Below are 115,343 nucleotides of genomic sequence, written 5' to 3' on the forward strand. Positions count from 1 at the left end.
GCTGCCCGACCTGCCGCTGCGCACCGTACGCAAGCCGCTCGACAACGGCGGCACCCGCTACACCGCCGCGATCACCCCCTCCGCCCTCGACCACCTCGGCGACGGCCGCTGGCAGGTGACGATGCGCGCCCCGAAGACCGGCGCCGTCCCTATGAAGGCCGGCCTGCGCGACACCCGCGCCCTCATCGACGCCCGCGACCGCCTGGTGGCGAGGCCGCCGACCGGCCCGGTCGGCTGGAACCTCCCCTACGCGCAGCCGAACGGCCGTCTGATGCTGCGCAGTGTCCTCCGCCAGGACCACGCCGAATGCGTCGGCGTGGAGGTCACCGACACCGGCATCGCCGTGGAGGGCGTCCTGTGCGGCAAGCGCCTGCTGAAGCCCGGCGCGCTCTTCGTCGTCAGCCGCCGGGGCCGTCACTCCACCGACTTCACGGTGCCCGTGCAGCTGCTGGGCAGCCGCCGGTTCCGCGCCGAGGCACCCATCAGACAGGTCGTCGACCACCGCCTGGAGCGCTGGGAGGACTGGGACTGGTGGCTCCGGCCCGACCCGGCCGACCGGGGCAAGCTCCGCGTCTGCCACCTCCTGGAGGACTTCCCGGACGTCAAGGGCGCCTACGCCTACCCGCCGGTGCCCCTCGTCGGCGACGAGCCCTCCGCGTACGCCGTGATCCACCCCGCGCGTCCGGTCTGGGTGCGGCCGTACTGCTCGGCCTCGGGCGCCATGGCCATGAACGTCGTAGACCGCTAGAGACCGTCAGGACGGACGGGAGAGGAACCGCGAGAGATGAACCGGACGATATTCGTGCTCGGGGACTCCGTGCCCGCCCCTCGCACCGACGAGGAAGCGCCCATGGCGGGCTGGGGCCAGAAGATCGAGGAGCTGCTGCCCGGCCCGGTCGAGGTCGCCAACTACGCCCGCTCCGCCATGACCAGCCGCAAGTACTTCACCGAACGCTTCCCGGCGATGCTCAACCGCATGAAGCGCGGCGACATCGTCCTCATCGGCTTCGGTTACGTGGACCGGATGATCCACGACGGGACGCGGTACGTCCCCGTCCCCGAGTACAAGGAACTGCTCCGTCTCTTCGTCACCCATGTGCACCGGGAGGGCGGCGTCCCCGTCCTCGTCACCCCCATGGCCGGGTACGCCTTCTCCGCCACCGGCGAGGTCCTCCACACCCTCGGCGCCCACCCCCGCGCCATGACCGAGGTCGCCGGTGAACTGGGCGCCCCGCTGGTCGACCTGACGAGCCGCACGATGGAACGGTGGGCCGAGATCGGCCCGTTGCGGCTGCGCCAGTTCTTCTGCTGGGTCGACGCCGGCGACCACCCCGGCCACCCGGACGGCAGCATCGACTCCACCCACCTGAACCACACCGGCGCCGTCGAGGTCGCCCGGATCGTCGTCGCGGGCCTGTGCGATCTCGGCGTCCTCGACCGGTCCGAGGTGGACGTCCAGGCGCTGACGGAGCCGCCGGTCATGCCCCCGCTCTCCGGCGAGTTCACCGTCCAGTCCCCGGAGTCGGCTCTGCACTACGCGCAACGCGTCGGCGAGGCACCGGTGATCAGCAAGCCCGCCCCGGGCGGACCCTGCGGCCCGATGGTCAAGTTCACCGGTGTCGCCGCACCCGGCACGGACTACCTCCTCTTCTTCGAGAACGGCCGGTACCTCGGCGGTACGGGCGTCGGCGACACCGGCCAGTGGATATGGCGCCGCTCGGTCAACTGGCCCGGCGGCGAGCACGCGATCCAGTGCGTCGGTCTGCGCGGCGACGGCTGCACCCCGGTTCTGGACCACCGCTTCACCGTGCGCACCGAGGTCCCGGCCCCGCTGGTGACCGCACCCGTCGAGGGCGCCTTCGCCGGGCCCCGGCCGCGCTTCGCGGGCACGGTGGAGCAGGGTGTCACCAAGGTGGTCCTGCTGGAACACGGCGTCCTCATCGGCGCGACCGGCGTCAACGACAACGGGGAGTGGTCCTTCACCCACGCCCACCCCTGGCGCTCCGGCACCCACACCGTCGAGGCCGTCGCCGTGTTCGGCGCCACCGAATCCCCGGCCGCCGCACGGACGTTCAAGGTCGTCGGCATCCCCGAGAACAGCCCCGTCCGGATGTCCGGGGCCTCCCGGCACGCCTGCGCCGACGCGGTCTGCGAGCACCGGCCGTTCACCGGTGACTGGTAGGCGCGGCGTCCGGGTGCTCCTGGGAGCGGTGGCCGCCGGGCTCACCGTGCTCCTGGGAGTACTCGTCGTACCGCGTGACGACGACGGGGGCGGTACGGCACCCCCGAGGCCCCGGCAGCTACGGGTGGTCCACCACAACCTGTGCGGAGCCGCCGCCGTCTGCCCCTGGAACTCGGGCGGCACGGGCCCCGGCACCTCGATCCCGCGCCTGGTGGAGCGGGCGGCACGCCTCCGGGCGGACATCGTCACCGTCAACGAGATCTGTCTGACCCAGTACGCGGAACTCAAGCGCCAACTGATCGCCGTGGGCTGGCAGATGGACGGCACCTACGCCTCCTCCCAGGGCAACGTGCCCGCCTGCGGCGGCACCGGTGCCTTCGGCTCGGCCGTCCTCAGCCGGGAGGACGTCCCCGACGACCGGCAGGACCACCACCGCTTCACCGACACGGGCGGCGAGACCTACACGGGTGGCGGCCGTACGGTCGAGGTCCGGCGCGGACTCCTGTGCGCCCACACGTCGTTCGCGGGGCGGTCCCTCGTCGCCTGCACGGCCCATACGAACGCCAAGGCCCCCGGGCAGCTACGGGAGATACGGGACCGGCTGGCCCGACTCCCGCAGGAGATGCCCGTGATCCTCGCCGGCGACCTCAACCTCCCACCGGACGCGCCCGCCCTCGCCCACCTCACCGGCCGTTTCGCGGAGGCGGACGAGGCCGACGACGAACCCACCGCCGACGGCAGGAAGATCGACTACGTCTTCGCCGACCGCCGCCACTTCACGGTGGTGGACGGCGACGCGGAGAAGTACGCCGAGTCGGACCACGCCCTGCTGACGGGCAGATTCACGCTCACGTCCGCGAGCACATGACAGGAGGGCCCCCGCCCGGAAGCGGAGGCCCTCCTCAGGTCCGTACGACCGTCAAGCCCGTACGACCTTCATGTCCGTACGACCTCATGTCCGTACGACGTCACGCGGGGACCGAAGCCACCCCGGCCGCCAGGAACTTCTTGCCGTTGACGCGCTCGCTGACGCCCTCGCGGTCCAGGTACGGCGTGATGCCGCCCAGGTGGAAGGGCCAGCCGGCGCCCGTGATCAGGCAGAGGTCGATGTCCTGCGCCTCGGCGACGACACCCTCGTCGAGCATGAGCCCGATCTCCTGGGCGACGGCGTCGAGCACACGGGCCCGGACCTGCTCCTCGTCCAGGACGGAGTCGCCCTGCTTGAGCAGCGCGGCGACCTCGGGGTCCAGCTCCGGCTTACCGGAGTCGTAGACGTAGAACCCGCGCTTGCCCGCCTTGACGACGGCCGCGAGGTTCGGGGAGACCGTGAAGCGGTCCGGGAAGGCCCGGTTGAGGGTCTCGGAGACGTGCAGACCGATGGCGGGGCCGACCAGTTCGAGCAGCACCAGCGGCGACATCGGCAGACCCAGCGGCTCGACCGCCTTCTCCGCGACGGCCACCGGGGTGCCCTCGTCGATGACGTTCTGGATCTCACCCATGAAGCGGGTGAGGATGCGGTTCACGACGAACGCCGGGGCGTCCTTCACGAGAACGGCGGTCTTCTTCAGCTTCTTGGCGACGGAGAAGGCCGTGGCGAGCGAGGCGTCGTCGGTGGCCTCGCCCCGGACGATCTCCAGGAGCGGGAGGATCGCGACCGGGTTGAAGAAGTGGAAGCCGACGACCCGCTCGGGGTTCTTCAGCTTCGACGCCATCTCGGTCACCGAGAGGGAGGAGGTGTTGGTGGCGAGGATCGCGTGCGCCGGGGCGACCGCCTCGACCTCCGCGAACACCTGCTGCTTGACGCCGATCTCCTCGAAGACGGCCTCGATGATGAAGTCGGCGTCGGAGAAGCCCTCGGCCTTGTCCAGCACACCGGTGACCAGCGCCTTGAGGCGGTTGGCCTTGTCCTGGTTGATGCGGCCCTTGCCGAGCAGCTTCTCGATCTCGGCGTGGACGTAGCCCACACCCTTGTCGACGCGCTCCTGGTCGATGTCGGTCAGCACGACCGGCACCTCCAGGCGGCGCAGGAAGAGCAGCGCGAGCTGGGAGGCCATCAGACCGGCGCCGACGACACCGACCTTGGTGACCGGGCGGGCCAGGTTCTTGTCCGGGGCACCGGCGGGGCGCTTGCCGCGCTTCTGCACCAGGTTGAAGGCGTAGATGCCGGCGCGCAGCTCGCCGCCCATGATCAGGTCGGCGAGGGCGACGTCCTCGGCGTCGAAGCCCGCCTGGAGGTCGCCGTCCTTGGCGGCGGCGATGATGTCCAGCGCGCGGTACGCGGCCGGGGCCGCCCCGTGCACCTTGGAGTCCGCGATGAAGCGGCCCTTGGCGACGGCCTGGTCCCAGCCCTCGCCGCGGTCGATCACGGGACGCTCGACCGTGACCTCGCCCTTGAGGACGTTCGCCGTCCAGATCAGCGACTGCTCCAGGAAGTCGGCGCCCTCGAAGATCGCGTCCGCGATCCCGAGGTCGAAGACCTGCTGGCCCTTGAGCTGCTTGTTCTGGTTGAGGCTGTTCTCGATGATCACCGAGACGGCCTTGTCGGCACCGATCAGGTTCGGCAGCAGCGCGCAGCCGCCCCAGCCCGGGACCAGCCCGAGGAAGACCTCGGGGAGGGAGAACGCCGGGATGGCCTTGGAGACGGTCCGGTAGGCGCAGTGCAGACCGACCTCGACGCCACCGCCCATCGCGGCGCCGTTGTAGTACGCGAAGGTCGGCACGGCCAGGCCCGACAGCCGCTTGAAGACCTCGTGGCCGCCCTTGCCGATGGCGAGCGCGTGCTCGTGCTCCTTCAGCAGCTCGACGCCCTTGAGGTCGGCGCCGACGGCGAAGATGAACGGCTTGCCGGTGACACCGACACCGACGATCTCACCGGCCGCGGCCTCCTTCTCGACCTGGTCGATGGCGGTGTTCAGGTTCGCCAGCGACGCGGGGCCGAAGGTGGTCGGCTTGGTGTGGTCGAGGCCGTTGTCCAGCGTGATGAGCGCGAAGCGCCCGGCGCCGAACGGCAGGTCGAGGTGGCGTACGTGCGCCGACGTCACGACCTCGTCGGGGAACAGCTCGGCCGCGCCCTTGAGGAGTTCGGTGGTGCTCACTTGTCGCCTCCGGCGTCCTTGTGGTGCGGGTTCTCCCAGATGACCGTGGCGCCCATGCCGAAGCCGACGCACATGGTGGTGAGGCCGTAGCGGACCTCCGGCTGCTCCTCGAACTGCCGGGCCAGCTGCGTCATCAGACGCACACCCGAGGAGGCCAGCGGGTGACCGAAGGCGATGGCGCCGCCGTACTGGTTGACGCGCGCGTCGTCGTCGGCGATGCCGTAGTGCTCCAGGAAGGCCAGCACCTGCACGGCGAAGGCCTCGTTGACCTCGAACAGGCCGATGTCGTCGATGGACAGACCGGCCTGCGCGAGCGCCTTCTCCGTCGCCGGGATCGGGCCGTAGCCCATGACCTCCGGCTCGACACCCGCGAAGGAGTACGAGACGAGACGCATCTTGACCGGCAGGTTGTTCTCGCGGGCGAAGTCCTCGGACGCGATGAGCGAGGCGGTCGCGCCGTCGTTCAGACCGGCCGCGTTACCGGCGGTGACCCGGCCGTGCACCCGGAACGGCGTCTTGAGGCCCGTCAGGTTCTCGATGGTCGTGCCCGGCCGCATCGGCTCGTCGGCGGTGACCAGGCCCCAGCCGGTCTCACCGGCCTCCGCGTTCGTCCGCCGCACCGAGATCGGTACCAGGTCGGCCTGGATCTTGCCGTTGGCGTACGCCTTGGCGGCCTTCTCCTGGGAGCGCACGGCGTACTCGTCGGCGCGCTGCTTGGTGATCGTCGGGTACCGGTCGTGCAGGTTCTCGGCGGTCATGCCCATGAACAGGGCGGACTCGTCGACCAGCTTCTCGGAGACGAACCGCGGGTTCGGGTCCACGCCCTCACCCATCGGGTGGCGGCCCATGTGCTCGACACCGCCGGCGATGGCGACGTCGTAGGCGCCGAAGGCGACGGAACCGGCGACCGAGGTGACGGCGGTCAGCGCGCCGGCGCACATGCGGTCGATGGAGTAGCCGGGCACCGACTGCGGCAGTCCGGCGAGGATGCCCGCCGTACGGCCGATGGTGAGGCCCTGGTCACCGATCTGCGTGGTCGCGGCGATGGCGACCTCGTCGATCTTCGCGGGCTCCAGACCGGGGTTGCGGCGCAGCAGCTCCCGGATCGCCTTCACGACGAGGTCGTCGGCGCGGGTCTCGTGGTAGATGCCCTTCGGGCCCGCCTTGCCGAACGGGGTGCGGACGCCGTCGACGAAGACGACTTCCTTGACGGTACGAGGCACGATGGCTCTCCTCCAGAGGTGCGGGACGGCACTGCTGCGATACGCATCCGCTGAGCGGGCGCTCAGCCCCATGCTACTTACGAGTAACCGAGCTGCCCACCCCTGGGGGAGGGAGCGGCGAAGGTCACACGACTTCCCCATGTTACCGCCGGTTACATCAGCGCCCCGCAGGGGCGCGGGGCTGTGCCTGATATGCGGCTCCGCCGCGTGGGCGCGACCAGCCGAAACGAACCCGCAGTCCGCCACGGCGCTCAAGGGGCAGTCGCAGTGGACCCTCTGGGTACCAGCACAGGCGTGGCCACCGGATGCGACACCCCCACCTCCCCGTCCCCCGCGATCACCCCGAACAACGTCCGCCCCACATCCGCCCCGAACCCGTACACGTCATGACTCATCGCGGACAGAGTCGGCCGAGTGAGCCGACAAAGCTGCGAGTCGTCCCACGCCAGCAACGACACCTCCTCCGGCACCCGCACCCCCATCTCCGCCGCCACCGACAACCCCGCCACCGCCATGATGTCGTTGTCGTAGACGATCGCCGTGGGCCGATCATCCCCCGCCCCGGTCAACAGCGACCGAGTGGCCCGGGCCCCCGCGTCCCCCGAGAAGTCCGTCGCCACCTGCCGGGCCCCGGCCAGCCCCAACTCCCGCGCGGCCCGATCGAACGCCGCCGTACGAATCGCCGTGTGCCCCAGCGCGGCAGCGCCCCCCACCCGCGCGATCCGCCGATGCCCCAGCGCCGCCAGATACCGCACCGCCTCCGTCACGGCGGTCGCGTCGTCCGTCCACACGGAGGTGAGCCCTCCGGTCAGCGACGGATGCCCGACGGCGACGACCGGCACCCCCAGCCGCTCCACCGCCGCCACTCTCGGATCGTCCGCGCGGAAGTCGACGAGGATCGACCCGCTGACCTGCCGCCCCCGCCACCACGCGTCCTGGAGCCCCACCTCCTCCTCCAGATTCCGCACCAGCCGCAGCAGCAGGGAGCAGGACCGCTCGGTCAGCACGCTCTCCACCCCGGAGATGAACTCCATGTAGAACGGCTCCAGTCCGAGCAGCTTCGCCGGCCGGCACACCGCCAGCCCGACCACGTCGACCCGCTGACTCGACAGCGACCGCGCCGCCAGATTCGGCGCCCACCCCAGCTCCCGCGCCGCCGCGAAGATCCGGTCCCGGGTGGCGTCGGCCAGCCCCGGCTTCCGGTTGAACGCGAGCGACACCGCCCCCTTGGACACCCCGGCGCGCGCGGCGACGTCCTTGATGGTCACGCGGGGGGTCGTCATCGGTGGGGCTCCAGGCAGTACAGGGCCGCTCGCGCGGCGTCCGGATCGGGAGTCTCCCAGCCGTCGACCCCGATGGTCACCTGTTCCCCGGGAAGCAGGGTGACGAGCCCCCGGTCCGCCCGCGCCCCCGGGTCCAGCCGGTCGGCCTGGAGGAGCAGGTCCCGTACGAGGGTGCGGGCCGTCACCGTGACCGAACCCGGCGCGACGGTCACCTCGAACTCCGGCCGCGGACAAGGGATGTCGCGGTCGGGGCCGGGGAAGCGCAGGGCCCGCAGTCCGTCCGCGTCCGCGACGAGGAACTCCTTCGGCCCGGCGGGCACCAGCTCCCGCTCCACGCCGACCCGGGCCACCGCCCGCCCGGCGGCGGCGAAGGGGACGTACGCCTCCCCGAGCACCGCCCCGTCGACCGACATCCGCCGCAGCCGCGCGGAGCCCGTCCATTCTCCGGCCGCCTGATTCACCACGGCCAACACCAGCTCCCCGTCCCGCATCTGAAAGGTCGTCAACCGGTCCGCGTACAGCCGCCGCAGCTCGTGACAGAGCGGCTTCTCCCTCCCGTCCCCGTCGATCGCCGCCCACGAGGTCACCGGCCAGCAGTCGTTGAGCTGCCACACGACCGTGCCCGCGCACACCGGCCAGTGGGACCGCCAGTGCTCGATCCCGGCGGCGACCGCACGCGCCTGGTTGACCTGCGTCAGGTAGTGCCACCGGTCGAAGTCCCCCTCCGGACCCGCTGAACCCTCCGGCACCACGAAATGCCGCGCGAGCCCCCGCGCCAGCTTCCCGTTCCCGTCCTCCGCCTTCTGGTGGTGCAGCATGCCGGGAGAGTCGGCGGCGAGTTCCTCGCCGGGCAGCGCCCGCCGCAGCGTTGCGTACGCGGGCGGCGCCTGCCAGCCGAACTCGGCCACGAAACGCGGCACGTTCGCCCGGTACTCCGCGTAGTCCTCCCGGTTCCACACCTCCCAGGAGTGGTGCGTCCCGTGCGCGGGATCGTTCGGATGCCGCTCCCAGGAACCCGACCACGGGCTGCCCGCCGTGTACGGCCGCGTCGGGTCCAACTCCGCGACCACCCGCGGCAGCAGCCCCAGGTAGTACCCCTCGCCCCACGACTCCCCGGCGAGCCGCTCCTCCCAGCCCCAGTCCCGGAACCCCCACAGGTTCTCGTTGTTGCCGTTCCACAGCACCAGCGAGGGATGCGGCATCAGCCGTACGACGTTCTCCCGCGCCTCGGCCTCCACCTCGCCCCGCAGCGGCTGTTCCTCCGGGTAGGCCGCGCACGCGAAGGGGAAGTCCTGCCAGACCAGCAGCCCCAGCTCGTCGCAGACGTCGTAGAAGTCCTCGCTCTCGTAGATCCCGCCGCCCCAGATCCGTACGAGGTCGACACCGGCCCCGGCCGCCTGCCGCAGCCGCTCCCGGTACCGCTCACGGGTGACACGGGAGGGGAACACGTCGTCCGGGATCCAGTTCACGCCGCGCGCGAACAGCCGCTCGCCGTTGACGACGAGGGTGAAACCGGTCCCGTGCTCGTCGGCGCCCCGGTCCAGCTCCACGGTCCGGAACCCGACCCGCCGACGCCACACGTCGAGTGCGTCACCCTCTCCGTACAGCGTCAACTCGACCTCGTACAGCGGCTGTTCGCCGTACCCGCGCGGCCACCACAGCCCCACGCCGGGCACCTCCAGCCGTACGACCCCGCTCGTCCCCTCGACCTCCGCGACCGCGCTGACGCCCCCCACCCGGGCCTCCAGCCGCAGCCCCGCCTCGACGGCCGCCCGCTCCACGTCGACGAGCAGCTCGACATGCCCGGTGGTGCCCTCGACGGTCACCAGCGGCCGTACGCGCGCGATCCGGGCCGTGGACCATCTCTCCAGCCGGACGGGCCGCCAGATCCCGGCGGTCACCAGCGTCGGCCCCCAGTCCCACCCGAACGAGCAGGCCATCTTCCTGATGAACTGGAAGGGCTCGGGATAGGCGTTCGGCCGGTCGCCGAGCCGCCGGCGCACCGCCTCCGCCTCGGCGTACGCGGAGGCGAAACGCACGGAGAGCGGGCCGCTCAGCCCGGTGACGTCGAAGCGGTACGAGCGGTGCATGTTCCGCACGGAGCCGAGGACCCGCCCGTCGAGCCGGATCTCGGCGGCGGTGTCGAGCCCGTCGAAGACCAGGTCCACCTGGTCGTGCCCCACCGCGCCGACGTCCGGCAGCTCCACCTCGTACGTCCACTCCCGGCGCCCCACCCACGCCACCTCGGACTCGTTCCGCCCGAGGAAGGGGTCCGGGATCAGCCCCGCCGCCAGCAGATCGGTATGCACGCACCCCGGCACCGCGGCGGGCAGGGAACCCCCCTCGTGCCGCAGGATCCAGCCCTCGGTGAGCGGTGTGGCGTCCAGCATGCGCACTCCTAAACCGGTCCAGTCCACCATGTCGACACCAGCGCGAAATCTTTCGACAGCCTTGGCGAAATAGGGACTTTACCGGTTCAGTGACTGCCTGCCAGAGTGCCGAACCAGCCATCCCATCCGCGCACCCATGCGTTCATCCATCCCACCCGTGCTCGTCCGTCCCGAACGGAGCTGGTGCACATGAACCACCGGAAGACGCTCACCGGAACACTGCTGGCGGCCGCGCTCCTCGCGTCGGGCTGCACCGGCGGCGGAGGAAGCTCCAAGGGCGCCGACGCCGAGGCGGCCGACGACCCGGCCCAGGTGTCCGGATCCATCACGGTCCTCACCCACCGGACGGACATCGTGCAGGACGGCACGATGCAGAAGTACGCCGACGCCTTCAACAAGACGTACCCGAAGGTGAAGGTGAAGTTCGACGCGATCACCGACTACGAGGCCGAAGTCAAGATCAGGATGAACACGGACAACTACGGTGACGTGCTGATGATCCCGGCCGTCATCAAGAAGAACGACTATCCCAAGTTCTTCGCCTCGCTCGGCACCCAGAAGAAGCTGAGCGAGAAGTACCGCTTCACCGACTTCACCGCCGTCGACGGCAAGGTCTACGGCCAGAGCCCGATGGGCGCGGCCCCCGGCTTCCTCTACAACAAGCGGATCTGGGCCGAGGCCGGCGTCACCGACTGGCCCACCACCTCGGCGGAGTTCCTCACCGCGCTGAAGGCCATCAAGGCGAAGACCGACGCCGTCCCGTACTACACCAACTTCGCCGCCCAGTGGCCGCTCAGCCAGTGGACCGCCGTGAACGGCTCGGTGAGCTGCGACACCGGGGCCACCACCAGGCTCGCCGAGGGCGACCCATGGGGCGAGGACGGCGAACTGCGCGTCGCCGACCAGCTGTTGTACGACATCGTGCACCAGAAGCTGATCGAGAAGGACCCGGCGACCACCAACTGGGAGAACTCCAAGCCGCAGTTGGCGAAGGGCGAGATCGCGACGGCCTGGCTCGGCAGCTGGGCGGTCATCCAGTTCCGGCAGGCCGCGGAGAAGGCGGGCGCCGACCCCGACGACATCGGCTTCATGCCGTTCCCCGCCCGGGTCGACGGCAAGGCCTGCGCGACCGTCAACCCCGACTACAACCAAGCCGTCAGCATCCACTCGAAGCACAAGGCGGCGGCCCGCGCCTGGGTCGACTGGTTCACCGACAAGTCGGGCTACGCACAGGACAACCTCTCGATCTCCACGCTCAAGGACGCCCCGCTGCCCGAGGTCCTGAAGCCGTACGAGGAGCAGGGCGTCGAACTCATCGAACTCGACGACGCCGAGGGCGGCACGGTCAAGGAGATCGACAACGCCTCGGAGGTCGGCATCAACGCGCCGGCCTACCGCCAGGAGCTGGTCGACATCGCCCGCGGCGCCAAGGACGGCGACATCGACACCTTCCTCGACGACCTGGGCGAGCGCTGGACCGAGGCGGCGAAGACCGTGGGGTCCTGATGCCCCACGCGCGGACGACGGACCCCTCGCGCGTGACGGAGAAGGAGGCGCGGCCCCCGAAGGCCGCGCCCCGGCCCCCGGCGCCCCGGCGCGCGCCCCGCGGGGCGCGCCTGTGGCGGGGGCTCACCCCGTGGCTCTTCCTGGCCGCCCCGCTGACCCTGCTGGTCGTCTTCACCTACGCGCCGGTCGCCAACATGCTGGCCTACAGCTTCACCGACTGGGACGGAGTCAGCCCCGAGCTGACCTACACCGGCGCCGGGAACTACATCGAGATCTTCACCCGCCCCGAGCTGTTCCAGGTCTTCTTCGTCAGCGGCTACTACCTGGCCGCGTCGGTCCTGCAGATAGGGCTCGCCCTCTACTTCGCGACGGTCCTCAGCTTCGATGTCCGCTTCCGGAACCTCTTCAAGGGCATCCTGTTCTTCCCGTACCTGATCAACGGCGTCGCGATCGGTTTCGTCTTCCTCTACTTCTTCCAGGACGGCGGCACCCTCGACTCGGTCCTGGCCCTCTTCGGCCACGAGTCCGACCGCGCCTGGCTCGGCACGTCCACGTCCGCCAACGTCTCCCTCGCGGGTGTCTCCGTGTGGCGTTACATGGGCCTGAACTTCGTGCTCTTCCTCGGTGCGATCCAGTCGATCCCGGGGGAGCTGTACGAGGCGGCCGAACTCGACGGCGCGAACCGCTGGCACCAGTTCCGGTACATCATCGCGCCCGGTATCCGCCCGGTCCTCAGTCTGAGCGTGATCCTCTCGATCTCCGGCTCGCTCTCGGTCTTCGAGATCCCGTACATCATGACCGGCGGCGCCACCGGCACCGAGACCTTCGTGATCCAGACGGTCAAGCTCGCCTTCCAGTTCAACAAGACGGGCCTCGCGTCCGCCGCCGCGGTCGTCCTGCTGCTGATCATCCTGGCGGTGACGTGGCTGCAACGCCGACTGGTCCCCGACGACAGGGTGGACCTCGTATGACGACCGCGAATCCCGTACTGCGAAGGCGAGTCGCCCGCTCCCTCACCTATCTGTCCCTGGTCGGCGCGTCGGCCGTGGTCCTGCTGCCCCTGCTCGTGGTCGTGCTGACCTCGCTGAAGACCGAGGAGCAACTGGCGGACGACAGCGGTGCCCTCACCCTGCCGGACAGTTTCCTGAACCTCGCGAACTACGCGACGGCGTTCCGCGACGGCGAGATGCTGACCGCCTTCGGCAACACGGCGTTCATCCTCTTCTTCGCCATCTCCGGCACGGTCCTCATCGGTTCGATGGCGGCCTACGCGATCGACCGCTTCAGCTTCCGCCTCCGGAAACCGGTGGTCGCCCTCTTCCTGGTCGCCACCCTCGTCCCCGGCGTCACCACCCAGGTCGCGACCTTCCAGATCGTCGACAGCCTCGGCATGTTCGACAGCCTCTGGGCCCCGATCGCCCTCTACATGGGCACCGACATCGTCTCGATCTACATCTTCCTGCAGTTCGTGCGCTCGATCCCGGTCTCCCTGGACGAGTCCGCCCGCCTGGACGGCGCCAACGCCTTCACCATCTACCGGAAGATCATCTTCCCGCTCCTCAAGCCGGCGATCGCCACGGTCGTCATCGTGAAGGGGATCACCGTCTACAACGACTTCTACATCCCCTTCCTCTACCTCCCCTCCGACGACCGAGGTGTCATCTCCACCTCCCTCTTCCGCTTCAAGGGCCCCTTCGGCGCCCACTGGGAGACGATCTCGGCAGGAGCGGTCCTGGTGATCCTGCCGACCCTGATCGCCTTCCTGCTGCTCCAGAGGTTCATCTACAACGGCTTCACGAGGGGAGCGACGAAATAGCGGCGCCTGCTCGGCTGCGGGGAACGGGGCCTTTCAGGCGCCCTTGACCTTCGCGACCGCCGACATCGCCCCCACCAGCACCGGAGTCACCAACTCCACCTGCCACGCCCGAGCCCCGTACCCGGCCAGCGCCGCGGAGACCGACTCGGCGTCGACCGTACGCGGCGGCTCCCAGCACAGCCGCCGCACGGTGTCCGGCGTGATCAGGTTCTCCTGGGGCATGGCGAGCTGCTCGGCGAGCGCGCTCACCCCCGCCCGAGCCGCCGACAGCCGCGCCGCCGCGGCCGGATCCTTGTCGGCCCACGCCTTGGGCGGCGGCGGCCCCGCGACCGGCTGACCGTGCGCCGGCAGTGCCGAGTCGGGCAGGGCCCTGGCCCGGTCCACCGCGGCCTGCCACTGCTCCAGCTGCCGCCGTCCCATCCGGTGCCCGAAGCCGTTGAGCGCGGCCAGCGCGTGCGCGTTGACCGGCAGGGCGAGGGACGCCTCGACGATCGCCGCGTCGCTCAGCACCTTGCCCGGCGACACGTCCCGCCGCCGCGCGATCCGGTCCCGGGCCTCCCACATCTCCCGGACGACCGCCATCTGCCGGCGCCGCCGCACCTTGTGCATCCCGGACGTACGCCGCCACGGGTCCTTGCGTGGCTCGGCGGGCGGCGCGGAGGCGATCGCGTCGAACTCCTGCCGCGCCCACTCCAGCTTCCCCTGCCGGTCCAGCTCCTTCTCCAGGGCGTCCCGCAGGTCCACCAGCAGTTCCACGTCGAGCGCGGCGTACCGCAGCCACGGATCGGGCAGCGGGCGGGTGGACCAGTCGACCGCGGAGTGGCCCTTCTCCAGGACGTAGCCGAGGACGCTCTCGACCATCGCGCCGAGGCCGACCCGGGGGAACCCGGCGATACGGCCCGCCAGCTCGGTGTCGAAGATCCGTGTGGGCACCATGTCTATCTCGCGCAGACAGGGCAGATCCTGGGTGGCCGCGTGGAGCACCCACTCGACGCCGGAGAGCGCCTCGCCGAGGCCGGAGAGGTCGGGGCAGGCGACGGGGTCGATGAGCGCGGTGCCCGCGCCCTCGCGGCGCAGCTGCACCAGATAGGCCCGCTGGCCGTAGCGGTAACCGGACGCGCGTTCGGCGTCCACGGCGACGGGCCCGGAGCCCGCGGCGAACGCGGCGATCACCGCGGCGAGCGCGGATTCGTCGGCGATCACGGCCGGAACGCCGTCCCGTGGCTCCAGCAAAGGGATCGGCGCCCCCGCTTCAGAAGATCCGCCGTCGTCCGGAGGGGCGCCTCCGGTGGTTCGCAGGGTCCTGTCTGCTGCGGTCTCTTGGGCGTCGGTCACCTGTCAAGGGTATCTGTGTATGGACGAGGCCCGCCGACGGAACGTTCCGTCGACGGGCCTTCCAGGGGCGTAAACCAGTCACGTGTCACACGTGTCAGTGAATGTTCCCGGCGAACCGGGAGGGGCCGGACATCGGCGAACGTTCCCGGCCCCTCGCCGTCCCGGAGGGCCTGTGCGGAGGCCCCGGGGTCCTCGGAGGCCTTGGTGTCAGTGGATGATCCCGGTGCGCAGGGCCACCGCCACCATGCCGGCGCGGTCGCCGGTGCCGAGCTTGCGTGCGATTCGGGCCAAGTGGCTCTTGACCGTGAGCGCGGACAGGCCCATGGAGACGCCGATCGCCTTGTTGGACTGCCCCTCCGCGACCAGGCGCAGTACCTCGACCTCGCGGCCCGACAGCTCCCGGTAGCCGCCCGGGTGGCTCGGGGCGCCCGGGGGACGGCGGTGCATACGGGCGGCGGAGCCGATGGGGGCGGCACCCGGGCGGGTGGGCAGTCCGATGTTGGTGCGGGTGCCGGTGACGACGTATCCCTTCACACCGCCCGCGAGGGCGTTGCGTACGGCGCCGATGTCGTCGGCGGCGGAGAGGGCGAGGCCGTTGGGCCACCCCGCCGCGCGGGTCTCGGAGAGGAGGGTGAGGCCGGAACCGTCCGGCAGGTGAACGTCTGCGACGCAGATGTCACGCGGGTTGCCGACGCGGGGACGGGCCTCGGCGATGGACGAGGCCTCGATGACATCGCGGACCCCGAGGGCCCACAAGTGCCTGGTGACGGTGGACCGGACCCGGGGATCGGCCACCACCACCATCGCGGTCGGCTTGTTCGGACGGTAGGCGACCAGGCTTGCGGGCTGCTCGAGGAGAACGGACACCAGGCCTCCTGGGGGGCGGGACGAGGGCGGGTTCGCCGGGCTCGTGGGGTCGAAGCCGGGACGAACCGTGCTTTCAAGGTCACAGAGGTCTTCGGCACCAAACCTCTGCTCCTTTAGAGAATGATCACGATTTAGTGAGTAACAATCCGTGCAATTCGGACACGTCTTCGATCATTCGAAGACCGAACGGTGTCGCTTCACGTCGATACGAGGCCGAAAGTGGCCGTATCGACAAAGTGATGGTTTCGGCCGGTGTGATGGTCGGTGCGGCGATCGGTGTGGCGATCGATGTGGCGGTCGGTGTGGTCGCGCGCACACGGAAAAGGACCGTGCTCCACGGAGCACGGTCCTGAGGGTCGAGAGGTCAGCGGGACTGCGGTCCCCGGCGCTGCGGCAGGGTCACCACCGCCGCGTCCCCCGGGTCGACGGCCGGGGGCAGGCCCGCGATCTGGGCGAGGAGATCGCACCACGAGGCGAGATGGGCCGCGGTGTCGGGGACGCCGCCCAGGACCTCGCGCGGTGTCCACGAGGCCCGGATCTCGATCTGTGAGGCCGCCGGACGCGTCGCCAGCCCCCCGAAGTAGTGCGAGCCGGCCCGGGTCACCGTCCCGCTCGGCTCGCCGTAGGAAAGCCCCCGGGACTGCAGCGCGCCCGTCAGCCACGACCAGCACACCTCCGGCAGCAGCGGATCGGCCGCCATCTCGGGCTCCAGCTCCGCCCGCACCAGCGTCACCAGCCGGAAGGTGCCCTGCCAGGCGTCGTGCCCGGCCGGGTCGTGCAGCAGGACCAGACGGCCGTCGGCCAGATCCTCGTCGCCCTCGACGACGGCGGCCTCCAGGGCGTACGCGTAGGGGGCGAGGCGCTGGGGCGGCTTGGTGGACTCGATCTCGATCTCCGGCCGCAGCCGTGTGGACCGCAGCGCCTCGACGGCCGAGCGGAACGGCAACGGTGCCGCGTCCCTCCCATCGCGCTCCCCCTCTTTCGCGTCGTCCATCCCGCCAGCGCCGTCCGACAGTCGTCCCTGAGCCGCAGCCATGCCGGAACATTAAAGGGAACCGGGCCCCCGCGCAGGGCAAGACACCCGTGCGCTGGGTCACGGTCGCATCGCGCTCAGCGAACGGAGGCCGCGCCGAAGGCCGGGCGCACCGGCCGGAGAAGCGGGCGCCCCGGTCGTCCACGGCCCCGGCCCTCGGCGTCGGGCGGGCGTGCGAGACTTTGCCTCGTGAGTGCCAACGCCGGCCCCTCGGGCCACCAGCCGACCGCCCCCCGCGACACCGTCGAGAACTCGGCCTTCCTGAAGGCGTGCAGGCGTGAGCCCGTGCCCCACACGCCGGTGTGGTTCATGCGGCAGGCCGGGCGCTCGCTCCCCGAGTACCTGAAGGTGCGCCAGGGCATCGGGATGCTGGAGTCGTGCATGCGGCCCGAGCTGGTCACGGAGATCACCCTCCAGCCGGTCCGCCGGCACCACGTGGACGCGGCGATCTACTTCAGCGACATCGTCGTCCCGCTCAAGGCCATCGGTATCGACCTCGACATCAAGCCCGGTGTCGGCCCCGTCGTCGAGAAGCCGATCCGCAGCCGCGCCGACCTCGCCCAGCTCCGCGATCTGACCCCCGAGGACGTCTCGTACGTCACCGAGGCGATCAGGCTGCTCACCGCCGAGCTGGGGGAGACCCCCCTCATCGGCTTCGCCGGCGCCCCCTTCACCCTCGCCAGCTACCTCGTCGAGGGCGGCCCGTCCCGGACGTACGAGAACGCCAAGGCGATGATGTACGGCGACCCCGAGCTCTGGGCCGACCTGCTGGACCGGCTCGCCGTGATCACCTCCGCGTTCCTCAAGGTGCAGATCGAGGCCGGGGCCTCCGCCGTCCAGCTCTTCGACTCCTGGGCCGGCGCCCTCGCCCCGGCGGACTACCGCCGTTCGGTGCTGCCCGCCTCCGCGAAGGTCTTCGACGCCGTCGCCGGGTACGGCGTCCCGCGCATCCACTTCGGTGTCGGCACCGGTGAGCTGCTCGGCCTCATGGGCGAGGCCGGCGCGGACGTCGTCGGCGTCGACTGGCGCGTCCCGCTCGACGAGGCCGCCCGCCGCGTCGGCCCCGGCAAGGCGCTCCAGGGGAACCTCGATCCGACGGTCCTGTTCGCCGGCACCGAGGCCGTCGAGACCAAGACCCGCGAGGTCCTCGACTCGGCCGCCGGACTGGAGGGCCACATCTTCAACCTCGGCCACGGCGTCATGCCCAGCACCGACCCGGACTCCCTGACCCGCCTCGTGGAGTACGTCCACACGCGGACGGCGAAGTAGTACCCCGGCTCACCAGCCCGGCCGCGCCCGTCTGCCGAACAGCAGGCCGCGCGGCTCGGGCGGGGGCGGGGTGCCGGGGCGCAGGGGCCACGCGAGGATCATCCCGGCCACGAAACCGACGAGATGCGCCGCGTACGCCACCGTGCCGACCTCGGAGACGCCCTCGCCGGACGAGTAGACGGCCTGGAGCACGAACCAGGAGCCCAGCACCAGCCAGGCGGGCAGTCTCAGCGGCAGGAAGACCAGGAACGGCACGAGGACCCAGACCCTGGCCCTCGGATAGAGCACGAGATACGCGCCGAGGACCCCGGCGATCGCCCCGGACGCGCCGATCAGCGGGTCGGCGGAGTCGGCGTTGAGGAAGGCGTACCCGTACGACGCCGCGTAGCCGCAGGCCACGTAGAAGAGCGCGAAGCGGATGTGGCCCAGCCGGTCCTCGATGTTGTTGCCGAAGATCAGCAGGAACAGCATGTTGCCCAGCAGGTGCAGCCAGCCGCCGTGCAGGAACAGCGCGGTGAGGACGGACAGCGCGGGCGACTTGTCGTAGCCCGGCGGGCCCAGCGCGCAGCCGCCGGAGGGGGCGAGCCCGCCGGTGGGCACCAGCTGCGGCAGCTGATGCCGGATCAACTCCTGCGGCACCACCGCGTACCGCTCCAGGAACGCCTGGGTGTGGCACAGCCGGGCCAGTTCGCTGTCGCCCGGTACGGAACCGGCGAGGCCCGGCATGAAGACGAAGACGAAGACGCTCGCGGCGATGAGCGCGTAGGTCACATAGGGCGTGCGGCTCACGGGGTTCACGTCATGGACGGGGATGACCACACCGGACTTGTGCCCTGGATACGGGGCCGGAACCGGATGCGCCGGGGGTCCGTGCGGCCCGGGCGCGGGGCCGGTGAACGGGCGGGGCGGATGGTGCGTATGACTCCTCAACCGCGGATCTACGTATCTACGTGAGGAACAGGCGATGAACGACCGAGTTGCCCCGGCGATGCACGCCACCCCCGATGGTGAGGCCGAACTCTCGCTGGTGGTACGGCTGTCCTGGGAGGACGTGGCCGCGCTCGGCCAGGAGGCCGGGCGGCTGGCCGCGCGGATGCAGCGGCCGGTGACGCTGGACGAGGCGGTCAGTCATCGGTTGCGGTCGGCCCGGCCGGCGGCGGCGCACGCGAAGCCGGCTGGGGCGGCGCCGACGGCGCCGCCCGCGGTGACGTCTGCCGTGACGTCGGCGGCGTCCGTGTCCTCGTTGCCGTCGCGGCCCCCGGCGGATCAGGCTCGGCAAGCCATCGACCGGATCACCGGTACGTCGGCCATGTAGCGGGGAGATCCAGAGACCGGGGGGGCGCCGTGGGGGTGCTGTGCGTTGCCGGGTGCGGGTGCGTCGTGGCTGGTCGCGCAGTTCCCCGCGCCCCTTAGAAGCCTGGGGTGCGGCCCTTGTCGCCAGGCGTCCCCATCAGGACGTTCCCTTCCTCACCGCCGTCGTCGCCTTTCTCGCCGCCACCAGGATCGGGTCCCAGACCGGGGAGAAGGGCGGGGCGTAGCCGAGGTCCAGGGCGGTCATCTGTTCCACCGTCATACGGGCGGTCAGGGCCACGGCCGCGATGTCGACGCGCTTGCCCGCGCCCTCCCGGCCGACGATCTGGACGCCGAGGAGGCGGCCGGTGCGGCGTTCGGCGAGCATCTTGACCGTCATCAGGGCGGCCCCGGGGTAGTAACCGGCGCGGCTGGTGGACTCGATGGTGACGGTGACGTAGTGCAGGCCCGCGCGGGCGGCGTCCTTCTCGCGCAGACCGGTGCGGGCGATCTCCAGGTCGCAGACCTTGCTGACGGCGGTGCCGACGACACCGGGGAAGGTCGCGTACCCGCCGCCGACGTTGGCGCCGATGATCTGGCCGTGCTTGTTGGCGTGGGTGCCCAGTGGGATGTGGCGGTGGACGCCCGAGACCAGGTCGAGAACCTCGACGCAGTCGCCGCCGGCCCAGATGTTCTCGTGGCCCCGTACCCGCATCGAGAGGTCGGTCAGCAGCCCGCCGTGGTCGCCCAGCGGCAGGCCCGCCGCCTTCGCGAGCGACGTCTCCGGGCGTACGCCGATGCCCAGGACCACCACGTCCGCCGGGTACTCGGCGTCCTCGGTGACCACCGCGCGGACCCGGCCGTCGGCGCCGGTGCGCAGGGCGGTCACCTCGGCGTCGTCGACCATGGTGATGCCGAGGCCCTCCATGGCCCGGTGCACCAGGCGGCCCATGTCCGGGTCCAGCGTGGACATGGGCTCCTGACCGCGGTTGACGACCGTGACCTCGTACCCCCGGTTGATGAGCGCCTCGGCCATCTCCACGCCGATGTAGCCCGCGCCGACGACCACCGCGCGCCGCCCCTCGGTGGCCTTCAGGGTGTCCAACAGGGCCTGGCCGTCGTCCAGGGTCTGCACGCCGTGCGCCCCGGGGGCGTCCATGCCGGGCAGGTCGGGGCGGATCGGGCGGGCGCCGGTCGCGAGGACGAGCTTGTCGTACGCCGTCCAGGACTCGGCGCCGGAGTCGAGGTCCCGCGCGCGGACGCGGGAGCCCTCGACGTCGATCTCCACGACCTCCGTCCGCATCCGCAGATCGATGTCGCGGGCCCGGTGCTCCTCGGGCGAGCGGGCGATGAGCCGGTCGCGCTCGGGGACGTCGCCGCCCACCCAGTACGGGATGCCGCACGCGGAGTAGGAGGTGAAGTGCCCCCGTTCGAACGCCACGATCTCCAGTTCGTCGGACCCTCGCATCCGGCGGGCCTGCGACGCGGCGGACATGCCCGCCGCGTCGCCCCCGACGACCACCAGGCGTTCCCTCGAACGTTCTTCAGCGCGGCTCATGTTCATGGGAACACGCTACGGCGGTCCCGCATTTCAGGATCGCGTCACTCCCGCTCCTCCTGCTCCTCCCGCTCCTCCTCCTGGCCCGGAGCGGCCCCGACCGCGGCGGGGCGGGGGGCGCGGGTCCGGGTGACGCGGAACCACACGAGCAGGGCGAGGGCCGTGAGGAGGGCGAAGGGGAGGATCGCGGCGAGGGCCATGGCCAGCCAGCGGAACACGGCGACGAACGCGTTCCAGCCGCCCGCCAGCGCGTCCATGAAGCCGGGCTCCTCGTCCTTCTTGTCGGCCTTCTTCACCGCCGTCTCGGAGAGGGAGAGGGTGATGGTGGCGAGGCTCGTACGGTCCTTCAGCGACTTCTGCTGGGCGAGCAGCGCCTCCAGGTCGGCCTGACGGGTGCTCAGCTCGCCCTCCAGGGTGACCACGTCACCGAGCTTGGTCGCCCGGTTCATCAGCTCGCGGATACGGGCCACGCTCGCCTGCTGCGTCTTGATCCGGCTCTCCACGTCCACGACCTGGTCGGTGACGTCCTGGGCCTTCGTCTTGCGCTCGATCAGCTCCCCGGTGCCCTCCAGCGCGCTCAGGACCTCCTCGTACTCCTCGGCGGGCACGCGCAGGACGACCCGGGTGCGTTCGCGGTCCTTGCCGTCGCGGGTGGTGGACTCGTCCCCGACGTACCCGCCCGCGTTCTCCACGGCGGTGCGGGCCTCGCCCAGGGCCTTCGGCACGTCCTTGACGCGCACGGTCAGGGTGGCGGTGCGGATGATGTGACTGGACGCGATGCTCGGCGGCACGTCGGCCGCCTTGCCGTCGCTCGTGTCCTCGGCGGCCGCCCCCTCCTGCTGCCGGACCGCCCCGGCGTCGGCCTTGCTCTGCGCCTCCGCGCCGCTGCTCAGACTCGCCGCGTCGTCACCGCCGCCGCTGCACCCGGTGAGCGCCAGCGCGGCGGCGAGGAGGAGAGCGGCCAGGGTTCCTGCGGGACGCCGGGAGCGTCGTATGTGTGTTGCGGCCATGTGCGGCGTACCCCCCGAGGGTCGTGGCAGGCCTGTGTGCCTGCCGTGCTGACGTTTCTTCGACGCCGGAGGGGACCGGAACGTTGGCGGGACCCGGTCCCGAAGCGGTCACGGTCGGGACTCGGAGGGGCCACGTATCCGCGGGGGCCGGTGAACGGGCCGGTGAACGGGCCGACGGCGTGACTGTCAGTGACATCTGAGAGGGTGGAGCCATGAGCGGATCACGTACGGGTGTCGGGCGCTACGCAGGGCGCGACAGCGGGCCCGACGCCGGGCATGTCGTCGTCATCGGGGCCGGGATCGCGGGGCTGGCCGCCGCGCACGGGCTGCTGGACCGGGGTGCGAGAGTGACCGTCCTGGAGGCCTCGGACCGGGTCGGCGGCAAACTGCTGCCCGGCGAGATCGCGGGCGCGCGCGTCGACCTCGGCGCCGAGTCGATGCTGGCGCGCCGCCCCGAGGCGGTCGCCCTCGCCCGTGAGGTGGGCCTCGCCGACCGGCTCCGGCCGCCCGCCACCGCCACCGCCTCCCTGTGGACCCGGGGCGCCCTGCGGCCCATGCCCAAGGGGCACGTCATGGGTGTCCCCGGCACCGCCTCCGCCCTCGCGGGGGTCCTGTCAGCCGAGGGCCTGGCCCGGATCGAGCGGGACGCCGACCTGCCGCGCACCGAGGTCGGCGACGACGTGGCGGTGGGGGAGTACGTGGCGGCCCGCCTCGGCCGCGAGGTCGTCGACCGCCTGGTGGAGCCGCTGCTCGGCGGTGTCTACGCCGGTGACGCGTACCGCATCTCGATGCGTTCGGCCGTCCCCCAGCTCTTCGAGGCCGCCCGGACCCACACCTCCCTCACCGAGGCCGTCCGGGGCATCCAGGAGCGCGCCGCCGCCTCCCGGCAGACCGGGCCGGTGTTCATGGGCATCGAGGGCGGCATCGCGCAACTGCCGCTCGCGGTCGCCGAGTCGGTGCGGGGGCGCGGCGCCGAGATCCGCACCCGGACACCCGTCACGGAGCTGCGCCGCGAGGCCGGCGGCGGCTGGCGCGTCGTCACCGGAGGCACGGGGAGCGGGGCCGGCCCCGACGCCCGTGTCCTGCGCGCCGACGCCGTGATCGTCGCCGTCCCCGCCCCGGCCGCCGCCGGTCTGCTGCGCGCCGAGGCGCCCGAGGCCGCCGCCGAGCTGTCCGGCGTCGCGTACGCGTCGATGGCCCTGGTCACCCTCGCCTACCGCCGTGCCGGCCTCACGCTCCCCGAGGGCAGCGGCTTCCTGGTGCCGCCGGTCGACGGCCGCACCATCAAGGCGTCCACGTTCTCCTCCCGGAAGTGGGGCTGGATCGCCGACGAGAACCCCGATCTGCTCGTCCTGCGCACCTCCGTCGGCCGGTACGGCGAGACGGCGATCCTGGAGCGCGACGACCCCCACCTCGTGGAGGTGTCGAGAACCGACCTGCGCGAGGCCACCGGCCTGACGGCCACCCCGCTGGAGACCCGCGTCACCCGCTGGGACGGGGGCCTGCCGCAGTACCCGGTCGGCCACCACGCGCGCGTGGCCCGCGTCCGCGAGCACGTCGGCAGGCTGCCCGGCCTCGCGGTCTGCGGGGCGGCGTACGACGGCGTCGGCATCCCGGCCTGCGTCGCGAGCGCCACGGCCGCCGTCGACCAGATCCACGGCGACCTGCGCGCGGTGCGCGAGCTCACCGCCCACCCGGTGCAGAGCCTGCACGGGGGAGCGGGAGAATAGGCACCATGAGCGACGACGCCCCCACCACCGAGTCAGGCCGTATCCCGAACAAGGGCAAGCTGGCCAAGGACCTCAACGAGGTCATCCGCTACACGCTGTGGTCCGTCTTCCGGCTGAAGGACGTGCTGCCGGAGGACCGCGCGGGCTACGCCGACGAGGTCCAGGAGCTGTTCGACCAGCTCGCCGCGAAGGACGTGACGATCCGCGGTACGTACGACGTGTCGGGCCTGCGTGCCGACGCCGACGTCATGATCTGGTGGCACGCCGAGACCGCCGACCAGCTCCAGGAGGCGTACAACCTCTTCCGCCGTACGAGGCTGGGCCGCGCCCTGACGCCGGTGTGGTCGAACATGGCGCTGCACCGGCCCGCCGAGTTCAACCGCTCGCACATCCCGGCGTTCCTGGCGGACGAGACCCCGCGCGACTACGTGAGCGTCTACCCCTTCGTGCGGTCGTACGACTGGTACCTCCTCCCGGACGAGGACCGCCGCCGGATGCTCGCCGACCACGGCAAGATGGCCCGCGGCTACCCGGACGTCCGCGCCAACACGGTCGCCTCGTTCTCGCTGGGCGACTACGAGTGGATGCTCGCCTTCGAGGCCGACGAGCTGTACCGCATCGTCGACCTCATGCGGCACCTCCGCGCCTCGGAGGCCCGGATGCACGTCCGCGAGGAGGTCCCGTTCTACACGGGCCGCCGCAAGTCGGTGGCCGAGCTGGTGGCGGGCCTGGCGTAGCGCGGCTACCCGCGCTCCTCGGGGGGCAGGGGCGCGGGCCGTGCCGCGCACGCGGCACGCCGCTCGGGCACCCGCCCCTCCAGCAGGTAAGCCTCCAGGTACCCGTTGACGCACTTGTTCGTGCCGCTCGCGACCCCGTGGTTCCCCGCGTCCCGCTCGGTCACCAGCACCGACCCCCACAGCCGCCGGTGCAGTTCGATCGCCCCCTCGTACGGCGTGGCCGCGTCCCGCTCGGCCGCGAGGATCAGCGTCGGCGGCAGCTCACCGGGCCCGGTGCGTACGTCGAGCGGGCGCTGACGCGGCCCGGTCCAGTACGCGCACGGCAGGTTCGTCCACACGTTGTCCCAGGTCTCGAAGGGCGCGGTGCGCGCGAGCCGGGTGTTGTCGCGGTCCCAGGTCCGCCACCGCGTCGGCCAGGCCGCGTCGTTGCACTCGACGGCCGTGTAGACGGCCTTGGTGTTCTCCTGCTCGACGGCCGCCTCCGGGTACGGCCCGGCGATCTGCACGAGCGGCTTGGCGTCGCCCTTCAGATACGCGGAGAGCGCGAGGGCCCGCTGCGGCCAGTGGTCGTCGTAGTACGCGGCCTGGAGGAACGCGCCCTGCAGCTGTCCCGGCCCGACCTTCCCGCCGGCGGGCCGCACGGCGAGCCGGGCCGCCGCCCGTTCGTAGCTCCGCAGCACCTGCTCCGGGGTGTCGCCGAGCCCGTACACCTTGTGGTGCCGGGCGATCCAGGCCCGGAGGTCCGCCCAGCGCCCCTCGAACGCCGCCGACTGGTCGAGGTTGTTGCGGTACCAGATCTGCTCCGGGTCCGGGTTCACGGCCGAGTCGAAGACCATCCGGCGGACGTGCGAGGGGAACAGCGCCGCGTACAGGGCCCCGAAGTACGTGCCGTACGACGAGCCCATGAACGTCAGCCGGGGCTCGCCGAGCGCGGCCCGCAGGACGTCCAGGTCACGGGCGTTGTTGAGGGAGTGGTAGTGCCGCAGCGCGCTCCCGCCGCGCCGCGCGCACCCCCGCGCGTACGCCTTGGCGCGGGCGATCCGCTCCTTCTTGTATGCCTCCGAGGGGTGCGTCGGCGCGGGCGAGGGCCCCCGGTGGAGGCGCTTCGGGTCCTCGCAGGACAGCGGCGCCGAGCGCCCGACCCCGCGCGGGGCGTACCCGACGAGGTCGTACGCGGCGCCGATCCGCTTCCACCCCGGGAGGTGGCCGACGAGCGGATAGAACATGCCGGAGGCGCCGGGGCCGCCCGGGTTGAGCACGAGCGCGCCCTGCCGGGCGACCTTCCGCCCCCGGGCGTCCTTCCCCTTGGCCCTGATCCGGCTGACGGTCAGGGAGATCTTCTCGCCACCGGGCCGCGCGTAGTCGAGCGGCACCTCGACCGTCCCGCACCGCACCCCGTCCGGCAGGCCCTCCACCGCCGGGCACTTCCCGAACCGGATGCGCTGGTCGGGGGTCGGAGCGGCGGGAGCGGCCGGGGCGGCTGGAGTGGCCGGGGCGGCGGCGAGGCCGCTCAGCAAGAGCGCCCCTACAGCCCCGTAGAGAACGGCAGTTCGCATGGCAGTCCCTCAGTCCCTCCGAAGCCCGACAGCGACAAAAGGATGGTTCGTGCGATAAGGGGCAAATGTAAAGCACCGGCCGCCCGTGTGTTCCGCCGCCCGTGCCGTGTACTACCGCTGCTCGAACGCCGCCCGCAGCTCGGGGGACTCCACCGCCCCCACCCCCCACACGGCCACGGAGACCAGGTCCGCCACCTCGCCGCCGCCCCGGCCCACCACCGCGCCCAGCACCCGCAGGCCCTCCGGCGAGGCCCACCGGGTGCCCGGCGGTCCCTCGATCCGTGCGATGACCAGGCAGCTGAGGGTCAGCACCAGCGGCAGCGCGAACCACAGCGCGACCAGCACCCGCTGCTCCTCGAAGCCCTGCGAGGGCAGCATCAGCGCCAGCGCCCCCAGACCGCACACACCGAGCGCGGCGCCCCGCACCTGCGTGACCGCGTCGGCCACGCCCGTCCGCGAGGCCTCCGGCACGGCCAGCCCCGCCGCGACGAGCCGGTCGGAGAGCCGCCGTACGGAGTCCGCGGTGGCGGCGGTCCGCCGTACGGGTGCGATCCGGGACTGGCCGCCGGGGCCTATCGCGCCTATGACGGACCGTTCCATCTCGTCCCGCCCGTCCGGGTCCACGACGGTCGCCCAGCCGGTGTGGGCGAGCAGGAGCCGGCGCTGCCGGGCCATGGAGACGAGGGTGAGGTCGGCGACACGCGCCGGGCCGCCGGACAGGAACGCCGCCTCGTACAGCGTGAGCCGGTGGCAGTGGTGGACGTGGTCCGGGCGGACGGCGGCGGTGTCGGCCGCCGCCGCCCGCAGCGAGGTCAGACAGAGTCGGGCACAGGACACGCCGGCGGCGGCCCAGGCCAGGAGGAGGAAGAGGACCCAGAGCATGGCGTGTTTCTATGCGCCGGCCCGGGGCGGCGGCGGGCGATGACCGTAATCCGGAGGGAACGTTCCCGGTCTCGTCCGTTTGTTCACCGTTGCGGGCCGCAATTGCCAGGCGCGGCGGCTAACCGCCGTCCTCCACCGGTCCGTTGGCGGCCGGGGGCAGGGCGTAGCGCGACGGCGACGCGGAGGGCGCCGGCGTCGGGGTGGCCGGGACGGGTGACGGGGTCACCGGGACCGGGGAGCCGGGGTCGTTCGGCGGGACGGGCGGGGCCGGGGAGTTGGTGAGGGGCGGGGCGCTCGCGGAGACGGTGTCGCGGGCGATCGCGTCGTAGTCGACGAGCCCGGTGGCCTCCAGGACCTTGATGTGGTCCAGGACCGTGGTGTTGGCGTCGTCGGCGAGGTCGCGGACCAGCGAGTTGCGCGTGGTGGCGCGGACCTGGGCGACGACGGAGAAGACCTTGCCGTGCGCCAGGCGCAGGATGTTGGCGAACTCCCGGTCGTACTCCTGGCCCCGGGCCGCGGTGAGCGTGTCCAGCCAGCCCTTCTGCTGGTCGGTCGGCTGGTTGGGTAGCGGCACGCCGAGGCGCGCGGCGACATTGCGGACCCGGGCGTCGAGGAAGGTGTGCCCCTTGATGAGGTGCTCACCGGCGACCCGTACGGCCTCGGTGGTGCCCTTGGTCTCGGCCTGCTGTCCGGCGGGCAGTTCCCACAGCCCCGCCAGGCGGACCTTGGTGATGAAGTCCCGGTCCAGGGCGGACAGCGCGCCGTACCGCGTCGTCACGGTGGTCGCGTTGAGCACGCTCGCGCCGGTGCCGGAGCGGTCCGCGTACGACCAGACCGGGAAGACCAGCGCGACGAGTGTCGCCGTCAGTCCGGCGACGATGAGTCCTGTGCCACTGAAAAGTCCCCTTCTGCCCCTGGTGGTTCGCATGGCGCCTCCTGCTCGCGGCACCGCACGCTAATGCGCTCTGGGTGCTGATCGGCCTGCCGAACGGCATGTTACTGCCCGGTCTACGCCAACTGCCGTATGCGGAGGAACGGTTGAGGAGGGGACAAAGTGCGCCGGACGGTGTACGCGAAGGGGTGGGCGAATCATGTCGGAACGGGGCACAAACGACAGCAAACCCGTGTGGGGGGCACGGGTTTGTTAATCGCAGCACATCGGGGGCGAACACCCCGGCTCAACGGCGTAGCAGCACCCTGCGCGTCGCGCGGGCCAGCCGCGCCGTCGGGCGCTGCGAGAGCGGCGCGGGGCCCGAGCGCTCGAGCCACCACCGGCGGACCGCGCGGAGCACGTCCGCGTCGTCGGGGCGCCCGGTGAGCAGCACATGCTCGGCGAAGGAGAGCGCGTCCCGCCGGTAGCCGTCGGTCATCGGGTGGCCCTGCGCGTAGGCCACGAACGTCGGCCGGTACGACGATCCGAGGATCTCCGGCAGCTCCGGTGCCACCTTCGCCACGACGTCCGCCCGCTTGGCGGCCAGCGCCCGCGCCTGCACGCCCAGCCGCACCCGGTCGAACCCCTCGGGCACCGGTGTCCCCGCGACCAGCGCGGACAGCAGCGCGGCCTGCGCGAGCCCGAGCCGCTGCCGGGCGACCGGCTCGGCCTCCTCGACGGGCGCAGGCTCGGCCTCCTCGACGAGACTCCCGGGGCCCCGCACCTCGGCCTTCTCCAGCACCCCCCGGATCGCGTCCAGCTCCCGCTCCAGCTCACCGGGCTCGGGGAAGTTGTCGTCGCGCTCCAGGAGGACACCCGGCGGGGTCACCCGGGAGGTGAGGTCGGCGAGGATGTCGAGGACCGGCTGGGGGACGGGGTGGGCATGGCTGTCGTGCCAGACCCCGTCACGCTCGAAGCCGCCCGCGACATGGACGTACGCGATGGCCTCGACCGGCAGCTCGGCGAGCGCCTTCGCCGGGTCCTCGCCCCGGTTGACGTGGTTGGTGTGCAGGTTCGCCACGTCGATGAGGAGGCGGACGCCGGTGCGGTCGACGAGGTCGTAGAGGAACTGCCCCTCGGTCATCTCCTCGCCCGGCCAGCTGATGAGGGCGGCGATGTTCTCCAGCGCGAGCGGCACGGGCAGCGCGTCCTGGGCGATCCGGACGTTCTCGCACAGCACGTCCAGGGCGTCCCGGGTGCGTGGCACCGGCAGCAGGTGCCCGGCCTCCAGCAGCGGCGAGGCGGTGAGCGCGCCCCCGGCCCGGACGAACGCGATGTGCTCCGTCACCAGGGGGGCGCCCAGAGCCTCCACACGCTCCGCCAGGGAGCGCAGGCGCTGCTCGTCGGGGCGGTCGGCGCCGCCGAGACCGAGGGAGACGCCGTGCGGTACCACCGTGACGCCGCGCTCCCGCAGCCGCAGCAAGGATGCGTCGACATGACCGGGACAGACGTTCTCGGCGACGACCTCGACCCAGTCGACACCGCCCGCCGTCCCGGCCATGCGCTCGACGGCGTCGGCGATCTCCGGCCGCCACCCGATGCCCGTCCCCAGCGTCCCCGACGCCGCCCACGTGCTCGACGCCCCTGCCTGCCCCACCCGTGCGGTCTGCGCGATCTGCCCCATCGTCTCTGCCCCCTCCTCGGTCACGTCGGTCACGGCTGCACCAGGACCCTGTGTGTCTCCCTACGGCGGACCTGTGTTCCGGCGTGCCGGAGTGATGGCCCCGGCAGCGGGGCCCGAACCCCGTGGAGGGGACCTTCAGAGCAACATTTGAGCTTTCCGCCCGAGCCGTCGAGCCCGGCGCTACTGGACCTGAACCGTGCCCTGGTCCTTGTTGATCTCCTCCGGGTCCGGACGGCCGGTGGGAACCGGACTGTTGTTGAAGGGCGACGGGGTCGACTTCACGTCCGGGTTGGTGGACGGCACGGCCGGAGGCGCGGCGGGCGGCACCTGACCGGGGACGGGTGCCGGCGGGCCGGTCGGGCTCGCGGTGCCGCTGACCGAGTTGTCGGCGATCGTCGCGAAGTCGACCTCTCCGGTCTTCTCCAGGATCGTGATGTGGTCCAGCACGGTCTGGTTGGCGTCGGAGGCCAGCTGGCGGATCAGCGTGTTGCGGGTGGAGTTCCGCACCGAGGCGATCGCCGGGAAGATCTTGCCGTGCGCGGCCCGCAGCAGGTTCGCCCAGGTCTTGTTGTACTCGGCCTCGGTCTTGCTGGCCGTCATCTGGTCCAGCCAGCCCTGCTGCTCCGCCGTCGGCTGGTTCGGCAGCTCGACGCCCAGCTTCGCCGCGATGACCCGCGAGCGCTTGTCGAGGTCGGTGTGGCCCACGATCAGGTGGTCGGCGGCCTCTCGGACGGACGCGCTGCCGCTGCGCTCCAGTGCCTGCTGCCCGGCGGGCAGCTCCCACAGTCCCGCCAGCCGCACGCGGATGAGCAGGTCGCGGTCGCCGGGGGTGAGCGGACCCCACTGCGTGGTCACCGTGTCACCGGTGAGCGCCGCCGCGGCCGTGGCGTTGCGGTTGGGGTACGAGTAGAAGATGGGGTAGGCGACCGCGGTGAGTGTGCCGGCGATCGCCAGGGCGACGAGGACAGAGCCCTTGGAGCGTCGCAAAAGAGCCTCCCGGAGGAAACCAACTGATCGTTGGGGACTGAACGTTGCGGGGGTGCGGGTGATGACCGCGGGGTGTGCCCGGTCCTGGACCGCGGCCCGGGGCGGGTGCCCGGGGCGCCGTCGGGGCCGCGTCAGATGGTGCCGTTGGCGATCGCGTCGAAGTCGACCTGGCCGGTCTTCTCCAGCACCGTGATGTGGTCGAGCACGGTCTGGTTGGTGTCCGAGGCCAGCTGGCGCACCAGGGTGTTCTCGGTCATGTTCCGTACCGCCCCGATGGCCGGGAAGATCTTGCCGTGCGCGGAGCGCAGCAGGTTGGCCCAGACCCGGTCGAACTGGTCGTCGGTCGCGTTGTCCATCTGCGCGAGGAAGCCCTGCTGCTGTTCGTTCGGCACGTTCGGCAGCTCGACGCCCATCTGGGACGCCACGGCCCGCACTCGCTCGTCGAGGTCCTTGTGGCCCACGATCAGGTGGTCCGCCGCCTCGCGGACCTCCGGGCTCTTGGACCGCGCCATCGCCTTCTCGGCGGCGGGCAGTTCCCACAGCCCGGCCAGCCGGACACGGATGATGAGGTCACGGTCGGACGCCGTGAGCGGACCCCACTGGGTGTTCACCGAGCTGGCGGCCATGTTGGCCTGGGCGGTGCCGGAACGGTCTGTGTAGGACCACATCGGGAACGCCAGCGCGCCGACGGTGACGACGAGAGCCAGGCCGGCGTAGACCGAACCGTTGAGACGAGGCAAAGTGATCCTCCCGGATGATGCCAACTGGTCGTTGGGGCAGTTGCTTGGCCAGTACCGGGAAGTACGCGTGGGGCGGCGGAGTTGTTCAACGTTCTTTGAGCGGGCTGAGAACGACGTGCTCAGGACGTGTTCTGGGCGTGTTCAGGACGTGCTCAGGCGGACACGAGGCGCCCTCTCAGCCCCGCAGCGGCCGATGGTCCGCGATCACCGTGACGGAACCGGCGGCGATCTCCGTGAAGCCCGCGTCGCGGACGACCGGGAGGCCGGCCGTGGTGAGGGTCCGCCAGTGGGCGGCAGCGGCGGTGCGGACGGCGAGCGGGAAGCCCGCGTCCCGCCAGGCGGCGCGGGCCGTGGCGTCGAGGTCCCACCAGGCGAGCTGGGCGCCGTGACCGGCCTGGGCCATCGCCTTGCCCGCCGACATGGCGACCTCCGGGTTCAGCCAGAGCACCGGGGCGGCCGGGTCGGCGTCGGACGGCGGCTCCGGGTCGTCGAGGTCCGTGCCGGAGACCTGGAGGCGGGCCAGGTCCTTGGGCCAGCCGTCGAGGGGGACCGGCGGGAAGACGCGCACCTCGGCCGACTTGCCCGCCACCGTGATCCCCGGCAGCGCCTCGGCCCGCCGCCACTCCGCGCCGCGCGCCCGCCGGACCACTTTCCGGATCCGGGCGTCCTGCCAGCTCCGCATCGCCTCGGCCCACTCCCCGTCACCGAGGGCCCGCGCGTCGCTCAGCATCACCAGCACGGCCCGTGCGGCGGTCTCCAGCGCGTCCGTACGCGCCGGGGGCGAGGTCTTCTCGATCCGCGCGACCAGGGGCAGCACGAACTGCGGCGCCTCGTCGCGGGCGGTCCGCTCGTCCCGGAAGGGGCTGTCCTGGCCCGTTCGGCCGTCCTGTGTGGGATCACTGGTGGTCACAGGCCCAGTCTGCCAGGCGGAAGACCCGTTCCCGGGACAGGTGCTCGTCCGCCTGTACGAGGATGGGGGCATGGAACGTGAGTTACTGCTGAGGCTGGAGGGTGTCGGCCGCCGCTACGGCCTCCGGGGCGACTGGGTGCTGCGCGATGTCGACCTGGAGATCGCCCCCGGCACGCTGACCCGGGTCGAGGGCGCGAACGGCACCGGCAAGTCGACGCTGCTGCGCGTCCTCGCCGGGCTCGACGCGCCCACCGAGGGCCGGGCCACGGGCCGCCCGCGCACGGCGTACGTCCCCGAACGCTTCCCCGCCGCGCTGCCGTTCACCGCCGCCGAGTACCTCACCCATCTCGGCGCCGTGCACGGCCTGGACCGCCCGGCCGCCGCCCGCGCCGCCGCCGAGTGGCTGGAGCGCTTCGGGGCCGCCGAGTACGCCCGTACGCCGATGGGGGAGCTGTCCAAGGGCAGCAGCCAGAAGGTCGCCGTCGCCCAGGCCCTGCTCGCCGCACCGGAGTTGCTCGTCCTCGACGAGGCGTGGACCGGCCTGGACGCCGACGCGCGCGAGGAACTGGAGCGGGTGGTGGGGGAGCGGACCGCCTCCGGTGCCGCCGTGGTGTTCGTCGACCACGACCCCCGGCGGCTGGCCGGGGCGCCGGACGCGACGTACGCGGTGGTGGACGGCGCGCTCGAACTCCGGGTGCCGCAGAGCGACTCGGCGGTCTCCGTGGTCGTGGAAGGGAGGGGGGCGGCTGATGCCCAAGTTCCGGAGGAGGTGCGGAAGGTGGTGACGGGCGTCGAGGAAACGGCGTACGGCACCCACCGGTTCACGGTCCCGCAGGACGGTTCCGACGAGCTGCTGCGGGCGTTGCTGGACGCCACGCCGCCGTGGCACGTGGTGAGTGTGACGCCCGTGCCCGCGCCTGTGCCGCTGCCCGAACCGCGACCGGAAGCGACACCGGAACCCGAACTGGAGCGCCCCTGATGACCGCCCTCCTCCGCTACCAGGCGGCGCTTCTCGTCCGCTCCCAGCGCTGGCTGCCGCCCGTCATCCTCTACGCGGCGTTCCTCGCCATCGGTGTGCAGAAGGGGCAGCCGGTGCTCGACTCGCTCGGCTACACGGCCGCCGCGCTGCTGCCCGTCTCCGCCTGGCTGATGCGGATCTGTGTCACCAACGAGCCGCCCGCGGCCCGCAGTTGCACGGGCGCGGCGGCCGGTCCCGGCCGGGCGCACCTGGCCTGCGTCCTGGTCGCGTTCTCGGCGTCGGCGCTCCTCGGCACGGCGGCCACGGTCCTCGTCACGATCATCAGCGCTCCCACCAGCACGGACCACCAGACCCGGGTGGAGTCGCTCCCTGCGGGCGGCGCCGGCCTGCTGGCCGCGCTCGTCTGCGCCCTCCTCGGCACGGCGGTCGGCGCGCTCACCAACTGGCCGCTGCTGCGCTCCCGGGGCCGGGCCGTCCCCGCGCTCCTGCTGGGCGCGCTGCTGGCGCTGGTGGTGGCGGGTTCCCCGGCGCGGGCGGCGGTCACGGCCCTGGTCGACGGCTCCCGGCACGCGACGGTCCCGGTGCCCGTGCTGCCCCTGCTCGCGGCCGGGCTCCTCGCGGCGGCGGCCACGGCCGTGGCCTGCGCCCTGACGACCCGCCGCTCAGCCTGAACAGGCGTTCCGCTCCGCCTCCCGCCACTCGCACACCGGGCACAGCGTGATCCCCTTGTGGGACTCCGGATACTCGGTGGGCTCCTGGCACAGGACGCACGCGGCGAAGGGCGGGCCGTCGGCGGCGACCTCCGCCGGGGTCGAGGCCGATTCCGTGGTGGTTTCGGTGCCGCAGTAGTCGCTCATAGGTCCAGCGTAGAGCGACGGGGCCGGGGCCGGCCGAGGGCTCAGGGCGCCGTCGCCGTGGTGGCCCCGACCAGGTCCGACACCTTCACGAAGCGGTACCCGCGCGCCCGGAGCACCGGCACGATCTTCCGTACGGCCTTCTCCGTGACCGGGGCGCCACTCCGTGTGCAGTGCATGACCACGACCGACCCCGGCCGCACCCCGTCCAGCACCTCCCGCACCACGTCCTCGGCGTCCGTCGCGAACGCGTCCCCGCTCACCACGTCCCACTGCACGGCCGTCACCCCGGACGCGCTGAGGTTCCGCAGCGCGCGACTGTCGTAGCAGCCGCCGGGGAACCGGAAGTACGGCATCGGGTCCCGCACGCCCGCCTCGTGGAACACGCGGTACGCCCGCTCCAGATCGGCCCGCATCCGCCCCGGCGCCATCGTCGGCAGGCCGTGGCAGTCCGCGGTGAAGGCGTGGTGGCTGTACGAGTGGTTCGCGACCTCGAACAGGGGGTCCCGGCCGATCGACCGCGCCTGGATCGGGTACTCCTCGACCCACCGCCCCGTCAGGAACACCGTGGCCGGAACCTTCAGCTGCCGCAGCGCGGCGATCAGCTCCGGGTTGTCGAAGCGTTCCCCCTCGGCGGCCCGCTCCCCCTGCTCCACGGTCATGTCCGCGTCGAACGTGAGCGCCACGGTCTTGTCACCACGGCTCCGCAGCCCGTGCTCGAACACGGGGGTCAGCCCGGCCGGGCCCGGTGCGAGCGTGGGCGGCCGTGACGAGGTGACCGCCGTGGGGCTCGCGCTGGCGTTCACGATGCGCGTCGAGGGCCGCGTGCCGCCGCAGGCGCTGAGGGCGGCGCCGAGCGCGCAGAGCGCGGCCAGCGCGGTGATTCTTCGTACAGGTCTGATCACCGCATGAACGTACGGCGAGGGGGTCGACGGATTACGGAACGTCCGGCCCGAAGTCACCCGCCTGGGCGATGAAGGGGGCCCAGGAGGAGGGGGTGAGGGCCAGCGCGGGGCCGGTGGGGCGCGTGGAGTCGCGGACGTGGATGGTGGTGGGGGAGGCGGCGACTTCTACGCAGTCGTCGCCCTGGGTGCCGCTGTAGGTCGACTTCCGCCAGGGGAGTGCGATCTCTACGCAGTTGTCGCCCTGGGCGCTGCTGTAGGTGCTCTTGCTCCAGGAGAGTTCGGACCTGGTCATTACGCTCCTCGCATTCGCTCCAGCAGGCTCTCGGAGTCGGCCGGGCTGAGAGCCTGCGAGCGCAGTGTCGCATACCGCTGGTTGAGCAGGCGTGCCTCTTTCCCGTCGGAGATCAGCCGACCGGTCTGCTGCCCTTCGGAGTACGCGAGTCGGCGCCCGTCCGGCAACTCGACGAGTCGCACGGAACCGTCGAGACAGGCGTGATGCCTGCTGCTCAGCGGCATGATCTGGACCACCACGTTGCGGAGGCGCATCTGCTCCAGCAGATGGTCGAGCATCGCGCGCGTGACCTCCGGCCCGCCCAACTCCCGCCGGATAACGGCCTCTTCGATGATGAAACTGAACGATGTGTTGGGGCGCTCGCGGAGCAGCCGCTGCCGATCCATGCGAGCCGTCACCTGGGCTTCTAGTTGTTCGTCGGCCAGGGGCGGGATGCTCTCGCCGAACACTGTCCGCACGTACTGCTCCGGCTGCAACAACCCTGGCACCAACCGGCACTCGTACGTACTCAGGCTGACCGCTTGGCCTTCCAGCTGGGCCCACTTCCTGAACCACGACGCCAACCCCGGCTGTCGCGAAAGATGTTTCGCCGCCCTCAGCAACGCCCCCGTGTTCCCCAGCACCCGGTCCGCCCGCTCCACGAACACCTCGTCCGCCATCCGCCTCCCCAGCTCGATCGAGGCGACCGTATGCACGCTGAACGCCACCAGCGGCGCGAACTGCTCTCTCGTGTAGCCGTGATGCTCTCGCAGCGCCTGTACGAACGCCCCGAACGTCTTCAGACTGTCGGACGGGTCCGGCTCCCAGTCGACACTCACGCTCGGCCACCTCCAGATGAGTCGGATCTCCCCACGATCAACTCACCCAGAGTCACGAATGGTTACGCGTACTGTCCATCGAACGCACGTGTACGGCGCCGGGCCGTACACGTGCGTGCGTGGTGTCCGTCAGGTGCGACGCCAGGGCCCCGTCACCGCGAACGTCGTACCGGGGGTGTAGCAGTTGACGTACATCGTCTCGCCGTCGGGGGAGAAGGTGACGCCCGCGAACTCGCCCCATTCGGGTTCCTCGGCGGTGCCGATGTTCTGGGCGTTGCGGGCCATGGCGTAGACGTCGCCCTTGCGGCTGACGCCGTAGACGTGCTGGGCGCCGTTGCCGTCCTCGCAGACCATGAGGCCGCCGGAGGGGGCGAGGCAGATGTTGTCGGGGGATTCGCCGGGGAGTTGGAGGTCGGTGTCGGGGCCGAAGGCGATGACCAGGGTGAGGGTGCGGTGGTCGGGGTCGTAGCGCCAGATCTGGCCGTAGTGGTCGGCGGCGGAGCCGTCCGCGCTGCGGGCGAAGGAGGAGACGAAGTAGACGCACCGGCCGCCCCAGTAGCAGCCTTCGAGCTTCTGCGCGTGGGTGATGCCGCCGGGGCCGAAGTCCTGGTGCCGGATGGCGGTCCGGGCGGCGAGGGGGTCGGGGACGTCGACCCATTCGATGCCGTCGAAGCAGGCGCCGGGGTCCTGGATGGGGGAGAGGTCGGGGACGCCGGGGACGCGCATCGCCTGGAGGCGGCCACCCGCGCGCAGTGAACCGAGGCCGCCCTTGGGCTTGTCGGGGAGGAAGCGGTAGAAGAGGCCGAAGGGCTTCTCGAAGGCGTCCTCGGTCTCGTAGACGACCCCTCGCTTCGGGTCGACCGCGATCGCCTCGTGCTGGAAGCGGCCCATCGCGGTGAGGGGGACGGCGCCCGAGCGGTGCGGGTCGGCGGCGTCGACCTCGAAGATGAAACCGTGGTCCTTGGTGTAGCCGTTGGTGCCTGCCTTGTCCTCGGTCTCCTCGCAGGTCAGCCAGGTGCCCCAAGGGGTGGGCCCGCCCGCGCAGTTGACCGCGGTGCCGGCGATGGCGACGCGCTCGGAGAGGACCTTGCCGCGGGCGTCGAGCGTCAGCGACGTACAGCCGCCCTTGCCCATCGGGTCGTAGGTGAGGCCCTCGATCGTGGGGACCGGGATACGGCCGTTGTGGCGGTTCTCGTGGTTGCGGACGAGGTGGACGCGTCCGTGGCGGCCGGGGAAGGCGGACATGCCGTCGTGGTTGCTGGGGACCGGGCCCTCGCCCGAGCGGAGGGGATCGCCCTCGCGGGAGAGGACGCGATAGCGGAAACCTTTCGGCAGGTCGAGCAGGCCGTTCGGGTCGGGGAGGAGGGGGCCGTAGCCCCCGGAGTGGCCGAGAGGGCTCTGCGCGGACGACGTGCCCGCGAAGAGTTCGGACAGGGTTCCGGTGAACGCGATGCCTGCGATACCCGCGCCCGAGCGGGCGAGGGCCTGACGGCGGGTCACTGACATGGGGGGACCTTCCTGTTGGCGGACAGGATGTGACCCGCCTGTGTGTATCACGCGGTCAACGTCACGTGAACCACGCGCGTAGAGGGACGGGGGAGGAGTCGTGGGGGTGTCACTCGGTCGGAGGGGGCGGCGTCGGAGGTGGGGACGAGAGCGGGCGTGGGGTGTCCGGTGGGGGGCCTGCCTGGGCGCGTTCCAGGAAACGCAGGAGTTCCACCGGGAAGGGGAGCACGAGGGTCGAGTTCTTCTCGGCGGCGACCGCCACCACCGTCTGCAGCAGGCGGAGTTGGAGGGCGGAGGGGGTGTCGGCCATCTCCTTGGCCGCCTCCGAGAGCTTTCTCGACGCCTGGAGCTCCGCGTCCGCGTTGATGATGCGGGCGCGGCGTTCGCGGTCGGCCTCCGCCTGGCGGGCCATGGAGCGTTTCATCGTGTCGGGGAGGGACACGTCCTTGATCTCCACCCGGTCGATGGTGACGCCCCACTCCACGGCGGGGCTGTCGATCATCAGCTCCAGGCCCTGGTTGAGCTTCTCGCGGTTGGAGAGGAGGTCGTCCAGATCGCTCTTGCCGATGATCGAGCGCAGGGAGGTCTGGGCCATCTGGGAGACCGCGAAGCGGTAGTCCTGGACCTGGACGAGCGCGTTCGCCGCGTCCACGACCTTGAAGTAGACGACCGCGTCGACACGGACGGTGACGTTGTCGCGGGTGATGCCCTCCTGGGCCGGGACCGGCATCGTCACGATCTGCATATTGACCTTGTGGATGCGGTCGATACCGGGGACGACCATGGTGAAGCCCGGGATTCTGGGGTCGCCGCGCAGACGGCCGAGACGGAAGACCACGCCCCGTTCGTACTGTTTGACCACTCGGGCGGCGGCCGCGACATAGACGACGGCGGCGGAGCCGACCGCCGCGGCGGCGATGAGCAGGGATTCCAGCATGACGACCCCCTTGAGTCGCCCCGTATCCGTGGGATTACCACGATATGTCGGGGGCGAGGGAGAAGGGAAAACGGGGGCGCCCCGGCCCGGGGCCGGGGCGCCTTGCGGTGCGGCCGGGTCAGGACCTCGCCGACGTCACCTTCTCCGGTTCCGGGACCGTCATACGGACCGGTTCCGTGCCGGTCGTGCTGTGCCGGGACGCCCAGTTCTCCAGGGCGGTGCGGCAGGCGTGGTCCAGGTGGTGGAGACCGGTCAGATGCAGCTCCACGGGACGGTCCTGGGGGAGGGATTCGAGGTTGTCGAGGATCTTCGGGAGACGGAGGAAGGTCGCGTTGCCGGACAGGTAGGCCTGGACGGGGCCCGCGCCCTTGTCGATGACCTCCAGCTTGATGTGCGAGGCCTCCCAGGCGGTCTTGGCCACGGAGAGGGCCAGACCGATCAGTACGCCCTCGAACATGTTGACCGCGACGATCGCGACGGCCGTGGCCACCAGGATCAGCGCCTCGCCCCGGTGACCGCGCCACAGGGAGACGACCTCCCGGAACGGGATCAGCTTCCAGCCCGCGTGGACGAGGATGCCGGCCAGGGCGGGCAGCGGTATCAGGGCCAGGGCGCCCGGCAGCAGGGCCACGAAGAGCAGCAGCCAGACGCCGTGCAGGACCCGGGACGCCTTCGTCCTCGCGCCCGCCTGGAGATTGGCGGAGCTGCGGACGATCACCGCGGTCATCGGCAGGGCGCCCAGCAGCCCGCACACCGTGTTGCCGGCGCCCTGGGCCATCAGCTCCTTGTCGTACTCGGTGCGCGGACCGTCGTGCATCCGGTCCACGGCCGCCGCGCTGAACAGGCTCTCGGCGGAGGCGATGAGGGTGAAGGCGAGGATCGTGCCGAGGATCGCCACGTCCGCGAGCTGCCCGAAGGCGCTCAGGCCGGGCGGCTGGATCACGTCCAGCAGGCCCTTCACCTCGACGTTCGCCACCGGGAGGCTGAAGGCGAGGGTGGCGAGGGTGGCCAGCAGGACCGCGGCGAGCGCGCCGGGGACCAGCTGGACCTTCTTCGGCAGCCGCTTCCACAGCACCAGCACGGCGATGGTGCCCGCGCCGATCGCCAGCGAGGCCAGCGCGGCGGTGGAGCCGAGTGCGGCGGTGACGGCGCCGGGCAGGCCCGCGATCTTGCCGAGGCCGGAGGCGGGGGCCTTCAGGCCCGCCGCCGCGTAGAGCTGGCCGGCGATGATCACGAGGCCGATGCCGGCGAGCATGCCCTCGACGACGGAGACGGATATCGCGCGGAACCAGCGGCCCAGCTTCAGCGCGCCCATGGCGAGTTGGAGCAGACCGGCGGCGAGCACGATCACCCCGAGGGCGGGCAGCCCGAACTGGCGCACCGCCTCGAAGACGAGGACGGTCAGCCCGGCCGCCGGGCCGGAGACCTGGAGGCTGCTGCCGGGCATCAGTCCGGCGACGAGTCCGCCCACGATGCCGGTGACCAGGCCGAGTTCGGCCGGTACCCCGGAGGCGACGGCGACACCGACGCACAGCGGGAGGGCGACCAGGAACACGACGAGCGAGGCGCCGAAGTCCTGCCGCAGATGAGGGAACCGCGCGGGGCGGGCGGATGAGGGTATGGAGTTCATCTCGGGTACCTGGCCGCCGCTCACAGGGTCTCGAACGCGTCGGTGGCCGCGCGGTGTTCGCGCACGGCACCGGTGTGGACCTCGTAGTACCAGCCGCGCAGCCGCAGCCGGCCGTCCGCGAGGCGCTTCTCCACGCACGGGTAGGAGCGCAGCCGCAGCAACTGGCTGAGGACGTGGTTCTGGACGCCGTCGGCGACCGTCGGATCCTCCACCGCCCCTTCCGGGCGGGGCGTCGCGTGGGTCAGCCAGTCGCGTACGGCCGGTACGGCGTCCAGGTCGTCGCCGCGCACCAGGGCGCCGACGGCGCCGCAGTGCGAGTGTCCGCAGACCACGATGTCGGTGACGCCGAGGACCTCCACGGCGTACTCGATGGTGGCCGTCTCACCGGTGGGGCGGTCGGGGGCGTACGGCGGGACGATGTTGCCGGCGGTGCGCAGTTCGAACAGCTCGCCGGGGCGGGCGCCCGTGATCAGGGCCGGGACGACCCGTGAGTCGGAGCAGGTGATGAACAGGACTTCCGGGGACTGGCCTTCGGCCAGCCTGGCGAACTCCTCAGGGCGCTGTCCGAACGTACGGGCGTTGTCGATGAGGGGCTGCATGATGTGGTGACTCCTCCTGGCGCGCCTCGATGGCGCGTCGGGCTTGCACGACAGATGTGGGGGGACAGGCGCTCCGCGGCTCAGCGGCGGAAGGCCTGCGGCACGGCCGGGGTGGGGGCCGTGCGGGATCTCGATCTCCCGTGGTGCGGGGTCGAGGGCCGTTCGGGTCGGCTCGCGCTCGCCGGGTTCTCCCCCAGCGGCGGATACGCGGGCCTGTTTCCGGGCTCGGCTTTGGCCATGACGTGACCAGACGTGTGCGCGAATGCGAAGAGAGCCGTGGGAGTGAAGAACATGTGGACGAACGGGATGGTGATCCGTGACGAAGCGCCGACAGCGGTTGGCGTGCTGCGCAACATGAGCCTCCTCGCTGCCAGTTCTCGGTGTCTCCCACGCGACGACACCTGCTCGACTTGGTCAACTGCTGGTCAACCACTGGTCAAGAAACACGTTAACCCTGCAAAGTTGTTTGCAGGGTTAACTTAACGTTGCGAGCTGAAGAGAGCCTGAAAAGAGCAGGAGGGGTGGCCGGAAACCCACCTTGACCTGGGCCGTTCGGGGCTGTTAGACGAGCCGTCCGGCGTCGCGCGCGAGAGCCGTGAGGCGGGAGATGGCGCGGAAGTACTTCTTGCGGTAGCCGCCGTTCAGCATCTCCTCGCTGAACAGGCTGTCGAAGGGCAGCCCCGAGGCGAGCACGGGCACCTCCCGGTCGTACAGCCGGTCGGCGAGCACCACGAGCCGCAGCGCCGTCGACTGGTCCGGGACCGGTTGCACATCGGTCAGACAGACCGCCTTCAGGCCGTCCGTGAGCGCGCCGTACCGGCTGGGGTGCACGCGCGCGAGGTGGTCCAGCAGATGCGGGAAGTCGTCGAGCGAGGCGCCCTCCGTGGCGTACGCCGCCTTGGTGACCACCTCGTCGGAGTACGGCGCCGGGGCCTCGGGCAGACCGCGGTGGCGGTAGTCCTCGCCGTCGATGCGCAGGGAGCGGAAGCGCGCCGACAGGCCCTGGATCTCCCGCAGGAAGTCGGCCGACGCGAACCGGCCCTCACCGAGCTTGCCCGGCAGCGTGTTCGACGTGGCGGCCAGGGCCACGCCCGCGTCGACGAGCTTGCCCAGGAGGGTGGAGACCAGGACGGTGTCGCCCGGGTCGTCCAGCTCGAACTCGTCGATGCAGAGCAGACGGTGACCGGAGAGCGTCTGGACCGTCTTCTGGAAGCCGAGGGCGCCGACCAGGTTCGTCAGCTCCACGAAGGTGCCGAACGCCTTGAGGGAGGGCTCGGCCGGGGTGGCGTGCCAGAGGGAGGCGAGGAGGTGGGTCTTGCCGACGCCGTAACCGCCGTCCAGATAGACGCCGCGCGGGCCGGCCGGGGCCTTGCTCGCCTTCGCCCTCCCGAAGCCGAGGGCGCCGAGGAGGCCGCGCTTGCCGGCGCCGGTCGCGTGCGCCCCGCCGAGGCCCGCCGCGAAGCCGCTCAGGACGCGGACGGCCTCGGTCTGGCTGGGCTGGTTCGGGTCCGGGACGTACGTGGTGAAACGGACCGAGTCGAAGCGGGGCGGTGGCACCATCTCGGCGACGAGCCGGTCCGCGGGGACATGGGGCTCGCGGGCGCACAGGGACGAGGGGGCCGCTTCGGGTATCGGACCGATTCCGGACACGGTGGCTGAGGACGACGACACGGTTACCGAGTCTAAGGGCCGTGCCACACTGCACGACATGCGACGCCTGTTCCCTGTGACCGAAGAGACAGCGGCCCGGACACCGGAAGCGACCGGTGGTGCGGATGCGGCCGGCGGGCCGGATCTCGTCGACCGGGAGTGGGGGCTCGACGAGCTGGCGGCGGCGTACGCCTATCCCGAGCCGGGGCCCGGCGGGCGGGAGCCGTGGCTGCGGGCCAACATGGTGTCCACGCTCGACGGCGCCGCCCAGCACGACGGGCGTTCGCAGCCGATCTCCAGCGAGGCCGACATGCGGATCTTCGGCACGCTCCGGGGGCTCGCGGATGTGGTGATCGTCGGCGCGGAAACGGTACGCCAGGAGGGATACCGCCCGGCACGCGCGCGTGAGGCGTTCGCCGAGGCGCGCCGGGCGGCCGGACAGACGCCCGCGCCCGCCGTCGCCGTGGTCAGCGCGAGCCTCGACCTCGACTTCTCGCTGCCGCTGTTCACCTCGCCCCTGACCCCGACGATCCTGCTCACCGGGGCCGCCGCCGCCCCCGACCGGGTCGCCACCGCCGAGAAGGCGGGCGTCCGGGTGGTGGTCGCCGGGGACGGCATGGGCGTCGACCCCGCGCGGGCCGTACGGGGCCTCGCCGACCTGGGGCTGACCCGGCTGCTCAGCGAGGGCGGGCCCCGGCTGCTGGGCCAGCTGATCGCCGCCGACGTCCTCGACGAGCTGTGTCTGACCCTGTCGCCGATGCTCACGGCGGGGGACGCCCAGCGGATCGCCGGGGGCCCCTCCGTGCCGGTGCCCAAACGCTTCGCGCTGGCCTCGCTGCTGGCGGAGGCCGGGTACCTGTTCGGTCGTTACCGTCGTACGTGAAAGCGGGCGGAATCTACCGTTCCGTTTAGCTTTCGCTGGGCACACTAGAACCCTGAGGAGTGAGGGCCCGCGGGGCCCTCCGAGGAGAAGGGCGCCTGTGGTGTCGTTCACGAGCGTATTGATGATCGAGAAGGCTCTGACGTCCGCGGACGTGGAGTTCGTCACGACCCTGCACGGCGACGAACGGGCCTCCTTCCATGTGCTGCTCCAGCCGCGCGGGAATCAGGCCGACCGGCTGCTGCGGGCCATCGACGACCTCGCCCTCGGGGAGCTGGACGAGGCGGCGCGGGAGAGGGAGACGCCGGAGGGGGAGCAGGCGCTCGACGCGGGGGAGCGGGCGCTGGAGGTGTCGTTGCAGGCGCTGCGGGCGGCGGGGAGTCCGGCGGAGGGGCGGTTGATCGAGGATCACCCGCTGGACGCGCTGAAGTCGCTGGTGGAGGAGGTCTCGGCCGATGAGGTGCTGGTGCTGACCGATCCGCACTACGTGGAGGAGTTCTTCCACCGGGACTGGGCGTCGCGGGCCCGGCACAAGGTCGGGGTGCCGGTGTTGAAGCTGTTCTCGCACAGTCGGGCTTGAGGGACTGGGCGCCGTAGGGGGTGCTGTGCTTCGTCGGGTGCGGGTGCGTCGTGGCTTGTCGCGCAGTTCCCCGCGCCCCTGGAGGGGCGCGGCCCCTGGCCCATGGCCGCAAAGGGCCCGGAGTCCGTAGCTACTAGGCTGGGGGCGCGCCTGCTGTGGGGCGTGGATCGTCTTCGTACCGTCGCTTGGAGAACACGCATGGCTCCCGGACTGCCTTCCGCCATGGACCGGCCGCATTTCATCGGGATCGGTGGGGCCGGGATGTCCGGGATCGCCAAGATCCTGGCGCAGCGCGGGGCGAAGGTCGCCGGGAGCGACGCCAAGGAGTCGGAGACGGCCGAGGCCCTGCGGGCGCTGGGGGCCACGGTGCACATCGGGCACGCGGCGGAGCATCTCGCGGACGACGCGAGCTGTGTGGTCGTGTCCTCGGCGATCCGGGCCGACAACCCCGAGCTGGCCCGCGCCGCCGAACTGGGGATTCCGGTCGTCCACCGGTCGGACGCGCTCGCCCGGCTGATGGACGGACTGCGGCCGATCGCCGTCGCCGGCACCCACGGCAAGACCACGACGACGTCCATGCTGGCGGTCTCGCTCGGTGAGCTGGGGCTGACGCCCTCGTACGCCATCGGCGGCGACCTCGACGTACCCGGCTCGAACGCCTTGCACGGGGACGGGGAGATCTTCGTCGCCGAGGCGGACGAGAGCGACCGCAGCTTCCACAAGTACGCGCCCGAGGTCGCGATCGTCCTCAACGTGGAGCTGGACCACCACGCCAACTACGCCTCCATGGACGAGATCTACGAGTCCTTCGAGACGTTCGCGGGGAAGATCGTGCCCGGCGGCACACTGGTGATCTCCGCCGACCACGAGGGCGCGCGGGAGCTGACCTCGCGGCTGTCCGGGGTGCGCGTGGTGACGTACGGCGAGCGCGAGGACGCCGACGTACGGGTGCTGTCGGTCGTGCCGCAGGGGCTGAAGAGCGAGGTCACCGTCCTGCTCGACGGGCAGGAGATCGTCTTCACGGTGTCCGTGCCCGGGCGGCACTACGCCCACAACGCCGTCGCCGCGCTCGCGGCCGGGGTCGCGCTCGGGGTGCCGGCGGCGGAGCTGGCGCCCGCGCTGGCGGCGTACACCGGTGTGAAGCGGCGCCTCCAGCTCAAGGGCGAGGCGCGGGGCGTCCAGGTGATCGACTCCTACGCGCACCACCCCACCGAGATGACCGCCGACCTGGAGGCCATGCGGGCCGCCGCCGGGGACGCGCGCATCCTGGTGGTCTTCCAGCCGCACCTGTTCTCCCGCACCCAGGAGCTGGGCACCGAGATGGGGCAGTCCCTGGCCCTCGCGGACGCCTCGGTCGTCCTCGACATCTACCCGGCCCGTGAAGACCCGATCCCGGGGGTGACGAGCGAGCTGATCATCGACGCGGCGCGCACCGCGGGCGCCGACGTCACCGCCCTGCACGACAAGGCCGAGGTGCCGGACGCGGTCGCGGGAATGGCGAAGCCCGGTGATCTCGTTCTCACCATGGGCGCGGGTGATGTGACGGACCTGGGCCCGCTGATCCTGGACCGTCTGTCCAGCTGAGTTCAGGTGACTTCGGCTGGGTCGAGTGGAGTGAGGGGCTGAGGCTCATGTCGTACGACGTCGAGAAGCCGGACGAGCAGTGGCGCGCGGAGCTGACACCGGCCGAGTACGCCGTGCTGCGGCAGGCGGGCACGGAGCCCGCGTTCGTCGGTGAGTACACCGACACCAAGACCAAGGGCGTCTACTCGTGTCGCGCCTGCGGCGCCGAACTCTTCACCTCCGACACGAAGTTCGAGTCGCACTGCGGCTGGCCGTCCTTCTACGACCCGAAGGACAGCGACGCCGTGGAGCTGCTCTCCGACCGGTCGCACGGCATGGTCCGCACCGAGGTGCGGTGCGCCCGCTGCGGCTCGCACCTCGGGCACGTCTTCGAGGGCGAGGGGTACGCCACCCCGACCGACCAGCGGTACTGCATCAACAGCATCTCGCTGACGCTGGCCGCCGACGAGAGCTGAGTGCCGTCGGGAGCAGGCCGGTTGTGAGGTGACTCCCTTCACCAGTGGTCGTCCGTCGCCGGGTTGACTGTGTGACTACTGTGTGAAGGGTGTTGACGCGAGAGGTTTCTCGGACAGAGCCCGGGGGCCTGACGTGAACGGACTGGTCTACTTTCTGGCGGCCGCCGTCCTGTGGACCGGCACCGCCGTGCAGCTGCCCGGCCTGTGGCGCGACCGGCACGACCCGCTGAAACGCGCGCTCTGCACGGTGGTCTTCCTCGCCGGGCTCTGCTTCGCCCTCGGTGCCCCGCCCTCCGTCGGTCTGATCAACCGGACCGTCGGCGTGCCCAACGCCGCAGCGTGCGTCATCTACGGGGCCGTGAACGCGTTCTCCGCCGCCTCCCTCGTGCTGATCGTGCACTGGCGCGGAGCGGGCGACCCCGCCCGGCTGCGGCGGGTCTCCCGCCGCTGGCTGCTCGCCTACGCCGTGATCATCGTGGCGCAGACCGTGCTCTTCGTCCTCGGGGACGCCCCCGTCGAGCGCGTGGCCGATTTCGACACCTACTACGCGGGCACCCCGTACATCCGCGAGATGATCGTCCTCTATCTGGCGGCCCACATGGTGGCGGCCTTCACCACCACGGTCCTGTGCTGCCGCTGGACCTTCCAGATCAGCGGCTGGACGCGGCGGGCGCTGGCCGTGCTCGCCCTCGGATGGCTGTGCACCAGCGCGTACGGCGTGCTGAAGACGGCCGCCCTCGTCGGCCGCTGGAGCGGGCACCACTGGGATCCGCTGAGCACCCGGCTGGCCCCGATGCTGGTCACCGCGGGCGCGGCCCTGACCTCGGCCGGTTATGTGCTGCCGCTGTTCGGGCCGCGTATCGACAGTCTTCTCGCCTTCCTGCGGCTCGGGCCGCTCTTCCGGCTTGTCGGCTCCGGGAACGACGGCCGGAACCGGCACCACGTCCTGCTGTCCTGGCGGTCCCTCGGTGACGTCGAGCTCCGGCTGACCCACCGGACGACGGCCATCCGGGACGGCCTGCGGGACGTCTCCGTGCACTTCGACGAGTCTGTGCGCGAGCGGGCCTACCGGCAGGCGCTCGCCCTCGGCTCCAGCGTCGGCGAGGCCGAGGCGATCGGGGACGCGGCGATGGTGGCCGTCGCCGCGCTCGCCGGCCCGCGGGGGCGTGCCGGGGGGCTCGATCAGGGGGTGCTTGATCAGGGGGTGCTCGACCGTGCCGCGCTGGACGCGATCGTGGGGCTCGGAGGAGGTGGGGACGCCTTGGTCCCCGCGGATCAAGGGCAGCGTCTGGACATCGGGCAGCCGTCGTTGATCCGGATGTCGCGGGCGGTGCGGGCGGGGGTGGTGGAGCGGGCGGTGAAGGCGGCGAGTCGGTAGGTGATGGTGAGTTCGTCGTCGGGCGCGGGCCGGTGGGGGTTCTCGCGCAGTTCCCCGCGCCCCTTTCAGGGCCTGAGGCTGCTCAGGACGGTCCGTTCCTCAGGGGTGAGGGGCGGGCCCGACAGGGGTGGGAGGACCGGGCCCAGGGCCGTGGGGAGGAGCAGGGCGGGGTGGAGGAGGCGCAGGGCGTCCTTCTGGAGGGTGGTCACCTCGCACATGGCGGCCGAGACGCGGTACGAGCCGGTCGCCACGCGGGACATCCGGCCGACGTAGGCGGAGAACAGCCGGTCGGCGAGCGTGGGGGACTTGCCGCGGACGCCGGGGAACCACTGGTCCTGGCCGACGGACAGACTCCACGCCGCGTTCACGACCTGCGCGGCGGCCCGCTGGGCCCGACGCGCCAGGCCGGGCGCGCCGACGCCGGTCCGCTCCAGCTCTTGGCCCAGCTCACGCGCGCCGAGCGCCGCCACCGACATGCCCTGGCCGTAGACCGGGTTGTATGTGGCGACGGCGTCCCCGAGCACCACCAGACCCTCGGGCCAGCGCTCGGACTTCTCGAACCAGCGGCGTTCGTTGCGGGTGCTGCGGCTGAGCGTGACGTCCGTCAGCGGCTCGGCGCCGGCGATCAGCCGGCCGACGAGGGGGTGGCGCAGACCTCGGGCGAAGGGGACGAAGTCGTCGGGGGCGGCGGTGGGTTCGCCGCCCCGGGTGCCGCTGAGGCTGACCAGCCAGCGACCGCCCTCGATCGGGAGGACGAGACCGGCCCGGCCGGGCCGCCCGCCCGCCGGGTCCGCCGTGACGTTCGTCGGCGGGAAGTCCGCGGCGCCCTCCGGGACGCGGTAGACGCGGGTCGCGTAGACCACGCCGGCGTCGACCACGTCCTTGCGGACGCCGGTGATGCCGAGGTCCGCGAGCCAGTGCTCGACACGGGTGCCGCGACCGCTCGCGTCGACGATCAGGTCCGCGGGGAGGATCTCGACGGGGCCGGTCGCTGTTGCGGCTGCGGTGCCGGTTGCGGTTCCGGTCTGTGTGATGCGGACGCCGGTGACGCGTTCGGCGGTGCCGTGGAGGCCGGTGGCCGAGGCATGGCGGATCCTGACGCGCGGGGTGGCGGTGAGGACGGCGTCGCGGACGGTCCAGTCCATCAGGTCGCGGCTGGCGATCAGCAGCGGATGGGTGTCGTGGTGGCGTGAGCGCCGGTACCAGCCCTGCGGGCCCAGTGTCACCAGGCCGGAGGTGAGGCCGCGCTCCCGGGCGCCCGCCGCCAGCAGCCGTTCGCGCACCCCGCCGCCGGGCACCAGCTCCTCGATGGCGGCACGGCCGCTGGGCAGCAGGATGTGGGCGTGGCGGCCCTGCGGGAGGCCCTTGCGGGGGCCGGGTGCGTCCGGGAGCGCGTCGCGTTCCAGGACGATCACCTCGTCGACGGACCGGGCCAGGGCCGCGGCGGCGAGCATGCCGGCCATGCTCGCGCCGATGACGACCGCGGTACGCGGCATGGGTCCCCCTGCGGTCGATGGAATCCTCCACCGGACCTCCGTCGGTCCGGTCGCCCTAGAAGATCAGGGCAACCGGGTTCCGCACAAGGACAGTTGACGGAGTGTGAGGCGATCGCGGAGAGACAGGCCACGCCGGCGGGTGCGGGTCGTCGGATCGTCAGCCCGTCGCGCGGACCGCGTCGCGGATCACCGCCGCGACCTCCTTAGGACGGGAGACCGCCACCGCGTGGGAGGCGCCCTCGATCTCGGTGACGGTGGCGCCGGCGCGCTTGGCGCCGAAGCGCTGGACGTCGGGGTTGATGGCCTCGTCGGCGTCGGCGACGACGGCCCAGGACGGCTTGCTCCGCCAGGCGGCGGTCGCGGCCGGCTCGGTGAACACGGAGGCGGACAGCGGGCGTTGCGAGAGGGCGAGGATCCGGGTGACCTCGGCCGGGACGTCGGCGGCGAAGATGCCGGGGAAGGCGTCCTGCCGGATCGTGACCTCTGTGCCGGGGGCGGCGCCCTCGACGGGGTACGTCCACTCGTCGAGGTTGGCGACGAGCGGGGCGAGCGGGAAGCGGCCCTGCAACTCGCCCAGGTTCTCGCCCTGTTCGGGGACGTACGCGGCCACGTAGACCAGGCCGACGACGTTCTCGGCGGCGCCGGCCACCGTGATGACCGCGCCGCCGTAGGAGTGGCCGACGAGGACGACCGGGCCCTCGGTCTGGGCCGCCGCCGAGGCGATGTACGCGGCGTCGGAGGCAAGGCCGCGCAGCGGGTTCGGCAGGGCGCGGACGGGGATGTCCTGGCCGCGCAGTTCCTCGATGACGCCGGTCCAGCTGGACGAGTCCGCGAAGGCGCCGTGCACGAGCAGGACGGTGGGGGTCGGGGTGGGGGACAAGGTGGGTTCTCCTTCTGGGGCGCTTGGTGCGCCTGGTGCGCCTGGTGCGCCTGGTGCGCCGGGTGTGCCGGGTGGGTCGTTGTCGGGGCGTGCGGGCGTGCGGGCGTGGCCGGGTGGGGCGTGGTGGGGATTCATCGGATTCATCGCCCCCGCCGCCCCTACCCGTCCCATCCTCAAGGGGCTGCGCCCCTATGACCCCCAGGCGTCCGTTCGGTGGGGGCTGGGCGCGCAGTTCCCCGCGCCCCTGACGGGGCTCAGGTGCTGTGCAGGGCGTTGTGCAGGGTGGTCGTGGCGAGGGTGAGGGCGGCTTCGGCGGCGTGTGTTCCGCGTAGGGCGTTGAGCATGACGAAGTCGTGGATGACGCCCTGGAAGCGGACGGCGGTCACCGGTACTCCCGCCTCGCGCAGCTTGTTGGCGTACGCCTCGCCCTCGTCGCGCAGGACGTCGGCCTCGCCCGTGACGACCAGGGCCGGAGGCAGGCCTTCGAGCTGCTCGACGCTCGCGCGCAGCGGTGACGCGGTGATCTGGGCGCGCTCGGCCTCGTCGGTCGTGTACTGGTCCCAGAACCACTCCATGCCGTCACGGCGCAGGAAGTAGCCGGTGGCGAACTGCCGGTACGAACCGGTGTCGAAGCTCGCGTCGGTCACCGGGTAGAACAGCACCTGCTGGACCAGCGGGACGTCACCGCGCTGTTTGGCCATCAGGGTCAGCGCCGCGGTCATGTTGCCGCCGACCGAGTCACCGGCGACGGCCAGCCGGGACCCGTCCAGGTCCTTGGACGCGCCCTGCTCGACGACCCACTTGGCGACCGCGTAGTTCTGCTCGATGGCGACGGGGTAACGGGCCTCGGGGGAGAGGTCGTACTCCGGGAAGACCACGGCGGCGTTCGCGCCGACGGCCAGCTCGCGCACCAGCCGGTCATGGGTGTGCGCGTTGCCGAACACCCAGCCCGCGCCGTGGATGTAGAGAACGACCGGCAGCACGCCCCCGGCACCCGCGGGCCGTACGATCCGCGCCCGCACACTGCCCGTCGGGCCGCCCGAGACGGTGATCCACTCCTCGTCGACGTCCGGCTTCTCGATCTCGCCGGACTGCACCTCGTCGACCGCCTTCCGGCCCTCCGCGGGCGGCAGTTCGAAGAGGAAGGGCGGGTTGGCCGTGGCCTCCGCGAAGGCGGCGGCGGCCGGTTCCAGGACCGGAGGGGTCGGTTCGGAGGCGTTGGACATGTGGTTCTCCCGATGGGGTGCGGTGCGGTACTCCGGTCAGCACGCTAGAACCGCGGCACCCCGGGGAATCGTCCGTCAGCGCACCGGATCCGGTCCGGGAGCGCACGGCGTGCGGAGCGCCGGTCCCCAGTGCGCTGTGAGGACGAACGCGGTGCGCCACCGGGACAGGGGCAGGGGGCCGGCCCTCATAGCTTCGACGCGTTCCGTATCGGATGGAAGCGAAAGGCACCCCCCATGGTCGACATCGACGAGGTCACCGCGACCCCCGGACCCGATCTGCTCACCCCCGACAACTGCGCGGTCCTGTTCGTGGACCATCAGCCGCAGATGTTCTTCGGCACCGGCAGCGGTGACCGCACCGCGATCATCAACGCGACCGTGGGTCTGGCCAAGGCCGCCAGGGTCTTCGACGTACCGGTGGTCCTCAGCACGGTGGCCGCCGAGGACTTCTCCGGCCCGCTCCTGCCGCAGCTCGCGGACGTGTTCCCCGGCCGTGGTGCGGTCGACCGTACGACCATGAACGCCTGGGAGGACATCGCCTTCGTCGAGGCGGTGAAGGCCACAGGACGGAAGAAGCTGGTCATCGCGGGTCTGTGGACGGAGGTCTGTGTCGTCCTGCCCGCCCTGTCCGCGCTCGCCCAGGGCTATGAGGTCTACGTCGTCACCGACGCGTCCGGCGGTGTCAGCCCGCAGGCACACGAGCACGCCGTGCAGCGGATGATCCAGGCCGGTGCCGTACCGGTGACCTGGGTGCAGGTGCTGCTGGAGTTCCAGCGCGACTGGGCGCGTACGGAGACGTACGGGCCGACCATCGAGGTGGTCAAGGAGCACGGCGGCGCCTACGGCCTCGGGATCGTCTACGCGCAGGCAGTCATCGGGGAGCACGCGGCGGGCTGAGCGTCCGCGTCCGCCCCGCCGCGTCCCGCCACTCGCTCGGTGACATGCCGTACGCCGCCCGGAACACCCGGCTGAAGTGGGTCGCGCTCAGGAAGCCCCAGCGGCCGGCGACCGAGGCGATGGTGCGGCGGTTGCGGACGCCCAGGACGAGGTCGCGACGGCACTCCTCCAGACGGCGTCGCTGGATCCAGCGGCCCACGGTCGTGCCCTCGTCCTGGAAGAGCTTGTGCAGATAGCGGACCGAGATGTGATGGGCGCCCGCGATCACCTCGGGTGACAGGTCCGCGTCGGCCAGATGCTGGTCGATGAACCGCAGCATCCGCGCCACCAGCGGTGACCGGCCGCCCGGTGTGCCCGTCACGGTCCGCCCCAGCTGCTCGGTGGCGAGGGTGGCCAGCAGGTTCACGGCGTTGCGGGCGAGCATCTCGCCGACCAGGGGCGCGGCCGAGACCGCCGTGTCGGCCAGTTCGGACAGGAACGGCGACAGCAGTGACCCCAGCCGGGAGGACCGGGCGACCGGGGTGGTGACGACGCGGCGCAGATCGGCGTCCTCCAGTCCCAGCTCCTCGCGCGGGACGAGGAAGACCTTCAGCCGGCCGTGGGTGGGGAGGTCCAGCCGCGGTGGGTGGTTCGCGTCGTAGAAACAGATGTCCCCGGGCTGGAGGGAGACATCGGGGAGCCGGTCGGTGGGCGGAACGCCGGTGCCGCCGACGCCCACCAGCAGATACGCGCCGCCGGTCCGCGCGGTCAGCCGGTACGCGTCCGGCCCGGGCCGCCCGCCCCCGGGCAGCTCCGCGGCCGTCCCGTCGAACCCGGGGCCCAGGTCGAGCACGGAGACGCGGAGTCCCGCCACTCCCGCCGCGCCGGTGTCGGATCTGGACCCGGACCTGAAACTGGACCTGGTCATCTGTCGCTGCCTCCACGGCCGTTCGAGCACACCGTCAGTCACTTCACCCGGAGCGTAGGAAGGGAGATGTGAAAAAAGAGTGACGGTGAAGTGTCGGCGGGCGTGGCGAGGTGGTGCAGGGGGGAGCGGCGCTCAGGTCTCGGGCGGCTCGGTGGCGAAGGCGCGCAGGAGCTCGTGCTGGGTGTAGCGGCCGGGCGCGTGCTCGATGACGAGGTGGGCGTCGGCGAGGTCGTCGAGCAGTCGCCGGGAGCGCCGGACCGGGAGGCCGAGCAGGGCCGCGGCCGTGTCCGGGGTCAGGTCCGGGCCCGGGTGCAGGGTCAACTTCCGCAAGAGCCGCGTGTGTTCGGGTGGGAGGCGACGGTAGGAGAGGGCGAAGGCGGTACGGAGTCCGGCGAGGAGGTGTGAGGGGCGCCGGAGTTCGGCCGCGAGGGCTGCGAGGGGGACGCCCGGGTGGGCGGTGGCACGGGCCGCGACGAGGGTCAGGGCGAGGGGGAGGCGACCGCACCGCATGACGATCTCGTCGGCCGCCTCGGGCTCCGCGGCCGGTCGGGCGGGGCCGGTGTGGGCCGCGAGCACCGCCCGTGCGTCGGCCGTCGAGGGCGGGTCCAGATGCAGGGGGTGGGTGCCCGCGGCGATCAGGCCGGACAGCCCGCGACGACTGGTGACCAGGGTCAGACAGCCGGGCGACGCGGGCAGCAGCGGTCGTACCTGCTCGGTGTCGGCCGCGTCGTCCAGCACGACCAGCAGCCTCCGGTCGGCCACCAGGCTGCGGTACAGCCCGGCGAGGGAGTCCGTCCGGTCCGGCATCCGCGCCGGAGGCACCCCGAGCGCGACGAGCAACTCCCGCAGCGCCTCCGCCGGGGTCAGCGGAGCCCGGACGGGGTCGAACCCCCGTAGCCCCACGCGTAGTCGACCGTCGGGGAAGCGCCCGGCCACCCGGCGCGCCCAGTGCGACGCGAGCGCGGTCTTCCCGACGCCGGGCATGCCGCAGATCAGCACGGAGACGGGTGCCGATGCCGCCGCGTCCGTGATCTCCGACAGCCGGGCGACCTCGGGTTGTCGGCCGACGAACTCGGGCGGGCTGGGCGGGAGTTGGGCGGGGAGGGAGTCGGAGTCGGGGGCCGGGCCGTGGCCATTGCCCGGTCCGGGGCCGGCGTCGGTTGCGCTGTCGGCCGTCGCGGGGCGGGGCCGACGCGTACCGGAACCCCGTGCATCCTCCGAACGTGGCGGGTGTGTGCCCGGTGTCGGCGTGTCCTCGGGGTGGGGGGCCGTGGGGCGCGCCGGGGTGAGGGTGGTCCATTCCTGGCGGAGGACGCGGGTGTGGGCCTCGGTCAGTTCCGGGCCGGGGGCGACCGCCAGTTCCTCGGCCAGGAGCCGTCGTACGCGCGTGTAGGCGGCGAGGGCCTCGGCCTGGAGGCCGGACGAGGCGAGGGCCATGACGAGGGCGGCGTGCAAGGACTCGTTCAGGGGGTCGAGTTCGAGGGCCTGGCGCAGCCGGGGCAGCAACCGCTCGGAGCCGCCGCGGAGGAGGGCCGCGTCGGCGGCCATCCGGGTCGTGTGCACCAACTCCCGTTCCACCGCCGTGAAGACGGCGTGCTCCCGTGCCACGGCGGGGACCCCCATGGCCACCGGACCGCGCCACTCGTTCAACGCGTCCAGGAAGTGCGCCGACGCGGCCTCGGACCGCCCGGTGGCCGCCGCCCGCATGCCCCGCTTGGTGAGCGCGCGGAACCGCAGCAGATCGACCTCGTCCTCGTCCGCCTCCAGCAGATAACCCCCGGCGCGCCGCAGCAGCCGCCGGCCGGGGGCCCGGGGCGGCAGCCCGGGTTCGAGCAGCCGCCGCAGCGAACCGGCGTAACGGCGCACCACGTTGCGCGCACTGGCCGGCGCCCGGTCGGGCCACAGTACGTCGACGATCTCGTCCGACGGCACCGGCCGCCCGGCCCGCACCACCAACAACGCGAGCAGGGCCCGCTGTTGCGGGAACCCGAGATCCGGCTCCCGCCCGTCCAGACACACCCGCAGCGGTCCCAGCACCTCGAACCGCGTCCCCCGAGTCACCCGTATCGCCCGGTCGCGTCGAGCTGGGCCCGTACCTGGTCGGCGTCGGGATGGCCGAGGGTGATGAGGAGGGTGAGCGCCTGCTGACGGACCTCGTGGGCGGTGGCGTGGTCGCTCATCGCCTCGTGCGTGTCGCCGATGTGGACCAGGGTGCAGGCCTCCAGATACGGCACGCCCAGTTCCCGGTAGAGGGCGAGGGCGTGGCCGTAGCCGACGAGCGCGTTCGGATGGCGGCCCAGGTGGTGGTGGGCGTAGGCGAGGGTGTGCCAGGTGGCGGCCTCGCCGTAGCGGTCGCCGAGGTCCTGGAGCAGGGTCAGCGCCTCGTGGCAGTGCCGCAGCGCCTCGCGGTGCTCGCCGAGCAGGGTGTGGTACCAGCCGACGGAGTTGAGGACACTGGCGTACGCGGCCCGGCGGCCACCGGAGCGGAACAGTTCCATGGCCAGCCGGTTGTGGCGCAGCGCGCCGGGCAGATCCCCCTCCTGGTCGCGGGTCCAGCCGAGGCTGCGATGGGTGTCGGCCCGCCCGATGTCGTCGCCCAGCTCGGCGAAGAGCGCCAGCGCGCGGTCGAGGCGGGGGCGGGCCGTGCCGTGCAGCCCGAGCCGGCTCTCCGCCCGCGCCAGCGCCCGCAGCCCCCTGGCCTCCCACCCGGGATCGGCCGTCCGCAGCGCCGCGTCGAGGGCGATCCGCTGGACCGTCGCCCAGTCGTGCCAGTGGCCCCGCCGGTCGAAGAACGGTTCCAGCGACCAGGCGAGCGCGCCCGCCACCCGGTCGCGGCCGGACCGGGCCGCCGCCCCGACGACGGCGAGCAGTACCGGATACTCGGCGGTCAGCCAGGTGAGCGCCTCTTCGTGGCCGGCGAGCGGTTCGGCCTGGACGCCGGCCGGGGCCGGGTCCGGCGGCAGCGGGTCCGCGTGCGGGGCGAGGAGGGGCTCGGCGGCGTGCGCGGTGTGCACGTAGTACGCGTACAGCCGCTCGGTGGCCGCCTCGCGCTCGTCCTCCGGGCGTCGCTCCTCCAGGAGTTCGGCGGCGTGGGCGCGCAGCAGGTCGTGCAGCGCGTACCGGCCGGGGGCGGGCTCGCCCAGCAGATGGACGTCGGCCAGCTCGGCGAGGAGCCGCCGTGCCCGGCGTGCGGGCAGCCCGGTGAGCGCGGCCGTCGCCGCCACCGAGAAGTCCGGGCCCGGATGCAGTGCGAGCAGCGGGAAGAGGTGGGCCGCCGAGGGCGACAGGGCCCCCAGCGACCAGGAGAACACCGCGCCGACGTTCGCGGACGGGTCCGTCCGGCTGAACGCGTCCAGGCTGCCGTGCGCGGCGCGCAGCTCCGCCGCGATCGCCGACAGCGGGAAGCCCGGGTGCGCCGCGGCGCGTGCCGCGACACAGGCCAGCGCCAGGGGCAGCCCGCCGCACAGCGCCGCGATCTCCGTCACCGCCCGCGCCTCCCCGGTGAGCCGCCCGGCACCCAGCCGGCGTTCGAGGAACGCCCGCGCCTGCGCGGTGTCCAGCGGACGCAACGCGAGGGTGTGCGCGCCGTGCGAGGACACCAGGCCCGCCAACTGGTCGCGGCTGGTCACGATGGTGAGACAGCCGGGTGTGCCCGGCAGCAGCGGCCGTACCTGCTCGGTGTCGCGCGCGTTGTCCAGCAGCACCAGGAACCGCCGTCCCGCCAACAGGCTGCGGTACAGCGCCGCCTGCGCGTCCACCCCGTGCGGGACCCGCTCGGGCGGTACGCCCAGCGCGTCCAGGAAGACACGCACCGCCTCACCGGACTCCATGACCGCGCCCGAGGGCGCGAACCCCCGCAGATTGACGTAGAGCTGCCCGTCCGGGAACCGGTCCGCGACCCGGTGCGCCCAGTGCACGGCGAGCGTCGTCTTGCCGATTCCGGCCATGCCGCCGATGGCACTGATCACGACGGTGCCGGTGCCGGCGTCCACGTCGGCGCCGCCGTCGCTGTCGGTCAGGAGGGCCAGCACCTGCTCCAGCTCGGCGCGGCGTCCGGTGAACGTCGGGAGATCGTGGGGGAGTTGGGCGGGTACGGCGGTCGGAGCCCGTGACGGTGGAGTCGGGGCGCCGACGGTCTCGCCCTCGGCCACGGTCACGCCCTCGGCCTCGGGTACCGCGGCCTCGGCCTCGGCTTCGGCATCGGCTTCGGGCGCCGGGGCCTCCGGTGAACCGGTGCCGGTGGCGCCCGGCACACCCTCGCGCCCCGCACCCTCACGCCGGACCCGTCGATGCGCGTCCCGGAGCTCCGGACCCGGATCGATGCCCAGCTCGTCGGCGAGCCGCTCGCGGGCCGCGCGGAAGGTGTGGAGCGCCTCGGTCTCGCGCCCGGTGGCGGCCAGGACACGGACGAGCCGGGCCAGCAGGGGTTCGTCCAGCGGGGCGTCGGCGACCGCCTCCCGGAGCGGGGGCAGTACGGCGGCGGGGAGGCCGGCCCGCAGTGCCGCGTCGGCCGCCTCCCGTGCGGCCGACGCCCGTTCCCGGTCGACCGCCGCGAACCCGGCGCGCTCCCGCAGCTCCTCGGGCAGCCCCGCCCCGACCGGGCCCCGCCACAGCCCCAGCGCCTCGGTGAGCAGCTCCACCACCCGCGTCGCCGACCCCTCGGTGTCGCCACGGACCCGGTGCGCCTCGTCCCGCAGCCGGCGGAACCGCAGCAGATCCAGGGAGTCGGCGTCGACGAGGAGCCGGTAGCCGCCCGCGTCCCGTATCAGCCAGCGGCCGGTGGCACGGTTGGGCAGGCCCGGCTCCAACATCCGCCGCAGGGAGCCGATATGACGCCTGATCACATTGACGGCGCTGTCCGGCGACAGCCGTCCCCACAGCACGTCGACGATCTCGCTCACCGCCACCGGCTGCCCGGCCCGTACCAGCAACAGCGCCAGCAGCGCCCGTTCCTGAGGGCGCCCCCACGCCGGTTCCGCCCCCGTCCGCTCCACCCGGACCGACCCCAGAACCGCGAACCGCACCGGCTCCAGCGCCAATTGGCCCTCCTGATATCTCGTATCTCGTATCTTTCCCCCGCCCATGACCATACGTGATTCCCCGAGTTACCCAGAGTTACGCACAGTCCCCGTCCGTGAGGGAACGGAGGATGGTCCCGCCCGGCCCTTGACTCCCGTGGAAAGCGCTTGCCACACTCGCGGCCCGCCGCGGCCCGCGGACCGCGGACGACCCGGTCGAATCGCGTTCGACACGGCGGGACCGTATGGCAGGCGCACCGAAACCCCCACAGGAGAAGCCGACATGGGACGCAGAGCCGCAGCCCGGCCCACCGACACAGCCCCCACCACCAGCCGCACCCGCACCCGCGCCCTCCTCACCGCGGCCTGTGCGACCGCGCTGCTCACCGCCGCCGCCGCGCTGACCGCGCCCGCGAACCCGGCCCCGGCCCCGGCCCGGAAACTCGCCGCGACCCCGGTCGCCGCCGTGGCTCCGGTCGCCGCCGAGGCCGCGGTCGCGGCGGCGTGCGGCGAGGGCGCGTACCAGGCGGAGGCCGTGCTCAGCGGCGGCACCTGGACGGCCCGGCGCGGCGGCAGCGTGACGTACACCGGTACCGACATGCGCGCCGCGATGCAGGCCGCCGTCAACAGCCTCACCTCCGGCCGGACTTCGAAGGAGCGCGTCGTCGTGCGCGGCTCGGGCTCCATCGGTGCCGGCTCCCGGGTCTCGCTGCCCAGCTACACCGTGCTCGACGTGTGCGGCACGATCGACGTCACCGGCACGGGCTCCGGCGACCAGGCGCCCGTCTACTCCCGGGGCACCCGCGACATCGAGGTCCAGCACCTCAACCTCACCGGCACCCCGCTGTACGGGATCTTCCTGCGCAACGTCCAGAACGTCGTCCTCGGCCGGCTCGACATGCGCCTCTCGCGCGGTCTCGGTGTGCGGATCGACAACCGGGGCGACACCAGCCAGTGGACGCGCAACGTACGGATCGACAACGTCTACGTGTCCGGCGCGAGCAGCCACGCGGTCGAGACGTACGGCGTCGACGGGCTCACCGTGGGCACGGTGACCGCCCGCAACGTCGGTGAGTCCGGGCTGCTGCTCAACCAGACGATCAACGCCACCGTCACCAAGGTCGACGCGGACGGCGCGGGCGCGGGCACCGGCTACGCGGCCTTCCGGATGGCCAACCGCAATGGCCGGGTGGGTAGTTCGTACCCGACCAACATCCGGGTCGGCGAGGTGATCGCGCGCGGCGGCGGACGCGGGGTCTTCTGTGTCTCCGAGAGCGGTGGCGCGGTCATCGACCGGATCAACCTCACCAACACCGGCAACAACGCGATCCTGATCGAGAACTGCTACAACGTGAACCTGGCCGCCCAGAGCGGCACGGTCTCCGGCGGTGGCGAGATCCGCCTCGCCGCGCGCACGGAGTTCGCCAACAACCGCGACATCACCGTACAGAACCTGACGGTCACCAACTCGTCGATCCGGGAGAGTCCCTGCGGCGAGAACACCACCTTCCGCAACAACCGCCTGGTCAACAGCGCCCAGACCATCTGCTGACCGGGCCCCGTCGCGGGGCGCGCCCGGCACCCGCTCCCGGGCGCGCCCATCCGACCGTTTTCGGTCAATTTCGGTGTCTCGTGCGCGTGTTAACCGAATCGCCCGGAAAGGGCAAGTAGCCTGAATGCTTGCAGGTGTCACGTATCTCGCGGATGCTCGGGTCAGACGGGTCCGGTGCCTCCGGTGGGCCGGGTGGGGACGTAGTGGGAGGGTTTGTGACGCGGACGAGGGACGGCATCGATGATCTCCCCGAAGCGGCGGTGCTGCGACGTTCGTTCGATCCCGAGCCCCTCCGAAGAGACCTGGACATACTGGACGAGCGTGCCTGGGGAGCCCAGCGCACGGTCGTCGACGGGGGAGAGCTGACCGACGAGGCCGAGATCGACTGGCGGTGCCTGCCCCTGCGCAGTCCGGCGGGCGACCCCGCCCGCACCGATCCCGGAGGGCCCGGCACCGACGGCTTCGCCGACACCCCGCTGCTGGCGCGCGCACCGCATCTGGCCGAGGTGCTCGACTCGCTCCCGACGCCCCTGCGCTGCGCCCGGCTGATGTCGCTGGCCCCGGGTGTGGAGGTCCCCGAGCACCGGGACACGCCCACCGGGCTCCTCTACGGCTTCGTCCGGCTCCATGTGCCGATCCGCACCAACCCCGGTGCCGTGCTGCGGATCGACGGCAAGGAGCACCGCTGGCGGCCGGGCAGTCTCTGGTACGGCGACTTCGGGCGCCCGCACAGCGTGGTCAACACCGGTGACCGCGCACGGGTCCACCTCGTGGTCGACTGCGCGGTCACCCCCGCACTGCTCGATCTGTTCCCCGAGGACTTCCAACGGCGGGTCCCGCTCAGCGATGTGGCCTTCGCCCGCCCCGAAGTGCCTTTGCGGACCTTCGAGTTGACCGACTTCCAGTGCGCGCTGACGCTGCCGCCGAGCTTTCTGCGGCTGGACGAGCCGGTCGCCGAGCACGCGGAACCCGACCTGGACGCCCGGATCGTCGCCGAGGACGGGCGACTGGTGCTGGACCTGGCCGACGGGCCGCGCTTCGGCCTGGTCCATGTCGGCGGCGGTGAATTCCTGCTCCAGGGCTGGATAGAGGAGCGGGGTCTGTACCTGGGCCTCGCGGGCGACCACCCCCGCGTCGTGCTCTTCTCCCGGCGCGGCCGGCACCGGCAGAGTGTCGAGCGCCCGGCCCGGCCCGCAGCCCTGGCGTGACCCGGGCGGACCGTGGCCTCGGCTCCGCCCGGTCCGCCCTCGTACCGGCACCACCGCCCGGCCCGGCCTCGTACGCGCACCACCGCCCGGCCCGGCAGCCCTGTCGTAGCCCGGCGCGCCCCTGAGTTCGCGGGCCCTTCCCGTCATCCGCCAGGAGGCGGCCCGCGCCTGCCCGGACACCGGCGTCAAGGAGGTGGACCATGCGCTACCTGCACTGAACCCCGGCCCTGACCCACACCGTCGACCACCGAGGAGGAACCATGCGCTACCTGCACTGATTCCGGAGGGACGCGGGGGACCGCCCGGCGAACGCCGCGCGGTTCCACCCGCGTCCCGAGGTGGCGGCCCCGCACCGGGCCGCCACCGGCCCCGGTACCGCCTGCGCTCCAGCCCGACCCTGCCCCACCGACTCGCGGGAGAAGAACCGAGGATGGACCTGTTCCGGCCGCTGGACGACACGACCATCGACGATCCGCACCCCATGTACCACCGGCTCCGGTCGGCCGAACCGGTGCACTGGTACGCGCCGTTGAGCGCCTGGGTGGTGAGCGGGTACGACGACTGCCTCTTCGCCCTGCACCGCACCGACCTCTTCTCCTCCGACTGGCGCCGGGCCGGTATCGAGATCCCGGACAACCTGCTCAGCATCCAGACCCTGGACCCGCCCGAGCACGGGGCCGTGCACCGGGTGCTCATGGACGCCTACCGGCGGCAGGACCTCACCGCGATGCGGGCGCGACTGGAGCGGCTGGCCGACGACCTCCTCGAAAAGCTCGCCGTCCAGCCGGAGTTCGAGCTGATCGAGGCCTTCACCGCCCCGCTGTCCTTCGCCGCGGTCGCCGAACTCTTCGGGGTCCCGGACGCCGACGAGAAGAACATCGTCGCCTGGTCGGAGGCGATCGTCGCCGCCATGGACTCCGGCCTCACCCCGGAGGCCGCCGCACCCGGCACCCGCGCCAGGGACGCGCTCGGCGCGGAGATCTCCGGCTGGCTCGACAGGCGACCGGACCGCGGTCTGCTCGCCGAACTGCGGCGTGCGGAGGCGGACCGGACCATCTCGCGCGACATGATCCTGAACACGCTGCGCGCGATGCTGCATGCCGGATACGCGCCCACGAGCCGCTTCATCGCGGCCTCCGTGCTGTCGCTGCTCCGCTCACCCACCGCCTGGTCCGAACTCCGGGCCAGCGGAGTGACCGAGCGCGCGATCAAGGAACTGCTGCGCCACTCCGGACCCGTCCAGGCCGTCGCCCGGGTCTGCGCCGAGGAGGTGGAGCTGGGCGGCAACCGCCTGGACAAGGGCAGCGACGTCATCCTGCTGATCGCCGCGGCGAACCGCGACCCGGAGCGGTTCCCGCGCCCCGACGAGCTCGACCTGACCCGCGCCGCCGAGCACAACCTGGGCTTCGGCCGGGGCGCGCACGCCTGTGTGGGCGCCTCGCTGGCCCGGCTGACCTGCTCCGTGGCCCTCGACGCGCTGCTGCGCCACACCCCACGGCTACGGCAGACCGGTGAGCCGGTCCACTGGCGGCACGCCACACTGCGCGGTCTGCGCCGACTGCCGGTGAGCGGAGGCGCCGGATGAGCCCGCTCGGCACCGGAACCTCCTCCGACGGCGGCCCCGTGGCGCCGGACGGCAGTCCCGTCGGCCTCTACCGGGTGTTCCCGCCGGGGCGCGAGCCGGCGCTCATCCACGCCGCCCTTCCGCCGGGCGCCGCCGTCCTCGAACTCGGCTGCGGCGCGGGCCGGATCACCCACGCGCTCGTCGGCCTCGGACACCCCGTGGTCGCCGTCGACCAGAGCGCCGACATGCTCGCCTCGGTACGGGACGCCACCCCCGTCCACGCCGACATCGAGGGACTCGACCTCGGGCGCCGCTTCCCCGCGGTGGTCCTCGCCGGCTATCTGGTCAACACCATCGTGCCCGGCCAGCGGGACGCCTTCCTCGCCACCTGCCGACGGCACGTCGCGGACGACGGCGTCGTCCTCGTCCAGCGGACCGCTCCGCGGTGGGCCGCCTCGCTGCGGCCCGGCGGGGAACACCGGTCCGGCGAGTTCTCCGTCACCGTCACCGAGGCCCGGCTCGACGACGGTGTCCTGCACGCCGCCCAGGAATGCCGTCATCGGGGCACGACCTGGACGCATTCCTGGACCGACCTCGTCCACTCCGACGAGACCATCGAGAAACTCGCCGCCGAATCCGGCCTCCCCCTGCACCGCTGGCTCGACGAGGACCGGGAGTGGGCCCTGCTGCGACCGGGCTGAGCCGGACGCCGGCCCCGCGAGCGCCCGGACTCAGCCCTCGGCACCCGCCCGCTGCTCCGACGCGTCCCCGCGAGGCGCGCGTGCGCCGCACACCAGGACGCTCACCAGGCCCAGCGCACCGGCCGCCGCGACCACGACATGGGCCGGGAGGAACTCGGCGGCGGCCCCGGCGGCGGCGAAGCCGACGCCCTGACCGATCATCAGGCCCGCCATCGTGAGGGTCAGCGCCCGGCCCCGCAACTCCTCGGGCGTGGCGTCGAGTACACGCTGATCCAGGCCCATCGCGTAGGTGAACCCGAACCCGCACACCAGCAGCAGCAGTGTCGCCGCCACCAGGCCGGGAGCGAGGACGAAGAACAGCAGCGGTACGAACATCAGACAGCCGAGCGGCAGCACCAGCCGGACGCGCGCGCCGGGCGGCAGCAGGGTCCCCGCGAGGATCTCGCCCAGCACCGACCCCGCCGGCGCGGCGCACAACAGCAGTCCGATCGCGCCGGAGCCGCCGCCCAACTGGTCGGCGTACGGCGCGGCGAGCGCCTCCGGTGCCACGACGAGGGTCGGCGGCAGCCAGGTGAGCAGCAGCAGAGGGCGCAGTCCGGGGGTGGCGAGCACCTGTCGTACACCCCGCAGCGAGGAACGCGCCACCGACGAGCGGTCGTGCTCCTGCCGGGCCGGCAGCCGGCGGGTGCCGAACCTGAGCAGCAGGGCCGCGATCCCGAAGCCCGCCGAGGCCAGGAGCAGTGCCTGCGCGGGAGTCAGGGCGATCAGCAGCAGACCGCCCGCCGCGAAGCCGATGATCTGGGTGCTCTGCGACACCAGCCGCAGCAGGGAGCGTCCGAGGACGTAGCCCGCGCCCGACAGCAGATCGGGCAGGCTCGCCGCGCGCGCCCCCTGGAAGACCGGGGCCACGGTCCCGAGGACCAGCAGCAACAGCAGAAGCAGAGGGATCGGGGCCGACGGCACGGCCATGAGACCGACCACCCCGCAGCTGACGGTCTGGCAGACCACGAGCACATCGCGGGTGGGGTGCCGGTCGGCGACCGCCGACAGGAGAGTGGCCCCGAAGAGATAGGGGGCGAAACCGAGCGCGAAGGTCAGGGAGGACAGCAGGGGGGACCCGGTTCTCTCGTACACCAGTACCGAGAGCGTGATCTGGGCGGTCGCGTTGCCGAGCGTGGCGACGATCTGCGCCAGGAACATCACCCGGAACTCGGCGACGGCGAGGATCTCCCGATAGGTCGACACCTCGACGGCGACCGGGGTGACCTGGGCGACCGGGGCGGAGGAGGCGGACGGTGCCGTCGTCGGGACCCGGCCGGACGGGACGGACGGGGCGGACGGGGCGGATGGGGCGGGCGGGGCAGGCGGGACGGGCGTGCGGGCCGTGGCTGCCCCGGCCGTGCCCGACGGCTCCGGGCCCCGCCGTTCCTCGGCCGTGCCCGACGGCCCCCCGACCGCCGGATCGTCGGCGCGACCGGCACGAGGCGCGCGAGGTGAAGGGGAGTTCTGCTGCGACATGGGCCGCAGCTTCGCGTGACGCCGTGCCGCCGCTCAATCGCTTCGGACATACTCGAATCCGCCCGGCGAGCGAGCCGGGCGGCCCGGGCGGGAACCAGCGCGAACCCAGGAGGAGGCCGGGCCGCATGGCCGTACAGCTACTGGTGGAGACGGGCGATCTGCTGCGCTGCCGCTTCGCGCTCTCCCCGCTCTGGGAGACCGTGGCCGCGGTCCGCACCCTGGCCGACCCGCGCCGTCAGGCGTACCACCTCCCCTGGGTGCGGCGGGTACGTCCGCTCGTCGACGACGCGACCCTCGCCCCGCTGCTCGCCCTGCTGCCGCACACCGGCTACACCCCCGACTTCCTCACTCCGCCGCCCTCCGGCCCCCTGGCCGCCTTCGACGACGAACTGGCCCAGGTGGCGGCGACCCCCCTCGCCCAGGTCGCCGAGGAACTGCGCCGCTGTCTGCGCGGTCCCGAGCGCGGCAGCCCGCCGGACCGGGCGCTCGCCGACCGCCTCCTCGCCGACCCCGCCCGCACGGTGGCCGAACTCGGCGCACTCGTCCGACTGTGCTGGGACCGCCTCGTCGCCCCGCAGTGGCCACAACTGCGCGATCTGCTGCACGCCGACATCGCCCTGCGCACCCGACAGGTCGCCACCGGCGGCTTCCAGTACGTCCTCGACGAACTGCACCCCTCCGTGCGCCGGCACGACGACCACCGCCTGGTGATCGACACCCCGCACCGCGTCGTCCGGCGGCTGGGCGGGCGGGGCCTGCTCCTGCTGCCGAGCGTGTTCGTCTGGCCGGCCCTGACCGTCGTCGCCGAGCCGCCCTGGCAGCCCACCGTCGTCTACCCCGCGCGCGGCATCGGCGACCTCTGGAGCCTCGCCCGCCCCGCCGCGGAGCCCGGGGGCGGCGGAGCGCTGGCCCACCTCATCGGCCGTACCCGCGCCCGTATCCTCAGCGGCCTCGACCGGCCCACACCCACCAGCACCCTGGCCCGGCTGCACGGCACGAGCCCCGCCACCGTCTCCGGGCACATCTCCGCACTGCGTGCGGCGGGCCTCGTCACCAGCTACCGGGTGGGACGTTTCACCTATCACGAGCGCACCGCCCTGGGCCTCGCCCTCTCCGGCTGACACACGCCCCGGCCGTCAGGCGCTCCAGCCGATACACGCGCCCCCATGGGCCGCAGGCCGCCCCCGCAGGGTCCTCCCCGCCCCGCGCGTCCCTCGCGCACCCCACCCGTCACCGTGGCGTACGGCAATCTTGACGACGCGGATGTTACCGGTAACACTTCGAGGGTCCCAGTCACGGAGAGGCGGAGTCGCGCGTGCCCGACACACCTATCGCGCAAGAGGTGACGCACAGCCGACCGGCCACGCGGACAAGGGTGTTCAGCCCCGCCGCCGTGGCCGCGTCCTGTGTCGGCTTCGTCCTGATCGGCGTGCTCCAGGCGCTCTACGGCCCCGCGATCCCGGCCTTCCGCGACACCTACGACCTGTCGCCGTCGGCCGCCGGGCTCGGGCTGAGCGCCCACTTCGTCGGCGGGGTCCTCGGCGTACTGCTCTTCGACCGGCTGTTCGGGCGGATCGGCAACCGACGGCTCCTCGGCACCTCGTACCTGCTGATGGCCCTCGGCGCGGCGGGCTTCGCGCTCGCCCCGGACTGGCCCTCCTCCCTCGCCGCCGCCCTGCTCGCCGGCGTCGGCTTCGGCGGCATCGACTACGGCCTCAACCAGCTCTTCGCCGTCGGCTTCGGCCACCGCTCGACCGCCATGCTGAACATCCTCAACGCCCACTTCGGCATCGGCGCGATCCTCGGCCCCGCCCTCGTCGCCGCCTTCGGGGCCGAGCACTACCCGGCGCTCTTCCTGGCCTTCACCGCCGTCACCCTGCCCCTGCTGCTCTGCCTGCGGGGCGTACGCGACCGGGTGCCCCAGCCGGGCGCCGAGGCGGCCGGGGGAGCCGAAGGGCAGGCCGGCGGCCGGGTGCTCGGCCGCAGCCTCGGCTCGGTGCTCGCCGTCTTCGTCGTCCTCTACATCCTGCACGTCGGCGTCGAGACCGGCGTCGGCGGCTGGGAACCCACCCATCTGGAGACGGTCGGGTACGGCGCCGGAGCCGCCGCGACCGCCACCTCCGTGTACTGGCTGATGATGACGGCCGGCCGCTTCCTGGTCGCCCCCGTCGCCCTCCGGTACTCACCCCAGACGATCATCACCGTGTCCTGCGCGGGCATGACCGTCTGTCTGCTGCTGGCCTCGGTGCCCCAGCTCGCCCCGTTCGCCTACGCCGGAGTCGGCCTGTTCATCGCGCCGATCTTCCCCACCGGCCTGCCCTGGCTCAACGCGGCCGCGCCCCGGGCCCGCCGGGCCGGCGCGCTCGTCATCGCCGCGTCCATGACCGGGGGAGTGGCGGCGGGCCCGGCGCTGGGCAAGGCCATCGAGTGGTCCGGCGTCCGCGCGGTCCCGCTGCTGCTCTGCGCCGTCTCGGCGGTGTGCCTGCTGGCCACGCTCTGGCTGATCCGCGCCACCCGCACCGACCCGGCGCCCCCGTAGCCCCGTCGGCGCGGCCCTCGCCGACCGTCCGGCCCGGCCACGTCCCGCTCTGTCCCGCCCTGTCCTGTCCTGTTCGCCCCCCACCCCCAGTCGAAGGGAAACAGCCTTGCGCCCGCCCGCCCTCACCACGTCGTCCGACGGTTTCCTCCTGCACGGTGAGCCGTTCCGGATCATCTCCGGCGCGATGCACTACTTCCGCATCCACCCCGACCTGTGGGCCGACCGGCTGCGCAAGGCCCGGCTGATGGGCCTCAACACCGTGGAGACGTACGTCCCCTGGAACCTCCACCAGCCCGACCCGGACAGCCCGCTCGTCCTCGACGGGCTGCTCGACCTGCCCCGCTATCTGAGCCTCGCCCGCGCCGAGGGCCTGCACGTCCTGCTGCGCCCCGGCCCGTACATCTGCGCCGAGTGGGACGGTGGCGGTCTGCCCTCCTGGCTCACCTCGGACCCCGACATCCGGCTGCGCTCCAGCGACCCCCGCTTCACGAACGCCCTCGACCGCTACCTCGACATCCTGCTGCCCCCGCTGCTGCCGCACCTGGCCGCGAACGGCGGCCCGGTCATCGCCGTCCAGGTGGAGAACGAGTACGGGGCGTACGGCGACGACACCGCGTACCTCAAGCACGTCCACCAGGCGCTGCGCTCGCGCGGGGTCGACGAGCTGCTGTTCACCTGCGACCAGGCGGGCTCCGGCCACCATCTGGCCGCCGGGAGCCTGCCCGGGGTCCTGTCCACCGGCACCTTCGGCGGCAGGATCGAGGAGTCCCTGGCGGCACTGCGGGAACACATGCCCGAAGGGCCCCTGATGTGCTCGGAGTTCTGGATCGGCTGGTTCGACCACTGGGGCGAGGAGCACCACGTCCGGGACGCCGAGAGCGCCGCCGCCGACCTGGACAAGCTGCTGGCCGCCGGTGCCTCCGTCAACATCTACATGTTCCACGGCGGCACCAACTTCGGCTTCACCAACGGCGCCAACCACGACCAGTGCTACGCCCCGATCGTCACCTCCTACGACTACGACGCGGCCCTCGGCGAGTCCGGCGACCCCGGCCCCAAGTACCACGCGTTCCGGGAGGTCATCGCCCGTCACGCGCCCGTCCCGGAGGAGCCGGTCCCGTCCCCCGCGCCCAAACTCGGCGGGATCACCGTGGAGTTGGACCGCAGGGCGCCGCTGCTGCCGTACGCGACCTCCCTCGACGCGTCCGTGGGACGGTCCGAACACCCGCTCACCATGGAGGAGTTCGGCCAGCGTTCCGGCTACGCCCTCTACCGCACGACGTTCCCCGAGGCGGGCGACGGTCTGCTGCACTTCGAGGGCGGGGTCGGCGACCGCGCCCAGGTCTTCGTGGACGGCGCCCCCGTCGGCGTCCTGGAACGCGAACGCCACGACGAGACCCTGCCGTTGCGGGTCCCGCACGCCGGCGCCACGCTCGACGTGCTGGTCGAGAACATGGGCGGCGTCAACTACGGCCCCCGGATCGGCGCCGCCAAGGGAATGCTCGGCCAGGTCACCTTCAACGGCACCGCGCTGCTCGGCTGGGACACCCACCGCCTCCCGCTGGCCGACCTGTCCACGGTGCCCTTCGCCCCGGCCCCCGCCGACGCGGCCCCGGTCACCGTCCCGGCCTTCCACCACGGCACCTTCGAGATCGCGACCCCCGCCGACACCTTCCTCTCGCTGCCCGGCTGGACCAAGGGCCAGGCCTGGATCAACGGCTTCCACCTCGGCCGCTACTGGAACCGCGGCCCGCAGCGCACCCTCTACGTCCCGGCCCCCGTCCTGCGCGCGGGCGCCAACGAACTGGTCCTGCTGGAGCTGAACGCCACGACCGGCGCCCGAGCGGAGTTCACGGACACGCCGGACCTGGGCCCGGTGAAGCCCTGATGACACCGCCGCAGCCGCAGCCGCAGCCGCACCGGCTGCGGCTCCCGGCCGGGCGGGTGCCGCCGCTGCGCGGCCACCTCCCGTTCGCCGACGCGCCGGGCGTGGCCGACCCCGTCGAGGTCACCAGCCGCTGGCTGACGCGGGGCGGCCGGCCGTGGTTCCCCGTCTCCGGCGAGTTCCACTACTCCCGCTACCCGGCCGGGGAGTGGGAGGAGGAACTGCTGAAGATGAAGGCGGGCGGGGTGACGGCCGTCGCCGCGTACGTCATCTGGATCCACCACGAGGAGGTGGAGGGCCGTGTCCGCTTCGACGGCGACCGCGATCTGCGCCGCTTCGCCGAACTCTGCGCCCGCCACGGCCTGGACCTCATCCCCCGCATCGGGCCCTGGGTGCACGCCGAGGTCCGGGGCGGCGGGCTGCCCGACTGGGTCCTCGCCCGCACGGACGCGCCCCGCACCGACGATCCGGCCTACCTCGCCCCCGTACGCACCTGGTACGAGGCGATCGCCGGGCAGCTGCGCGGTCTGGACCGGGCCCACGGCGGTCCGGTCGTCGCGATCCAGATCGAGAACGAGCTGTACGACCGGCCGGGCCATCTGCTCACCCTGAAGCGGCTCGCGCAGGACGCGGGCCTGTCGGCGCCCCTGTGGACGTCGACCGCCTGGGGCGGGGTCCGGCTGCCCCCCGACGAACTCCTCCCGCTCTACGGCGGTTACCCCGAGGCGTTCTGGACCGAGGCCGACGGCGGCTGGCCCGACACCTGCCGCAAGCACTTCTTCTTCACCGACCAGCGCGACGACGAGGGCATCGGCGCGGATCTCCGCCCGACCGCCGTGCGCGACGGCGACCCGTCGTCCACAGCGGCCTCGGAGGCCTCGGCGGCCCGATTCCCCTGGGCCACCTGTGAGTTGGGCGGCGGCATGGCGGTGGCCTACCACCGTCGGCCGCGCGTCGAGGCCGCCGACGTCGGCGCCCTCGGCCTCACCAAGATCGGCTGCGGCTCGGTCTGGCAGGGCTACTACATGTTCCACGGCGGCACCAACCCACCCGGCGACCTCACCTCCCTCCAGGAGTCGCACGCCACCGGCTACCCCAACGACCTCCCCGTCCTCACCTACGACTTCCAGGCCCCCCTCGGCGAGTACGGCCAGTACCGCCCCTCCTACGACGAACTCCGCCTCCAGCACCTGCTGCTGGCCGACTTCGGTCATCTGATCGCCCCGATGGACTCGGTGCTGCCCGAGCGGCTGCCGGCGGGTCAGCACGACCGGGAGACACTGCGGTGGGCGGTGCGCGGTGACGGCCGCTCGGGCTTCCTCTTCGTCAACAACCACCAGCCGCACGAGCCCTTGCCGGAGCATCCGGGGACGTCGTTCGAGGTGGGGTTCCCGGACGGCGGCACGGCTCTGTCGTTGCCGAGCACACCCGTCACCGTCCCCCAAGGGGCCTACTTCTGCTGGCCGTTGAGGCTGGAGATCGCCGGGCTGCGGCTCGACTGGGCCACCGCGCAGCCCGTCTGCACGGTCGACGACGGCCGGGGCCGTACGGTCCTGGTGCTCGCCGCGATCGACGGCATCGACCCCGAACTCGCCCTGGACGCGCGGACGGTGACGACCGTCTCCGCTCCTTCGGGAGAGGTGTCGACCACGAGTGACCGCGTCCTGGTGACCGGGCTGCGTCCCGGTACCGACGCGCTCGTCGAGGTCGACGCCGCCGACGGCAGCCGGGTCGGTCTGCTCGTCCTCGACGCGGCGACGGCCCGTACCGCCTACCGGGGCCGGGCCTGGGGCGCCGAGCGGCTGGTGCTCGCCGAGTCCGGTGGCGGGGTGGTCTTCGACGCCCACACGGACGAGGTGCGGGTCCATGGGGGAGGGCCGTCGGCGTCGGTCGCCGTGCTGCCCGCGCCGGGGCGTCCTCCTGTGGTGGCGGGGGCGACGGTGAAGGAGGCGGAGGACGGGGTGTTCGTCCGCTACACGGTGGTGGGGGCGGGCGAGGACGGGGGGTCTGGGGGCGGGGCCGGTGGGGTGTCGGTCTCGTTGGTCCGGTCCGCGGGGGTGGCTCCGCCGGTGGTGACGGGGGTGTCGGGGCGGGCGAGTGTGCCGGGGGAGGAGTGGTTCGGGGAGGTGGGCGCCGAGTATGTGGTGGTGCTGCCGGATGATCCGCCGGCGGGGGCGCTGCTTCGGGTCCACTGGAGTGGGGATGTGGCCCGTGCGGATGTGGGGGGCCGCCTTGTCGCCGATCAGTTCTACTCGGGGGCGGGCAGTGTGTGGGAGATCGGGGTGGGGCGGTTGCCTGTGGGGGTGGTGCGGGTGCGGGTGTTGGCGTTGCCCGCCGGGGCGCCGGTTCATGTGCCGGGCTGGGCGGGGGACTCCGAGATCCCGGCGGAGATCACCCGGGTCGAGCTGATCACCCCCCACACCTGGAGCCTCCGCCCCGGCTGACCCTCTCCTCTCGCCCCCGCCGCCCCTACCCGACCCATCCCCAGGGGCTGCGCCCCTTCGACCCCGAGAGGGCCGGGGGGGTGGGTGGGACGAGGGGTGGGGTGGTCAGGGGTGGGTGGGTGAGTGCGGGTCCGGTGGGGGCTGGTCGCGCAGTTCCCCGCGCCCCTAAAGGCCCAGGCCCCTCTGGGCCTGAAAGCCCAGCCTGTGTGGGGCTGAAAGTCCAGCCTGTGTGGGGCTGAAAGCCCAACCCGTGTGGGCCTGACAGTCCAGGCCCCGGCGGGCCTGGAAGACCACGGCCCCGCGGTCCGGAAAGCCGGTCGGCGGCGGGTCTGAAAAGCACGGGGCGTAGCCCCTGCTTTTCAGGGGCGCGGGGAACTGCGCGACCAGCCCCCACCGGACCCGCACTCACCCACCCACCCCTGACCACCCCACCCCTCGTCCCACCCCCCCGGCCCTCTCGGGGCCGAAGGGGCGCAGCCCCTGGGGATGGGACGGGTAGGGGCGGCGGGGGCGGAAACGCCGGTTCTATTCTTTGGCACCAGGCAGAACCCCCTCGATCCGCCCCCCGTCGAAAAGGAGCCAGCCGCATGCCCCGAGGCACCCCGGACGGCACCGCGGCCGACCCCCCCGACACCACCCCCCGAGGCCGCAGCCGCCGCAACTTCGCCGGCTCCCGCCCGGTGATGGACGACGTGGCCCGCCTCGCGGGCGTGTCCAAGCAGACCGTCTCCCGCGTCCTCAACGACAACCCGGCCGTCCGCCGGGAGACCCGCGAGGCCGTCCTGGAGGCGATGCGCACCCTCGGCTACCGCCCCAGCCGCAGCGCCCGCTCGCTCGCCAGCGGCCGCACCCGGATGCTCGGAGTGATCTCCTTCGACGCGGCCCGCTACGGCCCCGCCGCCACCCTGACCGCGATCAACACGGCCGCCCAGGACGCCGGCTACCTCGTCAGCTCCATCGCCCTGGACACGGCGGACCGGGACACCGTGGTCCAGGCGGTCGACCGGCTGTCGGCGGAGGGCGCGGACGGCATCATCGCGATCGCCCCCCAGCGCCCGGTCGCCACCGCCCTGGCCGGCGCCCGCCCCGACACCCCGCTGGTGATGCTGGACAACGGCCTCGGCGACGGCACCCCCGTGGTCTCCTCGGACTTCACGGCGGGCGCCCGGCTGGCGACGGAGCATCTGCTGGGCCTCGGCCACCGTACGGTCTGGCACATCGCGGGACCCACGGGCTGGACGTCCGCCGAGCGCCGTGCGGCGAGCTGGCGCGAGACCCTGGAGCGGGCCGGTGCCCGGGTCCACGCGCCCCTCGTCGGGGACTGGAGCGCCGACTCCGGTTACGAGCTGGGCCGGCGGCTCGCGGACCGCCCGGAGGTCACCGCCGTGTTCGTCTCCAACGACCAGATGGCCCTGGGGCTGCTGCGCGCGCTGCACGAGGCGGGGCGCCGGGTCCCGGACGACGTCAGCGTGGTCGGTTACGACGACATCCCGGAGGCGGCGCATCTGCTGCCGCCGCTGACGACGATCCGTACGGACTTCTCGCTCATCGGCACGGTGGCGCTGCGCTTGCTGGTGCGGCAGTTGGGGGAGCCGGGGGTTTCGGGGGGCGCGGCGGTGGTGGGATCGGTCGTGCCCGTCGAGCTGATCGTTCGGGACAGTACGGGGGCGGTGGGGTAGTTCTCGGGCGCCTATGGGGGGTGCGTCGTTGGTTCTCGGGCGGGTGCGGGTCCGGTGGGGGCTGGTCGCGCAGTTCCCCGCGCCCCTTACGGGCGCCCCCCTGGCCCGGCGTCGAACGCCGGGCCAGGGGTCACCTCACGGTTTCCTGGCGATCGCCCCGTACATCGCGATGTCCTCGTCGCGGATGCCCTGCTCGCCCGTGCCGTCCGGGAGCCACTTGTGGACCTGGACGATGCCGGGCTCGACGAGGTCGAGGCCGTCGAAGAACTCGTGGGCCTCGTCGATGGTGCGCAGCCGCATCGGCATGTCGCGGGCCGCGTACTCGCGGGCGACGCGGCCCACCTCCTCGGGGGCGAACTCGGCGGTGCCGATGGTCATCGCCAGATAGCTGCCCGAGGGGAGCGGTTCGAGGAGACGGCGGACGATGCCGACCGCGTCGTCCTCGTCCAGGACGAAGTGGACGATCGCGATCACGGTGAGCGCGACCGGCTTGCTCAGGTCGAGGGTGTCCCGGAACTCGGCGGAACCGAGGACGGTCTCCGGGTCCTGGAAGTCGGCCTCGATGTACGCGGTCTTGCCCTCGGGGGTGCTGGCCAGTAATCCCTGGGACAGGGTGAGGACGATCGGGTCGTTGTCCACGTAGACGACCCGGGACTCGGGGGCCACCGACTGGGCTATCTCGTGGAGGTTGGGGGAGGTGGGGATGCCGGTTCCGATGTCGAGGAACTGGCGCATGCCCGCCTTCTCGGCGAGCCAGCGCACCGCGCGGTTCATCCAGTCGCGGTTGGCGCGCATATGGACCGGCAGGGCCGGCCACTCGTGCGCCATCGCGTCACCGGCCTCCTTGTCGGCCGGGTAGTAGTCCTTGCCGCCGAGGATGTAGTCGTAGATACGCGCGGAGTGCGCGTGCTCGGTGTCGATCCGGTCGGCCGGCCATCCGTTGTCGGGCAACGCCGTCCCTCCCATCAGGTCGTGTCGTACAGAAACAGGTAGATACAGGTAGATACCGGTGCAGACAGAGGTGCAGGTGCAGGTGCAGGTGCCGATGATGCGGTGGGTCTCAAACAGCTCGTCAAACAGATGGTGCGTCAACAGGACGTCGCAGCAAGCGGGTTGAGCGGGTCAGAGCAGGAAGTCGGCCTCTCCCGCCTTCACACCGGTCAGGAACGTGGTCATCTCACGGGGGGTGAAGAGCAGCGCGGGCCCGTCCGGGTCGGTCGACTGGCGTACCGCGACCCGGCCGTCGGCGAGCTTCTTCACCTCCACGCAGGCGCCGCCGGCGTCGTCGCTCCAGGGCCGGTGCCAGTCCTGGACGCCGAGCTCGCGGGCCGGCATGCCGTTGCGGACGTCGTGGTGTACTCCGTGGGTTGTGTGGTGGTGCACGTCAGAGCTCCTTGCGTAGTGCGCCGAGGAGAGCCTCGGTCTTGCGGGCGGGCGCGGACTGCGCGCCCAACCGGTCCAGGGCCTCGCGGTAGACGACGACGTCCTCCCCCTTGTCGAGGTAGACGGCGCCGACCAGACCGTTGAGGTAGACGATGTCGGGCAACTCGGGTGCCCTGAACCGGAAGAGATGGAACGCACCGGCCCGCATCGCCGGGTGCGGGCCGTTCTGGAACGGCATGATCTGGACCGTCACATGCGGCAGCCGGTTCAGCTCGATCAGATGGTCGACCTGGGCGCGCATCACGTCCGGTCCGCCGACCGGCCATCTGAGCACCGTCTCGTCCATCACCACCCACAGCCGCGGCGGTTGCGCACGGGTGAGGAGTTCCTGGCGCCGCATCCGCAGCGCCACGCGCCGCTCGGTGTCCGCCGTCGCCGCGTGCGGGTTGCCGGCACCGAGGAGGGCGCGGGCGTACTCCTCGGTCTGGAGCAGACCGTGCACGAACTGCGGCTCGTACGCGCGGATCTGGAGCGCGGCCTGTTCCAGGCTCAGATAGGCGGCGAACCAGTCGGGCAGGACATCGCGGTAGGTGTGCCACCAGCCGCGCTTGTTGGCCTCGCGGACCGACTTGAGGAAGGTCTCGATCTCCTGCTGGTCCGAGACGCCGTAGATCTGGAGCAGTTTCTCGACGTCGGGGAGGCGGAGCCGGGCGACCTTGGCGGCCTCCAGCCGGCGGATCGTGGAATGGCTGACTCCGATCGCCTCGCCCGCCTGCTCGAACGTCAGCCCGGCACGGGTGCGCAACTCCTCCAGCTGTCTGCCGAGGATCATGCGCAGCACGGATGGGGCTCCGCCCCAGTCCGTTTCCGCGGTCACGCCCACCACCCCTCACGCCGGGCAACAGAGCCATGTCGAACTGGACTACGAATCCTGCGCACTTTCGTTCAAGGAATGCGCGTTGTTGTGCGAGTCGCTTCGAGAGCGCAGTCTGACACGATCTTGGCTCGAACGGGGGCAGCATGCGTCCCACAAATTGCAAATTTCAACTTGCTGGTTGCGAGGTGTTGTTCGCGGATGCCACAGTGGTCATACCGTCACGGCTTCGGTGAACGCTGAGGCTGCGCGGCCAGGTTGGGGGAGATGTGGCCGCAACTCAGCGCTGTTCCCCGCGAGTTGCCAGTGCTCGTGGTGGACGGCGAGACGGCCGTGGCACCGGCACCGCTGCGGTGCGAAGGGCCGACGAAAGGCATACGGCGATGGCTCCGCCCACCCTCCCCCAGTCCACGGACCGGTTACCCCCGACCATGTACCCACCCCTTGGAGCAGAGGCCTACGAACCCCACAGAGCGGGTGTGTTCGGACTGCCCGCGGTGCCCGCCTCGGCGGGCGAGGCGCGCAGAACCGTGCGCGAGCTGCTCGGCGAGTGGGGGGTGCGTCCGGAGACCCGTGAGGACGCCCTCCTGATCACGTCCGAGCTGGTCACCAACGCGCTGACGCACACGGACAGCGAGTGGATCGTGTGCCGACTGCATCTCACCGGCCGACGGCTCCGGATCGAGGTCGAGGACCAGAACAGCCGTCACACACAGCCTGCCCGGCGTCGTCCGGGCCCCGACGACCAGAACGGGCGAGGGCTCTTGCTGGTCGGCATGCTCAGCAGCGACTGGGGGGTGCGCGACACCCCACAACGGTCCGGTCGTGTCGTCTGGGCAGAACTGCCGTCGGAGGGCCGGGACACCGCCGATCCCGCCCCTCCGACGGCCCCGCACGAGATCGAAGGCCTCCCCTTGACCGACCTCACCGACCCGTCCTGGACGTAACCGCTCCGCCCGGCACACGGCGTCGCACCGGCATCCGGCCGGCTGCGACGGCGTGGTCGCGCGCCGCGCGCTTCCCCGCGCCCCTTCGGGGGCGCGGTCGCTACGCTGCCTCCACAGTCGGCCCGTCGCCGTGGGAGGCAGCGTGCGCAGCGAGTTCGAGATCGACGTCCTCGTGCTGGGGGGAGCGGGCGTCGACACCATCGTCTACGTCCCCGAACTGCCCCTGCCGTTCGCGGACAGCCATCTGGTGCCGGCCATCGAGACCCGGGCCGGGCAGACCGGCGACTTCCTGGCCGTGGCCACGCACACGCTCGGCCTGCGCACCCACCATTTCGACCTGCTCGGCGCCGATCACGAGGGCGACCTCGTCCGGGCCCTGCACCGCGACCGGGGCGTCCCCTTCACCGAGGCGCCGCTGCCCGGCGGCACCCGGCGCGCGGTCAACCTGGTCGGTCCGGACGGCCGCCGCTGCTCGCTCTACGACGGCAGCCGGAGCCAGGAGGTGGACGAACTGCCGCCGGACACGGTCCGCGCGCTGGCCGGGGTCAGCCGCCACGTCCATGTCTCCATCAGCCAGCCCTGCGCAGCCTCCCTGCCGGTGCTGGCCGAGCTGGGGGTGAGCGTCTCCACCGATCTGCACGACTGGGACGGCGTCAACCCGTACCACGAGCCGTTCGCGTACGCCGCCGACCTGGTCTTCGTGTCGGCCGCCGCGCTCGCGGACCCGGAGCGGACCATGCGCCGGATCACCGAGCGGGGCCGGGCCGAGGCCGTCGTCGCCACGGACGGGGCGCGCGGCGCGTACCACCTCGTCGACGGCGAACTGAGCCACATCCCGCCGGTGGCCCCGCCGGCGCCGGCGGTGGACTCCAACGGCGCGGGGGACGCGTTCGCGGCGGGCTACCTCTTCGGCCGGCTCACCGGTGAACCCCCGCACCGGTGCGGCCTGTTGGGCGCGATCGCGGGCGCGTACGCCTGCACGGTCCCCTCGACCCGTACGGACTCCATCGGCCGCGGAGAACTGCTCGCCCGCGCCGGGGAGCCGGTCCGCTGACCGCTCAGCCCGGCCGCAGGCCCGCCGCCACCAGACGGGCCTCCATCCGGCGGCGGGCCGCGCCGAGGACGGCGAGGAGGAGTTCCTTGCTGGAGTGGCGCTGGCGTACGTCGCAGAGCAGGACGGGGACGGCGGGCGGCAGGTCGAGCGCCTGGCGGACCTGCTCGGTGTCCACGTCACGGTGCCCGTCGAAGCAGTTGACGCCGACCGCGAACGGAATGTCGCGGGACTCGAAGAAGTCGACCGCGGGGAAGCAGGCGTCGAGCTTGCGGGTGTCGGCGAGCACGACGGCCCCGAGGGCACCGCTGCACAGGTCGTCCCACATGAACCAGAAACGGTCCTGTCCCGGCGTCCCGAAGAGGTAGAGCACCAGTTCGGGGGAGAAGGTGATCCGGCCGAAGTCCAGGGCGACCGTGGTGGAGACCTTCCTCTCGACACCTCTGAGGTCGTCCACCCGTCTGCCGGCCTCGGTGATGTGCTCCTCGGTCGCCAGCGGGGTCACCTCGCTCACCGAGCCCACCATCGTGGTCTTGCCGACGCCGAAGCCGCCCGCTATGAGGATCTTCAGGGCGGTGGGTACCAGAGGCTCGACGGACACGATCCATCACCCTTTCGACGAGTTCCAGGCCCGGCCGCCGTCGCGGCTCACGCGTCCTGCACATAATCGGACGGGGTCTCCGAACGGGGCGCCGCGCTCAGGTACTTGCCGACCTGCTTGACCAGGGTGCCCATCTCGAAGGCCATCATGCCGACGTCCACCTCCTCCGAGGCGATCGCGGCGAGCCGCGCGCCCCGGCCCGCGGCGGTGACGAAGAGGAACGCCCGCTCCATCTGGATGACCGTCTGCTGGACCTCGCCGCCCTGGAAGTGCCGGGCCACACCCCGGGCCAGACTGTGCATGCCCGAGCCGACGGCGGACAGATGTTCCGCGTCGTCGAACCGGATGTCCTTCGACTTGCCGATGAGAAGGCCGTCCCCGGAGAGCACGATGGCGCAGTGGATCTCGGGTATGCGCTCCACGAGTCCGTCCAGCAGCCAGTCCAGTTGGGGACCGGGTCGTTCCTGCTCTGTCATGTCGTGCGTGTTCCTCACGGTTCGGTCGGCGCCAGGGGCGGCGCCGGGTCGTCGGGGCGCCGGGGGGAGCGCCCGTCAGGCGGCACCGGGGCCCGGCCGTGGCGCCGGCCGGCCGGGGGCCGCGTCGGTGTCGTCCGGTCCGGTGAGCCGGGCCCGCGTCGAGCCCCGCCGGATCGCCACGATGGCACGGGCCAGGGCGTCCGGGCGGAGCGTGTCCCGCGCGTCGTCGTCCGCTCCGGGGCCCTCGGCCGTGTCCTCGCGGGCCGGTGGCGTGGCCGGGGCGCTCCGGGGCCGGCGGGGCAGACCGTGCGGGCTCCGCGGGAGGGGCGTCGGGCCGGTCTCGGTGCGGGAGGGGTCACCGCTCATCCGGGCCACCGTGTCGTATCGTGCCGCGGTCCGATGCGGGGGAGGGTGCCAGGCATCTGATTCCTCGTACGACAGTGAACATCCGATGACGACGGGGACGCGGCGAGCCGTCCGGCATCCCTGTGCTCCGGCTCGACACGCCGAGTCGGCGAGTGTCAGCGGGCGGACGGAACGCTATCAGGACCCGAGGCCCGTCGTCAGCACCGGCCGACCGCAACTTGGGGCCGGGCGGGCGTAATTGACGGGCACTTCGGGACCGCTCCGGTGCGGGGCGGGCGGCGCGACGGTGGAGCGGAACGTTCCGGAGGTTGCCGGGAAGCTGACTTGTCGACACGTCAGCACCTCGGAACGGGCACGGTCCGGCCACATCCGACTCCCGGACGCGTGGCTTGAATTCTGTGACACCCTGCTCAAACATGCGCGCGGGGCGCGGCAGTTTGGTATTTGGCGGTGCACAGCGCGGAGGGAAGGGTGTTCATGTCTGGTGTGCCTGGTGGTCCGGCCACCTCCTGCCCGTTTTCGGGTCGGCGACGTCACATGAGTTCGCGTCGGAAAGTATCAAAATGTGGACATCGCCGCGCTCATATCTCACATTCGGGATCAAATTTCAACCGTCTATGTTTCGGCCAAACCCTCTAAACGATCTTGGCGTAAGAGGTTGATTTGTAGACCATGTTGGGCATCGGTCACACTCCCGAACGGAACACGACCGACGCACAGCCACCGCGTCTCCCCCGGGCGCGGGAGAACGCCTAGAAGGGCTTGGCGTGGAACACGTCTTCACAACCCAGGATCATGAGGATCTACGGCAGCGCGTACGCGAGTTCGCCGAGCGTGTGGTGCGGCCTCTGATACCCGAGATGGAGGCCTCCCGGACCGTACTGGTGGGGCTCTCCCGGCTGATCGCCCAACAGGGCTGGATCGGCGCCACGATCGACCCGGTCTACGGCGGCATGGGCGCGGGCCATCTGGCCAAGACCGTCATCATCGAGGAACTGTCCCGGGTGAGCGGCGCGATGGGGGCCATGGTGCAGGCCTCCCAGCTCGGCGTCGCCAAGATCGTCCACTTCGGTGACGAGAGCCAGAAGCGGCACTGGCTGCCGAGGATCGCCTCGGGAGAGGTGCTCCCGACCATCGCTGTGACCGAGCCGGGGTCGGGGGGCCACGTGGCCGGCATGGAGAGCAGCGCGGTGCGGGACGGCGACGACTACGTCCTCAACGGCCGCAAGGTCTTCGTCGGCAACAGCCATGTCGGCGACGTGCACGGGGTGGTGGTCCGCACCGGGCCCGGCTCCAAGGGCATGACGGCCTTCCTCGTCGAGTCCGACCGGCCCGGCTTCTCCCTCGCCGAGCAGGTGCCCTCCATGGGCCTGCACGGCTTCAGCTTCGGCGAACTCATCTTCGAGGACTGCCGCGTCCCGGCCGCCAACCGCCTGGGCGAGGAGGGCGAGGGGCTGGCCGTGGCCTACTCCTCGTCGGTGCTCTACGGCCGCCTCAACCTCACCGCGGTGTCCCTGGGCATCCACCAGGCGGTGTTCGAGGAGACCGCCCGGTACTGCGGCGAGACCCAGCGCTACGGGCGCCCGCTGGGGCACCTGCCCAACATCAAGATCGAGCTGGGGCGGATGCTGCAACGCCTCACCCTCGCGCGGCAGAGCGCCTATCTCGCCGCGCATCTGCTGGACCAGGGACAGCCCTGCGACGTCGAGTTGATGACCGCGAAGCTCTTCAACGTCGAGTCGTCCATCGAGTCGGCCCAGGCGTCCGTCAAGATGCACGCGGCCTGCGGCCTGTTCACCGACCGCCCGGTCGAGCGCTATCTGCGCGACGCCTTCCACATCTACGCCCCCGCCGGCACCTCCGAGATCCAGGGGCTGCGGCTGGGCGAGTTCGCACTCGGCGAGAACAAGGGCCAGTGGTCCGAACGCCTCGCCGACCTGGTCCGCACCCCACAGGTCGAGCAGCGGGAAACGGAACCGATCCCGGTCGGCGAGCTGGTCTAGGCGCCGGGGGGCGGAGCGAGCGGGAACGGCCTGGGTTCGGGGGAGCCCCGGTGGCGCGCACGCACGGGAGCGCCGACACGAAGAAGCCGCGGACACGATGGTGTGTCTGCGGCTTTCGTGTGCCTGGTGGCCTGGTGGCCCGCCTCCTCTCGGCCCCGCAGGTCGAGCAGCGGGAGCCGGAGCGGGAAACGGAACCGATCCCGGTCGGCGAGCTGGTCTAGGCGCCGAGGGACGGAGCGAGCGGAGAGCGGCCTGGGTTCGGGGGAGCCCTGGTGGCGCGGGCAGGGGAGCGCCGACGCCGGTTGTCGACGCGGAGCGCCGACGCGAAGAAGCCGCGGACACGATGATGTGTCCGCGGCTTTCGTGTGCCCGGTGGGCCGTCTGCTCTCGGCCCGGTGGGCCGGTGGTGGCGTACGGCGTGGTTTCAGCGGCCGGAGGCGAGGGAGTGGATCTGGTCGGACATCTCCTGCGCCATGTGTTTGATGATCTCCAGCCGCTGCCGCCCCCAGGTACGGGAGTCGGTGTCCACGACACAGATCGTGCCCAGGTTGATGCCGGCCAGAGTGTCCACCAGCGGGGCGCCCATGTAGGAGCGGATGCCGATCTCGTCCACGACCGGGTTGCCCGCGAACCGCGGGTAGTCGCAGACGTCATCGAGTACCAGCGCCGCCGTCCGCTTGACGGTGTGCGGGCAGAAACCGTGGTCGAGCCGCATCTCCCGGCTCATCGAGGTCTCGGCCAGCTGCCCCGTCGAGATGTTCACCGGCCCAGCGTCCGGGGTGTAGAGCCCGGCGAAGAACTGCCGCCTGTCGTCGACGAAGTTGACCATCGCGTACGGCGCGTCCAGCTCCAGGGCCAGCCGGCGCGCGAACGCGTCGAACTCGGGCCGGGGGATGTCGGCGAGCCCCAGTTGCGAGAGCCTCGCGGCGCGTTGCGGGCCGACCGGGTCCTCGGGGGTGAGGAGGAGACGGTCGAGCGGTGGCTCGTAGGAGGAGTAGGGGCTGTTCATCGGAACTCCGTTCCGGGTCGGCTGGGTCGAGTAGGGATCAACGGAGCACGGGCGGCTGGTGCGTCGCCACGCCGGGGGTCATGCTGAGCAGATGCTGGACCAGTTCGACGAGCACACCCGTGCCGGAGCTGCAGTGCCGGGCGTCGCAGAACACGATCGGCGCGTTGGACTTCAGGCCGATGGCGTCCCGTACCTCGTCGATGGAGTACTGGTACGCGCCGTCGAACTCGTTCACGCCCACGACGAACGGGATGCCGCGCACCTCGAAGAAGTCCACGGCGGGGAAGCACGCGTCGAGCCGCCGGGTGTCGGCGAGCACCACCGCGCCCAGCGCACCGTCGGACAGTTCGTCCCACATGAACCAGAATCGTTCCTGCCCGGGAGTGCCGAACAGGTACAGCACATGGTCGCGGCTGAGCGTGATCCGGCCGAAGTCCAGGGCCACGGTGGTGGTCGACTTCTCCTCGACCCCGGCGAGGCTGTCCGTACCGGCGCTGGCCGTGGTGATGACCTCCTCGGTGCTCAGCGGCGCGATCTCGCTGACCGCCCCCACGAAGGTCGTCTTGCCCACCCCGAACCCGCCCGCCACGAGGATCTTCAGGGCGGTCGGGAAGGGGTCAGAGCCGTGCGCGTAGGCCATCGAGCACCGCCTCCAAAACTTCTCGGTTGGCGGCGGAGGCCGCCTCGACGGCACGGGGCGCCCGTGCGGTGAGCGCCTCGTGCTGCACTAGGTCGGACAACAGGACTTTGGTGACGGCGATCGGGAGGTTCATCCGGGCTGCCACCTCGACCACCGGCACCGGCCGGGCGCACAGGCCGAGCACCAGGTCGTGATCGGGTCCGAGGTCGGTGATCGGCAGGACACCGGTGGCCATGACCAGCGTGAGCAGGTCGAACGACGTCGAGGGTCGAGTGCGCCCGTTGCTGACGGTGAACGGCCGGACTAAGCGCCCGGCCTCCTCGTCCAGGAACAGCTCGTCCGTCATCGCGTCGTCACATCCCCGCGCTGGACGGCGCGTTGTGGCGGCGGGCCGGCGTGGCGAGGAACGGCTGCACGGCGCGGATGAGCATGCCCATCTCGTAGCCGAGCGTCTCGGTGTGGGTCGTCGCGTCCGCGGTGACCGCCAGCACGGCGCCGTGGCCCGCCGAGGCCACGATGAGGATGCCGTTGTGCAGTTCGACGATGACCTGCCGGACGGTGCCGCCGTTGCCCAGCACCCTGTCGTGGCCGAAGGACCGGCCCAGGGAGTTGAGCCCGGAGGCTATGGCGGCCATGCGGTCGGCGTCGTCGGTACTGAGGTCCACATGTGCCTTGCTCAAGCCGTCGGACGAGAGCAACAGGACCTGGCGGGTACCCGGTACGGTCTTCTTGAGGTTCTCCAGCAGCCAGTCGATGTTCTGTCCGGTGGGGTGGCTATCGCTCACCATGGTGGGGTTCTTCTCCTTGCGGTCGGTGCGTGGCCCAGCGCGCGTCGTCGACGGGGATCGCGTCGGAGGTCGCGCCGGCGAGACCGAAGCCTCGATTGATTCCGGCCAGGAGGCCGGGACTGAAGTTCAGTTCCTGCTCAAGGGTGTCGGGGCGCTGGGCGGGTGCCTGCCGCAGTTCGGGCGCCAGATGCTCCATCGCACGGCGCTTCGGCAGCGTCGGCCGGGCGGGACCGCCGGACCCCTGCGGGACGGCCGCCGGACGGTCGTAGCCCGGGGTCCGGTGCTCGGCCCGCGCGTCGACGACGGGCCGGGCCCGCTCGTGCCGGGCGGCCGACGGGGGCGGCACCGGCGCGGCCGACCGCTGCGGCAGGCCCGCCGGCGGACCGGCGGCGGGGCGGGACACCGGGGGCCCCGCGTGGGCGTGGGACGGTACGGCGGCCGGGGGAGCCGCGTGGACCGGTGCCTGCCGGGCGGGTACGGGGGCCTGCGCCTGCTGCTGGGGTGCCGCCGGACGTACCTGGACGGGCGTCTGGACGGGTGCCTGCCCCTCCTCCTCGCCCAGCAGCCCCTGCGGCAGCACCAGGATCGCCTGGACCCCGCCGTAGATGTTGCCCTGGAGCTGGACCGCGATGCCGTGTCTGCGGGCCAGGGACGAGACCACGAACAGACCGATCCGGCCGTCGGCGAGCAGCTTGGCGACGTCGATCCGGGCCGGGTCGGCGAGCAGCGTGTTGATCCGGTCCTGGTCCTCCTGGGGTATGCCCAGGCCGCGGTCCTCGACCTCGATGGCGATGCCGGCGGTCACCCGGCGGGAGCGCAGCAGGACCTGGGTGTCCGGGTGGGAGAACATCGTGGCGTTCTCGACCAGTTCGGCCAGCAGGTGGATGACGTCGGCGACCGCGTGGCCGCGCAGGGTGCCCTCGATGGGCGGCACCAGCTTGACGCGGGAGTACTGCTCGACCTCGGCGATGGAGGACCGCAGCACCTCGGTCAGTGTCACCGGGTTGGTCCACTGACGACGGGAGACCGCGCCGCCGAGCACCGCGAGGTTCTCGGCGTGCCTGCGTATTCGGGTGGCCAGGTGGTCGATGCCGAAGATGCGCCGGAGCAGGTCCGGGTCCTCGACCTGGTTCTCCAGATCGTCCAGCTCACGGATGGTGCGGTGGACGAGCGACTGCAGCCGGCGGGCGAGGTTGACGAAGACCTCGACCTTGTCGCTGTTGTCGTCGGAGGCCGACTGGAAGTAGCTCGCCGCCCAGACCAGCGCCTCCCGGGCCCGGTGCTGGGCCTCGGTGACCTCGTACTCCAGCTTCTGGTACGGGTCTTCGCCGCGCGACGCCTGGTAGGCGAAGCCGCGGGAGAGCAGCTGTTCGCCGCGCTTGAGGCGGGTCAGGTCCTCGTCGAGCGCCCAGTTGCCGGTCGTGATGGCCTGCCGCAGGGACTCGGCGCGCTTGGCGTCGGACCGGGCCCGGTTCTTGGCGGCCCGCACCGCCCCGACCAGACAGCCGCAGCCGAGGAGCGCGCCGCCCGCCAGCACACCCCAGGTGGCGGCGTCGGCGGTGCCCTCCTGCAGCCGCAGGACCGTGCCGGTGACGGCGGTGGATATTCCGGCCATGAACGCGGCGGGCAGCACGGCGAGCCGCGTCAACCGGGGCTGGGGCGAGGACGAGTTGGCGGAATCCGATGCCCCGGTCTTTCCGTGCCGGTGACGGGACGGGGGAGTCGTCGTCTCCGGCCGGCCGTGTTCCGGGGGCGTCGCGAAGGGTGGGGGTTCAGGCATCGGAGTCCTCTCGATCAGCCAGTACGCGACAGAGTAGCGAAGAACGTCAACTATCTGACCAGCGGTCCTAGACGCTCAGGGGAGGTCTGTCACCTGAGGTGCCGTCAGCGGCGGCATGGGTCTGCGACGCCTTTCTACCCTCTATTCACGAGGCGCGCGGAAACAGTTCTTCACACCGAGGCCGCGGCACCGCGCCATCTGTGAAAGAGGGGCCGCCGAGGGAAGGGTCACCTGCGGGTTCGGCCGTTCCGAGGTCCGTTCCCGGTCGCGCGGAGCGCAAGGATCACGCCAATTCTTCGCGTTGTTGCCTCGTGTCAACTCCTGGTGTGGGATGCGGAGTCCGTGCGTGGCGCGGCCGGTCTCACACACCGTGCACGACGTGCCCCGGGAACATTCACACCGGGGGAGCCGGGCGGGCTCCCGGGTCGACGGAGCGTCATGTTTTGACTAAGCTTTAGACTTCAACCGAAAAGGCGGGAGCACCGATGTGAGAGCCTGTTCCGCCGGATGTCGGTGGACCCCGTGGGTCCTGATGTCAGCGGATGCCGTGCCTCATCTCCCGGGGACTGACGCCGTAGCGTCGCCGGAAGGCCGTGCTGAGGGCGCTCGCGGAGGAGAAGCCGACGGAGTACGCGAGATCCGTGATCGTCATGTGCTCGCACTCCGCGCACTGTAAGCGGTCCCGGACCAGTCGCAGCCGCTCCTCGCGGATCAGCTCACGGGGCGTCGTACCCGCCTTCTGCAGGGCGAGTTGGATCTGGCGCAGCGACCAGCCGAGGGCGCGCGCCACCGCCGTACCCGTGAGGTCGGGGTCCGCCACATGGTCGCGCACATAGCGGCGGACCATCGCCTCCACCTCGCCCAACTGCCCGGGGACGTCGGGGCGGTCGTCGCCGGCGGTGAGCATGCACACCAGCTCCACGACCCGGTCGGAGACGGCGTTGAACTCCGGGTCGGTGAGGTGCTCCCGCTCCTCGTGCAGACCGGTCAGCATCGAGCCGACGATACGGCCGAGACCGGTCGTGAGGTTCAGTCCGCTGGCCACCGGTGACCTGCTGTTGAGCCGGCCGTCCACCTCGCGGGCCGGGATGGTGAGGATGAACCCGTCGATGTCGCTCTGCAGACACTGGAAGGGCGAGGCGAAGGTGACCAGCGCCGCCGTGCCCGGGGTCAGCCGGGCCTCCGCGCCGTCCTGGCGGAGCAGGATCTCGCCGCGCACCGGCAGCAGCAGCCGGTAGTCCTCGTCCGGGTCCTGGCGGACCTGGCGCATCGTGCGGGTGTACTCGATCTCGTCGGACCGGTACTTCACCAACTGGTACGTGTCGGTGCGCTGTCGGACGGTGGTGCCGCGGAAGTTCTCCGACTGGGCGTACTTGAAGCCCATCCGGGACTGGTAGGAGCCGATCTGCTCGGTCCAGAAGTCGGCACGCTCGCGCGGGGCCAGCTCCTCGGTGGTCAGCGCCTCGACGCTGTAACTTCCCGCGGGCAACGCTGCTCCTCCCCTGTCCGGGCCCCCGACGACGTCCTCGTGGTCCTTTACGGCCCCCGGCGGGAAAATCTTCAACTTCGTTTTGATCAAAGACAGTTACCGGCCGGTCGAACCCGGAGGGCACCCTAGCGTGGCAAGCGGTTGCCATGCCGCCCGACCCCGATGGCCGAATATGCCGGAGGAACGGTCACCGTTCCCGCGCGCCCCTTGCGCCACTCATGCGCCCTGTGACAACTTCCCTGCGCGTCACGGAAAGTGCCCGAGCGGTCGCGCCGCTAGCGTCGGGCGCTCCGTCAACTCCCGCCCGATGTCCGGGAACCGCCGATGCCCGGGGCTTGGGGACTTGAGGACGTAAGGACTTGTACTTCATGACCGAACCGATACCGCAGGCGGTGACCTGGGCGCTGGCCGCGGCGCTGCTCGTCACCGCCGTGCTCCTGCTGCGCCAGCACGGGATCAGCGGGCGGCAGCGCAGAAGGAACACCGCCCTGGCCGACGACGTGCGGGCCCGGGAGGAGGAGCTGCGCCATCTGGTCACGGTCCGGCTGCCCGCCCAAGCCGACCACCCCGGCCAGAGCGTCCCCGGTGTCGGCCCGCTCGACACCCGGCTCGCCGGGACCGAGTTCGGCAAGGGCCTCGACGAGGTGCTGGCCCGCTTCTCCGGCGCCGTCGAGCACGCGCAGGCCCGCGCCGACCAGTCCGCCAAGGCCGCCCTCAAGGCGTCCATGCGCTCGATCCAGGCCCTCGCCAACGAGCAGCAGGTGGCCATCTCCGAGATGCAGGACCGGCACGACGACCCCGACGTGCTGCGCGACCTCCTCGAAGTCGACCACACCAACGCCCAGTTCGGCCGCCGCGCCCAGGCCATCGCCGTACTCTGCGGCTCCTGGCCGGGACGCCAGCGCGCCACCTCCCCGATCGTCGAGGTCGTCCGCGGCGCCACCTCGCGCATCCGCGACTACCGGCGCGTCCGCGTCCACGGCCAGGTCGACATCGCCGTGGAGAGCCGCGCCGTGGAGCCCGTCGTCCTCGCCGTCGCCGAACTGCTCGACAACGCCGCCCGCCACTCCCAGCCCAACACCACCGTCGAGGTCAACGTCCAGAACGTGCACAACGGCGTCTGCGTGGTCATCGACGACGCGGGCGTCGGTATGGACGCCCACGCCGTGGAACACGCCACGCGGCTGCTCGCCGGCCGCGGCGAGGTGGACGTCACCCGCCTCGACGACCCGCCCCAGTTCGGCTTCGCCGTCATCGGGATGCTCGCCCGGCGCTACGGGTTCACCGTCTCCGTGGACACCCGCTCGCCGTACGGCGGCGTCCGCGCCGTCGCGTTCCTCCCCTCGGCGCTGCTCACCCAGCTGGAGTCCGCCGCCCCGGAGGCACCCATCGACCGTCCGCCACCCGTGACCGGGACCGCCCCCGTCCCCGTGCCCCGGCAGACCCGCACGGAGAGCACCCCCGGGGGCCCGCCCGAGGACACCACCGAGGGCGGACTGCCCAAGCGCCGCAGGCGCACCGCCCGGCGGACCGCCGCCCCCGAACCGGAAACCCCGGCACCGGCCGAGGAGGACGCCGGCCGCTCGCCCGAGGAGAACGCCCGCATCATGGGCGCCTTCGCCCGCGGCACCCGCTTCGGCCGGGCCGCCGGACGCATCCTCGACGAGGAGGAGTACGTACGCGCCCCCGCGCCCGACTCCGCCGACCCCGCGCGCCCCACCCCGCATGAGAACGAAGGGACCCCCCACACATGATCGAGCCCATGACCAACGAGCTGGGCTGGATGCTCGACGATGTGCTGAAGGTGCCCGAGGCCCGCCACGCCATCCTGCTCTCCGCCGACGGCATGCTCCGCGCCCACTCCGCCGACATCGACCGCGACGACGCCGAGCGCCTCGCGGCCGGACTCGCGGGACTCCAGTCGATCAGCCGCAGCACCTCCGAGTTCTGCGGCCCGGCCGACAGGCCGTGGCGGCAGACCCTGATCGAGTTCGGCCACGGCTTCGTCTTCCTCGTCGCGGCCGGCGAGGGCGCCTATCTCGCGGTGTCCACCGGCGACGAGGTCGACATGGAGTCGGTGACGTACCGCATGCACAAGCTGGTCGACCGGCTCGGCAAGGAGCTGACCAGCCCGGCACGGCTGGACACGGGCAGCAGGGCATGACACCCCGCCCCCGGCCGAAGGGGAGCCTGGTGCGGTCGTACGTCGTCACCGGCGGCCGCTCCCACCCGACCCGCAACACCCTGGACCTGGTCACCCTGCTGATCGCCACCACCGACCTGTCGCTGGTCGGACTGACCCCGGAGATGCGCCGGGTGATGGAGTTCTGCCGCCCCGGCGCGCTCTCCCTCGCCGAGGTCGCCGGCCATCTCCGGCTGCCGGTCAGCGTGACCAAGGTGCTGGTCGCCGACCTCATGGACAGCGGCCACATCGTCACCCGCGCACCGATCCCGGCCGCCCGGCCGTCCGACGCCAGAATCCTCCAGGAGGTCCTCGATGGGCTCCGCGCCCGCCTCTGACGACGTCTACCTGCGGCCGACGGTCAGAACGGCGGCCAAACTGCTCGTCGTCGGCCACTTCGCGGTCGGCAAGACCACGTTCGTCGGCACGCTCTCCGAGATCCGGCCGCTGCGCACCGAGGAGGTCATGACCGAGGCCGGCGCCCTGGTCGACGACCTCGCCGGCACCCTGGACAAGACCACCACCACGGTCGCCATGGACTTCGGCCGCCTCACCCTCGACGACTCGCTGGTGCTCTACCTGTTCGGCGCCCCCGGACAGCAGCGCTTCACCAAGCTCTGGCAGGACATGACCCGCGGCGCCCTCGGCGCACTCGTCCTCGCCGACACCCGGCGGCTGTCCCACTCCTTCGACGTGATGGGCCTGCTGGAGGAGCTGGGCCTGCCGTACGCCGTCGCCGTCAACGACTTCGAGGGCGCCCCCGTGCACGAGCTGGACGAGGTGCGCGAGGCACTCGACCTGCTGGACGAGACCCCGCTGGTGCGCTGCGACGCCCGTGACCCGGACTCCTCCACCCGGGCCCTGGTCGCCCTCGTCGAATATCTGCTCAGCCGGCAGCCCGACACCGAACTGGAGCACGCGTGACCTCCGCATCGCCGTCCGGCCCGCCGCCGGGCTGCCCGGCCCACCAGCCCATGTACGGCCCGGAGTTCGCCGCCGACCCGGCCGCGTTCTACCGGCGGGCGCGCGCGACCGGACCGACCACGCCCGTCGAGCTGGCGCCCGGCGTCCGGGCCACCCTCGTCACCTCGTACGACGCCGCGCTGCATGTGCTGCGGAGCACGGAGACCTTCGCCAAGGACCCGCGCCGCTGGAACGATCTCAACGACGGCACGGTCCCCCAGGACAGCCCCGTCGTCCCGATGATGATGTACCGGCCCAACGCCCTGTTCTCCGACGGCGAGGAGCACCAGCGGCTGCGCGGCGCCATCACCGACAGCCTCGCCCGGGTCGAGCCCAACACCCTGCGCGGCTATGTCGAGCGCAGCGCCGACACCCTCATCGACCGGTTCGCGCCCACCGGCAAGGCGGACCTCCTCGGCGAGTACGCCCAGGTGCTGCCGCTGCTCGTCTTCAACCATCTGTTCGGCTGCCCGGCCGAGCTGGGGCTGAAGCTGGTCGAGGGCATGTCCGGCATCTTCGACGGTGTGGACGCCGAGCGGGCCAACGCACTGCTCAGCAGCACGCTCCTCGAACTGGTCACGCTGAAGCGGAGGCAGCCCGGCCCGGACGTCACGTCGTGGCTCACCCAGCACCCCGCGGAACTCACCGACGAGGAGATGATCCACACCCTCGTCGTGCTCATGGGCGCGGGCACCGAGCCGCAGCAGAACCTCATCGCCAACGGACTGCGGCTGCTGCTCTCCGACGACCGCTTCGCCGGCGATCTGTCCGGCGGCAGCCTCCCCGTGGAGGACGCCCTCGACGAGGTGCTGTGGACCGACCCGCCGATGGCCAACTACGCCGTGCACTACCCCAAGCGGGACGTGATGTACGAGGGCGCGCTGCTGAGGGCCGGCGACCCGCTCGTCGTCTCGCTGGCCGCCGCCAACACCGACCCGGCTCTGACGAACGATCAGCGGGCGGGCAACCGCGCCCACTTGGCGTGGAGCGCGGGCCCGCACAACTGCCCGGCGCAGAGCGAGGCCCGGCTGATCGCCTCGGTGGCGGTGGAGAAGCTCCTCGACCGGCTGCCGGACGTCGACCTCGCCGTCCCCGTGGAGGCGCTGGAGTGGCGTCCGGGTCCCTTCCACCGGGCGCTCGCCGCCCTGCCGGTGACCTTCCCGCCGGCTTCCGTGATCGGCCCGGGCGCCGAGCCCTCCGGGGCCGCCGGACCCCGCCCGGAGAGCCCCTACGGCTCCCGGCCGGCACAGGAGCCCGCCCGCCCGAGGAGCGGTTGGGCCCGGCTGCTGTCCTGGTGGCGCGGGGAGTAGCCGTACCGCGCGGGGAGCGGGCCTCCCGCGCGGCTCGGTGGACGTCCGTCAGACCTCGCGGACGGGGAGGCGGCGGTGGCCGTTGGAGATGAACGACTCCACGTACCCCAACTCCCCGTCCTCGGCGGCCAGTTCGAGCGAGGGGAACCGCTCGAAGAGCGCCGGGAGCGCGATCCGGGCCTCCATCCGGCCGAGCGGGGCGCCCAGGCAGAAGTGGACGCCGTGCCCGAAGGCGAGGTGCTCCTTGTCGGCGCGGGTGACGTCGAAGACGTCGGCGTCCTTCCCGTGCCGCTCGGGGCTCCGCCCGGCGGCGGCGTACGCGGCCAGGATCGGCTCGCCCCTGGCTATCACCACGCCCTCCGGGCCGCCGAACTCGCCGAGGTCCAGGTCCTCCACGGCGTAGCGCAACGGCAGGCTCGCCACCGGCGCCTCGGCCCGCAGCGTCTCCTCGATCACGTCGTCCCAGCTCGCGCGGCCCTCCCGGACATGGGCGAGTTGCTCCGGGTGGGTCAGCAGTGCGTGGACGGCCTGGTCGAGCAGGTTGACGGTGGTCTCGTGCCCGGCGCTGATCATCAGGACCAGGGTGTCGATCAGTTCCTGCTCGCTCAGCCGGGTCTCGTCCTCGTCGCGGGCGGCGATGAGCCCGGAGGTGAGGTCGTCCCCGGGCGACTCCCGCTTGGCGGCGACGAGTTCGGCGAGCACGGTCTGCAGCCGCCCGAACGCGGCGGTCATCTCCCCGGGATCGGCGGAGGTGTCGAAGATCTTGTCCACCAACTCCCGCAGCTCCAGGCCACGTTCCTCGGGCAGCCCGAACAGGTCGGTGATCACCTGGATCGGCAGCGGGTAGCACAGCTCCTCGCGCAGATCGACCGCCTCGCCGCGCCGCAGGCCCTCCTCGACCTGGTCGAGCAGCCCCTTGGTGATCTCCTCGATGCGCGGCCGGAGCGCGTTCGTACGGCGCGAGGTGAACGCCTTGGCGACCAGGGTGCGCAGCCGTTTGTGTTCACCGCCGTACGCGGTGAACATGTTCTGCACGGCGACCCAGGTGAACAGCGGCCACTCCGGGGTGATCTCACCGGCGGCGAACCTCGGCCAGTGCTGCCGGGCGTCCTTCGACACCCGGGGATCGGTCAGCAGTCGCTTGAGCAGGTCGGGGCTGCTGACGGCCCAGGCCTCGACGACGGGCGGCCCCGGCAGCACGACCCGGGTCGCCGGACCCGTCTCGCGGATCCGGGCGGCCTCACCGTGGATGTCACGGCCGGTCGCGTCGATCACCAAGGGGGTGGGGTTGCCCATCGGGCCCTCCTGCAGTCGAGAACGGTCCACCGACACTATGTGCGGGACCCGTCACGCTACGACCCCGTAGCGTCGCCGGGCGAGATCACGCGGCGTGTGCTGCGTACGACGGCAACTTCCGTGCGCGTACTCGCAAGTCGGGGTCCGGGCCCACTCCTAGGATCGGCCTCACCCCCCCCATGAAATGCCAGGTGAGTGCCATGACTGTCAGCAGGGCCCCGCGCTGGATGTGTTCCTACAGCCCCGAAGTGCGCACCGTGCCGGCCGGGCGCTGGTGGAACGCCGTACGGGTGCCGGTCGCCCTCGGCGCCCTCGCTCTGGAGTCCCTCGGGAACGCGACGGGCGCCGTCATCAAGGACGGCTACGGCGGCATCATGTACTGGCTGGTGCTTCCGGGCGACGCGTCCGAATGGCGGCTGCCCGACGTCCAGGTGCTGGGCCGCGGCAGTCATGTGGCCGTGCCGCCCCTGCGCCGCACGGCGGGCCCCGGCCTCTACTGGCGCGTCCCGCTCACCCACGACACCTACTGGACGGACACGGACCGCCTCCGCACAGCCCTCGCGGGCGCCCTGTAACCGCCGAACCCCGCGCCCTGAAGGGACGCGGGGAACTGCGCGAGCAACCACGATTCACCCGAGGTCGCCGGACAACCGCGACTACCCGAGTTCCGCGGCGTGCTTCTCGGCCCGTTTCGCGGAGCGGGAGCGCTTGACCCGGGGTTCCTGGTCCGGCAGCCAGCCGAAGGCCAGCGTGCTGCCGACCGCCCCCATCAGCAGGCCCACGACGAACCCGCCGATGTTGGAGGTCAGCCAGGTGCCCAGGGAGAGCATGATCCCGAGAATGGAGTAGAACAGGCGCTGGGTGGGGTTGAAGAGGATCAGCAACCCGCACAGGATCATCAGCGAGGGCAGCAGATAGCCCGCCAGCCCCTGCATTCCGATCTTGAGGATGACCGGCAGCGGCGCCTTCATGGTCAGCAGGATCTCCGCGCCGCCCAGCACCAGCAACAGGCCACCGGCGAACGGCCGGTGCCCCCTCCATTCCCGGAAGTCGCTCACTACTCGCAGCCCTCGCTCTTGAAGCTCATGTGCAGGTCGGGGAGCTTGAAGACGGCCGCGGTGGCGGCGTAGTTGTGCTGGTACAGATCGGTGATGGTGACCGAGTCGGCCTGCTGGCCGTAGACACCGGGCATGCCCTTCTGGTCCACCTTGTCGAACGTGCTGGAGTCACGGCCGATCTCGATGTTGTTGAACGAGGCGTCGCCCGAGATGTCGTCGGAGTCGATCGCCAGGTTCTTCACGCTGACCGGGGTGCCCTTGTTGCCGGCGGTGAGGATCAGCTGGATGCCGCCGAGGTCGACGCTCTGGCAGAGGTTCGTCAGCTTGCCGTTCTTCACGACCGAGGTCACGACCAGCACCTGACCGCCGGTGTCACCCTCGTTGGGGCTGTTCTCGATCATGTGGTCCAACGAGCCGTACTGGGCGAAGCCCTCACCGTCGAGCTTGTCGGCGGTGACCACGAACGGCATGCCGGAGATGGCGAACTGGACACCCAGCGCGCCCTGCGCGGTGAGGATCATCAGGCCGGCGGCGACCGCGGTGGCCGGGACCGCCATCACCGCGGCGCGCTTGAGGCGGACCCGCCCGCGTCTTCCGGACGCTTCGGGACCCTCGGGTCTTTCGTTGGTGGACGCCGTGGCGTCCGAGGACGTGGCCATGTGTGCTCCCTGGACTTCCAAGTCATTGCGATGAAGCTGCGACGGCACGTTGTCCTGGCGCGGACAGCGATCGCGGCGCACACCTGAGCGCACCTCCCGTGGGTGCAAGGGCTTACTTGCTACGCCGCAGTAGCCATTCGCGAAGTTACCGGTGGTTACATTCAAGGGTCAAGGCGCTTGTGGCAAAAGGATGTTGGTTGTGCCCCCTCTGTGAAAGGTGAACATCTCTCACCTTTGGTTTTGTCGCTCAGGGCCCCTGATTTCGGCCAACCCGCCGAGGAGTCCCGGTCATCAACTTCCCTACAACGCCTTGACGTTGGCTCATTCCCAGGTCTACAACTCTCCCGGGTTTCACCCTCGGATCCGTGGCGCCGGATCCGACGCGCAGCGCATGCCACCGTCCCGAACGCCCCGTCGCAGACAGGGGTGTGGGTGGCGCCACCTGAACGCGCTGCGCGGCCCAGCACGGCACCACCCTCGTCGCGGTGCCGGGCACGGTCGCCTTCCCCTCCACTGGGCCGTGTCCGGTCCCCGGCTGTCGCTGTCGCTGTCGATCCGTCACGTACGGAGAAGGCGTGTCACGGATCGGCGGCGACCTCAGGGCGCCGTGCGGCATCGCCGCGTTCCCCCGCGCGAACGGTGTCCACTCGCGTGCCCGCACCGCAGCCCGCGCTTCGCGAGGGCTGTCACCCGCACCTGCCGAGGGCCGTCACCGGCGTCCCTCACTTCATGAGAAGAGGCACCCCATGCGTACGCGTTCCCTCCTTGCCCTCGCCGCCGGCACCGCCGCCCTGATGGTGTCCGCCATCAGCCCCGCCTCCGCCGCCGACACCGTGCTCACCACCGGCGGCCTCGCCGGTGACGCGGTCGCCGTCGGTGACGTCCTCAGCGCCTCGCTGGCGTCCGGCACCACCGGCAAGTTCTACTCCAGCGCGACCGGCACGAGCGGTGTCTCCTGTGCCGCGTCCACCTTCACCGCCACCGTCACCGACAACCCGGCCGCGCCCGGCACGGCCACCGAGTCCGTGGACGCCCACACCTTCGGCAGCTGCACCAGCAACGTCCTCGGTGTCCTCGGCGTCAACAGCGTCACCGTCAACAACCTGCCCTACACCACCTCCGTGACCTCGGACGGCGTCGTCACGGTCAGCCCGGCGGCGGGCTCGGTCCTCCAGACCACGGTCGTCCTGCGCACGCTGCTGGGCACCATCAACTGCGTCTACCAGGCGCCCAGCATCACCGGCACCTCCAGCAACACCGACAACAGCATCAACTTCACCGCCCAGGTCTTCACCAAGACCTCCGGCTCCACGCTGTGCTTCGCCAACGGCTACTTCACGGCGAAGTACGCGCCCGTCACGGACACCACCCAGGGCGGCGCGACGGTCTACACCAACTGATCACGGCACACCCCGGATACGGGTCGGTTACCGGTCCGGCGGCCGGTAACCGACCTCTGAGGTGAAGCGACGGCCGACGCGGTCAGCCGTCGACACGGGAGCGGCGTCCCCGTCCGCGCAGGTACAGGGCGGCGCCCGCGGCGAGCACCAGCGCCGTGGCGCCGCCCGCCACCAGCGGTACGGAGACGCCGCTCGCGTCCGTGGTGGAGGCGACGGGACTGCCGGGGTCGGCCGCCCGGTCGACGCCACCGGAGCCGTCCGCGCCGGCCGCCGGTGTCGTCGGGGACTTGGTCGGCGTGGCGACGGCGGGCTCGGACGGCTCCGCGGCCGGCTTCTCCGTCGCGCTCTCCTCGCCCCCGGCGGGTGTCCCGGCCGAACTCCCCTCGTCCTTCCCCGAGTCGGCCCGCTTCGCCTTCGGGAACACCACGTCCGAGCACGAGTAGTAGGTGTCGACCGTGCTCGTGTTCTGCCAGATCGTGTACAGCACATGGTGCCCGGACCGGTCCGCCGGCAGCTTCGCCGAGAACTCGTACGCCCCGTTCCGCAGCGGCGGGTCGGTGATGGAGGCGAACGGCTTCTCCGGCAGATCGGACCACTTCAACGGCTTCGCCGGGTCGTATCCCGGTTTCGTCAGGAACAGCTTGAAGGTCCCGGTGTGCGGGATCGTCGACCGGTACGTCAGGTCCAGGGTGCTGCCGGGGGAGAGACGGGTCGAGGGCCAGTCGGCGCGGGCCAGGTCGAGCCCCTTGTAGGGCGCGAGCCCGCCGCTGCACAGCCGCCCGTCCGGGACGACCTCCCGGTCGCGCCCGTTCACCCCGGCGATCCGCATGTTGTCCCACGCGGTGAAGGGCCCGCCGTTCGCGGCGATCGCCGCCCGGCACGCCGCCGACCCCTGGCTCCCGCCCTCCGGCGAACACGCCGAGACCCGGCTCACCGGATCCGTCGGCGCGCCGTGCGCCCGGGCCGGGGCGGCGGTCCCCACGGTGAGCAGCAGGGGGGCCACGACGAGCGCCGCACCGGTCGTGACGGAGGTGCGGCGGGCGGACAAGCGGTACATCCGGTACGTCCGATCCATGGGGTCGAGGGTGGCTGACGGGTCCACCGTGTGGTACGTGACCCATGGGCGCGCCGTTCAACGGCGCGGCCTTGTTCGACCGGTCGGATCCGGCCATACGCGGTGCGCGGGCAATGCCTCGGCAAACCCGGCGAAGCGGCACATCCGGGCCCGACTGCCGGGTGGTGTAGGGGAGTTGTGCAGGGGTCGAGGGTTTTCCCCATATCCCCATGACCTGGGCTTTGCCTAAGGTCATCGCACAGCCGAACCATAGGTAACCCCTGGTGGAACGACTCGCGCTTGGCCGGTCTCTGCGCCAACCCTTTCTGGACCCCCCGCCGCTTCGATGAAGAAGCGTTTCACTGCCGCTCCTCCCCTGACATGAGCAGGCCACGAAAGGCGAAGCCCTTGCGTACTTCCCCCTCTCGTACCGCCGGACGGAAGCTCATATCCGTCGCCGCGGTCTCCGTCGCCCTGGTGGCCGGCATGACCACATCGGTCGCCGTGGCCCAGACCCCGACCGCGAAGGCCGACGCCTCGCCCGCCGTCGCCGGCGCCACCGAGGCCGCGCCCGGCACCGTCGCCGAGCGCCTGATCGTCGGCTACAAGTCCGGTGCCGCCGAGGCCACCTCGAACAAGGCCGCCGACGCCGACGCCGCCGCCAAGGGCAAGGAGGCCGGCGAGAGCCTCGACTTCCAGCGCCGCCTCGGCAGCGGCGCCGCCCTCGTCGACCTGGGCGAGGACCTCACCAAGACGGACGTCGCCGACGTCATCTCCGAGTACCAGGCCGACCCGCAGGTCGCCTATGTCGTCCCGGACCGCCTGAACACGGCGCAGGCCACCCCCAACGACACCGAGTACAGCAAGCAGTGGGACCTCTCCGAGGCCACCGCGGGCATGAACGTACCGGGCGCCTGGGACAAGGTCACCGGCACCGGCGTGACGGTCGCCGTCATCGACACCGGTTACGTCGCCCACTCGGACCTCGCCGCGAACATCGTCGGCGGCTACGACTTCATCGCCGACACCGCGGTCTCCGTCGACGGCAACGGCCGCGACAACAACCCGGCCGACCCCGGCGACTGGAACAACGCCACCGAGTGCGGCGCCGGCGTCCCTGCCAGCGACTCCTCCTGGCACGGCACGCACGTCGCGGGCACCATCGCCGCGGCCACCAACAACAGCAAGGGCATCGCGGGCATCGCGTACGACGCGAAGATCTCCCCGGTGCGCGTGCTCGGCAAGTGCGGCGGCTACGACTCCGACATCATCGACGCCATCACCTGGGCGTCCGGCGGCACCGTCTCCGGCGTCCCCGCCAACACCAACGTCGCCAAGGTCATCAACATGAGCCTCGGCGGTGGCGGCGCCTGCACCTCCGCGACCCAGACCGCGATCAACGCCGCCGTGAACCGCGGCACCACGGTCGTCGTCGCGGCGGGCAACAGCAACGCCAACGCGGCCAACTACTCGCCCGCCAGCTGCTCCAACGTGATCTCGGTGGCGGCCACCAACCGCGCCGGCGCCCGCTCGTACTACTCGAACTTCGGCTCGGTCGTCGACATCGCGGCCCCCGGCGGCGAGACCCGCACCGTCGAGTCCGGCGGCATCCTGTCCACGCTGAACGCCGGCACCAAGGGCCCGGGCGCGGAGTCGTACGCCTACTACCAGGGCACCAGCATGGCCGCCCCGCACATCGCGGGCCTCGCCGCGCTGCTGAAGTCGGCCAGCTCCTCGCTGACCCCGGCCCAGATCGAGTCCGCGATCAAGACCAACTCGCGTGCTCTGCCGGGCGCCTGCTCGGGCGGCTGCGGCGCCGGCCTCGCCGACGCGGCCAAGACGGTGCAGGCGGTGACCGGTGGAGGTTCCACGGGGGGCACCACCTTCACCAACACCACGGCCGTCTCCATCCCGGACAACGGCGCGGCGATCGAGTCCTCGATCTCCGTCACCGGCCGCACCGGCAACGCCCCCTCGGCCCTCCAGGTCGGCGTGGACATCACCCACACCTACCGCGGTGACCTGGTCCTGACCCTGGTCGCCCCGGACGGCTCGACCTACCCGCTCAAGGCCTCCAGCTCGGACTCCGCGGACAACCTGGTCACCACCTACTCGGTGAACGCCTCCAGCGAGGTCGCCAACGGCACCTGGAAGCTGCGGGTCCAGGACGTCGCGGCCTCGGACACCGGCCGCCTCAACAACTGGAAGCTCACCTTCTGAGGCTCGGGCCGCGAGGCCTGATCCCGGCCGACCGGTCCGGCTGAACGGCCGGACCGAAGGACCGCCACCCCCCACTGCCGGCGGCCGACCGATGCGAGCGGGCATCGGTCGGCCGCCGGCGCATTCATGTTCATGGGCACAGGGGAACGGGCGCACCGGCGGGCGTTAGCGTATGCGCATGGCGACAGAGAACTACGAGGGATTCGGCCCGGCTCCGGTGACGGTGGTCTGCCCCCGCTGCGGCACCTCCGGCCCGGCGGTGCGTACGGTCCCGGACGCGTGTGCCGCCCCCGACTCCCCGGGGTCGGGCCTCTCCGACCGGCTGGCGAAGGCACCGGGTACGGAGTCGAGGTTCGACAGCGTCATGCACTTCCTGGAGGGCATGGTCCTGACCGGTGTCTGCGCGGGCCTCGCCCAGCACGGCGTCCAGGGCGGCAAACCCCTCTTCACGATCGGCGGTTCGGTCCTCGCCGTCCTGCTCTTCTTCGGCACCCTCTGGGTGATCCGCGGCGAGGCCCGCGAACGCGCCACCGTCACGGCGGGCAGGCCCCGTGTCGAAGCCCTGTGGAACCCCGCCCACCACTGCGCCTCCTGCGACTCCGTGTTCTACCCCAGCGGCAGCCCCTGGCCGGGCCCGCTGACGACGGACCAGTTCCGGAAGTTCGTGTGGACGGAGGCCGGCTTCCACAAGCAACTCGACGAGAAGCTGAAGCAGCTGGAACTCCCACCCCGCGCACCCGGCACACCCAGTGCCCCCGGAGGAGCCCACGGCCATGCCTGACGCGTCCGCTCCCGCCGCGGCCCCGGTCATCCGCAGCGACGACCCGGCCTCCTTCCCGCACAGCGTCCTCGCCGAACGCCACCCCGCCCTCATCCGCAAGGTCCTGGACGCCACCCCCTACGGCCCCGAACAGCGGCGCGCCCTGGACGAGTTGCTGCGCAACAGCACCGAGGGCGTGCTCGCCCCACCGGCCGACGACGACTGGTGGGACACCTGGAACGTACGCCGCTACGCCGGCCGCTCCTGGTTCTCCCTCCCCTTCCTCGCCGCCGAGAGCTGCTTCTACCGCCAACTCCTGCGCGCCGTCGGCTACTTCGGCCCCGGTCCCTGGCAGGGCGTCGACCCGTTCCGCCCCTTCAAGCTCGCCGAACTGGACACCCCCGAGGCCGCCGCCGAACTCACCGCGCTGGGCCCCCTGTCGGAACAGCCCCTCCCGGACCAGCTCACGGCCCTCCTCCACGGCTCCCTCTGGGGCAACCGGGCGGACCTCGGCTTCCGTCTCCAGAGCACCGAGGAGAAGTCGGTCGACTCCGCGCTGGTCGCGGACGACAGCGACGCGCTGCTCTCCCTGCTGACGGGCAGGACACTCTGCCTGGTCGCCGACAACGCGGGCCGCGAACTGATCCCCGACCTTCTCCTCATCGACCACCTCCTCACCCACGGCCACTTCGACCGCGCCGTCCTGCACCTGAAGCCGTACCCGTACTTCGTCTCGGACGCCACCACCGCCGACACCCTCGACGCGCTGCGGCACCTGGTGACCGCGAAGACCGACGCCGGCACCCGCCTCCACACCGCGCTCACCGAGGGCCGCCTGGTCCTCCGCGCCCACCCCTTCTCCTGCGCCCCCCTGCCGTACGCGGACATGCCCGCCGACCTGCGCGCGGACTTCGCCTCGGCCGACCTGACGATCATGAAGGGCGACCTCAACTACCGCCGCCTGGTGGGCGACCGCCTCTGGCCTCCCACCACCCCCTTCACCGAGGTCACCGCCTACTTCCCCGGCCCGGTGGCCGCCCTCCGCACCCTCAAGTCCGACGTCGTCACGGGCCTGACTCCCCGAACGGAAACCACCCTCACCGAGGCCGAGGGCCACCACTGGCGCACGAGCGGCACAAGGGCTCTGATCCAACTGCGAACCTGACCCCGGGGGAGCGGGGCGCAGCACTCCCGCGCCCCGAAAGGGGCGCGGGGAACTGCGCGAGAAGCCCCACCGAACCGTCGCGTACCCACTCACCCCCGCGCGGAGCGCGAAAGCGGGGGTCGAAGGGGCGCAGCCCCTGGATGGGGGCACCTCCCGCTCGAGCGCAGCCGAGAGTGGGGGAGGGACGGGTAGGGGCGGCGGGGGCGAAAACCCACCCACGTTCACGCGATGGTGTGATCATGTGCCCCCATCCGGATGCCCGCCGAGGACCACGGGTAGGGCCCGCCCATGACGCAGCCCTTCGAACTCCCGCACTTCTACCTGCCGTATCCCGCACGGCTCAACCCCCACCTGGCAGAGGCCCGTGCCCACTCCACCGAGTGGGCACGGGAGATGGGCATGCTGGAGGGCTCCGGCGTCTGGGACCGGGCGGACCTGGACGCGCACGACTACGGCCTGCTGTGCGCGTACACCCACCCCGACTGCGACGGCCCCGCACTCTCGCTCATCACCGACTGGTACGTGTGGGTGTTCTTCTTCGACGACCACTTCCTGGAGCTGTTCAAACGGTCCCAGGACCGCCCCGGCGGCAAGGCCCACCTCGACCGGCTCCCGCTCTTCATGCCCCTGGACCTCACCACCCCCGTGCCGGAGCCGCGGAACCCGGTGGAGGCGGGCCTCGCCGACCTCTGGGCGCGCACGGTCCCGGCGATGTCGCTGGACTGGCGCCGCCGTTTCGCCGTGGCCACCGAGCATCTGCTCAACGAGTCGATGTGGGAGCTGTCCAACATCAACGAGGGCCGGATCGCCAACCCGGTCGAGTACATCGAGATGCGCCGCAAGGTCGGCGGCGCGCCCTGGTCGGCCGGTCTCGTGGAGTACGCGACCGCCGAAGTCCCGGCGTCCGTCGCGGAGTCGAGGCCGCTGCGGGTGCTGATGGAGACGTTCTCCGACGCCGTCCACCTGCGCAACGACCTGTTCTCCTACCAGCGGGAGGTCGAGGAGGAGGGCGAGAACAGCAACGGCGTGCTCGTCCTGGAGACCTTCTTCGGCTGCGGCACCCAGCAGGCCGCCGAGACCGTCAACGACATCCTCACCTCCCGGCTGCACCAGTTCGAGAACACCGCCCTCACCGAAGTCCCCGCCCTTGCCCTGGAGAAGGGACTCACTCCCGGCGAGGTCGCCGCCGTCGCGGCGTACACCAAGGGCCTCCAGGACTGGCAGTCCGGCGGCCACGAATGGCACATGCGGTCCAGCCGCTACATGAACCAGGGGGCCGCCTCCGCGCGCGGACCGCTCGACCTCGGCGGCGCGGTCCTCTCCGGTCCCGCCCTGGTCGCCCAGGCCGGTTTCGGGACGTCCGCCGCCGATGTCGGGGCACTGCTGGCGACGGCCGCGGCGGAGCGGCTGCGCGCCCACACCCATGTGCCGTACCAGAAGGTCGGGCCCTCACAACTCCCCGATTTCCACATGCCGTTCGAGGTGGAGCTGTGCCCGCATCTGGACGGCGCCCGCCCCCGCCTCACCGCCTGGATGCACGAGATGGGCATGCTGAGCGAGGGGGTCTGGGACGAGGAGCGGCTCGCCGCCGCCGACCTCCCGCTCTGCGCCGCCGGCCTCGACCCGGACGCGACGGCCGAGGAGCTCGACCTCAGCTCCGGCTGGCTGGCCTGGGGCACCTACGGCGACGACTACTACCCCCTGGTCTTCGGCCACCGCCGCGACCTCGCCGCCGCCCGTCTGACCACGGCCCGGCTCTCCGACTGCATGCCCGTCGACGGCGAGCACGCCCCCGTCCCGGTGAACGGCATGGAACGGGGCCTCGTCGACCTCTGGGCACGGACGACGGCGGAGATGACCCCCGACGAGCGGCGCGGTCTGAAGGCGTCCGTCGACAAGATGACGGAGAGCTGGGTGTGGGAGGTGTTCAACCAGATCCAGCACCGCGTCCCCGACCCGGTCGACTACCTGGAGATGCGGCGCGCCACCTTCGGCTCCGACCTCACCCTCAGCCTGTGCCGACTGGGCCACGGCCCGCAGATCTCCCCGGAGGTCTACCGCAGCGGCCCGGTCCGCTCCCTGGAGAACGCGGCGATCGACTACGGCTGGCTGATCAACGACGTCTTCTCCTACCAGAAGGAGATCGAGTACGAGGGCGAGGTGCACAACGCGATCCTCGTCGTACAGAACTTCTTCGGCTGCGACTACCCGCAGGCGCTCGGTGTGATCCACGATCTGATGACCCAGCGGATGCGGCAGTTCGAGCATGTCGTCGCCGCTGAACTCCCCGTCGTCTACGACGACTTCGCGCTGTCCGAGGAGGCGCGCGCCATCATGGACGGCTATGTGGACGATCTGCGGAACTGGATGTCCGGCATCCTCAACTGGCACCGGGGGGTGGACCGTTACAAGTCCGCGTTCCTGGCCCGCCGGGCGCACGGCTTCGTCCCGGACCGCCCGCCGGTGCCGCCGTTCGTCCCGGTTCCCGCCGGCTGAGTCCCGGGCGGCCGGTTCACACCGGCCGGGGTGCCGCCGCCCGGGTCGCGTGCTCGACCGCGGCGCGGGCGAAGGCCCGTACGACCGGATGCGGACGGCTGCCGTCGCCGGCCAGTTCCGGCTGGAAGAGCGTCGTCAGGAAGAAGGGGTGACCGGGCAGTTCGGCGATCCGCACCTGCCCGGCCTCGTCGTGCCCGGAGAACCGCAGTCCGTGCGCGCGCAGGGTGCCGGGTCGGGCCGTACGCGCAGAAGTACCGCTCGACCGACCGCTCGGCGTTCATCACGGACTGGGCGAGCGACCCGGGCTCGACGACGACCGTCGCCTCGTGCCCGACCAGGGAACAGGCGAGCGGTTCGACGAGGAAGTCCTCGGCGTCGGGCTCGGTCTCGGCGTGCGCGACCCGGGTGAGCCCGCACACGCTCCGGGCGTACTCCAGCAGCGCGTGCTGGAAGCCGCCGCAGGTGCCCAGGAACGGGATGCCCTCCTCCCGCGCGGTCCGGATCGCGGAGAGCACCCCGGCCTCGCTGCGGTACGGGCTGCCCGGCACCACCCACACCGCGTCGAAGCCCCGTACGGCTCCGGCGTCGGCGGCGGCGTCCTCGGAGGGGATCCAGTACGCGTCGAGGACGAGCCGGTCCCGTCCGGCGAGGGCGTCGAGGAGCAGCGGGATCCGGCTGTGCGAGACGACGTCGGGGGAGCGGTCCCTGACGCCTGGTGCACCGTACGGAGCTGGTGCACGGCCGGACGCCCGGGGGAGCGGCGGCGGCCCTCGTGCGGGAGCTGACCGGGCCCCGGCCGGCCCCCGACCCGATGTGACGGGGTGTCAGTCTCACTCTTTCGTGGCTCGTCGTGCCGTGCTGCCCCGGGTAGGTCCCCGGCCGGAGGTGGCGAGATCATGGAACAGACCGTGTTGAGGCCCAAGCCCATGCCGGGCCGGGAGTCCGGTGAGGGCCGTCCGTCCGGCACCGCCCGGCGCCCGCACGCCGCGCCCCGCCGCGCTCGGCAACGCCTGATCACCCTGCTGTTCGCTCTCTTCGGCTGCGCGGCCCTCGTCCTGTCGGGCGTCGGACTCGGCACGATGGGCGCCACGGTGATCGGCATGAGCCGGCTCGCCGAGCCGCGGGAGAGCGCGCCGGACGGCGACGGCCGGACCTCGGGTGGCGTTCCCAAGTCGGCCGCAGGGAGCGGGAGTTCGGTTACCGCGCCCACAGGCGCGCCCATCGGCGCGCCCACCCGCCCCACCCTCGGAGTCGAAGTCGTCGACGCCCCCGGAGGCGCCGCGGGGAGTGGCGCCCGTGTCGTCGGCGTGCATGTCCCGGGCCCCGGCTACAGCGCGGGCCTCGTCCGCGGTGACACCGTCCTCGCCCTGGGCGGTACCCGGACCGGATCGGCGGCCGACCTCGCGCGGGCCGTCACCGCCGCCCGCCCCGGCGTGGCGATGAGACTCCTCGTCCGGCACGCGAACGGCACCCGTCGGCACCTGGTCGCCGTACCGGGCGTCGTCACCTGAGCCCCCGGGACCGCCCCCGGTCCGAACCCCCTACACGGCCACCCGGAAGTGGCTGGTCAGCCGCCCCTCGTCGTCCAGCACATGGAACGCCAGTCCGGGCGGCGCCTCCCGGTCCGCGACCTGGTCGCCCTCCCACGGGAGCCGCAGCGTCCACGTCACCCCCGGGCCGACGACCAGCGGGCGCCCGGCGAACAGGGTCGCGGCGGGTGTGTGGGCGTGGCCGGTGATGATCCCCGCGATCTCCGGCCGGCGCTCCAGCAGCCGGGCGAGCTTCGCGGGCCGGCCCAGCCGGTAGCCGTCCGGCAGGGGGGTGGTGGAGGGCCACCGGTGGGTGGTGGAAGGCGAGCAGTGCCGGCCGGTCGCCGTCGAGACCGTCGAGGGTCTCCTCGATCCAGGCGTACGTCCGCGACTCCAGCTCGCCCTCGTCCCGGCCCGGAACGCTGGAGTCGCACATCAGCACGGCCGCCTCCGCGAAGACATGGACCGTGTTGACCGGCCCGTCGGCGGGCTCCTCCCCGAGCAGCGCCTTGCGGTACGGCGCCCGGCTGTCGTGGTTGCCCGGGCAGGTGAGCACCGGGAAGGGGACCCCGCCGTCCCGCAGCCCCAGCAGACGCGCCGCCTCCTCGTACTCGGCCTCCGTGCCGTGGTCCGCGATGTCCCCGGTCACCAGCAGCGCGTCCACCCGCCCCGGCAGCCCCCACAGCAGATCCCGCACCCGCTCCGCCCGGCGGGTCGCCCGGTCGCTCCCGTCCAGATGCAGATCACTGATGTGCGCGAGTACGAGCATCGCCGTACGCCTCCTCGGGGTTGCCTAACGGGACATCTGCATCCAAACATTAGAACTAATGGTTGGGCAACCTCCAGACGTTAGCTCAGGCCGCCCGGGGCGCCCCGGAACGCGGTGGCCGTACCCGCCGCCCCTGACGCCGCGACGATGCGATGGTGGTGTCAATCGGCTCGCGTGCGCCGCGGCGGAGGGGCAGGATGCTGCCCGTAGCCCCGTAGCACCAGGGGACTCCGAGCAGACGGAGGCACGGATGACCGGCACGCCCAGCGACGGGACCGCGCCCGCCCCGGCCGGGGCCCCGCCCGCCCCCTTCACCGCCGACGACTACCGGGCCCGGATGCGGCGCGCCGCACGGGCCGCCGCGGACGAAGGGCTCGACGGGCTGCTGGTGGCGCCCGGCCCCGACCTGGTGTGGCTGACGGGGCACCACCCGCCGGAGACCGAGCGGCTGACGATGCTGGTGCTGCGCGACGGCGAGGACCCGGTGCTGGTGGTCCCCACCCTGGAGGCCCCGGACGCCGCCGGGGCCCCCGGCGGCCCCGCACTCACCCTCCGCGACTGGACCGACGGCAAGGACCCCTACGAGGCGGCCGTCTCCGTCCTCGGCCCACGCGGCCGTTTCGGCGTCAGCGACAACACCTGGGCACTGCATCTGCTGGGCCTGCAGCGGCGGCTGCCCGGCACGGCGTACGTCGCGCTCACCGAGACGCTGCCCATGCTCCGGGCGGTGAAGGACGCCGCCGAACTGGAGCGGATGGCGGCGGCGGGCGCGGCGGCCGACCGGGCGTACGAGGAGATCCGGCAGGTCCCCTTCGCGGGGCGCCGGGAGGCCGACGTCGCCGCCGATCTCGCCGCGCTGCTGCGCCGGTTCGGCCACTCCCAGGTCGACTTCACCATCGTCGCCTCGGGCCCCAACGGCGCCAACCCGCACCACGAGGCCGGAGACCGGGTCATCGGCCACGGCGACATGGTCGTCCTCGACTTCGGCGGCCTCAAGGACGGCTACGGCTCCGACACCTCCCGCACGGTCCACGTCGGCGAACCGGCCGCCGAGGAACGCGCGGTGCACGACCTCGTACGGGCCGCCCAGGAGGCCGGATTCCGCGCGGTACGGCCGGGCGCGGCCTGCCAGGACGTCGACCGGGCCGCCCGCGCGGTCATCACCGAGGCCGGGTACGGCGACCGGTTCGTCCACCGCACCGGGCACGGCATCGGCGTCACCACCCATGAACCGCCGTACATGATCGAGGGGGAGGAGCGGCCCCTCGTGCCCGGGATGTGCTTCTCGGTCGAACCGGGCGTCTATCTGCCGGGCCGTTTCGGTGTACGGATCGAGGACATCGTGACGGTGACGGAGAGCGGCGGCCGACGTCTCAACACCACCTCACGCGAACTGGCGGTGGTCGAGTGACCGGCCGAGTACCCCCACTCCTTCGGCTTTCCTGACCCCGGACGACGGCGCGACCATGACCCAGGCACCGACACCCACCGCGGACAGCGTCCGCCGGCTGGTCCGTACCCTGCTGAAGAACGGGGAGGGCCGGCCCGGCGGCAAGGGCGGCGACGGCCCCGACGTGACGCCCGTCGCCGGGGACGACACGCACGGCAGCTGGTGGGTCGGCACCCGCCATGTGCTGCGCCTCGCGACCGACCGGCACGCCGTCGGACGGCAGCGCCGCGAGGTGAGGCTGCGGGACCTGGTCCGGCCGCACATCGGTGTCGCGGTCCCGGTGAGCGTCGCGCACGGCGAATGGTCCGGGGGCCTCACCTACACGCTCGACACACGGCTGCCGGGCGGGACGGCGGAGGACCACGAGGTGTCCGCCGTGGGCGAGGCCGATCTGGCGGCGCTGCTCACCGGGTTGCGCGAGGTGCCGCCGCGGCAGGCCGAGGCGCTCGGGGTGCCGCGGCTCGCCCCGCGCTCGCTGGAGGCACTGCGGGCGGCGGCGGGGCGGGCGGCACGGCTGCTGGCCGAGGCCGACGAGTTCGACACGGGGCGGCTCGGGCAGCTGCCCGCCGCGAACGCGGCGCAGCTGACGGCACCGGGGGCCGTGCTGGTGCACCACGGGCTCACCGGGGACCGCCTGGTGCTGAGCGCGGACGGCCGGGTGCGGGGGGTTCTGGACTGGGCCGACGCGGCGCTCGGGGATCCCGCCGAGGACATCGCGGGCCTCGCCACGGCCGTGGGCTCCCCGGCCGCCGTCCGCGCGGCGACCCTCGCGGGGTACGGGGCCCGGCCCTGTCTGCGCGGGTTGTGGCTGGCCCGCTGCGACACGGTGATCGCTCTCGCGGAGGGGGTGCGGGGGCGGGCCGGTGCGCCCCTCCCCGTCCTGCGCCACCGGTTGCGTCGTGGGTGGGAGCCGATTCTGCTGGAGAGGGTGACGGATCTGCGGGGTGAGGACTGAGGAGGGGCGCCTCATGGCTCGGGGGTACGCGTAGCAGGGCGACTGCGGGCCGTGCGTGGCTGATCGCGCAGTTCCCCGCGCCCCTTAGGAGCCTGCGGCCCAAGGGGCTTGCGGCTCCTCGTCGGATCATGTCACCGTCAGGACCACGCACGACTCCCCGCCCAGCGTCAGCACCCCGTCCGCCCCCGGCGCCTCCACCGGCTCCCAGGACGCCAGTACCCGCGCGTGCGGCACCCCCACCGGGATCGTCGCCGTCTCCTTGCCCAGGTTCACCGCCACCCGGACGTCGCCCCGCCGGAAGCCGAACCACCGGGCCTCCTCGTCGTAGGCGACCTTGACGTCGGACAGGTCGGGGTCGGAGAGGTCGGGGAAGGTGCGCCGGAGGGTGATGAGCGCGCGGTACCAGGCCAGCATCCGGGCGTGCGGCTCACGGGCCGGCTCGGACCAGTCGAGGCAGGAGCGGTCGCGGGTCGCCGGGTCCTGCGGGTCGGGGACGTCCTCCTCGGCCCAGCCGTGCGCCGCGAACTCCCGGCGCCGCCCCCGCCGTACGGCCTCCGCCAGCTCCGGATCGGTGTGGTCGGTGAAGAACTGCCAGGGCGTGGACGCGGCCCACTCCTCGCCCATGAAGAGCATCGGGGTGAACGGCCCGGCGAGCGTCAGCGTGGCCGCGCACGCCAGCAGACCGGGGGAGAGGGTCGCGGCGAGCCGGTCGCCCTGGGCGCGGTTGCCGACCTGGTCGTGGGTCTGGGTGTAGCCCAGCAGCCGGTGCGCGGAGACGCTCGTACGGTCCAGGGGCCGGCCGTGGCGGCGCTCCCGGAAGGACGAGTACGTGCCGTCGTGGAACCAGCCGCCGGTCAGGGTCTTCGCCAGCCCCGCGAGACCGGCCCGCGCGAAGTCCTCGTAGTAGCCCTGGGACTCGCCGGTCAGCGTGGTGTGCAGGGCGTGGTGGAAGTCGTCGTTCCACTGGGCGTGCAGCCCCAGGCCGCCCCGCGTGCGGGGGGTGACCAGGCGCGGGTCGTTGAGGTCCGACTCGGCGATCAGGAACAGCGGCCGGTCCACCTCCCCGGCGAGCGCGTCGACCGCCGCCGACAGCTCCTCCAGGAAGTGCCGTGCGCGGGTGTCCCTGAGCGCGTGCACCGCGTCCAGCCGCAGCCCGTCGAGACGGTAGTCCCGCAGCCAGGCGAGCGCGCTGTCCCGGAAGTACGCCCGCACCTCGTCCGAGCCGGGCGCGTCCAGATTGACCGCCGCGCCCCACGGCGTGTGGTGCCGCTCGGTGAAGTACGGGCCGAACACGGGCAGGTAGTTGCCCGACGGGCCCAGATGGTTGTGCACCACGTCCAGCACGACCCCGAGGCCCAGCCCGTGCGCCGTGTCCACGAACCGCTTCAGCGCCTCGGGACCGCCGTACGGCTCGTGCACGGCCCACAGGGAGACTCCCTCGTAGCCCCAGCCGTGCGTCCCCGGGAACGGGCACAGCGGCATCAACTCGACGTGGGTGACGCCCAGTTCGACGAGATGGGCGAGGCGTCCGGCCGCCGCGTCCAGGGTGCCCTCGGGGGTGTACGTGCCCACGTGCAGCTCGTACAGCACCGCGCCCGGCAGCCCGCGCCCGGACCACTCGGCCCGCCACGCGTACCGCCCGTGGTCGACGACGGCGCTCGGCCCGTCGGGGCCGTCCGGCTGGCGGCGGGAGCGCGGATCGGGCCGTACCGGGCCGTCGTCGACGGCGAAGCCGTAGCGGGTGCCGTCCGACGCCTTTGCCTCGACGGTCCACCACCCCGGCCGCTCCGGATCGCGCTCCATGGCGTGCACGGCGCCCTCGCGGTGGAGAGCCAAACGGTCGGCCTGCGGTGCCCACACCTCGAACTGCACGGAACGGTTCTCCCTCGGCTGCCGGTGGTGGTCCTGGGTAGTCAGGGGTCGGCGGCCGAAGAGGGCGAGTCCCCTCTCGCCACCGAAGTCCATCGTGCGGCAAACGAGATCGCCGCGTGCTCGGATCGCCGCTTTTGCCCGCGCGCGTCGCATCCCCCGGCGGGCGTGTTCGCGCATGTTCCGGCATGTCCGGGGATGGTCACCGTTCGCGGCCTGTCTGGACACCTCATGTCCCCCTGACCGACAATCACCAGCGTGACGTCGTCCTTCGAGTTCCACACTTACCCCGCGCGGCTGTCGGACGCCGAGCGCGACCGCGCGCTGAGGGCGCTCCGTGACGGCGTCGCGCTGGGCCGCCTGTCCCACGACACGTTCATCCGGCGGATGGAGCTGGCGCTCACCGCCCGCCGCTCCGACGAACTCGCCGCGCTCACCGCCGACCTGCCCGCCGAGAAGCGCTGGTCCCGGCTGGTGCTCGGCACCGTCGGCGCGGTCTCCGGCTTCGGTGTGAAGCTGCGCCGGGCCTGGCAGTCCGAGCGGCTTCCCAAGCTCCAGCTGCCGCACCCGGCGAGCGGCCACGCCCTGCGCATAGGCCGGGACCCGGGCAGCGGGCTGCGGCTCAGCCACGAGACGGTCTCCCGGGTGCACGCCGAGCTGAGCCGGCAGGGCGGCCTGTGGATCCTGCGCGACCTCGGCTCCACCAACGGCACCACCGTCAACGGCCGCCGGGTGATCGGCGCGGCCGTCGTCCGCGACGGGGACCAGGTGAGTTTCGGCCGTATGACGTTCCGGCTCTCCTCGGAGTGACCGCCCGGCCGACCCCACCGCAAAGCTCTGGCCTGGGATTTACGCAGCGAGTTTCTCAACTGGCTGTCCCCTCCAAGGTGTTGACGTGCGTTCTCGGCCATGACTGACTGTGCCTACACCATGCACACCAGGTGAACCGAAGGCATCACAGACGGCGCCGACAGACGGCATCACACGCGTGCGGACGCGTGCCCGATTCGTGGAGGTGTGTGCCCTGCCGCCACTCCTCCGCTATCCGTCCGTGGACGAACTGTCCGCCCGCGCCGCGGCCCTCGTCGCCCGGCATCCGCACCGCTCCCGACTGCGCCGCGTGGGCACCTCACGGGCGGGCACACCGCTGTGGCTGCTCTCCGTCGGACACGGCACCCGCCACACCCTGATCGTCGCCGGCCCGCACGCCAACGAGCCCGTGGGCGGCGCCACCGTCCTCCGGCTCGCCGAACGGGCCCTGGCCGACCCCCGGTTGAGCGACGCCGCCGACATCACCTGGAACCTGCTGCTGAGCCTCGACCCCGACGGCTCCCGCCGCAACGAGGGCTGGCTGTCCGGCCCCTACACCCTCGGCCACCACTTCCGGCACTTCTTCCGCCCCGGCTTCCTGGAACAGCCCGAGTGGCTGCCCGACGGCGCCGCCGGGGCCGTCCTGCCCGAGACCCGCGCCCTCCTCGACCTCCAGGACGAACTGCGGCCCCTCTTCCAGTGCTCGCTGCACGGCGTCGACGTCGGCGGCGGCTTCGTCGAGCTCACCCGTGAACTGCCGGGCCTCGCCGAACGCGTCGCCCACACCGCCGCCCGCCTCGGCATCCCGCGCGAGCTGAGCCCGTACGACACCCTGTACTGGCCGCGCCTCGGCCCCGCCGTCTACCGCATCCCGCCCCCGCGCCGGGGCGACCTGGCCGCCGCCATCACCGAGGCCGCCGTCGAGTCCACCTGGTACCACCCGCACCGCTACGGCACGGTCACCGCCGTCGTCGAGGCACCCATGTGGGGCGTGACCGCCGTCGAGGACCCCTCCCCGCCGCCCGACGCCGACGCCGTACTGCGCCGCGTCAGCCACGCCCTGCGCCGCGACACCCGGCTCCTGGCGGACCTCCTCGCCCGGGTCCGGCCCTCGGTGAGCGGCGGCCCGGACGCGGCCCGGCTCCTCGCCCCGGTCGACGACTATTTACTGGTCGGGCCGGGCCTCGCCGACTCCTGGGACCCCGACGTCCACGACGGCGCCGCCCGGCCGCTGCCCCCGCTCGACACATCCCGCCTCACCACCCTCGCCCTCTCCGGCCGCCGGGTCGCCCTGCGCACCGCCGGACTGCTGCACCAGCTGGTCACCCGCGCCGGACGCGACCCGGCCGACGCGCTGCCCGAGCTGGACCGGCTCATCGACGGGTGGTGCGCCGAGTACCGCGACGGCTACGGGGCACGCTGGATCCCCGTCGCCCGCCAGGCCGAGTACCAGACCCGTGTGGTCCTCGCCGCCTTCGCACTGACGGCCGGACTTCCCCGCGCGGGTGGCTCCCGTTCGGGTGACCCGGAATGGAGTTCCGGGCCCGTCGTGCCGATGCACCGGGAATGACGACCCCGACCCGCACGGCACGCGCCGCCCTCCTCGCCGCCCTCGCCCTCCTCACCGTCGGCGCCTCGGCCCCCGCCGGGACCACCGCCGTCCAGGGCGACTGGCTCTACGTCTCCCTCGCCCGAGCCGGTGTCCAGGCCCCCGGCGCCCAGGCCGCCGACCCCCGCACCTCCGACACCCGAGGCACCCTGCTTCTCTGCGACCCGCCCCAGGGCCACGGCCACGCCGCCCAGGCCTGCGCCGAACTCCGCCGCACCGAGGGCGACATCACCCGCATCCCCCACCGCGACGCCATCTGCACCGAGATCTACGCCCCGATCCGGGCCACCGCGGAAGGCCAGTGGAACGGCCGGACGATCACCTACGAGCAGACCTTCGCGAACGCGTGCGTGATGGCGGCGAGAACAGGCTCGGTGTTCGCCCTGTCGAGTTAGGGCGCGCCCCAATGGGGCGCGGGGCTGTGTCCATATGCGGCTCCGCCGCGTGGGCGCGACCAACCCCAACGCACCCGCACACGCCCAACAACCCTATGAGGCACCCCAATAGGCGCCCTCAGTCAACATGCCGCGCACACTCCGCCGCCGCCACCACCGTCCGCACCTGATGCTCGACCTGGTCGGCCACCGGCACCCACCGCGCCCGAAACCGCTCACCGAACGACTCGCACCACTCCGCCACCAGCTCCTCCAGAAAGGGCGCCCCCGGCGCCCCCGCGTCCACCAGGGCCCGCCGCAGCATCGCGGCGGCCCGCAACGGCAGCCGCCGCCCGAACGCGTCCACACTGCCCACGTACGCCGCCGACAGATCCGGCGGCGGCCCGTCCGTCCAGTCCCGCGCCAGCCCCGGCGCCAGTGCCAGCGCCCACCGGGCCGCCCGCAGCAACGGACCGTCGGGCCCCGGCAGCCGGGGCAGCGCCTCGGCGAGCACCCGCTCCACCCGGCCCGCGTCCGTGACCAGCCGCCGCGCCAGATACCGCAGGGCCGCCGCGGGCGCCGGGTGCGGGGCCGTGTCGTCCACCAGGTCGCCGGCCCACATCGGCACCTCGACGACCGCCGTCAGACCGCCGTACCGATGGGCGTGGTACCAGGTGCTGTGCCGGGCGTCGTCCGGCATGCTCGGATACGCCGTATGGGCGCCCGGCCCGGGCATCACGAACACCCCGGGTCCCGACACCGGCCAGCCGGCGGCGTCGGACGCACCCCGCTCCACCGGTATGCCCAGCTCGGCCGCGGACTTGGCGAACGGCTCGGCGAGCCCCGGCACATCCCTGGTCAACTGCACCCAGCTGCCGCCGAGATCGGTGCCGTGCAGGGTCACCTGGAGGTAGGGCCGCAGCTCGTCCAGCACCCCGAGGAGGGCGTGCGTCTCGGGCGGCAGCCGGTCGTGCGGCAGCACCGAGGGCGACCACTCCGGCTGCTCGGGGCCGGCCGGCCGGAAGAACCCCAGGTGGTAGTCGAGGAGGGTGCGCGGCGCGGAGGTGGTGTGCAGGCTCGCCCCGTCCGGGTCCGCGCAGAGCACGAAGTGCCAGGAGACACCGGACCGCAACTCCCGCTCACGCAGCACCCGTTCGGCCAGCGCGAGCACCGTGGAGCCACCGGTCGGCTCGTTGGCGTGGGCGCCCGCGACGACCAGCACGGCACGTCTCGCATGGCCCACGGACAGCAGCCGCAGCGGCCGGCCCGCCCGCGACACCCCGATCCGCCGCAGGGCGCACAGCCCGGGCCGGCGCACCGTCAGCATCCGTGCGGCCGACTCCAGCTCGGCCACCGTGGGATAACCGGAACGACCGGAACGGTCGAGATAACCGAGTTCCGACAGCAGACCCACCCCCGTCCCGTCCGCCTGGCACCAGAATCCGCACACCCGGCGGAACCGAGTGGGTGGATATGTCCAGTGTCCGTCCGTACAAGGGGCGGCTCCCAGGGGCGCCCAGGAGCATTCACCGTCACCCGGTACGGGAGCCACCGCTCCCCGGCGGCCATCTCGCGTTCACCCGCCGACCCGCTCCAGCAGCGCGACAGGCAGGGACGCGAACAGCTCCGCCACCCGCACCTCACCCGTGAACTCCCGTTCCCCGCCGATCACTTCGGCCCACCGCCCCGCCGGCAGCGTCAGCCGGGTGTCCCCCCAGCCCCCGGCCTCCGCCAGCCGCAGCGACAGCCGTGTCACGGCGGTCACCACCTCCCCGGACCGGGCGAAGGCCACACAGTGCCCGGCGGCGGGTCCGGTCGCCGGCAGCGGCGCGTAGGTCGCCGCCTCCCCGAACACCTCGGGCCGCCGCCCGCGCAGCCGAAGCGCGGCCGAGGTGAGCCGGACCTTGTCGGACTCCCTGTCCTCTCCCTCCAGCGGAGCGAAGGACCGCCGGTTGTCGGGGTCCACCAGCGCCCGGTACTCGCCCTCCGTCCCCTGGTAGACGTCCGGCACCCCCGGCATGGTCAGCTGCACCAGCGCCGCGCCGAGGCTGTTGGCCCGCGCGTACGGCTCCAGCTCCTCCCGCAGCGCGGCCACCCGGGAGTCCACGGCGGGCCCCCGGGCCACGAAGTCCGCCACCGCGCGCTCGTACGCCGGGTTCTGCTCGGTCCAGGAGGTGTGCAGCCCGGCCTCGCGCACATGCTTCAGCAGGGCGCCCTGAAGCCGCTCCTCGAACCGTTGCCCGGACTGTTCCCCGAACCCCTCCCCGCCGGGTTCGCCGCCCCGCTCGTCGTCCGCCCGGCCGAGCCCGAACGCCGTCTGCCAGGCGGCCCACGCCAGCTGCGGATCGGGCACGCCCGCACCGTCCCGCGTCACCTCCGCCAGCAGGTCGGCCCACCGCCCCGGGCACTGCGCGAGCACCGCGACCGCCGCCCGTACGTCCGCGCTGCGCTTGGTGTCGTGCGTCGACAGCACGGTCCCGGTGGCCGGCCAGTCACGCTGCACCCGGGCACAGTAGGCGTGGAAGTCCTCCGCCGACACCGCCGGGCGGCCCGGATCGCCGCCCACCTCGTTCGCCGACACCAACGGCACATAGCGGTAGAACGCCGTGTCCTCCACCGACTTCGCCCGCAGCGCCGACGAGGTCTGCGCGAACCGCGCCCGGAACTCCGCGTGCTCCGGTCCGTCCCCCGCCCGGCCCAGCACCAGATCCCGTACGGCGTCCACCGACCGGGCCTCCTCCGGCACCACGAACACCGCGCGCGCCTCGGCCGCCGCCTCCTCGGTGACGACGAGGGAGGCGTCCTCGGAGGTGTACGGCCGGTACACCTCCATCCGCGCGAGCAGCTCGCACAGCGCGGTGCGCAGCGCCCACGGCGCCTGGTCGCGCAGGGAGAGATCGGAGGAGCGCTCGCACAACCGGTGCGCCACCCGCGTGAGCCGTTCCACCTCCGCGACCAGTTCGTGCGTGAGCACCCGGTACGCGGCCCGCCGTACGGTCGGCTCCCACTCGCCGCCCCGGTCGGCCTGCGCGGCCGTGAACCGCCGGTACCGCCCCAGCAGCTCACCGGCCCCCGCCGGATCGGTGAACAGCCCGTCCACCTGCCGCAGCGCGTCATAGCCGGTGGTCCCCGCGACCGGCCAGGCGGCGGGCAGCTCCTCCCCGTCCGCGAGGATCTTCTCGACGACGGTCCACCGCCCCCCGGTCGCCTCGTGCAGCCGCCGCAGATAGGCGTCGGGGTCGGCGAGCCCGTCGGGATGGTCGACCCGCAGCCCGTCGACGACCCCCTCCGCCAGCAGCTCAAGGATCTTCGCGTGGGTCGCGTCGAAGACCTCCGGCACTTCGACCCGCACCCCGATCAGCTCCGAGATGCTGAAGAACCGCCGGTAGTTCAGCTCGGTGCGGGCCAGCCGCCACCACACGGGCCGGTACCACTGCGCGTCCAGCAGCTGCGGCAACGGCAGCTTCTCGGTGCCCTCCCGCAGCGGGAACAC

The 115,343-nt window shown here is 72.3% G+C and carries 100 protein-coding genes and 2 pseudogenes (2 of these 102 cut by a window edge); 47 read left to right on the forward strand and 55 right to left on the reverse strand.

Annotated elements, in window-relative coordinates:
* The 3 genes in view from J8M51_RS23505 to J8M51_RS23515 are tightly spaced (at most 36 nt apart) and all read left to right on the forward strand, a layout consistent with a single transcriptional unit that may run on beyond the window.
* On the forward strand, positions 1-748 hold the end of the coding sequence (locus J8M51_RS23505; RefSeq protein WP_086763478.1) for a glycosyltransferase family 4 protein. Its footprint begins 1,349 nt before the window's first position; the window shows 748 of its 2,097 coding nt (coding positions 1,350-2,097); the start codon falls outside the window, past its left edge; it ends in the stop codon at positions 746-748.
* A gap of 36 nt (positions 749-784) precedes the next feature.
* Positions 785-2,182, forward strand: coding sequence for a GDSL-type esterase/lipase family protein (locus J8M51_RS23510; RefSeq protein WP_086763480.1), 1,398 nt, complete (start codon positions 785-787; stop codon positions 2,180-2,182).
* The gene (locus J8M51_RS23515; RefSeq protein ID WP_179203494.1) at positions 2,172-3,050 is read left to right on the forward strand and encodes an endonuclease/exonuclease/phosphatase family protein; all 879 of its coding nucleotides are present in this window, start codon (positions 2,172-2,174) and stop codon (positions 3,048-3,050) included. Before J8M51_RS23510 ends, J8M51_RS23515 begins: the two co-directional genes overlap by 11 nt.
* Before the next feature lie 100 nt (positions 3,051-3,150).
* Here the strand turns inward: J8M51_RS23515 and J8M51_RS23520 are convergent, their stop codons facing one another.
* The 4 genes from J8M51_RS23520 to J8M51_RS23535 form a co-directional block, all read right to left on the reverse strand.
* Positions 3,151-5,277: a 3-hydroxyacyl-CoA dehydrogenase NAD-binding domain-containing protein gene (locus tag J8M51_RS23520; RefSeq protein WP_086763484.1), complete on the reverse strand. Its 2,127-nt coding sequence runs from the start codon at positions 5,275-5,277 to the stop codon at positions 3,151-3,153.
* On the reverse strand, positions 5,274-6,500 hold the full coding sequence (locus tag J8M51_RS23525; RefSeq protein ID WP_086763486.1) for a thiolase family protein: 1,227 nt from the start codon (positions 6,498-6,500) through the stop codon (positions 5,274-5,276). Before J8M51_RS23525 ends, J8M51_RS23520 begins: the two co-directional genes overlap by 4 nt.
* Positions 6,501-6,751: 251 nt before the next feature.
* A complete protein-coding gene (locus J8M51_RS23530; protein WP_216586477.1) occupies positions 6,752-7,783 on the reverse strand; it encodes a LacI family DNA-binding transcriptional regulator in 1,032 nt (343 codons plus the stop codon).
* Complete coding sequence (locus J8M51_RS23535; RefSeq protein WP_086760350.1) at positions 7,780-10,173, reverse strand: glycoside hydrolase family 2 protein; 2,394 nt, start codon at positions 10,171-10,173, stop codon at positions 7,780-7,782. The genes J8M51_RS23530 and J8M51_RS23535 overlap by 4 nt, the downstream gene beginning before the upstream one ends.
* 189 nt (positions 10,174-10,362) lie before the next feature.
* On the opposite strand from J8M51_RS23535, the gene J8M51_RS23540 reads away from it, so the two are divergent.
* Genes J8M51_RS23540 through J8M51_RS23550 form a run of 3 tightly spaced genes read left to right on the forward strand, consistent with a single transcriptional unit; the run spans position 10,363 to position 13,495 of the window.
* Positions 10,363-11,679, forward strand: a complete 1,317-nt coding sequence (locus J8M51_RS23540; protein ID WP_086760352.1) for an ABC transporter substrate-binding protein — start codon at positions 10,363-10,365, stop codon at positions 11,677-11,679.
* A complete protein-coding gene (locus J8M51_RS23545; RefSeq protein ID WP_267299443.1) occupies positions 11,679-12,650 on the forward strand; it encodes a carbohydrate ABC transporter permease in 972 nt (323 codons plus the stop codon). Before J8M51_RS23540 ends, J8M51_RS23545 begins: the two co-directional genes overlap by 1 nt.
* Positions 12,647-13,495 (forward strand): carbohydrate ABC transporter permease, encoded by an 849-nt coding sequence (locus J8M51_RS23550; RefSeq protein WP_086761879.1) that lies wholly within the window; start codon positions 12,647-12,649, stop codon positions 13,493-13,495. The genes J8M51_RS23545 and J8M51_RS23550 overlap by 4 nt, the downstream gene beginning before the upstream one ends.
* Before the next feature lie 33 nt (positions 13,496-13,528).
* On the opposite strand, the gene J8M51_RS23555 is transcribed toward J8M51_RS23550, so the two are convergent.
* From J8M51_RS23555 to J8M51_RS23570, 4 genes are all read right to left on the reverse strand, one after another.
* Positions 13,529-14,830: an HRDC domain-containing protein gene (locus J8M51_RS23555; protein ID WP_179203409.1), complete on the reverse strand. Its 1,302-nt coding sequence runs from the start codon at positions 14,828-14,830 to the stop codon at positions 13,529-13,531.
* A gap of 207 nt (positions 14,831-15,037) precedes the next feature.
* A complete protein-coding gene (locus tag J8M51_RS23560) occupies positions 15,038-15,697 on the reverse strand; it encodes a helix-turn-helix transcriptional regulator (RefSeq protein ID WP_033529424.1) in 660 nt (219 codons plus the stop codon).
* Positions 15,698-15,821: 124 nt separating this feature from the next.
* Positions 15,822-16,013, reverse strand: a complete 192-nt coding sequence (locus J8M51_RS23565; protein ID WP_143673304.1) for a hypothetical protein — start codon at positions 16,011-16,013, stop codon at positions 15,822-15,824.
* 48 nt (positions 16,014-16,061) lie between these two features.
* On the reverse strand, positions 16,062-16,691 hold the full coding sequence (locus tag J8M51_RS23570; protein WP_179203276.1) for a DUF3000 domain-containing protein: 630 nt from the start codon (positions 16,689-16,691) through the stop codon (positions 16,062-16,064).
* Between the two features lie 228 nt (positions 16,692-16,919).
* On the opposite strand from J8M51_RS23570, the gene hemE reads away from it, so the two are divergent.
* On the forward strand, positions 16,920-17,999 hold the full coding sequence (gene hemE, locus J8M51_RS23575; protein ID WP_086759399.1) for a uroporphyrinogen decarboxylase: 1,080 nt from the start codon (positions 16,920-16,922) through the stop codon (positions 17,997-17,999).
* 9 nt (positions 18,000-18,008) lie between these two features.
* On the opposite strand, the gene J8M51_RS23580 is transcribed toward hemE, so the two are convergent.
* On the reverse strand, positions 18,009-18,818 hold the full coding sequence (locus J8M51_RS23580; RefSeq protein ID WP_086759401.1) for a rhomboid family intramembrane serine protease: 810 nt from the start codon (positions 18,816-18,818) through the stop codon (positions 18,009-18,011).
* 145 nt (positions 18,819-18,963) lie between these two features.
* On the opposite strand from J8M51_RS23580, the gene J8M51_RS23585 reads away from it, so the two are divergent.
* A complete protein-coding gene (locus J8M51_RS23585) occupies positions 18,964-19,314 on the forward strand; it encodes a hypothetical protein (RefSeq protein ID WP_179203275.1) in 351 nt (116 codons plus the stop codon).
* Positions 19,315-19,449: 135 nt separating this feature from the next.
* Here J8M51_RS23585 and J8M51_RS23590 read toward each other — a convergent pair whose 3' ends face one another.
* Positions 19,450-20,853: an FAD-dependent oxidoreductase gene (locus J8M51_RS23590; protein WP_086759402.1), complete on the reverse strand. Its 1,404-nt coding sequence runs from the start codon at positions 20,851-20,853 to the stop codon at positions 19,450-19,452.
* A 38-nt stretch (positions 20,854-20,891) separates the two neighbouring features.
* Positions 20,892-21,857 carry a DUF4349 domain-containing protein gene (locus J8M51_RS23595; protein ID WP_086759404.1) on the reverse strand — a complete coding sequence of 322 codons (966 nt, stop codon included), beginning with the start codon at positions 21,855-21,857 and terminating at the stop codon, positions 20,892-20,894.
* Positions 21,858-22,069: 212 nt separating this feature from the next.
* On the opposite strand from J8M51_RS23595, the gene hemG reads away from it, so the two are divergent.
* Together hemG and hemQ are read left to right on the forward strand one after the other, a co-directional pair.
* Positions 22,070-23,587 carry a protoporphyrinogen oxidase gene (gene hemG / locus J8M51_RS23600; RefSeq protein ID WP_086759406.1) on the forward strand — a complete coding sequence of 506 codons (1,518 nt, stop codon included), beginning with the start codon at positions 22,070-22,072 and terminating at the stop codon, positions 23,585-23,587.
* A gap of 5 nt (positions 23,588-23,592) precedes the next feature.
* The gene (gene hemQ, locus J8M51_RS23605) at positions 23,593-24,324 is read left to right on the forward strand and encodes a hydrogen peroxide-dependent heme synthase (protein WP_086759407.1); all 732 of its coding nucleotides are present in this window, start codon (positions 23,593-23,595) and stop codon (positions 24,322-24,324) included.
* A 5-nt stretch (positions 24,325-24,329) separates the two neighbouring features.
* On the opposite strand, the gene J8M51_RS23610 is transcribed toward hemQ, so the two are convergent.
* The 7 genes from J8M51_RS23610 to J8M51_RS23640 all read right to left on the reverse strand — a co-directional run bounded on the left by J8M51_RS23610 (position 24,330) and on the right by J8M51_RS23640 (position 31,954).
* Positions 24,330-25,880 carry an alpha/beta hydrolase gene (locus J8M51_RS23610; RefSeq protein ID WP_086759409.1) on the reverse strand — a complete coding sequence of 517 codons (1,551 nt, stop codon included), beginning with the start codon at positions 25,878-25,880 and terminating at the stop codon, positions 24,330-24,332.
* A gap of 111 nt (positions 25,881-25,991) precedes the next feature.
* Positions 25,992-26,762, reverse strand: a complete 771-nt coding sequence (locus J8M51_RS23615; RefSeq protein ID WP_086759410.1) for a TIGR04222 domain-containing membrane protein — start codon at positions 26,760-26,762, stop codon at positions 25,992-25,994.
* 118 nt (positions 26,763-26,880) lie between these two features.
* The gene (locus J8M51_RS23620) at positions 26,881-27,690 is read right to left on the reverse strand and encodes a DUF4142 domain-containing protein (RefSeq protein ID WP_267299444.1); all 810 of its coding nucleotides are present in this window, start codon (positions 27,688-27,690) and stop codon (positions 26,881-26,883) included.
* Positions 27,691-27,940: 250 nt separating this feature from the next.
* On the reverse strand, positions 27,941-29,350 hold the full coding sequence (locus J8M51_RS23625) for a DUF692 domain-containing protein (RefSeq protein WP_398856725.1): 1,410 nt from the start codon (positions 29,348-29,350) through the stop codon (positions 27,941-27,943).
* Between the two features lie 147 nt (positions 29,351-29,497).
* Entirely contained in the window at positions 29,498-30,304 is an 807-nt protein-coding gene (locus tag J8M51_RS23630) for a DUF4142 domain-containing protein (protein ID WP_086765024.1), read from the reverse strand.
* Positions 30,305-30,435: 131 nt separating this feature from the next.
* Entirely contained in the window at positions 30,436-31,044 is a 609-nt protein-coding gene (locus tag J8M51_RS23635; protein WP_086765021.1) for a DUF4142 domain-containing protein, read from the reverse strand.
* A gap of 175 nt (positions 31,045-31,219) precedes the next feature.
* Positions 31,220-31,954 (reverse strand): peptidyl-tRNA hydrolase, encoded by a 735-nt coding sequence (locus J8M51_RS23640; protein ID WP_086765018.1) that lies wholly within the window; start codon positions 31,952-31,954, stop codon positions 31,220-31,222.
* A gap of 70 nt (positions 31,955-32,024) precedes the next feature.
* Here J8M51_RS23640 and J8M51_RS23645 point away from each other — a divergent pair, with 70 nt between their 5' ends.
* Positions 32,025-32,933, forward strand: a complete 909-nt coding sequence (locus J8M51_RS23645; protein ID WP_179203578.1) for an ABC transporter ATP-binding protein — start codon at positions 32,025-32,027, stop codon at positions 32,931-32,933.
* Positions 32,933-33,604 carry an ABC transporter gene (locus J8M51_RS23650; RefSeq protein ID WP_179203577.1) on the forward strand — a complete coding sequence of 224 codons (672 nt, stop codon included), beginning with the start codon at positions 32,933-32,935 and terminating at the stop codon, positions 33,602-33,604. The genes J8M51_RS23645 and J8M51_RS23650 overlap by 1 nt, the downstream gene beginning before the upstream one ends.
* Here the strand turns inward: J8M51_RS23650 and J8M51_RS23655 are convergent.
* The 9 genes from J8M51_RS23655 to zapE all read right to left on the reverse strand — a co-directional run bounded on the left by J8M51_RS23655 (position 33,596) and on the right by zapE (position 42,145).
* Positions 33,596-33,790: a hypothetical protein gene (locus J8M51_RS23655; RefSeq protein WP_086765015.1), complete on the reverse strand. Its 195-nt coding sequence runs from the start codon at positions 33,788-33,790 to the stop codon at positions 33,596-33,598. The two genes, J8M51_RS23650 and J8M51_RS23655, sit on opposite strands and share 9 nt — an antisense overlap.
* A 41-nt stretch (positions 33,791-33,831) precedes the next feature.
* A complete protein-coding gene (locus J8M51_RS23660) occupies positions 33,832-34,692 on the reverse strand; it encodes a polysaccharide deacetylase family protein (protein ID WP_216586488.1) in 861 nt (286 codons plus the stop codon).
* A 31-nt stretch (positions 34,693-34,723) separates the two neighbouring features.
* The gene (locus tag J8M51_RS23665; protein ID WP_267299445.1) at positions 34,724-34,984 is read right to left on the reverse strand and encodes a DUF397 domain-containing protein; all 261 of its coding nucleotides are present in this window, start codon (positions 34,982-34,984) and stop codon (positions 34,724-34,726) included.
* Positions 34,984-35,802, reverse strand: a complete 819-nt coding sequence (locus J8M51_RS23670; RefSeq protein WP_256964501.1) for a helix-turn-helix domain-containing protein — start codon at positions 35,800-35,802, stop codon at positions 34,984-34,986. Before J8M51_RS23670 ends, J8M51_RS23665 begins: the two co-directional genes overlap by 1 nt.
* A gap of 129 nt (positions 35,803-35,931) precedes the next feature.
* On the reverse strand, positions 35,932-37,308 hold the full coding sequence (locus tag J8M51_RS23675) for a PhoX family protein (protein ID WP_267299446.1): 1,377 nt from the start codon (positions 37,306-37,308) through the stop codon (positions 35,932-35,934).
* Between the two features lie 109 nt (positions 37,309-37,417).
* Positions 37,418-38,245, reverse strand: a complete 828-nt coding sequence (locus J8M51_RS23680; protein ID WP_267299447.1) for a slipin family protein — start codon at positions 38,243-38,245, stop codon at positions 37,418-37,420.
* A 118-nt stretch (positions 38,246-38,363) separates the two neighbouring features.
* Positions 38,364-39,875 carry a SulP family inorganic anion transporter gene (locus J8M51_RS23685; RefSeq protein ID WP_267299448.1) on the reverse strand — a complete coding sequence of 504 codons (1,512 nt, stop codon included), beginning with the start codon at positions 39,873-39,875 and terminating at the stop codon, positions 38,364-38,366.
* 20 nt (positions 39,876-39,895) lie between these two features.
* Positions 39,896-40,474: a carbonic anhydrase gene (locus tag J8M51_RS23690; RefSeq protein WP_086757627.1), complete on the reverse strand. Its 579-nt coding sequence runs from the start codon at positions 40,472-40,474 to the stop codon at positions 39,896-39,898.
* Positions 40,475-41,035: 561 nt separating this feature from the next.
* Positions 41,036-42,145 (reverse strand): cell division protein ZapE, encoded by a 1,110-nt coding sequence (zapE, locus tag J8M51_RS23695; protein WP_086757631.1) that lies wholly within the window; start codon positions 42,143-42,145, stop codon positions 41,036-41,038.
* Positions 42,146-42,182: 37 nt separating this feature from the next.
* On the opposite strand from zapE, the gene J8M51_RS23700 reads away from it, so the two are divergent.
* The 5 genes from J8M51_RS23700 to J8M51_RS23720 all read left to right on the forward strand — a co-directional run bounded on the left by J8M51_RS23700 (position 42,183) and on the right by J8M51_RS23720 (position 47,001).
* A complete protein-coding gene (locus J8M51_RS23700; RefSeq protein ID WP_086757633.1) occupies positions 42,183-43,007 on the forward strand; it encodes a pyrimidine reductase family protein in 825 nt (274 codons plus the stop codon).
* Between the two features lie 121 nt (positions 43,008-43,128).
* Complete coding sequence (locus J8M51_RS23705; protein ID WP_086757638.1) at positions 43,129-43,584, forward strand: indole-3-glycerol phosphate synthase; 456 nt, start codon at positions 43,129-43,131, stop codon at positions 43,582-43,584.
* Between the two features lie 198 nt (positions 43,585-43,782).
* Complete coding sequence (gene murC, locus J8M51_RS23710; RefSeq protein ID WP_086757635.1) at positions 43,783-45,168, forward strand: UDP-N-acetylmuramate--L-alanine ligase; 1,386 nt, start codon at positions 43,783-43,785, stop codon at positions 45,166-45,168.
* A gap of 47 nt (positions 45,169-45,215) precedes the next feature.
* Positions 45,216-45,623, forward strand: a complete 408-nt coding sequence (msrB, locus tag J8M51_RS23715) for a peptide-methionine (R)-S-oxide reductase MsrB (protein WP_086757636.1) — start codon at positions 45,216-45,218, stop codon at positions 45,621-45,623.
* 133 nt (positions 45,624-45,756) lie between these two features.
* A complete protein-coding gene (locus J8M51_RS23720; protein ID WP_267299449.1) occupies positions 45,757-47,001 on the forward strand; it encodes an MAB_1171c family putative transporter in 1,245 nt (414 codons plus the stop codon).
* Between the two features lie 65 nt (positions 47,002-47,066).
* Here J8M51_RS23720 and J8M51_RS23725 read toward each other — a convergent pair whose 3' ends face one another.
* From J8M51_RS23725 to J8M51_RS23735, 3 genes are all read right to left on the reverse strand, one after another.
* Positions 47,067-48,497 (reverse strand): FAD-dependent monooxygenase family protein, encoded by a 1,431-nt coding sequence (locus J8M51_RS23725; protein ID WP_267299450.1) that lies wholly within the window; start codon positions 48,495-48,497, stop codon positions 47,067-47,069.
* A 157-nt stretch (positions 48,498-48,654) separates the two neighbouring features.
* On the reverse strand, positions 48,655-49,377 hold the full coding sequence (locus J8M51_RS23730) for an alpha/beta fold hydrolase (protein ID WP_267299451.1): 723 nt from the start codon (positions 49,375-49,377) through the stop codon (positions 48,655-48,657).
* Positions 49,378-49,631: 254 nt separating this feature from the next.
* A complete protein-coding gene (locus J8M51_RS23735; RefSeq protein WP_216590211.1) occupies positions 49,632-50,603 on the reverse strand; it encodes an alpha/beta hydrolase in 972 nt (323 codons plus the stop codon).
* A gap of 234 nt (positions 50,604-50,837) precedes the next feature.
* On the opposite strand from J8M51_RS23735, the gene J8M51_RS23740 reads away from it, so the two are divergent.
* Positions 50,838-51,500, forward strand: coding sequence for a hydrolase (locus J8M51_RS23740; RefSeq protein WP_216590210.1), 663 nt, complete (start codon positions 50,838-50,840; stop codon positions 51,498-51,500).
* On the opposite strand, the gene J8M51_RS23745 is transcribed toward J8M51_RS23740, so the two are convergent.
* From J8M51_RS23745 to J8M51_RS23755, 3 genes are all read right to left on the reverse strand, one after another.
* The gene (locus J8M51_RS23745) at positions 51,475-52,407 is read right to left on the reverse strand and encodes a helix-turn-helix domain-containing protein (protein WP_216869733.1); all 933 of its coding nucleotides are present in this window, start codon (positions 52,405-52,407) and stop codon (positions 51,475-51,477) included. The two genes, J8M51_RS23740 and J8M51_RS23745, sit on opposite strands and share 26 nt — an antisense overlap.
* Before the next feature lie 132 nt (positions 52,408-52,539).
* Entirely contained in the window at positions 52,540-54,468 is a 1,929-nt protein-coding gene (locus tag J8M51_RS23750) for an AfsR/SARP family transcriptional regulator (RefSeq protein WP_267299452.1), read from the reverse strand.
* Positions 54,465-57,446 (reverse strand): AfsR/SARP family transcriptional regulator, encoded by a 2,982-nt coding sequence (locus tag J8M51_RS23755; protein ID WP_086758424.1) that lies wholly within the window; start codon positions 57,444-57,446, stop codon positions 54,465-54,467. The genes J8M51_RS23750 and J8M51_RS23755 overlap by 4 nt, the downstream gene beginning before the upstream one ends.
* A gap of 262 nt (positions 57,447-57,708) precedes the next feature.
* Between J8M51_RS23755 and J8M51_RS23760 the strand changes: the two genes are divergently transcribed.
* The 4 genes from J8M51_RS23760 to J8M51_RS23775 all read left to right on the forward strand — a co-directional run bounded on the left by J8M51_RS23760 (position 57,709) and on the right by J8M51_RS23775 (position 62,450).
* Positions 57,709-58,977, forward strand: a complete 1,269-nt coding sequence (locus J8M51_RS23760; protein WP_086758423.1) for a hypothetical protein — start codon at positions 57,709-57,711, stop codon at positions 58,975-58,977.
* Positions 58,978-59,192: 215 nt separating this feature from the next.
* Entirely contained in the window at positions 59,193-60,185 is a 993-nt protein-coding gene (locus J8M51_RS23765) for an aspartyl/asparaginyl beta-hydroxylase domain-containing protein (RefSeq protein ID WP_086758422.1), read from the forward strand.
* 430 nt (positions 60,186-60,615) lie between these two features.
* Positions 60,616-61,770, forward strand: coding sequence for a cytochrome P450 (locus tag J8M51_RS23770; protein WP_086758420.1), 1,155 nt, complete (start codon positions 60,616-60,618; stop codon positions 61,768-61,770).
* Complete coding sequence (locus J8M51_RS23775; RefSeq protein ID WP_086758419.1) at positions 61,767-62,450, forward strand: class I SAM-dependent methyltransferase; 684 nt, start codon at positions 61,767-61,769, stop codon at positions 62,448-62,450. Before J8M51_RS23770 ends, J8M51_RS23775 begins: the two co-directional genes overlap by 4 nt.
* A gap of 30 nt (positions 62,451-62,480) precedes the next feature.
* On the opposite strand, the gene J8M51_RS23780 is transcribed toward J8M51_RS23775, so the two are convergent.
* Positions 62,481-63,968, reverse strand: a complete 1,488-nt coding sequence (locus tag J8M51_RS23780; RefSeq protein WP_267299453.1) for an MFS transporter — start codon at positions 63,966-63,968, stop codon at positions 62,481-62,483.
* A gap of 125 nt (positions 63,969-64,093) precedes the next feature.
* Between J8M51_RS23780 and J8M51_RS23785 the strand changes: the two genes are divergently transcribed.
* The 5 genes from J8M51_RS23785 (at position 64,094) to J8M51_RS23805 (ending at position 72,515) form a co-directional block, all read left to right on the forward strand.
* Positions 64,094-65,089 (forward strand): ArsR/SmtB family transcription factor, encoded by a 996-nt coding sequence (locus J8M51_RS23785; protein WP_086759926.1) that lies wholly within the window; start codon positions 64,094-64,096, stop codon positions 65,087-65,089.
* A 194-nt stretch (positions 65,090-65,283) separates the two neighbouring features.
* Positions 65,284-66,507 carry an MFS transporter gene (locus tag J8M51_RS23790; RefSeq protein WP_267299454.1) on the forward strand — a complete coding sequence of 408 codons (1,224 nt, stop codon included), beginning with the start codon at positions 65,284-65,286 and terminating at the stop codon, positions 66,505-66,507.
* A 106-nt stretch (positions 66,508-66,613) separates the two neighbouring features.
* Positions 66,614-68,395 (forward strand): glycoside hydrolase family 35 protein, encoded by a 1,782-nt coding sequence (locus J8M51_RS23795; RefSeq protein WP_086759111.1) that lies wholly within the window; start codon positions 66,614-66,616, stop codon positions 68,393-68,395.
* Complete coding sequence (locus J8M51_RS23800; protein WP_267299455.1) at positions 68,395-70,836, forward strand: beta-galactosidase; 2,442 nt, start codon at positions 68,395-68,397, stop codon at positions 70,834-70,836. Before J8M51_RS23795 ends, J8M51_RS23800 begins: the two co-directional genes overlap by 1 nt.
* 587 nt (positions 70,837-71,423) lie before the next feature.
* Entirely contained in the window at positions 71,424-72,515 is a 1,092-nt protein-coding gene (locus J8M51_RS23805; protein ID WP_216590159.1) for a LacI family DNA-binding transcriptional regulator, read from the forward strand.
* Positions 72,516-72,650: 135 nt separating this feature from the next.
* On the opposite strand, the gene J8M51_RS23810 is transcribed toward J8M51_RS23805, so the two are convergent.
* The 3 genes from J8M51_RS23810 to J8M51_RS23820 all read right to left on the reverse strand — a co-directional run bounded on the left by J8M51_RS23810 (position 72,651) and on the right by J8M51_RS23820 (position 74,775).
* Positions 72,651-73,466: an SAM-dependent methyltransferase gene (locus J8M51_RS23810; RefSeq protein WP_216590160.1), complete on the reverse strand. Its 816-nt coding sequence runs from the start codon at positions 73,464-73,466 to the stop codon at positions 72,651-72,653.
* A gap of 171 nt (positions 73,467-73,637) precedes the next feature.
* Complete coding sequence (locus J8M51_RS23815; protein ID WP_086763945.1) at positions 73,638-73,850, reverse strand: DUF397 domain-containing protein; 213 nt, start codon at positions 73,848-73,850, stop codon at positions 73,638-73,640.
* A gap of 49 nt (positions 73,851-73,899) precedes the next feature.
* The gene (locus J8M51_RS23820; RefSeq protein WP_086763947.1) at positions 73,900-74,775 is read right to left on the reverse strand and encodes a helix-turn-helix domain-containing protein; all 876 of its coding nucleotides are present in this window, start codon (positions 74,773-74,775) and stop codon (positions 73,900-73,902) included.
* A 476-nt stretch (positions 74,776-75,251) separates the two neighbouring features.
* On the opposite strand from J8M51_RS23820, the gene J8M51_RS23825 reads away from it, so the two are divergent.
* Positions 75,252-75,719, forward strand: a complete 468-nt coding sequence (locus J8M51_RS23825; protein ID WP_086763943.1) for an ATP-binding protein — start codon at positions 75,252-75,254, stop codon at positions 75,717-75,719.
* A gap of 142 nt (positions 75,720-75,861) precedes the next feature.
* On the forward strand, positions 75,862-76,773 hold the full coding sequence (locus tag J8M51_RS23830; RefSeq protein ID WP_086761724.1) for an adenosine kinase: 912 nt from the start codon (positions 75,862-75,864) through the stop codon (positions 76,771-76,773).
* A gap of 4 nt (positions 76,774-76,777) precedes the next feature.
* Here J8M51_RS23830 and J8M51_RS23835 read toward each other — a convergent pair whose 3' ends face one another.
* From J8M51_RS23835 to J8M51_RS23845, 3 genes are all read right to left on the reverse strand, one after another.
* Positions 76,778-77,371, reverse strand: coding sequence for a GTP-binding protein (locus J8M51_RS23835; protein ID WP_398856737.1), 594 nt, complete (start codon positions 77,369-77,371; stop codon positions 76,778-76,780).
* A 47-nt stretch (positions 77,372-77,418) separates the two neighbouring features.
* The gene (locus J8M51_RS23840) at positions 77,419-77,847 is read right to left on the reverse strand and encodes a roadblock/LC7 domain-containing protein (RefSeq protein ID WP_179203403.1); all 429 of its coding nucleotides are present in this window, start codon (positions 77,845-77,847) and stop codon (positions 77,419-77,421) included.
* A gap of 75 nt (positions 77,848-77,922) precedes the next feature.
* On the reverse strand, positions 77,923-78,213 hold the full coding sequence (locus J8M51_RS23845; protein ID WP_086761718.1) for a hypothetical protein: 291 nt from the start codon (positions 78,211-78,213) through the stop codon (positions 77,923-77,925).
* Between the two features lie 767 nt (positions 78,214-78,980).
* Between J8M51_RS23845 and J8M51_RS23850 the strand changes: the two genes are divergently transcribed.
* Entirely contained in the window at positions 78,981-80,216 is a 1,236-nt protein-coding gene (locus tag J8M51_RS23850; protein WP_086761716.1) for an acyl-CoA dehydrogenase family protein, read from the forward strand.
* Between the two features lie 424 nt (positions 80,217-80,640).
* On the opposite strand, the gene J8M51_RS23855 is transcribed toward J8M51_RS23850, so the two are convergent.
* The 6 genes from J8M51_RS23855 to J8M51_RS23880 form a co-directional block, all read right to left on the reverse strand.
* A complete protein-coding gene (locus tag J8M51_RS23855) occupies positions 80,641-81,225 on the reverse strand; it encodes a GAF domain-containing protein (RefSeq protein ID WP_086761714.1) in 585 nt (194 codons plus the stop codon).
* Between the two features lie 37 nt (positions 81,226-81,262).
* Positions 81,263-81,865: a GTP-binding protein gene (locus tag J8M51_RS23860; protein ID WP_086761712.1), complete on the reverse strand. Its 603-nt coding sequence runs from the start codon at positions 81,863-81,865 to the stop codon at positions 81,263-81,265.
* Entirely contained in the window at positions 81,843-82,211 is a 369-nt protein-coding gene (locus J8M51_RS23865; protein ID WP_086761710.1) for a DUF742 domain-containing protein, read from the reverse strand. The genes J8M51_RS23860 and J8M51_RS23865 overlap by 23 nt, the downstream gene beginning before the upstream one ends.
* 7 nt (positions 82,212-82,218) lie before the next feature.
* On the reverse strand, positions 82,219-82,653 hold the full coding sequence (locus J8M51_RS23870; RefSeq protein ID WP_086761708.1) for a roadblock/LC7 domain-containing protein: 435 nt from the start codon (positions 82,651-82,653) through the stop codon (positions 82,219-82,221).
* Positions 82,640-84,433, reverse strand: a complete 1,794-nt coding sequence (locus J8M51_RS23875; RefSeq protein WP_267299456.1) for a sensor histidine kinase — start codon at positions 84,431-84,433, stop codon at positions 82,640-82,642. Before J8M51_RS23875 ends, J8M51_RS23870 begins: the two co-directional genes overlap by 14 nt.
* A 535-nt stretch (positions 84,434-84,968) precedes the next feature.
* Positions 84,969-85,922 (reverse strand): AraC family transcriptional regulator, encoded by a 954-nt coding sequence (locus tag J8M51_RS23880; protein WP_086763771.1) that lies wholly within the window; start codon positions 85,920-85,922, stop codon positions 84,969-84,971.
* Positions 85,923-86,290: 368 nt separating this feature from the next.
* Between J8M51_RS23880 and J8M51_RS23885 the strand changes: the two genes are divergently transcribed.
* Genes J8M51_RS23885 through J8M51_RS23905 form a run of 5 tightly spaced genes read left to right on the forward strand, consistent with a single transcriptional unit; the run spans position 86,291 to position 90,377 of the window.
* On the forward strand, positions 86,291-87,676 hold the full coding sequence (locus J8M51_RS23885; RefSeq protein ID WP_267299457.1) for an ATP-binding protein: 1,386 nt from the start codon (positions 86,291-86,293) through the stop codon (positions 87,674-87,676).
* Positions 87,673-88,086, forward strand: coding sequence for a roadblock/LC7 domain-containing protein (locus J8M51_RS23890; protein ID WP_216590165.1), 414 nt, complete (start codon positions 87,673-87,675; stop codon positions 88,084-88,086). Before J8M51_RS23885 ends, J8M51_RS23890 begins: the two co-directional genes overlap by 4 nt.
* Positions 88,083-88,442, forward strand: coding sequence for a DUF742 domain-containing protein (locus J8M51_RS23895; protein ID WP_216590166.1), 360 nt, complete (start codon positions 88,083-88,085; stop codon positions 88,440-88,442). Before J8M51_RS23890 ends, J8M51_RS23895 begins: the two co-directional genes overlap by 4 nt.
* Positions 88,420-89,028, forward strand: a complete 609-nt coding sequence (locus J8M51_RS23900; RefSeq protein ID WP_267299458.1) for a GTP-binding protein — start codon at positions 88,420-88,422, stop codon at positions 89,026-89,028. Before J8M51_RS23895 ends, J8M51_RS23900 begins: the two co-directional genes overlap by 23 nt.
* A 50-nt stretch (positions 89,029-89,078) precedes the next feature.
* Positions 89,079-90,377: a cytochrome P450 gene (locus tag J8M51_RS23905; protein ID WP_086760662.1), complete on the forward strand. Its 1,299-nt coding sequence runs from the start codon at positions 89,079-89,081 to the stop codon at positions 90,375-90,377.
* 48 nt (positions 90,378-90,425) lie between these two features.
* Here J8M51_RS23905 and J8M51_RS23910 read toward each other — a convergent pair whose 3' ends face one another.
* Positions 90,426-91,673, reverse strand: a complete 1,248-nt coding sequence (locus J8M51_RS23910) for a cytochrome P450 family protein (RefSeq protein ID WP_086760652.1) — start codon at positions 91,671-91,673, stop codon at positions 90,426-90,428.
* 200 nt (positions 91,674-91,873) lie between these two features.
* Here J8M51_RS23910 and J8M51_RS23915 point away from each other — a divergent pair, with 200 nt between their 5' ends.
* A complete protein-coding gene (locus J8M51_RS23915) occupies positions 91,874-92,248 on the forward strand; it encodes a hypothetical protein (RefSeq protein WP_086760650.1) in 375 nt (124 codons plus the stop codon).
* 81 nt (positions 92,249-92,329) lie between these two features.
* Here the strand turns inward: J8M51_RS23915 and J8M51_RS23920 are convergent, their stop codons facing one another.
* Positions 92,330-92,731 carry a DUF6114 domain-containing protein gene (locus tag J8M51_RS23920; protein WP_179203342.1) on the reverse strand — a complete coding sequence of 134 codons (402 nt, stop codon included), beginning with the start codon at positions 92,729-92,731 and terminating at the stop codon, positions 92,330-92,332.
* On the reverse strand, positions 92,731-93,390 hold the full coding sequence (locus J8M51_RS23925; RefSeq protein ID WP_086760648.1) for a DUF6230 family protein: 660 nt from the start codon (positions 93,388-93,390) through the stop codon (positions 92,731-92,733). Before J8M51_RS23925 ends, J8M51_RS23920 begins: the two co-directional genes overlap by 1 nt.
* A gap of 746 nt (positions 93,391-94,136) precedes the next feature.
* On the opposite strand from J8M51_RS23925, the gene J8M51_RS23930 reads away from it, so the two are divergent.
* On the forward strand, positions 94,137-94,790 hold the full coding sequence (locus J8M51_RS23930) for a Tat pathway signal sequence domain protein (protein ID WP_086760645.1): 654 nt from the start codon (positions 94,137-94,139) through the stop codon (positions 94,788-94,790).
* 82 nt (positions 94,791-94,872) lie between these two features.
* On the opposite strand, the gene J8M51_RS23935 is transcribed toward J8M51_RS23930, so the two are convergent.
* Positions 94,873-95,865, reverse strand: a complete 993-nt coding sequence (locus J8M51_RS23935) for a lytic polysaccharide monooxygenase auxiliary activity family 9 protein (protein ID WP_086760643.1) — start codon at positions 95,863-95,865, stop codon at positions 94,873-94,875.
* A gap of 387 nt (positions 95,866-96,252) precedes the next feature.
* Here J8M51_RS23935 and J8M51_RS23940 point away from each other — a divergent pair, with 387 nt between their 5' ends.
* The 4 genes from J8M51_RS23940 to cyc2 all read left to right on the forward strand — a co-directional run bounded on the left by J8M51_RS23940 (position 96,253) and on the right by cyc2 (position 102,485).
* Complete coding sequence (locus J8M51_RS23940) at positions 96,253-98,064, forward strand: S8 family peptidase (RefSeq protein WP_086760642.1); 1,812 nt, start codon at positions 96,253-96,255, stop codon at positions 98,062-98,064.
* A 178-nt stretch (positions 98,065-98,242) separates the two neighbouring features.
* Complete coding sequence (locus tag J8M51_RS23945) at positions 98,243-98,845, forward strand: hypothetical protein (RefSeq protein WP_317852985.1); 603 nt, start codon at positions 98,243-98,245, stop codon at positions 98,843-98,845.
* Complete coding sequence (locus J8M51_RS23950; protein ID WP_086760656.1) at positions 98,838-99,989, forward strand: damage-control phosphatase ARMT1 family protein; 1,152 nt, start codon at positions 98,838-98,840, stop codon at positions 99,987-99,989. Before J8M51_RS23945 ends, J8M51_RS23950 begins: the two co-directional genes overlap by 8 nt.
* Before the next feature lie 288 nt (positions 99,990-100,277).
* Positions 100,278-102,485 (forward strand): germacradienol/geosmin synthase Cyc2, encoded by a 2,208-nt coding sequence (gene cyc2 / locus J8M51_RS23955; protein ID WP_086762764.1) that lies wholly within the window; start codon positions 100,278-100,280, stop codon positions 102,483-102,485.
* 16 nt (positions 102,486-102,501) lie between these two features.
* Here the strand turns inward: cyc2 and J8M51_RS23960 are convergent.
* Positions 102,502-103,156: pseudogene (locus J8M51_RS23960) on the reverse strand (CTP synthase C-terminal region-related (seleno)protein).
* A gap of 225 nt (positions 103,157-103,381) precedes the next feature.
* Here J8M51_RS23960 and J8M51_RS23965 point away from each other — a divergent pair.
* A complete protein-coding gene (locus tag J8M51_RS23965; RefSeq protein ID WP_267299459.1) occupies positions 103,382-103,996 on the forward strand; it encodes a PDZ domain-containing protein in 615 nt (204 codons plus the stop codon).
* A 30-nt stretch (positions 103,997-104,026) separates the two neighbouring features.
* Here the strand turns inward: J8M51_RS23965 and J8M51_RS23970 are convergent.
* Positions 104,027-104,783: pseudogene (locus J8M51_RS23970) on the reverse strand (phosphodiesterase).
* Positions 104,784-105,033: 250 nt separating this feature from the next.
* Between J8M51_RS23970 and J8M51_RS23975 the strand changes: the two are divergent.
* A complete protein-coding gene (locus J8M51_RS23975) occupies positions 105,034-106,194 on the forward strand; it encodes a M24 family metallopeptidase (RefSeq protein WP_216589470.1) in 1,161 nt (386 codons plus the stop codon).
* A 55-nt stretch (positions 106,195-106,249) separates the two neighbouring features.
* On the forward strand, positions 106,250-107,188 hold the full coding sequence (locus J8M51_RS23980; protein ID WP_267299460.1) for an aminoglycoside phosphotransferase family protein: 939 nt from the start codon (positions 106,250-106,252) through the stop codon (positions 107,186-107,188).
* A 126-nt stretch (positions 107,189-107,314) separates the two neighbouring features.
* Here the strand turns inward: J8M51_RS23980 and treZ are convergent, their stop codons facing one another.
* Entirely contained in the window at positions 107,315-109,060 is a 1,746-nt protein-coding gene (treZ, locus tag J8M51_RS23985) for a malto-oligosyltrehalose trehalohydrolase (RefSeq protein ID WP_086762104.1), read from the reverse strand.
* A gap of 255 nt (positions 109,061-109,315) precedes the next feature.
* Here treZ and J8M51_RS23990 point away from each other — a divergent pair, with 255 nt between their 5' ends.
* From J8M51_RS23990 to J8M51_RS24000, 3 genes are all read left to right on the forward strand, one after another.
* Complete coding sequence (locus tag J8M51_RS23990; protein WP_086762100.1) at positions 109,316-109,867, forward strand: DUF1707 and FHA domain-containing protein; 552 nt, start codon at positions 109,316-109,318, stop codon at positions 109,865-109,867.
* 199 nt (positions 109,868-110,066) lie between these two features.
* The gene (locus J8M51_RS23995; protein WP_086762098.1) at positions 110,067-111,437 is read left to right on the forward strand and encodes a M14 family zinc carboxypeptidase; all 1,371 of its coding nucleotides are present in this window, start codon (positions 110,067-110,069) and stop codon (positions 111,435-111,437) included.
* Positions 111,434-111,871, forward strand: a complete 438-nt coding sequence (locus tag J8M51_RS24000) for an SSI family serine proteinase inhibitor (protein WP_086762096.1) — start codon at positions 111,434-111,436, stop codon at positions 111,869-111,871. The genes J8M51_RS23995 and J8M51_RS24000 overlap by 4 nt, the downstream gene beginning before the upstream one ends.
* A 118-nt stretch (positions 111,872-111,989) precedes the next feature.
* Here J8M51_RS24000 and J8M51_RS24005 read toward each other — a convergent pair whose 3' ends face one another.
* Together J8M51_RS24005 and treY are read right to left on the reverse strand one after the other, a co-directional pair.
* Positions 111,990-113,264: a M14 family zinc carboxypeptidase gene (locus J8M51_RS24005; protein ID WP_398856748.1), complete on the reverse strand. Its 1,275-nt coding sequence runs from the start codon at positions 113,262-113,264 to the stop codon at positions 111,990-111,992.
* Positions 113,265-113,426: 162 nt separating this feature from the next.
* Positions 113,427-115,343, reverse strand: the 3' portion of a protein-coding gene (gene treY, locus J8M51_RS24010) for a malto-oligosyltrehalose synthase (RefSeq protein WP_267299461.1). The gene runs 480 nt beyond the window's last position; only the last 1,917 of its 2,397 coding nucleotides appear in the window; the start codon falls outside the window, past its right edge — the gene reads right to left on this strand; the stop codon is at positions 113,427-113,429.

The organism is Streptomyces griseiscabiei, assembly GCF_020010925.1.
Lineage (GTDB): Bacteria > Actinomycetota > Actinomycetes > Streptomycetales > Streptomycetaceae > Streptomyces > Streptomyces griseiscabiei.

Coding starts and splice junctions, on each gene's coding strand:
- J8M51_RS23510 (WP_086763480.1), top strand. CDS start 785: ATGAACCGGACGATATTCGTGCTCGGGGACTCCGTGCCCGCCCCTCGC.
- J8M51_RS23530 (WP_216586477.1), bottom strand. CDS start 7,783: ATGACGACCCCCCGCGTGACCATCAAGGACGTCGCCGCGCGCGCCGGG.
- J8M51_RS23535 (WP_086760350.1), bottom strand. CDS start 10,173: ATGCTGGACGCCACACCGCTCACCGAGGGCTGGATCCTGCGGCACGAG.
- J8M51_RS23540 (WP_086760352.1), top strand. CDS start 10,363: ATGAACCACCGGAAGACGCTCACCGGAACACTGCTGGCGGCCGCGCTC.
- J8M51_RS23545 (WP_267299443.1), top strand. CDS start 11,679: ATGCCCCACGCGCGGACGACGGACCCCTCGCGCGTGACGGAGAAGGAG.
- J8M51_RS23550 (WP_086761879.1), top strand. CDS start 12,647: ATGACGACCGCGAATCCCGTACTGCGAAGGCGAGTCGCCCGCTCCCTC.
- J8M51_RS23570 (WP_179203276.1), bottom strand. CDS start 16,691: ATGGACGACGCGAAAGAGGGGGAGCGCGATGGGAGGGACGCGGCACCG.
- J8M51_RS23585 (WP_179203275.1), top strand. CDS start 18,964: ATGAACGACCGAGTTGCCCCGGCGATGCACGCCACCCCCGATGGTGAG.
- J8M51_RS23590 (WP_086759402.1), bottom strand. CDS start 20,853: ATGAACATGAGCCGCGCTGAAGAACGTTCGAGGGAACGCCTGGTGGTC.
- J8M51_RS23595 (WP_086759404.1), bottom strand. CDS start 21,857: ATGGCCGCAACACACATACGACGCTCCCGGCGTCCCGCAGGAACCCTG.
- hemG (WP_086759406.1), top strand. CDS start 22,070: ATGAGCGGATCACGTACGGGTGTCGGGCGCTACGCAGGGCGCGACAGC.
- hemQ (WP_086759407.1), top strand. CDS start 23,593: ATGAGCGACGACGCCCCCACCACCGAGTCAGGCCGTATCCCGAACAAG.
- J8M51_RS23610 (WP_086759409.1), bottom strand. CDS start 25,880: ATGCGAACTGCCGTTCTCTACGGGGCTGTAGGGGCGCTCTTGCTGAGC.
- J8M51_RS23615 (WP_086759410.1), bottom strand. CDS start 26,762: ATGCTCTGGGTCCTCTTCCTCCTCCTGGCCTGGGCCGCCGCCGGCGTG.
- J8M51_RS23620 (WP_267299444.1), bottom strand. CDS start 27,690: ATGCGAACCACCAGGGGCAGAAGGGGACTTTTCAGTGGCACAGGACTC.
- J8M51_RS23645 (WP_179203578.1), top strand. CDS start 32,025: ATGGAACGTGAGTTACTGCTGAGGCTGGAGGGTGTCGGCCGCCGCTAC.
- J8M51_RS23650 (WP_179203577.1), top strand. CDS start 32,933: ATGACCGCCCTCCTCCGCTACCAGGCGGCGCTTCTCGTCCGCTCCCAG.
- J8M51_RS23655 (WP_086765015.1), bottom strand. CDS start 33,790: ATGAGCGACTACTGCGGCACCGAAACCACCACGGAATCGGCCTCGACC.
- J8M51_RS23665 (WP_267299445.1), bottom strand. CDS start 34,984: ATGACCAGGTCCGAACTCTCCTGGAGCAAGAGCACCTACAGCAGCGCC.
- J8M51_RS23675 (WP_267299446.1), bottom strand. CDS start 37,308: ATGTCAGTGACCCGCCGTCAGGCCCTCGCCCGCTCGGGCGCGGGTATC.
- J8M51_RS23680 (WP_267299447.1), bottom strand. CDS start 38,245: ATGCTGGAATCCCTGCTCATCGCCGCCGCGGCGGTCGGCTCCGCCGCC.
- J8M51_RS23685 (WP_267299448.1), bottom strand. CDS start 39,875: ATGAACTCCATACCCTCATCCGCCCGCCCCGCGCGGTTCCCTCATCTG.
- J8M51_RS23690 (WP_086757627.1), bottom strand. CDS start 40,474: ATGCAGCCCCTCATCGACAACGCCCGTACGTTCGGACAGCGCCCTGAG.
- J8M51_RS23700 (WP_086757633.1), top strand. CDS start 42,183: ATGCGACGCCTGTTCCCTGTGACCGAAGAGACAGCGGCCCGGACACCG.
- J8M51_RS23705 (WP_086757638.1), top strand. CDS start 43,129: ATGATCGAGAAGGCTCTGACGTCCGCGGACGTGGAGTTCGTCACGACC.
- murC (WP_086757635.1), top strand. CDS start 43,783: ATGGCTCCCGGACTGCCTTCCGCCATGGACCGGCCGCATTTCATCGGG.
- msrB (WP_086757636.1), top strand. CDS start 45,216: ATGTCGTACGACGTCGAGAAGCCGGACGAGCAGTGGCGCGCGGAGCTG.
- J8M51_RS23725 (WP_267299450.1), bottom strand. CDS start 48,497: ATGCCGCGTACCGCGGTCGTCATCGGCGCGAGCATGGCCGGCATGCTC.
- J8M51_RS23735 (WP_216590211.1), bottom strand. CDS start 50,603: ATGTCCAACGCCTCCGAACCGACCCCTCCGGTCCTGGAACCGGCCGCC.
- J8M51_RS23740 (WP_216590210.1), top strand. CDS start 50,838: ATGGTCGACATCGACGAGGTCACCGCGACCCCCGGACCCGATCTGCTC.
- J8M51_RS23745 (WP_216869733.1), bottom strand. CDS start 52,407: ATGACCAGGTCCAGTTTCAGGTCCGGGTCCAGATCCGACACCGGCGCG.
- J8M51_RS23760 (WP_086758423.1), top strand. CDS start 57,709: ATGGGACGCAGAGCCGCAGCCCGGCCCACCGACACAGCCCCCACCACC.
- J8M51_RS23770 (WP_086758420.1), top strand. CDS start 60,616: ATGGACCTGTTCCGGCCGCTGGACGACACGACCATCGACGATCCGCAC.
- J8M51_RS23775 (WP_086758419.1), top strand. CDS start 61,767: ATGAGCCCGCTCGGCACCGGAACCTCCTCCGACGGCGGCCCCGTGGCG.
- J8M51_RS23780 (WP_267299453.1), bottom strand. CDS start 63,968: ATGTCGCAGCAGAACTCCCCTTCACCTCGCGCGCCTCGTGCCGGTCGC.
- J8M51_RS23785 (WP_086759926.1), top strand. CDS start 64,094: ATGGCCGTACAGCTACTGGTGGAGACGGGCGATCTGCTGCGCTGCCGC.
- J8M51_RS23800 (WP_267299455.1), top strand. CDS start 68,395: ATGACACCGCCGCAGCCGCAGCCGCAGCCGCACCGGCTGCGGCTCCCG.
- J8M51_RS23805 (WP_216590159.1), top strand. CDS start 71,424: ATGCCCCGAGGCACCCCGGACGGCACCGCGGCCGACCCCCCCGACACC.
- J8M51_RS23815 (WP_086763945.1), bottom strand. CDS start 73,850: ATGCCGGCCCGCGAGCTCGGCGTCCAGGACTGGCACCGGCCCTGGAGC.
- J8M51_RS23840 (WP_179203403.1), bottom strand. CDS start 77,847: ATGACAGAGCAGGAACGACCCGGTCCCCAACTGGACTGGCTGCTGGAC.
- J8M51_RS23845 (WP_086761718.1), bottom strand. CDS start 78,213: ATGAGCGGTGACCCCTCCCGCACCGAGACCGGCCCGACGCCCCTCCCG.
- J8M51_RS23855 (WP_086761714.1), bottom strand. CDS start 81,225: ATGAACAGCCCCTACTCCTCCTACGAGCCACCGCTCGACCGTCTCCTC.
- J8M51_RS23860 (WP_086761712.1), bottom strand. CDS start 81,865: ATGGCCTACGCGCACGGCTCTGACCCCTTCCCGACCGCCCTGAAGATC.
- J8M51_RS23865 (WP_086761710.1), bottom strand. CDS start 82,211: ATGACGGACGAGCTGTTCCTGGACGAGGAGGCCGGGCGCTTAGTCCGG.
- J8M51_RS23870 (WP_086761708.1), bottom strand. CDS start 82,653: ATGGTGAGCGATAGCCACCCCACCGGACAGAACATCGACTGGCTGCTG.
- J8M51_RS23875 (WP_267299456.1), bottom strand. CDS start 84,433: ATGCCTGAACCCCCACCCTTCGCGACGCCCCCGGAACACGGCCGGCCG.
- J8M51_RS23885 (WP_267299457.1), top strand. CDS start 86,291: ATGACCGAACCGATACCGCAGGCGGTGACCTGGGCGCTGGCCGCGGCG.
- J8M51_RS23890 (WP_216590165.1), top strand. CDS start 87,673: ATGATCGAGCCCATGACCAACGAGCTGGGCTGGATGCTCGACGATGTG.
- J8M51_RS23895 (WP_216590166.1), top strand. CDS start 88,083: ATGACACCCCGCCCCCGGCCGAAGGGGAGCCTGGTGCGGTCGTACGTC.
- J8M51_RS23900 (WP_267299458.1), top strand. CDS start 88,420: ATGGGCTCCGCGCCCGCCTCTGACGACGTCTACCTGCGGCCGACGGTC.
- J8M51_RS23905 (WP_086760662.1), top strand. CDS start 89,079: ATGTACGGCCCGGAGTTCGCCGCCGACCCGGCCGCGTTCTACCGGCGG.
- J8M51_RS23910 (WP_086760652.1), bottom strand. CDS start 91,673: ATGGGCAACCCCACCCCCTTGGTGATCGACGCGACCGGCCGTGACATC.
- J8M51_RS23915 (WP_086760650.1), top strand. CDS start 91,874: ATGACTGTCAGCAGGGCCCCGCGCTGGATGTGTTCCTACAGCCCCGAA.
- J8M51_RS23925 (WP_086760648.1), bottom strand. CDS start 93,390: ATGGCCACGTCCTCGGACGCCACGGCGTCCACCAACGAAAGACCCGAG.
- J8M51_RS23930 (WP_086760645.1), top strand. CDS start 94,137: ATGCGTACGCGTTCCCTCCTTGCCCTCGCCGCCGGCACCGCCGCCCTG.
- J8M51_RS23935 (WP_086760643.1), bottom strand. CDS start 95,865: ATGGATCGGACGTACCGGATGTACCGCTTGTCCGCCCGCCGCACCTCC.
- J8M51_RS23945 (WP_317852985.1), top strand. CDS start 98,243: ATGGCGACAGAGAACTACGAGGGATTCGGCCCGGCTCCGGTGACGGTG.
- J8M51_RS23950 (WP_086760656.1), top strand. CDS start 98,838: ATGCCTGACGCGTCCGCTCCCGCCGCGGCCCCGGTCATCCGCAGCGAC.
- cyc2 (WP_086762764.1), top strand. CDS start 100,278: ATGACGCAGCCCTTCGAACTCCCGCACTTCTACCTGCCGTATCCCGCA.
- J8M51_RS23965 (WP_267299459.1), top strand. CDS start 103,382: ATGGAACAGACCGTGTTGAGGCCCAAGCCCATGCCGGGCCGGGAGTCC.
- J8M51_RS23975 (WP_216589470.1), top strand. CDS start 105,034: ATGACCGGCACGCCCAGCGACGGGACCGCGCCCGCCCCGGCCGGGGCC.
- J8M51_RS23980 (WP_267299460.1), top strand. CDS start 106,250: ATGACCCAGGCACCGACACCCACCGCGGACAGCGTCCGCCGGCTGGTC.
- J8M51_RS24000 (WP_086762096.1), top strand. CDS start 111,434: ATGACGACCCCGACCCGCACGGCACGCGCCGCCCTCCTCGCCGCCCTC.